Source organism: Mesorhizobium sp. M1312 (genome assembly GCF_040318115.1).
Classification (GTDB): Bacteria; Pseudomonadota; Alphaproteobacteria; order Rhizobiales; family Rhizobiaceae; genus Mesorhizobium.
In genome coordinates, this window is sequence record NZ_JAMYLQ010000003.1 from 170139 (window position 1) to 281989 (window position 111851).

General features: G+C 61.8%; 113 protein-coding genes, 2 tRNA genes and 4 pseudogenes (2 of these 119 cut by a window edge). 61 read left to right on the top strand and 58 right to left on the bottom strand.

All coding sequences use genetic code 11. The annotated features are described in order from the left end of the window. The 3 genes from NKH36_RS05985 to NKH36_RS05995 form a co-directional block, all read left to right on the top strand. Nucleotides 1-192 carry the 3' portion of a sensor histidine kinase gene (locus tag NKH36_RS05985; RefSeq protein WP_352960752.1) on the top strand. Its footprint begins 264 nt before the window's first position, so only the last 192 of its 456 coding nucleotides appear in the window; the start codon falls outside the window, past its left edge; the stop codon is at nt 190-192. A gap of 74 nt (nt 193-266) precedes the next feature. Continuing rightward, complete coding sequence (locus NKH36_RS05990) at nt 267-1343, top strand: histidine kinase dimerization/phosphoacceptor domain -containing protein (protein ID WP_352960754.1); 1077 nt, start codon at nt 267-269, stop codon at nt 1341-1343. Between the two features lie 164 nt (nt 1344-1507). After that, nucleotides 1508-1726: a hypothetical protein gene (locus NKH36_RS05995; RefSeq protein ID WP_352958763.1), complete on the top strand. Its 219-nt coding sequence runs from the start codon at nt 1508-1510 to the stop codon at nt 1724-1726. A gap of 65 nt (nt 1727-1791) precedes the next feature. Here the strand turns inward: NKH36_RS05995 and NKH36_RS06000 are convergent, their stop codons facing one another. Next, nucleotides 1792-1923 (bottom strand): hypothetical protein, encoded by a 132-nt coding sequence (locus NKH36_RS06000; protein ID WP_352958761.1) that lies wholly within the window; start codon nt 1921-1923, stop codon nt 1792-1794. A gap of 49 nt (nt 1924-1972) precedes the next feature. Then, on the bottom strand, nt 1973-2173 hold the full coding sequence (locus NKH36_RS06005; protein WP_352958759.1) for a DUF2934 domain-containing protein: 201 nt from the start codon (nt 2171-2173) through the stop codon (nt 1973-1975). Between the two features lie 434 nt (nt 2174-2607). On the opposite strand from NKH36_RS06005, the gene NKH36_RS06010 reads away from it, so the two are divergent. The 3 genes from NKH36_RS06010 (at nt 2608) to NKH36_RS06020 (ending at nt 5377) form a co-directional block, all read left to right on the top strand. After that, nucleotides 2608-3894 (top strand): SDR family oxidoreductase, encoded by a 1287-nt coding sequence (locus tag NKH36_RS06010; protein WP_352958758.1) that lies wholly within the window; start codon nt 2608-2610, stop codon nt 3892-3894. Continuing rightward, complete coding sequence (locus tag NKH36_RS06015; RefSeq protein ID WP_292180975.1) at nt 3894-4367, top strand: DUF2269 family protein; 474 nt, start codon at nt 3894-3896, stop codon at nt 4365-4367. Before NKH36_RS06010 ends, NKH36_RS06015 begins: the two co-directional genes overlap by 1 nt. Nucleotides 4368-4441: 74 nt before the next feature. Further along, nucleotides 4442-5377 carry an NAD(P)/FAD-dependent oxidoreductase gene (locus NKH36_RS06020; RefSeq protein WP_352958756.1) on the top strand — a complete coding sequence of 312 codons (936 nt, stop codon included), beginning with the start codon at nt 4442-4444 and terminating at the stop codon, nt 5375-5377. 58 nt (nt 5378-5435) lie between these two features. Here NKH36_RS06020 and NKH36_RS06025 read toward each other — a convergent pair whose 3' ends face one another. Continuing rightward, nucleotides 5436-6047, bottom strand: coding sequence for a TetR/AcrR family transcriptional regulator (locus NKH36_RS06025; protein ID WP_352958754.1), 612 nt, complete (start codon nt 6045-6047; stop codon nt 5436-5438). A 97-nt stretch (nt 6048-6144) separates the two neighbouring features. Here NKH36_RS06025 and NKH36_RS06030 point away from each other — a divergent pair. Both NKH36_RS06030 and NKH36_RS06035 read left to right on the top strand, forming a co-directional pair. Next, nucleotides 6145-7571: pseudogene (locus NKH36_RS06030) on the top strand (coniferyl aldehyde dehydrogenase). A 41-nt stretch (nt 7572-7612) separates the two neighbouring features. Beyond that, complete coding sequence (locus tag NKH36_RS06035; protein WP_352958752.1) at nt 7613-8074, top strand: GFA family protein; 462 nt, start codon at nt 7613-7615, stop codon at nt 8072-8074. 262 nt (nt 8075-8336) lie between these two features. On the opposite strand, the gene NKH36_RS06040 is transcribed toward NKH36_RS06035, so the two are convergent. Continuing rightward, on the bottom strand, nt 8337-8660 hold the full coding sequence (locus tag NKH36_RS06040; protein WP_352958750.1) for a hypothetical protein: 324 nt from the start codon (nt 8658-8660) through the stop codon (nt 8337-8339). A 186-nt stretch (nt 8661-8846) separates the two neighbouring features. Here NKH36_RS06040 and NKH36_RS06045 point away from each other — a divergent pair, with 186 nt between their 5' ends. The 3 genes from NKH36_RS06045 to NKH36_RS06055 all read left to right on the top strand — a co-directional run bounded on the left by NKH36_RS06045 (nt 8847) and on the right by NKH36_RS06055 (nt 10535). Beyond that, the gene (locus NKH36_RS06045) at nt 8847-9668 is read left to right on the top strand and encodes an SIR2 family NAD-dependent protein deacylase (RefSeq protein ID WP_352958774.1); all 822 of its coding nucleotides are present in this window, start codon (nt 8847-8849) and stop codon (nt 9666-9668) included. A 141-nt stretch (nt 9669-9809) separates the two neighbouring features. Further along, nucleotides 9810-10058, top strand: a complete 249-nt coding sequence (locus NKH36_RS06050) for a hypothetical protein (protein WP_352958748.1) — start codon at nt 9810-9812, stop codon at nt 10056-10058. Between the two features lie 168 nt (nt 10059-10226). Next, a complete protein-coding gene (locus tag NKH36_RS06055) occupies nt 10227-10535 on the top strand; it encodes a hypothetical protein (RefSeq protein ID WP_352958746.1) in 309 nt (102 codons plus the stop codon). Between the two features lie 20 nt (nt 10536-10555). Here the strand turns inward: NKH36_RS06055 and NKH36_RS06060 are convergent, their stop codons facing one another. Beyond that, entirely contained in the window at nt 10556-12301 is a 1746-nt protein-coding gene (locus NKH36_RS06060) for a thiamine pyrophosphate-dependent enzyme (protein ID WP_352958745.1), read from the bottom strand. A gap of 520 nt (nt 12302-12821) precedes the next feature. Here NKH36_RS06060 and NKH36_RS06065 point away from each other — a divergent pair. The 3 genes from NKH36_RS06065 to NKH36_RS06075 all read left to right on the top strand — a co-directional run bounded on the left by NKH36_RS06065 (nt 12822) and on the right by NKH36_RS06075 (nt 13700). Beyond that, on the top strand, nt 12822-12989 hold the full coding sequence (locus tag NKH36_RS06065) for a hypothetical protein (protein WP_352958744.1): 168 nt from the start codon (nt 12822-12824) through the stop codon (nt 12987-12989). Nucleotides 12990-13222: 233 nt separating this feature from the next. Beyond that, nucleotides 13223-13468 carry a hypothetical protein gene (locus NKH36_RS06070; RefSeq protein WP_352958742.1) on the top strand — a complete coding sequence of 82 codons (246 nt, stop codon included), beginning with the start codon at nt 13223-13225 and terminating at the stop codon, nt 13466-13468. A 16-nt stretch (nt 13469-13484) separates the two neighbouring features. Then, on the top strand, nt 13485-13700 hold the full coding sequence (locus tag NKH36_RS06075; RefSeq protein ID WP_127317242.1) for a hypothetical protein: 216 nt from the start codon (nt 13485-13487) through the stop codon (nt 13698-13700). Nucleotides 13701-13882: 182 nt separating this feature from the next. On the opposite strand, the gene NKH36_RS06080 is transcribed toward NKH36_RS06075, so the two are convergent. The 3 genes from NKH36_RS06080 to NKH36_RS06090 form a co-directional block, all read right to left on the bottom strand. Then, the gene (locus NKH36_RS06080) at nt 13883-14572 is read right to left on the bottom strand and encodes a phosphoribosyltransferase (RefSeq protein ID WP_352958740.1); all 690 of its coding nucleotides are present in this window, start codon (nt 14570-14572) and stop codon (nt 13883-13885) included. A 207-nt stretch (nt 14573-14779) separates the two neighbouring features. Continuing rightward, the gene (locus NKH36_RS06085; protein ID WP_352958738.1) at nt 14780-15487 is read right to left on the bottom strand and encodes an ABC transporter substrate-binding protein; all 708 of its coding nucleotides are present in this window, start codon (nt 15485-15487) and stop codon (nt 14780-14782) included. 93 nt (nt 15488-15580) lie between these two features. Continuing rightward, the gene (locus NKH36_RS06090; protein ID WP_352958737.1) at nt 15581-15877 is read right to left on the bottom strand and encodes an ABC transporter substrate-binding protein; all 297 of its coding nucleotides are present in this window, start codon (nt 15875-15877) and stop codon (nt 15581-15583) included. A 183-nt stretch (nt 15878-16060) separates the two neighbouring features. Between NKH36_RS06090 and ku (NKH36_RS06095) the strand changes: the two genes are divergently transcribed. Together ku (NKH36_RS06095) and NKH36_RS06100 are read left to right on the top strand one after the other, a co-directional pair. Next, complete coding sequence (gene ku, locus NKH36_RS06095; protein WP_352958773.1) at nt 16061-16864, top strand: non-homologous end joining protein Ku; 804 nt, start codon at nt 16061-16063, stop codon at nt 16862-16864. Between the two features lie 83 nt (nt 16865-16947). Next, nucleotides 16948-17946: an ATP-dependent DNA ligase gene (locus NKH36_RS06100; protein ID WP_352960761.1), complete on the top strand. Its 999-nt coding sequence runs from the start codon at nt 16948-16950 to the stop codon at nt 17944-17946. Between the two features lie 31 nt (nt 17947-17977). Here NKH36_RS06100 and ligD read toward each other — a convergent pair whose 3' ends face one another. Both ligD and ku (NKH36_RS06110) read right to left on the bottom strand, forming a co-directional pair. Then, entirely contained in the window at nt 17978-20527 is a 2550-nt protein-coding gene (gene ligD, locus NKH36_RS06105; protein WP_352958735.1) for a DNA ligase D, read from the bottom strand. Between the two features lie 3 nt (nt 20528-20530). After that, complete coding sequence (gene ku, locus NKH36_RS06110) at nt 20531-21400, bottom strand: non-homologous end joining protein Ku (RefSeq protein WP_352958733.1); 870 nt, start codon at nt 21398-21400, stop codon at nt 20531-20533. 169 nt (nt 21401-21569) lie between these two features. Between ku (NKH36_RS06110) and NKH36_RS06115 the strand changes: the two genes are divergently transcribed. Then, entirely contained in the window at nt 21570-21797 is a 228-nt protein-coding gene (locus NKH36_RS06115; RefSeq protein WP_352953576.1) for a hypothetical protein, read from the top strand. A gap of 61 nt (nt 21798-21858) precedes the next feature. Here the strand turns inward: NKH36_RS06115 and NKH36_RS06120 are convergent, their stop codons facing one another. Continuing rightward, the gene (locus NKH36_RS06120; protein ID WP_352958732.1) at nt 21859-22083 is read right to left on the bottom strand and encodes a KTSC domain-containing protein; all 225 of its coding nucleotides are present in this window, start codon (nt 22081-22083) and stop codon (nt 21859-21861) included. Nucleotides 22084-22228: 145 nt separating this feature from the next. Between NKH36_RS06120 and NKH36_RS06125 the strand changes: the two genes are divergently transcribed. The 3 genes from NKH36_RS06125 (at nt 22229) to NKH36_RS06135 (ending at nt 24808) form a co-directional block, all read left to right on the top strand. After that, nucleotides 22229-22861, top strand: coding sequence for an alpha-ketoglutarate-dependent dioxygenase AlkB (locus NKH36_RS06125; protein ID WP_352958731.1), 633 nt, complete (start codon nt 22229-22231; stop codon nt 22859-22861). Then, nucleotides 22858-23295, top strand: coding sequence for a GFA family protein (locus NKH36_RS06130; RefSeq protein WP_352958729.1), 438 nt, complete (start codon nt 22858-22860; stop codon nt 23293-23295). The genes NKH36_RS06125 and NKH36_RS06130 overlap by 4 nt, the downstream gene beginning before the upstream one ends. Nucleotides 23296-23533: 238 nt before the next feature. Then, entirely contained in the window at nt 23534-24808 is a 1275-nt protein-coding gene (locus tag NKH36_RS06135) for a DUF763 domain-containing protein (RefSeq protein WP_352958727.1), read from the top strand. A 48-nt stretch (nt 24809-24856) separates the two neighbouring features. On the opposite strand, the gene NKH36_RS06140 is transcribed toward NKH36_RS06135, so the two are convergent. Beyond that, entirely contained in the window at nt 24857-25300 is a 444-nt protein-coding gene (locus NKH36_RS06140) for a PPC domain-containing DNA-binding protein (protein WP_352958726.1), read from the bottom strand. 215 nt (nt 25301-25515) lie between these two features. On the opposite strand from NKH36_RS06140, the gene NKH36_RS06145 reads away from it, so the two are divergent. Both NKH36_RS06145 and NKH36_RS06150 read left to right on the top strand, forming a co-directional pair. Beyond that, complete coding sequence (locus NKH36_RS06145; RefSeq protein ID WP_502911981.1) at nt 25516-26343, top strand: TIGR02587 family membrane protein; 828 nt, start codon at nt 25516-25518, stop codon at nt 26341-26343. A gap of 56 nt (nt 26344-26399) precedes the next feature. Then, entirely contained in the window at nt 26400-26786 is a 387-nt protein-coding gene (locus NKH36_RS06150) for a TIGR02588 family protein (RefSeq protein ID WP_502911982.1), read from the top strand. Nucleotides 26787-26839: 53 nt separating this feature from the next. Here the strand turns inward: NKH36_RS06150 and NKH36_RS06155 are convergent, their stop codons facing one another. Then, nucleotides 26840-28552: an HAD family hydrolase gene (locus NKH36_RS06155; RefSeq protein ID WP_352958723.1), complete on the bottom strand. Its 1713-nt coding sequence runs from the start codon at nt 28550-28552 to the stop codon at nt 26840-26842. Nucleotides 28553-28634: 82 nt separating this feature from the next. Further along, nucleotides 28635-29606, bottom strand: a complete 972-nt coding sequence (locus NKH36_RS06160; protein WP_352958721.1) for an SDR family oxidoreductase — start codon at nt 29604-29606, stop codon at nt 28635-28637. Between the two features lie 251 nt (nt 29607-29857). On the opposite strand from NKH36_RS06160, the gene NKH36_RS06165 reads away from it, so the two are divergent. After that, nucleotides 29858-31390, top strand: coding sequence for an FAD-dependent oxidoreductase (locus NKH36_RS06165; protein ID WP_352958720.1), 1533 nt, complete (start codon nt 29858-29860; stop codon nt 31388-31390). A 95-nt stretch (nt 31391-31485) separates the two neighbouring features. Here the strand turns inward: NKH36_RS06165 and NKH36_RS06170 are convergent, their stop codons facing one another. The 5 genes from NKH36_RS06170 to NKH36_RS06190 all read right to left on the bottom strand — a co-directional run bounded on the left by NKH36_RS06170 (nt 31486) and on the right by NKH36_RS06190 (nt 36270). Next, on the bottom strand, nt 31486-32214 hold the full coding sequence (locus tag NKH36_RS06170; RefSeq protein ID WP_352958718.1) for an SDR family oxidoreductase: 729 nt from the start codon (nt 32212-32214) through the stop codon (nt 31486-31488). A gap of 282 nt (nt 32215-32496) precedes the next feature. Beyond that, nucleotides 32497-33267 carry a TIGR01458 family HAD-type hydrolase gene (locus tag NKH36_RS06175; protein ID WP_352958716.1) on the bottom strand — a complete coding sequence of 257 codons (771 nt, stop codon included), beginning with the start codon at nt 33265-33267 and terminating at the stop codon, nt 32497-32499. A gap of 96 nt (nt 33268-33363) precedes the next feature. Then, nucleotides 33364-34317 carry a dihydrodipicolinate synthase family protein gene (locus NKH36_RS06180; RefSeq protein ID WP_352958714.1) on the bottom strand — a complete coding sequence of 318 codons (954 nt, stop codon included), beginning with the start codon at nt 34315-34317 and terminating at the stop codon, nt 33364-33366. Next, nucleotides 34307-35302: a Gfo/Idh/MocA family protein gene (locus tag NKH36_RS06185; RefSeq protein WP_352958713.1), complete on the bottom strand. Its 996-nt coding sequence runs from the start codon at nt 35300-35302 to the stop codon at nt 34307-34309. The genes NKH36_RS06180 and NKH36_RS06185 overlap by 11 nt, the downstream gene beginning before the upstream one ends. Then, nucleotides 35299-36270, bottom strand: coding sequence for a Gfo/Idh/MocA family protein (locus tag NKH36_RS06190; RefSeq protein WP_352958712.1), 972 nt, complete (start codon nt 36268-36270; stop codon nt 35299-35301). The genes NKH36_RS06185 and NKH36_RS06190 overlap by 4 nt, the downstream gene beginning before the upstream one ends. Before the next feature lie 111 nt (nt 36271-36381). Here NKH36_RS06190 and NKH36_RS06195 point away from each other — a divergent pair, with 111 nt between their 5' ends. The 7 genes and pseudogenes from NKH36_RS06195 (at nt 36382) to NKH36_RS06225 (ending at nt 43602) form a co-directional block, all read left to right on the top strand. Beyond that, on the top strand, nt 36382-37131 hold the full coding sequence (locus tag NKH36_RS06195; RefSeq protein ID WP_352958710.1) for a FadR/GntR family transcriptional regulator: 750 nt from the start codon (nt 36382-36384) through the stop codon (nt 37129-37131). A 41-nt stretch (nt 37132-37172) separates the two neighbouring features. Then, complete coding sequence (locus NKH36_RS06200; RefSeq protein WP_352958708.1) at nt 37173-38744, top strand: ABC transporter substrate-binding protein; 1572 nt, start codon at nt 37173-37175, stop codon at nt 38742-38744. Nucleotides 38745-38827: 83 nt separating this feature from the next. Further along, nucleotides 38828-39786: pseudogene (locus tag NKH36_RS06205) on the top strand (ABC transporter permease). Continuing rightward, nucleotides 39786-40688 (top strand): ABC transporter permease, encoded by a 903-nt coding sequence (locus NKH36_RS06210; protein WP_352958707.1) that lies wholly within the window; start codon nt 39786-39788, stop codon nt 40686-40688. Before NKH36_RS06205 ends, NKH36_RS06210 begins: the two are co-directional and overlap by 1 nt. Before the next feature lie 18 nt (nt 40689-40706). Next, nucleotides 40707-41624 (top strand): dihydrodipicolinate synthase family protein, encoded by a 918-nt coding sequence (locus NKH36_RS06215; protein ID WP_352958705.1) that lies wholly within the window; start codon nt 40707-40709, stop codon nt 41622-41624. A gap of 2 nt (nt 41625-41626) precedes the next feature. Further along, on the top strand, nt 41627-42634 hold the full coding sequence (locus NKH36_RS06220; protein WP_352958704.1) for an ABC transporter ATP-binding protein: 1008 nt from the start codon (nt 41627-41629) through the stop codon (nt 42632-42634). A 2-nt stretch (nt 42635-42636) separates the two neighbouring features. Then, nucleotides 42637-43602, top strand: coding sequence for an ABC transporter ATP-binding protein (locus tag NKH36_RS06225; RefSeq protein ID WP_352958703.1), 966 nt, complete (start codon nt 42637-42639; stop codon nt 43600-43602). 32 nt (nt 43603-43634) lie between these two features. Here NKH36_RS06225 and NKH36_RS06230 read toward each other — a convergent pair whose 3' ends face one another. Beyond that, a complete protein-coding gene (locus NKH36_RS06230) occupies nt 43635-44123 on the bottom strand; it encodes a nucleoside deaminase (RefSeq protein WP_352958702.1) in 489 nt (162 codons plus the stop codon). 154 nt (nt 44124-44277) lie between these two features. Between NKH36_RS06230 and NKH36_RS06235 the strand changes: the two genes are divergently transcribed. Further along, nucleotides 44278-44418 (top strand): hypothetical protein, encoded by a 141-nt coding sequence (locus tag NKH36_RS06235; protein WP_352958701.1) that lies wholly within the window; start codon nt 44278-44280, stop codon nt 44416-44418. 98 nt (nt 44419-44516) lie between these two features. On the opposite strand, the gene NKH36_RS06240 is transcribed toward NKH36_RS06235, so the two are convergent. The 8 genes and pseudogenes from NKH36_RS06240 to NKH36_RS06275 form a co-directional block, all read right to left on the bottom strand. Continuing rightward, nucleotides 44517-46163, bottom strand: a complete 1647-nt coding sequence (locus tag NKH36_RS06240; protein WP_352958700.1) for an ABC transporter ATP-binding protein — start codon at nt 46161-46163, stop codon at nt 44517-44519. Beyond that, nucleotides 46160-47082: pseudogene (locus tag NKH36_RS06245) on the bottom strand (ABC transporter permease). The gene NKH36_RS06240 and the pseudogene NKH36_RS06245 overlap by 4 nt, the downstream one beginning before the upstream one ends. 3 nt (nt 47083-47085) lie before the next feature. After that, nucleotides 47086-48000, bottom strand: a complete 915-nt coding sequence (locus NKH36_RS06250) for an ABC transporter permease (RefSeq protein WP_352958699.1) — start codon at nt 47998-48000, stop codon at nt 47086-47088. A gap of 83 nt (nt 48001-48083) precedes the next feature. Beyond that, the gene (locus NKH36_RS06255) at nt 48084-49595 is read right to left on the bottom strand and encodes an ABC transporter substrate-binding protein (protein ID WP_352958698.1); all 1512 of its coding nucleotides are present in this window, start codon (nt 49593-49595) and stop codon (nt 48084-48086) included. 93 nt (nt 49596-49688) lie between these two features. Further along, nucleotides 49689-50594 (bottom strand): 5-dehydro-4-deoxyglucarate dehydratase, encoded by a 906-nt coding sequence (gene kdgD / locus NKH36_RS06260; RefSeq protein WP_352958697.1) that lies wholly within the window; start codon nt 50592-50594, stop codon nt 49689-49691. 62 nt (nt 50595-50656) lie between these two features. Further along, nucleotides 50657-51409 (bottom strand): FadR/GntR family transcriptional regulator, encoded by a 753-nt coding sequence (locus tag NKH36_RS06265; RefSeq protein ID WP_352958695.1) that lies wholly within the window; start codon nt 51407-51409, stop codon nt 50657-50659. A 215-nt stretch (nt 51410-51624) separates the two neighbouring features. Then, complete coding sequence (gene trxC, locus NKH36_RS06270; protein ID WP_352958694.1) at nt 51625-52074, bottom strand: thioredoxin TrxC; 450 nt, start codon at nt 52072-52074, stop codon at nt 51625-51627. 38 nt (nt 52075-52112) lie between these two features. After that, the gene (locus NKH36_RS06275) at nt 52113-53675 is read right to left on the bottom strand and encodes a bifunctional aminoglycoside phosphotransferase/ATP-binding protein (protein ID WP_502911975.1); all 1563 of its coding nucleotides are present in this window, start codon (nt 53673-53675) and stop codon (nt 52113-52115) included. Nucleotides 53676-53963: 288 nt separating this feature from the next. Here NKH36_RS06275 and NKH36_RS06280 point away from each other — a divergent pair, with 288 nt between their 5' ends. Further along, nucleotides 53964-54800: a universal stress protein gene (locus NKH36_RS06280; RefSeq protein WP_352958692.1), complete on the top strand. Its 837-nt coding sequence runs from the start codon at nt 53964-53966 to the stop codon at nt 54798-54800. A gap of 104 nt (nt 54801-54904) precedes the next feature. Here the strand turns inward: NKH36_RS06280 and NKH36_RS06285 are convergent. Beyond that, nucleotides 54905-54981: transfer RNA gene (locus NKH36_RS06285), tRNA-Pro, on the bottom strand. 152 nt (nt 54982-55133) lie between these two features. On the opposite strand from NKH36_RS06285, the gene NKH36_RS06290 reads away from it, so the two are divergent. Next, nucleotides 55134-56219, top strand: coding sequence for a glycosyltransferase family protein (locus tag NKH36_RS06290; protein WP_352958691.1), 1086 nt, complete (start codon nt 55134-55136; stop codon nt 56217-56219). Here the strand turns inward: NKH36_RS06290 and NKH36_RS06295 are convergent. Further along, nucleotides 56198-57064 carry a polysaccharide pyruvyl transferase family protein gene (locus NKH36_RS06295; RefSeq protein WP_352958690.1) on the bottom strand — a complete coding sequence of 289 codons (867 nt, stop codon included), beginning with the start codon at nt 57062-57064 and terminating at the stop codon, nt 56198-56200. The two genes, NKH36_RS06290 and NKH36_RS06295, sit on opposite strands and share 22 nt — an antisense overlap. A gap of 296 nt (nt 57065-57360) precedes the next feature. Here NKH36_RS06295 and NKH36_RS06300 point away from each other — a divergent pair, with 296 nt between their 5' ends. The 3 genes from NKH36_RS06300 to NKH36_RS06310 all read left to right on the top strand — a co-directional run bounded on the left by NKH36_RS06300 (nt 57361) and on the right by NKH36_RS06310 (nt 60765). Then, nucleotides 57361-58845, top strand: a complete 1485-nt coding sequence (locus tag NKH36_RS06300) for a lipopolysaccharide biosynthesis protein (protein ID WP_352958689.1) — start codon at nt 57361-57363, stop codon at nt 58843-58845. 61 nt (nt 58846-58906) lie between these two features. Then, entirely contained in the window at nt 58907-59905 is a 999-nt protein-coding gene (locus NKH36_RS06305; protein ID WP_352958687.1) for a polysaccharide pyruvyl transferase family protein, read from the top strand. Nucleotides 59906-59940: 35 nt separating this feature from the next. Beyond that, entirely contained in the window at nt 59941-60765 is an 825-nt protein-coding gene (locus tag NKH36_RS06310; protein ID WP_352958686.1) for a galactosyl transferase, read from the top strand. Nucleotides 60766-60809: 44 nt separating this feature from the next. Here NKH36_RS06310 and NKH36_RS06315 read toward each other — a convergent pair. After that, nucleotides 60810-60886, bottom strand: a tRNA-Pro gene (locus NKH36_RS06315). Between the two features lie 204 nt (nt 60887-61090). Here NKH36_RS06315 and NKH36_RS06320 point away from each other — a divergent pair. Next, nucleotides 61091-62611, top strand: a complete 1521-nt coding sequence (locus NKH36_RS06320; protein ID WP_352958685.1) for a phosphomannomutase/phosphoglucomutase — start codon at nt 61091-61093, stop codon at nt 62609-62611. A gap of 115 nt (nt 62612-62726) precedes the next feature. On the opposite strand, the gene NKH36_RS06325 is transcribed toward NKH36_RS06320, so the two are convergent. Beyond that, nucleotides 62727-63614, bottom strand: a complete 888-nt coding sequence (locus tag NKH36_RS06325; protein WP_352958684.1) for an NmrA/HSCARG family protein — start codon at nt 63612-63614, stop codon at nt 62727-62729. A 100-nt stretch (nt 63615-63714) separates the two neighbouring features. On the opposite strand from NKH36_RS06325, the gene NKH36_RS06330 reads away from it, so the two are divergent. Next, entirely contained in the window at nt 63715-64626 is a 912-nt protein-coding gene (locus NKH36_RS06330) for a LysR family transcriptional regulator (protein ID WP_352958683.1), read from the top strand. Nucleotides 64627-64635: 9 nt separating this feature from the next. Here the strand turns inward: NKH36_RS06330 and betB are convergent, their stop codons facing one another. From betB to betI, 4 genes are all read right to left on the bottom strand, one after another. Continuing rightward, nucleotides 64636-66099 carry a betaine-aldehyde dehydrogenase gene (gene betB, locus NKH36_RS06335; RefSeq protein WP_352960775.1) on the bottom strand — a complete coding sequence of 488 codons (1464 nt, stop codon included), beginning with the start codon at nt 66097-66099 and terminating at the stop codon, nt 64636-64638. A 62-nt stretch (nt 66100-66161) separates the two neighbouring features. After that, nucleotides 66162-67814, bottom strand: coding sequence for a choline dehydrogenase (gene betA, locus NKH36_RS06340; RefSeq protein WP_352958679.1), 1653 nt, complete (start codon nt 67812-67814; stop codon nt 66162-66164). A gap of 55 nt (nt 67815-67869) precedes the next feature. After that, nucleotides 67870-69399: a choline-sulfatase gene (gene betC, locus NKH36_RS06345; RefSeq protein WP_352958678.1), complete on the bottom strand. Its 1530-nt coding sequence runs from the start codon at nt 69397-69399 to the stop codon at nt 67870-67872. Beyond that, a complete protein-coding gene (betI, locus tag NKH36_RS06350) occupies nt 69396-69986 on the bottom strand; it encodes a choline-binding transcriptional repressor BetI (protein ID WP_352958676.1) in 591 nt (196 codons plus the stop codon). The genes betC and betI overlap by 4 nt, the downstream gene beginning before the upstream one ends. 221 nt (nt 69987-70207) lie before the next feature. On the opposite strand from betI, the gene NKH36_RS06355 reads away from it, so the two are divergent. Beyond that, the gene (locus tag NKH36_RS06355) at nt 70208-71374 is read left to right on the top strand and encodes an acetyl-CoA acetyltransferase (protein ID WP_352958675.1); all 1167 of its coding nucleotides are present in this window, start codon (nt 70208-70210) and stop codon (nt 71372-71374) included. A 130-nt stretch (nt 71375-71504) separates the two neighbouring features. Further along, nucleotides 71505-72509 carry an asparaginase gene (locus tag NKH36_RS06360; RefSeq protein ID WP_352958673.1) on the top strand — a complete coding sequence of 335 codons (1005 nt, stop codon included), beginning with the start codon at nt 71505-71507 and terminating at the stop codon, nt 72507-72509. A 10-nt stretch (nt 72510-72519) separates the two neighbouring features. Here the strand turns inward: NKH36_RS06360 and NKH36_RS06365 are convergent. Next, nucleotides 72520-73894 (bottom strand): annotated as a pseudogene (locus NKH36_RS06365) (TIGR03808 family TAT-translocated repetitive protein). Nucleotides 73895-74012: 118 nt separating this feature from the next. On the opposite strand from NKH36_RS06365, the gene greA reads away from it, so the two are divergent. After that, nucleotides 74013-74486, top strand: coding sequence for a transcription elongation factor GreA (gene greA, locus NKH36_RS06370; protein WP_352958672.1), 474 nt, complete (start codon nt 74013-74015; stop codon nt 74484-74486). Here greA and NKH36_RS06375 read toward each other — a convergent pair. The 4 genes from NKH36_RS06375 to NKH36_RS06390 all read right to left on the bottom strand — a co-directional run bounded on the left by NKH36_RS06375 (nt 74483) and on the right by NKH36_RS06390 (nt 78731). Next, nucleotides 74483-74869 carry a type II toxin-antitoxin system death-on-curing family toxin gene (locus NKH36_RS06375; protein ID WP_352958670.1) on the bottom strand — a complete coding sequence of 129 codons (387 nt, stop codon included), beginning with the start codon at nt 74867-74869 and terminating at the stop codon, nt 74483-74485. The two genes, greA and NKH36_RS06375, sit on opposite strands and share 4 nt — an antisense overlap. Next, nucleotides 74866-75096, bottom strand: coding sequence for an AbrB/MazE/SpoVT family DNA-binding domain-containing protein (locus tag NKH36_RS06380; protein ID WP_292518112.1), 231 nt, complete (start codon nt 75094-75096; stop codon nt 74866-74868). The genes NKH36_RS06375 and NKH36_RS06380 overlap by 4 nt, the downstream gene beginning before the upstream one ends. A gap of 72 nt (nt 75097-75168) precedes the next feature. Further along, the gene (scpA, locus tag NKH36_RS06385) at nt 75169-77292 is read right to left on the bottom strand and encodes a methylmalonyl-CoA mutase (protein ID WP_352958668.1); all 2124 of its coding nucleotides are present in this window, start codon (nt 77290-77292) and stop codon (nt 75169-75171) included. After that, complete coding sequence (locus NKH36_RS06390; RefSeq protein WP_352958666.1) at nt 77289-78731, bottom strand: methylmalonyl-CoA mutase subunit beta; 1443 nt, start codon at nt 78729-78731, stop codon at nt 77289-77291. Before NKH36_RS06390 ends, scpA begins: the two co-directional genes overlap by 4 nt. Nucleotides 78732-78989: 258 nt before the next feature. On the opposite strand from NKH36_RS06390, the gene NKH36_RS06395 reads away from it, so the two are divergent. Beyond that, the gene (locus NKH36_RS06395; protein ID WP_352958665.1) at nt 78990-80534 is read left to right on the top strand and encodes a helicase HerA-like C-terminal domain-containing protein; all 1545 of its coding nucleotides are present in this window, start codon (nt 78990-78992) and stop codon (nt 80532-80534) included. Between the two features lie 94 nt (nt 80535-80628). On the opposite strand, the gene NKH36_RS06400 is transcribed toward NKH36_RS06395, so the two are convergent. Together NKH36_RS06400 and NKH36_RS06405 are read right to left on the bottom strand one after the other, a co-directional pair. Beyond that, nucleotides 80629-81453: a L,D-transpeptidase gene (locus NKH36_RS06400; protein ID WP_352958663.1), complete on the bottom strand. Its 825-nt coding sequence runs from the start codon at nt 81451-81453 to the stop codon at nt 80629-80631. Nucleotides 81454-81711: 258 nt separating this feature from the next. Next, on the bottom strand, nt 81712-82374 hold the full coding sequence (locus NKH36_RS06405; RefSeq protein WP_352958767.1) for a haloacid dehalogenase type II: 663 nt from the start codon (nt 82372-82374) through the stop codon (nt 81712-81714). A gap of 154 nt (nt 82375-82528) precedes the next feature. Here NKH36_RS06405 and NKH36_RS06410 point away from each other — a divergent pair, with 154 nt between their 5' ends. The 4 genes from NKH36_RS06410 (at nt 82529) to NKH36_RS06425 (ending at nt 85714) form a co-directional block, all read left to right on the top strand. Then, nucleotides 82529-83407, top strand: a complete 879-nt coding sequence (locus NKH36_RS06410; RefSeq protein ID WP_352958661.1) for a branched-chain amino acid aminotransferase — start codon at nt 82529-82531, stop codon at nt 83405-83407. A gap of 106 nt (nt 83408-83513) precedes the next feature. Further along, entirely contained in the window at nt 83514-84110 is a 597-nt protein-coding gene (locus NKH36_RS06415) for a superoxide dismutase (protein ID WP_352958660.1), read from the top strand. Nucleotides 84111-84310: 200 nt separating this feature from the next. Then, nucleotides 84311-84754, top strand: coding sequence for a c-type cytochrome (locus NKH36_RS06420; RefSeq protein WP_352958658.1), 444 nt, complete (start codon nt 84311-84313; stop codon nt 84752-84754). Nucleotides 84755-84763: 9 nt separating this feature from the next. Further along, on the top strand, nt 84764-85714 hold the full coding sequence (locus tag NKH36_RS06425) for a cytochrome c (protein WP_352958657.1): 951 nt from the start codon (nt 84764-84766) through the stop codon (nt 85712-85714). 28 nt (nt 85715-85742) lie between these two features. Here the strand turns inward: NKH36_RS06425 and NKH36_RS06430 are convergent, their stop codons facing one another. Both NKH36_RS06430 and NKH36_RS06435 read right to left on the bottom strand, forming a co-directional pair. Next, nucleotides 85743-86126, bottom strand: coding sequence for an SET domain-containing protein (locus tag NKH36_RS06430; protein WP_095496809.1), 384 nt, complete (start codon nt 86124-86126; stop codon nt 85743-85745). 160 nt (nt 86127-86286) lie between these two features. Then, the gene (locus tag NKH36_RS06435; protein ID WP_352958655.1) at nt 86287-88437 is read right to left on the bottom strand and encodes a S9 family peptidase; all 2151 of its coding nucleotides are present in this window, start codon (nt 88435-88437) and stop codon (nt 86287-86289) included. A 118-nt stretch (nt 88438-88555) separates the two neighbouring features. On the opposite strand from NKH36_RS06435, the gene NKH36_RS06440 reads away from it, so the two are divergent. Together NKH36_RS06440 and NKH36_RS06445 are read left to right on the top strand one after the other, a co-directional pair. Then, entirely contained in the window at nt 88556-88924 is a 369-nt protein-coding gene (locus NKH36_RS06440; RefSeq protein ID WP_352958653.1) for an SH3 domain-containing protein, read from the top strand. Between the two features lie 428 nt (nt 88925-89352). Continuing rightward, nucleotides 89353-89778: a Ros/MucR family transcriptional regulator gene (locus NKH36_RS06445; protein ID WP_023800837.1), complete on the top strand. Its 426-nt coding sequence runs from the start codon at nt 89353-89355 to the stop codon at nt 89776-89778. Nucleotides 89779-89912: 134 nt separating this feature from the next. On the opposite strand, the gene NKH36_RS06450 is transcribed toward NKH36_RS06445, so the two are convergent. Together NKH36_RS06450 and NKH36_RS06455 are read right to left on the bottom strand one after the other, a co-directional pair. Then, nucleotides 89913-90341 carry a SufE family protein gene (locus NKH36_RS06450; RefSeq protein WP_292518181.1) on the bottom strand — a complete coding sequence of 143 codons (429 nt, stop codon included), beginning with the start codon at nt 90339-90341 and terminating at the stop codon, nt 89913-89915. A 113-nt stretch (nt 90342-90454) separates the two neighbouring features. Continuing rightward, entirely contained in the window at nt 90455-90805 is a 351-nt protein-coding gene (locus tag NKH36_RS06455) for a DUF5330 domain-containing protein (RefSeq protein ID WP_352958651.1), read from the bottom strand. 534 nt (nt 90806-91339) lie between these two features. Between NKH36_RS06455 and NKH36_RS06460 the strand changes: the two genes are divergently transcribed. The 3 genes from NKH36_RS06460 to NKH36_RS06470 all read left to right on the top strand — a co-directional run bounded on the left by NKH36_RS06460 (nt 91340) and on the right by NKH36_RS06470 (nt 94255). Then, the gene (locus NKH36_RS06460; RefSeq protein WP_352958765.1) at nt 91340-93076 is read left to right on the top strand and encodes an ATP-binding protein; all 1737 of its coding nucleotides are present in this window, start codon (nt 91340-91342) and stop codon (nt 93074-93076) included. Beyond that, nucleotides 93051-93818, top strand: a complete 768-nt coding sequence (locus tag NKH36_RS06465) for a peptidoglycan-binding domain-containing protein (protein ID WP_352958650.1) — start codon at nt 93051-93053, stop codon at nt 93816-93818. The genes NKH36_RS06460 and NKH36_RS06465 overlap by 26 nt, the downstream gene beginning before the upstream one ends. 89 nt (nt 93819-93907) lie before the next feature. Next, nucleotides 93908-94255, top strand: a complete 348-nt coding sequence (locus tag NKH36_RS06470) for a DUF1491 family protein (RefSeq protein WP_127313594.1) — start codon at nt 93908-93910, stop codon at nt 94253-94255. Between the two features lie 47 nt (nt 94256-94302). On the opposite strand, the gene NKH36_RS06475 is transcribed toward NKH36_RS06470, so the two are convergent. The 5 genes from NKH36_RS06475 to NKH36_RS06495 all read right to left on the bottom strand — a co-directional run bounded on the left by NKH36_RS06475 (nt 94303) and on the right by NKH36_RS06495 (nt 100041). After that, complete coding sequence (locus NKH36_RS06475) at nt 94303-95322, bottom strand: hypothetical protein (RefSeq protein ID WP_352958648.1); 1020 nt, start codon at nt 95320-95322, stop codon at nt 94303-94305. A 481-nt stretch (nt 95323-95803) separates the two neighbouring features. Further along, nucleotides 95804-96352 (bottom strand): DUF1254 domain-containing protein, encoded by a 549-nt coding sequence (locus tag NKH36_RS06480; protein WP_352958646.1) that lies wholly within the window; start codon nt 96350-96352, stop codon nt 95804-95806. After that, a complete protein-coding gene (locus NKH36_RS06485; protein ID WP_352958644.1) occupies nt 96345-96929 on the bottom strand; it encodes a DUF1214 domain-containing protein in 585 nt (194 codons plus the stop codon). Before NKH36_RS06485 ends, NKH36_RS06480 begins: the two co-directional genes overlap by 8 nt. Before the next feature lie 117 nt (nt 96930-97046). Further along, a complete protein-coding gene (locus NKH36_RS06490; protein ID WP_352958643.1) occupies nt 97047-99206 on the bottom strand; it encodes a transglycosylase domain-containing protein in 2160 nt (719 codons plus the stop codon). A gap of 196 nt (nt 99207-99402) precedes the next feature. Then, nucleotides 99403-100041, bottom strand: a complete 639-nt coding sequence (locus NKH36_RS06495) for a TetR/AcrR family transcriptional regulator (protein ID WP_352958641.1) — start codon at nt 100039-100041, stop codon at nt 99403-99405. Between the two features lie 184 nt (nt 100042-100225). Here NKH36_RS06495 and NKH36_RS06500 point away from each other — a divergent pair, with 184 nt between their 5' ends. Beyond that, the gene (locus NKH36_RS06500) at nt 100226-101779 is read left to right on the top strand and encodes a trimethylamine methyltransferase family protein (protein WP_352958640.1); all 1554 of its coding nucleotides are present in this window, start codon (nt 100226-100228) and stop codon (nt 101777-101779) included. Between the two features lie 138 nt (nt 101780-101917). Here NKH36_RS06500 and NKH36_RS06505 read toward each other — a convergent pair whose 3' ends face one another. Further along, nucleotides 101918-102499, bottom strand: a complete 582-nt coding sequence (locus tag NKH36_RS06505; protein WP_352958639.1) for a cupin domain-containing protein — start codon at nt 102497-102499, stop codon at nt 101918-101920. Nucleotides 102500-102518: 19 nt separating this feature from the next. Here NKH36_RS06505 and NKH36_RS06510 point away from each other — a divergent pair, with 19 nt between their 5' ends. Further along, nucleotides 102519-103223, top strand: a complete 705-nt coding sequence (locus NKH36_RS06510) for a TetR/AcrR family transcriptional regulator (protein ID WP_352958637.1) — start codon at nt 102519-102521, stop codon at nt 103221-103223. Between the two features lie 79 nt (nt 103224-103302). On the opposite strand, the gene NKH36_RS06515 is transcribed toward NKH36_RS06510, so the two are convergent. The 3 genes from NKH36_RS06515 to NKH36_RS06525 all read right to left on the bottom strand — a co-directional run bounded on the left by NKH36_RS06515 (nt 103303) and on the right by NKH36_RS06525 (nt 105607). Continuing rightward, the gene (locus NKH36_RS06515) at nt 103303-103464 is read right to left on the bottom strand and encodes a hypothetical protein (protein ID WP_258118312.1); all 162 of its coding nucleotides are present in this window, start codon (nt 103462-103464) and stop codon (nt 103303-103305) included. Nucleotides 103465-103547: 83 nt separating this feature from the next. After that, entirely contained in the window at nt 103548-105167 is a 1620-nt protein-coding gene (gene groL / locus NKH36_RS06520; RefSeq protein WP_352958636.1) for a chaperonin GroEL, read from the bottom strand. A 101-nt stretch (nt 105168-105268) separates the two neighbouring features. Next, nucleotides 105269-105607: a co-chaperone GroES gene (locus NKH36_RS06525; RefSeq protein ID WP_352958635.1), complete on the bottom strand. Its 339-nt coding sequence runs from the start codon at nt 105605-105607 to the stop codon at nt 105269-105271. 245 nt (nt 105608-105852) lie between these two features. Between NKH36_RS06525 and NKH36_RS06530 the strand changes: the two genes are divergently transcribed. Continuing rightward, nucleotides 105853-106125: a hypothetical protein gene (locus NKH36_RS06530; protein ID WP_352958634.1), complete on the top strand. Its 273-nt coding sequence runs from the start codon at nt 105853-105855 to the stop codon at nt 106123-106125. Next, nucleotides 106122-106388, top strand: coding sequence for a DUF1488 family protein (locus NKH36_RS06535; protein ID WP_027152775.1), 267 nt, complete (start codon nt 106122-106124; stop codon nt 106386-106388). Before NKH36_RS06530 ends, NKH36_RS06535 begins: the two co-directional genes overlap by 4 nt. 83 nt (nt 106389-106471) lie before the next feature. On the opposite strand, the gene NKH36_RS06540 is transcribed toward NKH36_RS06535, so the two are convergent. Next, nucleotides 106472-106663, bottom strand: a complete 192-nt coding sequence (locus NKH36_RS06540; protein ID WP_352958632.1) for a hypothetical protein — start codon at nt 106661-106663, stop codon at nt 106472-106474. A gap of 47 nt (nt 106664-106710) precedes the next feature. After that, nucleotides 106711-106926, bottom strand: coding sequence for a hypothetical protein (locus NKH36_RS06545; protein WP_352958631.1), 216 nt, complete (start codon nt 106924-106926; stop codon nt 106711-106713). Nucleotides 106927-107125: 199 nt separating this feature from the next. Between NKH36_RS06545 and NKH36_RS06550 the strand changes: the two genes are divergently transcribed. The 6 genes from NKH36_RS06550 to ccmI form a co-directional block, all read left to right on the top strand. After that, a complete protein-coding gene (locus NKH36_RS06550; RefSeq protein ID WP_352958629.1) occupies nt 107126-107536 on the top strand; it encodes a DUF3168 domain-containing protein in 411 nt (136 codons plus the stop codon). 177 nt (nt 107537-107713) lie between these two features. After that, nucleotides 107714-108013 carry a hypothetical protein gene (locus NKH36_RS06555; protein WP_352958628.1) on the top strand — a complete coding sequence of 100 codons (300 nt, stop codon included), beginning with the start codon at nt 107714-107716 and terminating at the stop codon, nt 108011-108013. Between the two features lie 70 nt (nt 108014-108083). Beyond that, on the top strand, nt 108084-108749 hold the full coding sequence (locus NKH36_RS06560) for a response regulator transcription factor (protein ID WP_023800820.1): 666 nt from the start codon (nt 108084-108086) through the stop codon (nt 108747-108749). Further along, nucleotides 108733-110184: an ATP-binding protein gene (locus NKH36_RS06565; RefSeq protein WP_352958627.1), complete on the top strand. Its 1452-nt coding sequence runs from the start codon at nt 108733-108735 to the stop codon at nt 110182-110184. Before NKH36_RS06560 ends, NKH36_RS06565 begins: the two co-directional genes overlap by 17 nt. Nucleotides 110185-110364: 180 nt before the next feature. Then, nucleotides 110365-110805, top strand: coding sequence for an RT0821/Lpp0805 family surface protein (locus NKH36_RS06570; RefSeq protein ID WP_352958626.1), 441 nt, complete (start codon nt 110365-110367; stop codon nt 110803-110805). A 116-nt stretch (nt 110806-110921) separates the two neighbouring features. Then, nucleotides 110922-111851: the 5' portion of a c-type cytochrome biogenesis protein CcmI gene (gene ccmI, locus NKH36_RS06575; RefSeq protein ID WP_352958624.1), read on the top strand. Its footprint extends 204 nt past the window's final position; the window shows 930 of its 1134 coding nt (coding positions 1-930); its start codon is at nt 110922-110924; the stop codon falls past the right edge of the window.

The following is a 111851-nucleotide window of genomic DNA, read 5'->3' on the forward strand; positions in this document are numbered from 1 at the left end:
AATTCGGCGAAATTCGGGGCGTTGTCTCAGCCTGAAGGTCAGCTTGCCGTCTGTTGGTCAGTCGGCAGTTCTGGTGCTGGGCAGATGCTCAGCCTCGCCTGGCAGGAGCGCAACGGACCCCCGGTTCAGACGCCGACGCGGCGGGGTTTTGGCACCGCGCTTCTAGAAAGGCTCGTGCCTTCCTACCCGTGAGGCTTCAAATTTGGCGATGGCCGGCTGAGCCCATGACTGGTACTGTGCTTTTCAGGGAAAGAACGGGCCCCGAGATGACATCGGATTCAGAGAAGGCCGTTGATCAGTTGCTCGATACACCTGATCTTGCCACCGCGCTGGAAAGCGATCAGTTCAAAAAATTCCTCGACCAGGTGCCAATCGCGATTGCTGTTTCGGACGTGAGCGCGAAAGAGCGCGTGGTCTATGCCAATCCGGAATTCGAAAAACTGTCCGGTCTAGCGGCGGCCGCGCTTACCCGGCAGAATTGGGCAGCACTCCCTGGTATCGGCCTCCATCAGCACCGGGACCGGCCACTTGGCGAGGCCGTGGTTGAGGGGACCGATTTCGTCGGCACCTTCCGGCTGGAGCGCAAAGCGGACAGGGCCGTAATAACTGACGTTTATTCAAACATCATCGTGGACGACAATGGCATGCAGTGCTTCCGGTTGGTGGCTCTGGTCGACGTGTCAGCCCATGGTGAAAATGACGACGGGCGCTCGGTGGAAGAGCTCGTTCGCGAGAGGGACACGCTGCTGCGCGAACTCCAGCATCGGGTGAAGAACAACCTCCAGATGATCACGGCGTTGATCCGTCTAGAAACCCGCAACGCCACGGAGCCCGATCAGAAGCGGTTTGAGAGGCTCGCCGGGCGTGTCGACGCTCTGGCCATCCTCTACCAGACGTTATCGGCCGACGAACAGAAGGATGAAGTCGACCTTGGCGTCTATCTCAGCCAGATCGCGTCCGCGGTGATGGCTTCGCATGCCGTAGAGGGTATTCGCCTCGACATGAAAGTGGACACATATCCGGTGTCGATCAACGTTGCCATGCCTGCGGGACTAGTCGTGAACGAACTGCTGACCAACGCTTTGAAGCATGCGTTCCGAGGGCGTGAGGGAGGTACGATAACGCTGCACAGCGTCGTAGATGGCGACGGCTGCCGGGTCATCGTTGCCGACGATGGTATCGGCCTGCCGGAGGGCGAGTCATGGCCCAAGCCCGGCAAGCTTGGCGCGCTGATCGCCCGCTCGTTAGCCGAGAATGCCAAGGCGCAGTTCGACGTCAAGTCGAGTGCTGGCGAAGGGACTGCGGTCACTATCATCTTTAAGCGATCCGAGGCCGAAAGCTGACAATCCGCTCTGAAGACCCATCTAGAGTGCTGCTGTTCGGCTCGACCTATAAGATGGACTAGCCCCAGCGTTTCGGCCGGAGAAGCGCCTGTTGTGATCGATCATCCGGGGAACATTTTCGTCAGCCTTCAATTTAAGCAGAGAAGCTGGCTTGGAGCAGATCAATGGGTATTTTTTCTGACCTCGATAAAAAACTGACGGAAAATCTCTACGCGCACGGTAACGACCTCGTCGATCCTGCTGCGGATCTTCCCGAGAGCGTAGAGGAGCGCGTCGAACTCTTGATGCCGTTCGTTCAGCCCGAGGCACGCGAGTTGGTCCGATCGCAAATCCTTGGTCTCATTCATGAGTACAGAAATGAGGATTCCGCCCCATCGGGTTAGGCGAGGAACGCGTCTACTGCGAAAACTTGCAAGTCCTGCCGGGGAATGGAGTTCAACTACCGTCGTCATCCATCCTGGTCTATTGCATGCGGCGCTGGCTGAGTCCCGTCACTCGTCCGGCCGGTCTGGTCGATCGAAAGCCAACCGATGAAGACTACCGACAGTACGATGACGATCAAGGCGATCAGACGAGGCATGGCATTTTCCTTTCCGTGCCGAACAGCCGGTCAAGACATAGGCTTGCCGTTATCTGGCGCCGCCCGTATCGGGCTCGGAGCCGGCGCCGACGGTCGGGTCAGGTACGACCGGGCCACGTTCTGCTTCGGAATCCTCTGCCTCGATCTCTTGCACGGCCTGATCCCAGTGTTCGCGCTCCCGCCCTTCGGGTCGGCCTTGACGCTCCCAGATTTCATGGGCTCGGCGCCTGATACGCTCTTCCCTGTCCATGATCGGCCTCCTGGTGCTTTCCTAAATTCCGCCATCGATGGTTTGTTCCGCGCTGCCGGACAGTTGCCGCGCTAGTCTCCTCGCGCATTCATACAGCTCATGCCCCACCTGGACTGCCCAAATGATCGCGCACGCCCGTCAGCGGTTCAGTTGACGCAACCATGGTATGCTCTATTTCAAGTTGCGCACCAGTCTCGTGGTCGTTTGGCGCCGGGAGGACAATGTGTGGAAGCAAGGCTACAATCGCGCACTGTAAATACCAGTAAACGTCGCGGCCTTCGACTTGACTGCCTGTGGTCACCATCACCCTTGAACAGCTGGCTGGGAGACGTGTGCTTCCGCAGCGCCGGAACAACATCGACGGCACCGAGGAGACATGCGCCGAATAGGACGGCGATGGTCTCGTGGTTACCGCTACCGGAGATCGGAGTCCGATGAGAATTCTCGTTGTTGGCGCCACCGGCCTGATAGGCGCTTCGGTCTGTTCCCGCCTCGTTTCCGAAGGACATGAGGTGGTCGGCATCGTCCATAGCCCTCGGGCAAATGCAGCCCGCGACTATCAGACATTGGTGCTGGATATGGCGACCGCGCTACGCCCTGAGGATTGGCTGCCGCATCTGGCCGGCATCGATGCCGTCGTGAACTGTGCCGGGGTTCTGCAGGACAGCCCTCGCGAAAAAACCGGGCAAGTCCATCGGGATGCGGCGTCGGCTCTTTTTCGCGCCTCCGCGCGCGCCGGCGTTGCCAAGGTGATCCACTTCTCGGCAATGGGTGTCGATCGGGCACAGCCTTCGTCGTTCTCGGCGACGAAATATGCTGGCGATCAGGCCCTCATGGCGCTTGATCTGGACTGGATAATCCTTCGCCCTTCCGTGGTGCTCGGCCGGCCTGTGTTTGGGGCCAGTGCATTGTTTCGCGGTCTGGCCTCGCTGCCGGTCCTGCCGTCAATGCCGGATACCGGCCGGCTCCAGGTCGTGCAGCTCGAAGATGTGGTCTCGACGGTGCTCTTCTTTCTCGATCCCGGCAGGCCGTCTCGTATGGTGCTGGAACTTGCCGGTCCCGAACAGCTGTCCATGGACGAGATCGTCGGCACTTTCCGGCGCTGGCTCGGCTGGGCTCCGGCAGCCAGGCTGGTCTTGCCGGGATGGGTTGCGCGGCTTCTCTACCGCCTCGGCGATCTTGCCGCGATGCTCGGCTGGCGGCCTCCAATGCGCACCAATGCCGCCAGGGAGATCACGCGAGGGGCGGTCGGAGATCCATCGCATTGGATGTCCCTGACCGGCATGCAGCCACAAAGCCTGGCACAGTTCCTCGCGCTCAATCCGGCAACGGTGCAGGAGAAATGGTTTGCCGGGCTTTATTTCGCCAAGCCTGCAATCTTCGTCGTCCTGCCCTTCTTCTGGATCATGACGGGGATTGTGTCGCTGACCACTGGCTACGGCAACGGCATCGGTCTCATGCAAAGCACGGGGGCTGGCATGTTGTCGGCGCCCGCCGTGATCGCCGGCGCTCTTGCCGACGTCGTCGTCGGCGCACTCATAGCCTGGCGGCCAACGGCGCGAAAAGGCCTCTACGCCGGCATCGCTCTCTCGCTGTTCTATCTGATCGTAGGCAGTTTCCTGCGCCCGGACCTGTGGAACGAACCACTTGGGCCATTCCTGAAGGTCTTGCCGATCATCGTCCTTCACTTCGTTGCCTTGGCGATCCTGGAGGAGCGCTGATGCTCTATTTCGTGCTGAAATACCTGCATGTCATCGGTGCCAGCGTGCTGCTTGGCACCGGCGCCGGCATTGCCTTCTTCATGCTTCTCGCCCACAGGACCGGCAATGCGGCAACAATTGCGGCAGTGGCGCGCATCGTGGTGGTCGCCGATTTTCTCTTCACAGCAACTGCCGTCGTGGCGCAGCCTATCACCGGCGTCGCGCTCGCCTGGCAGGCGGGTTACCCGCTCTCCGAAGGCTGGATCGTGCTTTCCATCGCGCTTTACATCGTCACCGGCGCATTCTGGCTGCCGGTGGTATGGATGCAGATGGAGATGCGCAATCTGGCATCCGAAGCCGCCAAAGCAGGGACCCCGCTGCCGGCCCGGTATAGCAGGCTTTTCTGGCTGTGGTTCGCCTTTGGCTTTCCCGCCTTTGCCGCCGTCCTCGGGATTTTCTGGCTGATGATCGCGCGACCGGCGATCGAGTGGTGACGCCTTGCCGCGGCGGATGTCGCGGCTTCGATTACAGCGCGGGAACATCTTTCCCACGAGTGCGTTCGGCCCGGATGGATCAACCCGTGCGCAAACGCCAACATTCAGCCTCATCCGCGACTGAAGCGGATGTTCTCATTGTTGGCGGCGGACCTGCGGGGCTGGCGGCCGCTCTCTATCTCGGCAGGTTCCGTCATCGGGTCGTCGTGGTCGACGCGGGTGAGTCGCGCGCGATGCTGATTGCGCAAAGCCGTAACTGCCCCGGATTTCCGGAAGGGGTCAGCGGCCCCGATCTTTTGAAACGCCTTCGTGCGCAGGCTGCCGAATACGGAGTGACACTGGTGCAAGACAAGGCATCATCGATCGAGTCGACCGTAGGCGGGTTTGGCGCCGAGACAAACGGGGGGCGGATCGTCGCCCGCAAGGTATTCCTGGCGACAGGTATCGTCGACGTCGTGCCTGCAATTCCGCGTCTGCGCGAGGCCATCGCCAGAGGCAGCGTACGCCTTTGCCCGGTTTGTGACGGCTACGAAGTCATAGATCGTCAGGTCGCGGTCATCGGCCACGAGGCGAAGGCACTGCGTGAGGCCTTGTTCCTCAAGCAATATACGCAGCACGTCACAATGCTCGCACGCTATCTTCCCGATTTTTCCACCACCACACGGCGCGTCGCCATGGAAGAGAACATTGCTGTTTGCGACACGTTCAAAAAGTTTGTTCCCACCGACAGCGGCTACCAGGCCATCCTCAAGGACGGCGAGGTGCGCCATTTTGACGTCATCTATCCGGCGATGGGATGCCAGGTGCGTTCCGAACTCGCGCTGGCAATGGGCATCGAATGCTGCGACGACGGCTATGTCGTCGTCGACAAGCATCAGCGGACCTCGGTCGATGGGGTGTATGCCATCGGCGACCTGGTCAAGGCCCTGAACCAGATCGCAGTCGCTTTCGGCCAGGCTGCGATCGCCGCGACCGATGCTCACAATGACCTTGCCCTCGGGTACGAATAAAGGGGCACAGATGTATGGTAGGCGGATTATAGGGCGAACGGGATGGCGCCAGCTAGTGTCATGTTGCTGGGTTCCCCAGCCCTTCCTCCAGCGTGCTCAATGCCGCATCCAAGGGGGCCGATCCCACCTTCTCGGGCACTAAGAGCCCATCGATCGCAAGCATGGTCATGCCGTGGATGAGCCCCCAGCCGGCTGCCGCCTGACCTTCTATAGGCCGCTTGCGAATGCTCCCCGCGGCCTGGCCGCGCCGGAGGATTTCGAGGAGTACATCGAATACTGCCAGCGCTCGCTCATTGAGATGCATTCCCACCGCTTTCCCCTCCTCCGCGCTAAACATCAGGCGGTAGAGAGCCGGGTTGTCCGTTCCGAACGCGACGTAGGCACGGGCTATCGGAGTAATTTCGTCGCGCAGAGTTTTGGCCGCCTTGGGCTTCGCAGCCGCTAGGGACGCGCGCAACCGGTCGAACCCAATCATAGCGATCTCCGCAAGCAGCGCGGCCTTATCGGGGAAGTGCTTGTAGGGTGCCGCGTGGCTTACGCCAGCCCGGCGGGCGACTTCCCGCAACGTGAACTGCCAGCCTTTCTCCTCCCGAAGCATATCCAACGTCGTCTCGATAACCGCACGACGGAGATCACCGTGGTGATAGGGGCGGTTGGGTGCATCCTGCATGGTACCTCAAAGTTTCTTGTGAATACATTGTTGACAGTGGCTACTTAGCGGGCTATGTCAAGGGCGTAAGTTTCTCCTGTCTACATCGGAGTGGACCATGAACGCAATCGCAAAAATCACCGACGCTGATCGGCTAGGCAGTCTCCTCGCGGCCCAGCGCGCTGCCTTCCTGCGTGACGGAGCGCCTTCGCTGGCGCAGCGACGCTCTGATCTGGCCAAGTTCAGGGCCTCGATAATCGGGCACCGCAAAGCGATCGAAGATGCCATCAATGCCGATTTCGGGCATCACTCGAGGCACGAAACGGCGATCATGGAGGTTGCAGCGGTCGCCGAGGGCACGAAGTATCTGATCCGCAATCTTCGCAAATTCATGGCGCCGACCCGCCGTCACGTTGCTCTGCACATGCGGATCGGCAACGCCCGCATCGAATATCAGCCGCTTGGCATCGTCGGCGTGATGTCGCCGTGGAACTATCCGGTGAACCTCGCGCTGATGCCGGTCGTAACGGCCATCGCCGCCGGAAACCGGGTGATGCTGAAACCTTCGGAGTTTACACCCGTCACCAATTCGCTGCTCGCGAAGATGCTGGGCGAGGTCTTCCCGAGGACCAGTTCGCGATCGTGACCGGCGATGCGGCCGCAGGGGCGGCATTCTCTGCCTTGCCGTTCGACCATCTCGTCTTCACGGGCAGCACCGCCGTGGGGCGGTCGGTGATGAAGGCCGCTAGCGACAACCTTGTACCGGTCACCCTTGAACTGGGCGGCAAATCACCGGTCATCGTCACCAAAGGCCACTCCCTCGACCAGGCGGCGGCGTCCATTGCTTTCGGTAAGCTGCTCAACGCCGGTCAAACGTGCATCGCCCCCGATTACGCACTCGTCCACGAAAACGACGTCGACTCGTTTGTCGGGACGTATGAGCGGAAAGTGGCGTCCTTCTATGCGGACGGGCCGAGGAGTGAACACTATACTTCCATCATGAACGAGCGGCATTATGCCCGGCTTCAGAGCCTGATCGACGATGCCCGTTCCAAAGGAGCGCGGATCATCGAGGTCGGCAACCGGCCTGGCGATGCATCCCGTCGCCCCAACACGCTGGCGCCAACCGTCGTCCTCGGCGTCACAGACGACATGCGCATCGCTCATGAGGAGATCTTCGGCCCGATCCTGCCGATTTTTCCCTACCGCGACATCGAAGAAGCGATCGCCTATGTGAACGTCCGGCTCCGGCCGCTCGCGCTCTACTATTTCGGTGCCGATGATGAAGACCGACGCATGGTGCTGAGCCGAACACCCTCAGGCAACGTCACTATCAACGGGACGATCATGCACATCGCCCAGGATGACTTGCCTTTCGGCGGCGTCGGGGCCAGCGGCATGGGCGCTTACCACGGCGTCGAGGGTTTCCGTACCCTCAGCCATGCAAAGGGGATCTATGAGCAGGGTCGCTGGAACCTCTCCAACCTGCTCCACGCCCCGTTCAAACAGCCGGTCGATACCATCCTCAACATGATGCTCCGGTGACCAGCATGCCGTCATCAAATCAAGCTCAGGAGCATCAGCACATGACCAGCGACGCGACGTTGCCGCTACGCGGCTCCTGCGAATGCGGCGCCTGCTCGTTCGATGTGCATACTGCGCCAAAGGGTAGATTCCGGTGCCACTGCCTGATCTGCCAGGCGTTCAACGGCAAACCGTTCGCGGATGTGGTCGCCGTTCGTGGCAAGGATGTCGTGCTGAAAAACGCCGGCAACATCTCATTCAAGAGATACCGTCCGCCGCCGAACTTCAATCGCGGGGTCTGTCGGACTTGCGGCAAGCCCGTTGTGGAGGTTGCCGGCTTTGGTCCGTTCAAAGTGATGTTCATCCCGGCCAGCACTTTCGAGCCCGATGCCCGGCTGCCACCGGTTCGGTTCGACATGTTCTATCACCGTCGAGTGCTGGACATGCCCGATAGCGTGCCCAGATACAGCGGCTATTTCGCGAGCGAGTTGGCGGTCGGGAAACTGATGATGAGTGGCTTGTGAATTGGTGAATCGATTTATTTGGGTGCCATCCAGACGGTCTCGGCGCTGTTCGGCATCTGCCTGCCGTCATGCGGCATCATCGGCTCGATCTTCGGCAAGATCGGCTAGGTTCATCGTGGCGCTCACCGAACTGACATGCTTTTGGGCGTGACATGGCAGCGCGGGGATCCGGCCAGATCGTTACGGAAGTTCACGGGGGATGGCTCACGTATATCTGCCCGTTTCATGTTCGAGGGCCGATAAGCTCTGGAAACGTACCTCGCTAGCCCAGAATGGCTGCTATTACGAAGACCGCGGCCGCTACGAGAACGACTGCGGCAATCACCAGCACCGGCCAGTTCTTGCCAGGCTGAAGACCAGGCTTGCTTTCCACCGGCCGCATCGCATTGGCGAAGCTTGCTTCATTGGTGAACTCTGGCTGTCGCCGTGGACGAGCCTCGGCGACAGTGCTCGGCACATCTGCCGCTTCGGCGTCGGTCGCTTCAGGTGCGGCGGCAGGGTCGAACCCCGGGATCTTGTCCTGCGTTGCCCCGGCCTGAATAGCGCCTCTCGCTTTGGCAGGCGTCTGATCTCGTTGTCCGGCCATCATAGTCTCTCCCTGGCAACCAAACTTCAATCTGCCTCAGCGGTTCCAGTCTGCGCCCGATTTGCTGAACACACCCCATTTCTGAGCACACCCCATTTGCTGGACACATTTGGCGGCGATCCGAGCCTCTCCGGAACAGAGGACGCCTTTCGCAGTTGTGTTGGATCATTGCCTGGTGAGTTGGATATGCCGTCTGCACTCGAGCAACTGGCTCAATCCGTGAAAGAGCGACGAGCGATCTTGTTCGTTGGGGCGGGGGTGTCGATGAGCGTCGGCCTGCCGTCCTGGGAAAAGCTCATCGAGCATATGGAGGATGAACTCGGCCTCGACCGCGACATGGCCGACAAGCCTGAACCCAGCTACCAGGCTCTTGCCGAATATTACCGGCTGAAGCATGGGAGCCTCGGCCCCTTGCGCAGCTGGATGGATCGCGAATGGAGCGTCTCGCGGGAAAAAGTCAAGGGATCGGCGATCCACAAGCTGATCGTGTCACTCGATTTCCCCATCATCTACACCACCAACTATGATCGGAACCTTGAGGTTGCGTTCGAAGTCCACGACCGCCCGTTCGTAAAAGTGGCCAATGCCAGGGATATCGCCAAGGTGAACGGCGAGGGTACCCAGATCATCAAATACCACGGCGATTTCGACGACGATGCATCTCTGGTCCTGGCGGAGTCCGACTATTTCGAGCGGCTCTCGTTCGAGTCGCCGCTGGATGTGAAGTTTCGTGCCGACGCACTGGGGCGCACCATCCTGTTCATCGGCTACAGCATGTCCGACATGAACATCCGCCTGTTGCTGTATCGGCTTTGGGAAACCTGGCGCCGGTCCGGCTACGAAAAGAACCGTCCGAAATCGTTCGTCTTCATGCCGCAACCGAGCGTCGTCCAGGAAGCGGTCCTCGGACGCTGGGGTATCGACATGCTGACCGAGAAGGCCGATCGGCCGGAGGATGCTCTGGTGGCATTCCTGAGCAAGCTCAAGGACGGGATAGACAACACCTGAAAGGCGATGTGATGCACCGCGCTTGAAGCCAAATGGTTGCGGCAAGTTCGGAAAGCTCACTTCGTTCGACCAGGCCCGGGAACATTGTCGATCGCTAGAACGTTCATAGCCGGAAAGGGACGCTGTTTGCGGAGGCCTAGGATGGGCCACTTCGAAATGATCGATCTCGTTTCAGTCATCAACGCTTGCACGACCGGCCGCGCCGCCGGGCGATTGGTGTCGATGGCCAAAGCCGTGGAAGAGTTGCGGGTGCTGGCCGGGGATTTCATCTCGCCGGACGAAATCGTGGCCAACGCCCTGTCGCCGGTGGCGTGGGAGCGCGGCTGCGCGGTACTGTTCGACGAGCAGCCGGGCGCCGATATCCTGCACACGCCATGGCAAGAGGCCTGACTGCCGCAGGACGCCTGAGCGTTGCCGAATATCGGCAGCCGCGCCAGCGGGCGCCGCGTCCGTTTGCAGATGTCGCATATGCCGCCAGTGGCGAGCACTGGCGGCAGTTGGAACCCGGCCGTCACAGGGCTGTTTAACCGCTATGCATGAGGCAATCGGAGACACGCCATGACTGAAAACGAGACCCGCTACGAACATGGTGCTACCAAGTACCCGGCCAAGAAAGATGCGGACGCGTCTGATCAATTCTCCCAAGAGGCGGCCGGCAACAAGAAACCTGCCGGTGGAATGGGCCTGACACGGGACGAGGTGGAGGACAAAACCCATCAGTCCGAAGGGCAGAACCCGCCCAGGCAGTCCACGCCCAGTGCCGCGACCGAAAAGACATCCGGCGCCGGTCCGTCGATCGCTGAGCGTTCCAAGGACGCCAAGACTCCGAAGAGCGGCCGCCAGCCAGGCGCCTACGTCAAGGAGTGAACCGGCCAGCGAAATTGCAGTCAGCCCATCATTGTCTTCAGCGGCTCCCGGGCGAGGTTTGCTTCGATCTCTTTACGGCCTGGCGTTTGCCGCAGCGCTGTGCGCATGTTCTTGCGATATTCGTCCGGCATGCGCGGCGGCAGCATAGGTTCATACGCGTCGACGACCGCCTCTATGATCACCGGACCTTCCGCGGCAAAAGCGGCATCAAGGACCCCATCGACGTCCTCAGGCCGGGTGACGCTGTAGCCGATGCCCCCCATAGCTTCAGCGGCCAAAGCGAAATCGATCGGCTGGAGTTCGCAGGCAAATTGCGGGTTGCCGAGGAACATCATCTGCTCCCAGGCGATCTGGTTGAGCATGTTGTTCTTGATCACCAGAACCTTGAGCGGAATCTTGTAACGCACGGCCGTCGAAAATTCGCCAAGCTGCATTGCCAGCCCGCCATCGCCCACAACCGCGAAAACCGGCCGGCCCGGAAAGGCAATCCCGCCGGCAATCGCATAGGGCAGCCCGCAGGCCATCGATGCCAGCGAGCCGGAGACGGCGAAATCCTGTCCTGCCTTGATATCGATATGACGGGCGGCAAGTTCGGTGTTCTGACCGGAATCGCTAGCCAGGATCGCATTGGCCGGCATTCGGTCGCCGAACGCCTTGACGACGCGTTGCGGCTTGAGCGGCACGTCGTCCCGGCTTTCCGCCTCGGCCATCATCCTGCGCCAGCGCTGTAGGCTCTGTTGCGCATCTTCGAGAAAGGATCTGTCCTGCTTAGGCTTCAGCCTTTCGTTTAGCAATTGCAGCGTGATGGCCGCATCGCCGACGAGACCGGCCTCGACAGGATGGCGAAGGCCGATGCGCTGCGCGTTGCGGTCGATCTGCACGCCGCGCGCCTTGCCCGGCTTGGGATAGTATTCGATGTAGGGGAAGGTCGAGCCGACGATCAGCAGCGCCTCGCATTCCTCCATGATCTCCTGCGAGGTCAGCGAGCCCAATATTCCGATTCCGCCCATGACGTGCGGGTGATCTTCCGGCAGGACGGCTTTGCCGAGCAAAGCCTTGGCGACGGGAGCGGCGAGGAGTTCCGCCGTCCTCTCGAGTTCGGCCTGCGCATGCAGCGCACCGCGCCCGGCGAGTATCGCCACCTTTGAGGCTGTGTTGAGAATATCAGCTGCAAGGGCAAGTTGGGCTTCGTCGGGTCGCTTGTCTCCTTCGAACCACCGGTCGGGCGTGTGTCTTGGGAGGTTGCGGGGCGAGCGCTTTGCCGAGGCCTGTTCCTGCACGTCGCTGGCTATCGAGAGATGGGAGACGCCGCGTCCCGCAAGCGCGGAACGACAGGCCAGGCCGGCAACGTTTTCCATATGCGCTGCGTCGGTCACTTGCGTGTTGAAGATGGCGACGTCGCTGAAAACACGGGTGAGATCGACATCCTGCTGCGTGAACGTCTCGATCAGGTCGTGAAATTGCATGCCAGTTATGGCAAGGACCGGCGCCTGGTCGAGTTTTGCGTCGTAGAGGCCGGTAAGCAGGTGAGTGCCTCCCGGCCCCGAGGTGGCGAGGCAGACACCGAGTTTGCCGGTCCATTTGGCGTAGGCCGTCGCCATGAAGGCCGCTGATTCCTCGTGCCGCACCTGTACGAAGCGGATCTTGTCCTGCCTTGTGCGCAGCGCCTCCATGATACCGTTTATGCCGTCCCCCGGCAGGCCGAAGATCACGCGCACGTCCCAGGCGATCAATGTGTCGACAAGGATCTCGGCAGTGTTGGGCATGGTTGCCTCCTGTGTTTGGTATGCTTTGTCCTGACCTGCAGCTCTCGCTGCGGCGTGGGGCGTCAGACGTGGACATCGGCGATCAGTCGCCGAACGACGGAGATGCCGGGATGTTCCATCGGAACGGCAGGCGGGCAGCGCCGCCTGAGAGGGCGGGGCCTCGGCCTTTGCCTGGCAAAACCGCAGGAGACCGCGTTTGGACTTCAGGCAGATCTCGGTTTCTCGGAAATGGCTCGGCGAGGTCAAGTCGCGCGTCAACGGCTACTCGAAGCCCTGCGCGGGATAGCGCCGAAACAAAAAACCCGCCTCGGCGGCGGGTCATTGGCGCAAATCAGCACCATGAACAAATTACTAGCATAACTGCCGTCACAAAGCAAGGGATCGCGAACTCGCAATCCCGGGCAATCGCGCCGGATTTGAGCCTGCTCCTCACCTTTTGCCCAGCGAACAGGGGTTCCATTTCGCAGAGCCCAGGAACGGTTACGGCGCCTTCTCGGTTGTTAGGGGAAGGAGATGGTCGATGTTTGAGAACAGCATGTGGTTGCTCGTCGTTGCAGGCGGTCCCCTGATACTGGCAATCCTGATCGCCTACGCACTCCTCACACAACGCCGTCGCGGTCCCGCAGAACGCAGGGAGAGCGAGCGGGCGACCGAGCGCTTGTACCGCAAGGAGGAGGAGAAAGATTGACGGATCATGGCAGATGCGGATGAGCAGCCCGGAGTCGATGAGCGATGGACGGTTTATTCGACCGCCATTTCGGAACGATCCCGCCGCCCTGCCATTATCGCCATAAGGACAGGCTCCGATCGTGGCGGCCACGATTGGTCCGCTTCGGCAAGGACCTGCAATCACTGGGAAGTCGACGATTGCCGCCAACGATCTGGGCCTCAAATCGAACTTAAGGCACTTTGGAGGAACCAATGGCTGGACGCAGGACCCATGAGCAGCAATTGCGCATCATTGAAAAGCGGGAGAACACGAAGGGCGCCGGCAAGGATTTCGACGCAGAGGCGGATCTGAAGCGATCAGCAGCAGAACGCGAAGCGCTGCGCAAGGGACCGGAAATCAGGTCCAAGACACCCGACCTCGTTGACCCTGACGACCGCAACGTCCTTCGCGGAGAAAATCAGGAGAGCGTTCATCACAAGAAACGTCCCGACGATTAAGAACTGGAGCAAGCCTATGGCAAAAGGTAGCAAGAAGCACATCGGAGCGGGTGCACGGGGAAAAGGTTCTGGTACAGGTGCCATGACAACGACCCCAAAGGATAAGCTCGAAGAAAACCAAATCCTGTCCAACCGCGACAAGGCTCAGCATACGAAGGAACGTGGTCTGGATTCCAAGCAGGTCGCAACAGAGCAGCGCCAGGATCACGCTGCCAATCGTTTGCGAGACTGACGGCTCACTCTGTATGGGCGCGGTGGTGTGCCCCTCGGCCTGCCTTTCAGGGTGCTGACGAGCTCAAGGGGAGGGGCGCGGTATGGTTCAGGCCCATTCGCCACTGAAAAGCGGCTCAATCGGATGGCGCGATTTGGCCATTGAGTTCGTTAGAGCGGAATGCTTCAGCTAAACATCCCGCTCTAACCGGCAGATCGCATCGACGATTTGCTCTCGAACTGCTCTGCCTCACGCAGCAGCCGGATCACCTCCGCGTCCGTGGTCTGCGCGAAATCCTCATAGTACCGGCCCACCGCAACAAACGGCTCGGGCGTGGCGAGACAGACCACTTCGTCCACATCGGCTTTTATCAGGTCCAGCGTATCCTGGGGTGCTACCGGAACGGCCAAGATGACATGCGCGGCCCGATCCTTCCTTAACGCCTTGAGTGCCACTCTGACCGTGCCTCCGGTCGCTATGCCGTCGTCGACGACGATGACGGTCCGGCCCAGGACCGAAGCCGCAGGCCTGCTGCCGAGATAGAGGTTTCTGCGGCGTTCTATTTCGAGGAGTTGCCGCCGTTTCTCTGCTTCGACGTAATCGTCTGACGGCTGGACCAAAGCCATCGCCTTCTCGTTGAGGACGAGCTGCGGATTTTCCCCATCGACGACCGCTCCGATGCCATATTCGGGATGGCCCGGTGCGCCGATCTTGCGCACAAGCAGCACGTCGAGCCGAGCACGGAGTGCCTTCGCCATTTCAAAGCCGACCGGCACTCCGCCGCGCGGCAGCGCCAGCACCAGAGGATCGGTTGCCGCGAACCCGGTCAAGGCGGCGGCAAGCTGGCGCCCCGCATCCGTTCGATCCCTGAATCTCGGCGCGTCAAAGATCATTGCCCTCACCGTTCCAAGGACGGGACCTGGCATCGGCGCGTAGCTGCTCGTGCCTAGATGCTTGCGGTCTGCAGCGTCTTGTCGAAAACATCCGGGCCGATTGCATTCATCGCCCTCGCCAATTCGCCTTGCTGGCGAAACGGCGATCGGAGGCAATTGTTTCATCTCACCTTGGTAAAAATTGCCGCGGCCGTCGTGAGGCCGCCTCTATCGGGTCCCTTGCGTCTGCGGGATTTCGGCAACCTGTCGAAATCGGCCATTTTCCACGACATTGAGCGCTGTGACGGCGGCCAGGTTGTCGCCTTTTTCGTCCCACTGCACGGGATCGCTATAGGCAATGCCTTTGAAGCGGAGCTTCCGCATCGCAGTCAGAACCTCGCGCCGGCTCGGAATTCCTTTGGATTCAGTGATCGCGTTCTTGATTGCAGCGATCAGCACGCGAGCTGAGTCGTAGGAATTCACGGCATAGTTGCCGATCGGTCCGAACAGCGCCGCATAGCGCGCGGCGAAATCGCTTGAACCAGCGACCCTACCCACTTCGGGCGTGGCGGACAGCACAAGAACGCCTTCGCCAAATGTTGCGGTTTCTCCTGCAGGCTCAAGGAAATTCACCGCGTCCCAACAGCCGTCACCGCTGGCAAAAAGTTGGTCGAGACCTGCACGGCGCATCGCTCGCAGGATGGAGGCACCCTCGAAACTGCCGCCGTAGAACAGCAGATCGAAATCGGCCCGCAGAGATGCGACCAGCGGGTCAAAATCGCGGCTCCCCCCGAACCGTTCGCGTTCCGCGATGCGTCCCCCCAAGCGACAGAAATGCCCGCGAGAACGCGATACCCATGCTGTGGCCGTACATCGTTTCGGTTTCGACCAGGACGGCGCGGCGCTTGCCCATGGTGTCGTGGAGATGACGGGCAATGGCTGCTCCGGTCTGGTCGTCGCGGTTGGTGAAGCGAAAGACATTCGGCAGAGACCGCTCGGTGAGCGCCGTGTCGGAAGCGATCGGCGTGATCATCGCAAGGTCGTGGGCGCATAGATCTCCGCCGCAGCGATGGTGACATTGCTGTTATAGTGGCCAACGACGCTAAGCAGATCCGGCCGGTTGCAAAACTCGTCCGCCACTTGCCGCCCGGTCTCGACCTTTCCCTGATCGTCCGCACCCTCAACCATGATCGGAAAGCCCGCAATGCCGCCGTCGGCGTTCTGCTCCTCGACCGCGAGCTCGATCGCCTGCTTCATCTCGGCGCCAAGCGCTGCCGCATTTCCCGACAATGGAGCGCCGATCGCAATCGGGATCGCTTCCGACATTAAAATGGTCCTTGCTGCCGCAGGGCTGTTTGTCTGTCCCGAACTGCGCTGCGCTCATCGGTTCCTTCTCGGACCGGAAAAATGATGGATTCTTGGCTGCGAGCCTTGGGCGCGAAAAAAACGCTGCTGGAACAATCGATCACCTTGATGCGTTCGACTGTTTTAAACCTGCCGGGGTCCTCGATGGCGCCACGTCCTTTCTGGAAGGGCTATCTCAAGCTTTCGCTCGTGACCTGTCCGGTCGCGATGACGCCCGCTACCACCGAGAGCGAAAAGGTCCGGTTCCATACGCTCAATCGCAAGAGCGGGCATCGGGTGGTCAGCCAATATGTCGATGCCGTCAGCGGCAAGCCCGTTGCTGAAGACGACGAGGTGAAGGGGTACCAGCGCGGCGAGGACGAATACGTGCTGCTCGAGGACGATGAGATCGACGCGGTCGCGCTGGAGAGCACGCGTACCATCGACATCGACATGTTCGTCGATGCCGACAGCATCGGCTGGATCTGGTACGACAAGCCCCACTATCTCACCCCCGACGATCCGGTCGGGGAGGAGGCATTCTCGGTCATTCGCGACGCAATGAAATCGACAGGGACAGTCGGAATATCGCGACTGGTCATGTACCGCCGCGAGCGCGCCGTCATGCTTGAACCACGAGGCAAGGGCATCGTGCTGTGGACACTGCGTTATGGCGACGAGGTTCGCGATCCCGAGGATTATTTCGGCAAGATCGAAGACGCCCAACCCGACCCGAAACTGATGGATATGGTCTCGACCTTGATCGATGAGCGAACCAAGCAGTGGGATCCCGCCATGACCGGAGATCCCGTCCAGGCGCGGCTGCTGGAGATCATTGCCTCGAAGAAGAAGGGCAAGAAGAGCCCGGCCAAGGCGAAGGCCAAGGCAGAGCAACCGCCAAGCAACGTGATCAACATCATGGATGCGCTGCGCAAGAGCATCGGCTCGGAGGCCGGAAAGCGGAAATAAGCGCCTGGGAGCAGCTGGGCTGGGGACAAAGGCAGCACAATGAAGGTCATACCCCGCGATCCTGCTTTGGACAGCACCCGCCGATGACCCACGATTTCCTCCTGCCGCTCGATACGCCGCCGATGGAGGCCAAGGCGGCCGATGCGATCCCCGAAGGAGACGGATGGCAATACGAGCGCAAATGGGATGGTTTTCGCTGCCTGGCATTTCGGCAGGATGATGCGGTGGAGTTGCGCGCAAAGTCAGGCAAGCCGCTCGGACGCTATTTTCCCGAACTCGTCGCGACATTGAAGGAACTACCGTCGCGGCGTTTTGTCGTCGACGGTGAAATCGTCATCTCGGTCGACGGCAAGTTTTCGTTCGACGCGCTCCAGATGCGGCTTCATCCCGCCGAGAGCAGGATCCGCAAGCTGTCCGCCGAAACCCCGGCGCACATCGTCCTGTTCGATATGCTCTGCGACGAGCACGGAACCGTCTGGTTGGCGCGGACCCTGAAAAAACGGCGAGCGATCCTTGAGGCTTTCGTCGCTTCGGCAAACCGCAGGAACATCGTGCTTTCGCACTGTACGCGCGATGTGAAGGAGGCCCGCTCCTGGCTAGGGGCTGCCGGACATGGGGCGACAGACGGCGTGGTCGCCAAGCGGCTGGACGGTCCGTACCAACCGGGGGTGCGCGCGATGGTGAAGGTAAAGCGGTTGCGGTCGGCCGATTGCGTGGTCGGCGGCTTCCGCTATCTCAGCAACAGTCCGCAGGTCGGGTCCTTGCTGCTGGGTCTGTACAACGAGGCCGGCAAGCTCGATCACGTCGGCTTCACCTCGACCACTGCCAAGGACGACAGGGCCGAGCTTACCCGCAAGCTCGAAGCGATGCGCCAGCCACCCGGCTTTACTGGCAAAGCGCCGGGCGGGCCGAGCCGCTGGAGCACCGAGCGCAGCGGCGAATGGGAGCCGGTCCGGCCCGAATTGGTGGTCGAAGTACGCTTCGATCACGTCACCGGCGACCGTTTCCGGCATGGCACCAAGTTCCTGCGCTGGCGGCCGGACAAGGCACCGGAACAATGCACGTTTGAGCAGATAGCCTGAGTGCCTGCGGTGCGTGCTCCGTATGCCGTTTTCAAGCCGCTTTCTTGCGCCGGTTTGCACGGTCGTCGATCGGCGCTGCAGCCGCTCGGAAATCCTGCCAGGGATCCGAGGACAGCGAGGCAAGCCGGGTCGGCGTGTTCTCGACGGTAAAATAGGCCGGTCCGATGCCGGGTCCGAGCTCGTCCCAGGCAAGCGGCATCGACACCGCCGCACCGGGTCGCGCTCTTGTCGAATAGGGTGCGACCGCCGTCGCACCGCGCTGGTTGCGCAGATAGTCGACGAGGATTTTTCCGCGCCGTTTGGATTTGGTGATGGTCGAGACGTAGCGGTTGGGACTGTCGGCGGCCATGGAGTCGGCTATCGCCTTGGTAAACGCCTTTACAACAGGCCATTCCGCTTTTGGCTTCAATGGCGCCACGACGTGCAGACCCTTGCCGCCGGAGGTCTTGATGAAGGGGACAAGCCCTGCCCGTCTCAGTCGATTGCGGGTCTCGACGGCGGCTTCGATCACCGCCTCCCAACTCACGCCTTCGCCAGGGTCGAGGTCCATGATGATCGTGTCCGGACGCTCCCAATCGCTTACCATCGAACCCCAGGGGTGGATCTCCAACGCCGCCGACTGGACGAGACCGATCAGCCCGTCGAGATCATTGATGCTGATCAGCCGCTCGTCAGGCGGATCCTTGGGATCGTGGACCAGCACGATGTTGGGGTTGAGCCCCTTCCAGGCATGCTTCTGGAAGAACTGCTCGCCCGAAATACCGCTGGGGCATCGCACCAGCGCTAACGCGCGGCCGACGATGTAGGGCGACGCATAGCGCCAGACTTCGGCATAATAATCGGCCAGACCTTCCTTGGTCACCCCCAGGTCCGGCCAGTAGAGGCGGTCGGGATGGGTGAGCTTGACGGTCCGGCGCTGAGGTAGGGGCGCTGCCTTGGTCGTCTTCGGCGCTTCGCGGACGATCTCCTTCGCCGGCTTGTCTTCACGCAGTCCGCGGAACGAGGCGTGGCGCAGATTGCCGTCGGCGGTCCACGCCCGGAACTCGACTTCGGCGACGAGTTCCGGCCTGACATAGCGGACCTGCCGAGCCTCCTCCGCGGTCAGCCGTTCGTCGAACGGGCTTGACGGAACGCGTATTCGCTCGAGCTTCTTGAAGAGGCTCTCGGCAACCGTAGCCGTGTAGCCGGTGCCGACGCGCCCGACATGATGAAGCTTGCTGTCGTCATAGACACCAAGGACAAGCGAACCAATCGCGTTGCGCGACGTTGTCGAGGGGACATAGCCGGCCACGACAAATTCCTGCCGCGCGGAGCATTTCGACTTCACCCAGTTCTTGCTGCGGCCAGAGCGGTAAGGCGCATCGCGAAGCTTGGAGACAACGCCTTCCAGGCTCAGCCGACAGGCGTGTTGCAGGACCAGGGCGCCATTCTCCTCAAAATGGCCGCTGTAGCTGATAATGCCGTTATCACTGCCGATGAGCTTTTCCAGCAATTCCTTGCGCTTGATCAACGCAACGTCGCGCAGATCGTATCCGTCGAGATGGAGCAGATCGAAGACGTACAAGCGAAAGCGGTCACTGCGACCCTCGCTGAGATCGGCCTGCAGCTCGGAGAAATCCGATGCGCCGGCGGATGTCTCGACCACGAGTTCACCGTCGATCAGCGCCGTCCCGACAGGGATATCGGCCAGCGCCGAAACGATCGCCTTTCCGAATTTCTTCGTCCAGTCGAGACCGCTCCGCGTCAACAGTTTGACCCGGCCGGCTTCGATCCTGGCCTGCAGCCGGTAGCCGTCGAATTTGATCTCGTGCAGCCAGCGTTCGCCGGACGGCGCGGACGACACCAGGGTCGCCAGCGTCGGCTCGACGAAATCGGGAAGCACTGCCTTCTTGGCACCCTTGATCTTTGACGGTTCGGGAACGCTTACGGTTGCAGGCCGCTCTTCTGGTTGAGTTGCCCCCGTGCGGCCGCCGCGGCGCTTCCGAATGCGCCCCGTCTTGGACGACCAGCCGGGCTCTTCGCCGGCGACGTCCTCGATCTTGCGGCCGGTCGCGACGGATTCCGGCCGCTCGTCCAGAATGTCGGGATCACCTTCCGTGCGCGCGGCGTCATCGTCGCCTTTGATCAGCAGCCAGTTCTCGCGCTTCTCCCGCGGCTTTCCGGCCATTCGCACAAGATGCCAGCGGCCGCCAAGCTTCTCGCCGTGAAGTTCGAAATCGAGATGGCCTTTCGCATAGCCGCGATGCGCGTCGCCGATCGGCGACCAAGTGCCTCTGTCCCACAAAATAACGGTGCCGCCGCCATATTCGCCTTTCGGGATGGTGCCTTCGAAACCGCCATATTCCAAAGGATGATCCTCGACATGGACGGCAAGGCGCTTCTCGCCGGGGATCAGGCTCGGCCCTTTTGTGACAGCCCAGCTCTTCAGGACGCCGTCCATTTCGAGACGAAAATCGTAATGGAGCCGGGTGGCATCATGCTTCTGTATCACGAAGCTGTTGCCGGTCCCGGGCGCCCTGCGCCCCTGCGGCTCCGGGGTAACGGAAAAATTGCGCTTCTTGCGGTAGGTATCGAGCGCCATCGGTCAGCCGGCCTTCCGACGCGGCGCCGTCTGCTTCGCCTTTGCGTGGCGCGCCGGCTTTGACTTTGCCGCAGGCTTTCTTGTCGAGGGCTGCTTGCCGCCAACGCCGGCACTCTGGCGCAGCGCATCCATAAGATCGACGACCTTCTCCCGCTTGGCCGGCTTCGGAACGGCGATCTTCTTGCCTTCGAGCTTTGCCTTCACAAGCTCAGCCAGCGCCGCCTCATAACGGTCGTCGAACTTGGTCTGATCGAATTTGCCCTTCTTGGTCTTGATGATGTGTTCGGCCAGTTCGAGCATCTCGCCCTCGATCTTCATATCGGGAATGTTGTCGAAGGCTTCCTCTGCCGAGCGCACCTCGTAGTCGAAGTTCAGCGTCGTTGCGACCAGGCCTTCGTCATAGGCGCGGATGAGCAGGGTCCGGACGCGCCGAAACAGGACGGTCTGGGCGATCGCAGCGACTTTCTTCCTGCGCATGCCTTCGCGGATCAGCCCGAATGCCTCTTCCGCGTGTTTGTCCGGCGGGGCGAGGTAATATGGCTTGTCGAAATACACGTCGTCGACATCGGAACAGCCGATGAAGGCCGAGACCGACAGCGTCTTGTCGCTCTCGGGGACGGCGGCTGCGACCTCATCGGGTTCGAGCACGACATACTCACCCGAGCTGATCTCATAGCCTTTGACCTGATCGTCCTTCTCGACGGGTTTGCCGCTATCGCTGTCGACGAACGCGCGATGCACCCTATGGCCCGTGGCGCGGTTAATCGTGTGGAAGGCGATCCGCTCTGAGGTGGAAGCTGCCGTGTAAAGCGCGACTGGGCAGCTAAGTTCTCCAATTTTCAGGAAGCCCTTCCAATTTGCTCTCGGCGCCAAGACAACAGCCTCACTGTCACAAACATTGCACTGGAAATGCAACGTGGCGGCGCGCGGATTTGTTCCTTGGCTTACACGCCGATGAGAAGGTCCTGATCAACCAGACAACCGTTCCGCTGCAACCAAATTCACGACCCGCCGTTGTCGAGCAGGAAGGGAGCGGTTGGCCATGACGAGACTATCATTGACGAGACTGTCGTTTTTGTCGGCTCTGGTTGCAGCTCTGGCTTTAGCGGGCTGCAGCAACGAGGCCGAACCGACCCAGGACAGCACCAGCAGCACGGAACCGACACAGAGCAACACCAACACCGTCGACCAAAATCCCGAGGTCGACAAGGATCCGACGCCGAAGACGACCACGGGCGGCGATCAACCCGGTACGCCGCCGGCGCAATGAGGGATCGGCCGACCGACCGGATTCTCCCGGATGCAATACGCGCGGCAAGGGCACGAGGTGGTCACCCCGACTGGCTCTGCTCGACCAGATGATAGCTATACCGGTCTCGAATGAACGCGTTGAAGAACCGGCCTTTTGACGAGGCTTTGCGGAATGCAGCATAGGTCTGCGGCGGCACGTCGTGATAATCGTAGCGATATCCGCTTGGGACGAACCATACGGAGAGAGTCCTCGTCGCCGGATCGTAATCATACGTTGGATAGCAGCTGAAGGCATTTCCCAACACTCGACCCCAACACTCGACGCGTCTGGGCAATAACCCGCCCCGGCAGGCCAGGTTCCGTCTCGTGCAAAGATATGGGGCGATGATCAAGCCGGCTCGACGCCTCCAAGGTCTTGCCGCCGCCGGCCGGCTTCACCAATTAGGGTTGATGCCATCGCTTAAAACCAAGCAGCCGGAATTCGCTGGCCAAGGCGACCTGTTTCGTGCGCCCAACGATCTGCCGGAAGGATTTCACTTTCAGCCGGAGCTGATCACGGCGGAGGAAGAGGCTGAACTGGTGCGGCAGCTCGAAAGTCTCGCCTTCCAGCCTTTCGACTTTCATGGCCATCTCGCAAACCGGCGCGTCGCCGGTTTTGGCCTGCGCTACGATTTTGACCAGCGCAAAGTCGTCGAGGCGCCGGCGATGCCTGCTTTTCTGATGCCGCTGAGGGAGAAGGTGGCAGCATTTGCGCGGCTGCCCGCCGATGCTTTCGTGCAGGTTTTGATCAACGAGTACCGACCCGGCGCGGGTATCGGCTGGCATCGCGACAAGCCGCATTTCGATGCCGTGGCCGGCGTATCCCTTCTTGCGCCATGCAGCTTTCGGCTCCGCCGGAAGAACGGCGCTGGATGGGATCGCCAGACCATCATCCTCGAGCCAAGGTCGGCTTACCTGATGACGGGACCGGCGCGCACCGAATGGCAGCACAGCATCCCGCCGCTTTCCGAGCACCGCTATTCGATCACCCTGCGGACTCTGCACCCGCAACGGTCGCCTCGATCAGAAGCGATAGTTCGATGAGCAGGATCGAGACTGGCTCCTGTTTTTGCGGTTCGATAAGGGCTGAGATGCATGGCGACCCGTTCTGGATTTGCTCCGATCACGACGACGATTGCCGCAAGGCCATAGGGAGCCCGCTGACGGTCTGGGTCGGCTATCGACCGGCCCAATTCAGATTGCTCACCGGCACGCCGAAGACGTTCTCAGGGACGCGAGGCGTGCTCCGCACCTTCTGCGCCGATTGCGGGACATCCATAGCCTATCTCGACCAAGGGCTTCCCGAAGAACTCTATGTGACGATCGGCTTCTTCGACCACCCCGAACGTTTTGCGCCGCAGGCTCATGCCTATTGGGACATGAAGCTGCCGTGGGTGGAATTTCGTGACGATCTGCCGCGTGTGGGAAGATATTCAAGGCGGCGCGATCCAGCAGTCGGGAATCCCGCCGATCGGTAACCGGCAAAACGCCGCCAACGGGTCAATCTGGTGATACCGCGCGAACGCCACGCTGTGTTGGCGCTCATCTGGAAGGCGGCGGACCGTGAAGATCTTGAGACGATCGTCGGTCCCAAGGCCGGCAAAGGAATTCGGATCGGGCATCGGCAGCTTGAAACAGGACATCATCGCTTCTTCACGCCGCTTTCGATACCTATCTGTTGAGCGCAAGGCATAGATCGGCAACAGGCAGGAAGATTTGGCACAACGATCGGGAAGCGCAGACCTTCCACTTCATGGCGGACGCGTGCCGAAATGGCTCGGCGACCGGATGACGCGCCTTGGCGCGGTCATGTGCGAGGCGATCATTCACCATTACGGCCGCGAGGAGCTGCTGCGCCGGTTGGCGCATCCTTTCTGGTTCCAGTCGTTTGGCACCGTCATGGGAATGGACTGGCATTCTTCCGGCATTACGACCAGCGTCATCGGCGCCCTGAAACGTGGGTTGGCTCCGCTCTCCGGCGAGCTCGGTGTTCACGTGTGCGGCGGCCGCGGCGCGCATTCGCGCAAGACCCCGCACGAGCTTGCCGTCATCGGCGAGCGCGTCGGCTTCGACGGAGCAGGCCTGGCGACGGCCAGCCGGCTCGTCGCCAAGGTTGACAGCGCCGCCGTTCAGGACGGCTTCGATCTTTATCTGCATGGCTTCATCGTGACCGATGACGGCGACTGGGTCGTGGTGCAGCAGGGCATGAACGGCGACAGCAAGGTGGCGCGCCGCTATCATTGGCTGTCCGAAGGCCTGAAGAGCTTCGTCGACCAGCCGCATGCCGCCATCGAGGGCGCCAACCAGGGCGAGATTGTCAATCTGACCGACCGCCGCGCCGACGCTTCGCGCAAGGGGCAGCTGGAGTTGCTGCAGGACCTCGGACCGGATCGCATCCTGAGGGAGTTTGCCGCGCTCGAGCGTGACGTGACTACAGAACCGGAGCCCGAGCAGCCGATGCTGCCGCACCTGGTCATGCCTGCGCACCACGACGTTCGCGAAAGCGATGTCGTCATGCGCCGTCTTCATGGCAACATGGCTGCGGCTGCCGAGCGTGGTCCCGCCGATTTTTCCGAACTTCTCCTGGTCCCCGGCGTCGGTGCGCGCACGGTGCGGGCGCTGGCGCTGGTCGCCGAGGTGCTGCACGGCGCGCCGTGCCGTTTTTCCGATCCCGGACGCTTCTCGCTGGCGCATGGCGGCAAGGACAGGCACCCATTCCCTGTGCCGCTGAAGGTCTATGACGAGACGATCGGCGTGCTGAAGTCGGCCGTCCACAAGGCCAAGCTCGGCCGCGACGAAGAAATCGGCGCCTTAAAGCGGCTCGACGACCAGTCACGGCAGGTCGAACGCTATGTCACAGGCCCCAGCCTGAAGGAAATCGTTGCCGGAGAGTTCGATCAGTCGCATCTGCTCGGCGGCCGCAGCGTGTTCGGCTGGGAGGCCGCACCCGAGGTCCCCGCGGACGTTGAACAAATCAAACAAAAAGGATAATCGGCCCGGATCGCAATTCAGCGGACCTGGCCTGATCCGTGTTCGGCCTCAGGCATCCAGATCGATCAAAGCGATGCCGAGTTCCGGACGTTTCCTGCGGCGCAGGTGGCCAGGCGCTTCCACCAATGTGACTTCGAGTGTCGGCCGAACAATGCCTTCGAGCAGATGTCCGCCCCGAGTCGTGCCGTCGCGCAATCCGAGCACCGCATGGATGTGAAGACTGGGCTTGCCGTCGTCGCCCACCGCAACATCGCCGATCGCGCTGAGCACCTCGCACTGTTCCAGCACCGGGATTTTCCGATACGCTTTTTGCTCGATGTCGAACCAGCCGACAGTCGCCTTTTCGAAGGCGCCGAGCGCGGTCAGCGAGGCGCCGCCAATATCCTGATCGACCGCGAAAGCTGTGAGCACCGCGAACGCTTCCTCGCCGGGAACAAGCACCACCACGAACGTCCTTTGTCCGGCGCTTTCAGCGACGAGCTGCGATTTCATGATTTCACTCCAGACGCTGTGACGGCTTTGCGTTGTATTTCGATCGAGAGTTCGAACGGAAAAGCTGGCTCGCGAGTTCCCAACAGGTTTGGTCTGGGTTTGAACATCGCTGCGCCGTTTGACGATCGAAGATGCAGTGGTCCGGAACAAGATCGCGCAGGAAACATTATTCCCCGCAGGTTATCTCTGAGGGAGCGGACGTGGCGCCAACTGAAATCATCGTCAGGCATGCGCCAACGCCGCGTGAGTTCTGGATTGGTCTTGGGCGCGCCTTTGCCGGAGCGTTGATTTTCGCCGTCCCGGTGCTGATGACCATGGAAGCTTGGGCGCTGGGCTTTCACCTTCACCCACTGCGGCTCGCCTTGTTCCTCGCTATCACTTTGCCAATGCTGGTGCTGCTGCACAAGTATGGAGGCTTTCGCCAGACGGTGGCGCTCCGCGACCGCGTCGCCGATGCTTTTGTGGCGATACTTGTGGCCGCTGTGGCGGCTACTGCGGTGTTTTTTATTTTCGGCATCGTGACCGTCGAAATGCCGCTACGGGAGGTGATTGGCAAAATAGCGGTGCAGGTTGTCCCAGGCAGTCTCGGAGCATCTTTGGCGCGCGCTCAGCTTGGCCCGAGTTTGTTGGAGGAGGAGGACATTCCCGAGCCCGGCTACACCGGAGAGCTGTTCCTAATGGTGGTCGGAGCTCTGTTTCTATCGGTGAACATCGCACCAACGGAGGAGGTCGTCCTCATCGCTTACAAGATGCACCCCTGGCAGGAAATCGCTCTGGTGGTGGTCACCCTCGCTCTCATGCACGCCTTCGTCTATGAGTTCGAATTCCGCGGCTCGCACAGTCCCGAGCCAGGCGCTGGATTCGCCAGCATTTTCTTTCGCTATGCGATCGTCGGCTATGTCCTGGTGATGCTTGTGAACCTTTATATCCTGTGGACCTTCGGCAGGACCGATGGCGCCGGCTTTTCGGAGACACTCAGTGCAGTCGTGGTTCTGTCGTTCCCCGGTGCGCTCGGCGCGGCGGTTGCGAGGCTCATTCTGTGACAAAGAATCCCGCAAAAGGCGACAAGCAACAGAAGCAGCAGTCCGACAACAAAGGAATGACACGCAAACCCGGGACTTCGATCACGGAGTGGGTCGTGGCGGGGATAAGCTCGGTAGCCCTGCTTGCCGTGCTCAGCTATCTTGTGGTCGATGGCTTGAGCACGCGCGATGGGACCGCCCGGATCGTTGTGCTGCCGCTCGCGGTCGCGGCCACCGAGGGCGGCTACGTGGTCGAGTTCGCCGCCGCAAACAGGGCGGGGAAATCAGTTGCTGCTGTCGAGATCAAAGGTGAACTCCGCAATGGCGATGAGGTCGTCGAGGAGAGCAGCGCTACGCTCGACTATGTCCCACAGAAATCCCAGCGGAAGGGCGCGTTGATCTTTCGTCGTGATCCCGAGGCCTATGACCTGCGCCTCTTTGCCAGTGGATACAGTGAACCCTGACCAGTCGGAAACACCATGGATGAAATGGAACTCGGCATGGATCCTTTTCGCTCCTATTCCTCCGGGGCGGTGGCAGGAGCCGTATAACGGCGACGCACCGCATCCAGCACGTGCTTGCGGCTTTCCTGCGCCGAGAGCATTTCGTCTTTTTCTGCCTCGGCGGTTTCGCGCGCCAGCTCCTTGTCCCTGATCTGATGGCGAAACCATTCGGAATAGTCGCCGGCGCGCAAGTGGTGCTCCCAGGTCTTGTCGTCGATACCTTCGGCAATCTGGGCGAAGATCATCAGGTTGTGGGCCCGCAGGTTCATCGCGTTGTCGGGACCTCTGAAATAGAAGCTGCCGGCCTCGTCGAGTTGACCTTCCGCATATTTGCGGCTGTGACGCTTGAGCGACTGGCGCGGCTCGATCGCTTTGACCAAGGCAATTTTCTTGCGGGCTTGCGGCCGCCAGAACAGCACGCGCTCGCCTTTTGGCGACGGAATATCCTTTGGCGGCTTGGTGTCCGTCTCCTGACAAAAGGCCTTCATGACATCTTTGGCCTTGGGACCGAGCGCAATGACGGCAGTGACCAGACGCAGGGCATCGGTCGAGATCGCCTCCGGATGAACGGTGATCAGGACAGTGCCCGGCAATTCCAACGATAGAATGGCGCGTGTGTCGTCGCGCCTCTTGGGCAGAAGATGATGCGCCTCGTCGATGACCAGCCAATGCGGCCTCGCCGTACGGTAGCGGAAACTGCCAAGACCGGGGAGCAGATCGGCAAAGAAGTCTGGTCGCTCATTGACCCGCAACGCCAGCCCATTGACGACCACATTCGTGTCGGGCTTTTCGATCAGGTCGAGCACTTGTGCCTTTGTCGGTTCGCTTGAGCCATCGCCTATCCGGACGGCGCCTTCGAGGCCATCATAATCGCCTTCCGGGTCGAAAATGCAGAACTGAAAGCCGCTCTCGACGAAGCGTTCCGTCAGTGCGGTGGCCAAGGTGGATTTGCCGATGCCGGAGCTTCCGGCGATCAGAACCGTGTCGGTCGGCGTCAGATAGACTTCGTCGCTGCCGACCGAGCCGAGAAGGATGCCGTCACGGGGTTTTCGGACAAATTCCCGATCACGCTTTATCAGTTTTTCGATCAGTTCCTCGACGCCTTTTCCACGCGCGCCGCGCGTTACGAGATCCGCTGTGTCCTTGACCGCCGCAAGTGCATTGTCGACAGCGACGCTGCAGCCGCAGGCCTGCAGGAAGGCATGATCGTTTTCAGCATCGCCAATACCGACCACATTGTGTGGCGACAGCTTGAGGTCCTCAAGTGCGGCGGCAAGCCCGGTTGCCTTGTTGATGCCGCTCGGCAGGATCATCACCGCGCCCTTGTTGAAGATGATTTCCAGCTCAAGCCCGAGTTCCTTGATGACCTCGAGAACCGTTGCCTGGTGCGGTTCCCAGGTCGCAACGATCGACCGTCCGACTGAAAGCGGCTTGACGCCGTGTTTCTTCAGCTTGGCGACGAACTTGGGCGCCGGTGCCGGTGAAATCGCGCGTTCTTCCTCGCTGGCAGGCGTGTAGATCAACGCCCCATTTTCAGCGACGACCTTGTCGAACACGCCGAGCTCGGGAAAAACCCGCTTGAGATCGGGCAGTTCGCGGCCAGTGACGAGGATAAGCTTGCGGCCACTTTCCTTGAACCGTTCGAGGGCTGCAAGCGTCTTTTCAGCTACGATCCCATCGTGCGCCAGCGTGCCGTCATAGTCTGTCGCCAAGGCAATGAAATACATCTGTCGACCATTTCATATCTGAGATTGCCGCTGCCGCCGTCGAGAGGTCCCACGACGATCGAGCTGGGCGGGCGACGAGCACTCAGTAGCCGCCGATGATCGGCAATATCTCGCCGGTGATGTAGCTCGAGCAGTGCGGCGAGGCGAGGAACACATAGGCCGGCGCGATCTCCTCCGGTTGTGCCGGCCGTTTCATCGGTGTGTCTGCGCCAAATTTCGAAACGTCACCGGCTTGCTTGTCCGACGGGTTGAGCGGCGTCCACACCGGGCCCGGCGCCACGCAGTTCACCCGAATTCCCTTTTGGATAAGGTTACCCGAGAGCGCGCGCGTGAAGGCATGAATGCCGCCCTTGGTCATCGAATAGTCGACCAGTTGCTTCGAGCCCTCGATGCCGGTTACGGAGCCGCTGTTGATGATCGCCGAACCGGGCTCCATATGCGGCACGGCCTCCTGCGCCATGTGGAAGAAGCCGTAGAGGTTGGTCTTCAGCGTCGTGTCGAAATGCTCCTCGGTCAGCTCGCTGAAGTCGCTGGAATGGATCTGGAAAGCGGCGTTGTTGACCAGCACGTCGATCCGGCCGAATTCCTTCACCACCTCGGCCACAGCCTTGTGGCAATGGTCGCGTTCGCTGACGTCGGCCTTGACCAGTATGCAGCGCCGGCCTTCGGCTTCGACGGCCTTCTTCGTCTCTTCGGCGTCCTTGTCCTCGGACAGATAGACGATCGCCACATCGGCGCCTTCGCGCGCATAGAGCACGGCCACGGCTCGGCCGATGCCGGAATCGCCGCCGGTGATGACGGCCACTTTGCCGTCTAGCTTTTTCGATCCGATATAGAATGGCGCGTCATAGAGCGGCGCCGGCTCAATCGCCCATTCGTGCCCGGGCTTCGGCTGGTGCTGTTCGGGAAAGGGCGGCTCGGGATATTTGCGTGCTCCGGCCTGCATGGCGCCTTGTTGCTTGCCGCGGCCCTTCGATTTGTCCTTGGCATCGATGCCGCGCTGGATATGGCGTTGCTTGGCGGCCTCGCCGGCGATTTCCGATTTCATCTGCATGGCTGTCTCCTTGGCTTGGAGAAGGGACAACGCATGTCCGGCGAAAAAGTTTACGCGACGGTGTCATTCCTTCGATAGCGAATCCAAACGCCAGGAAATCGAACTCCGGGTTGCCCAAGTGGCAACGAATGACGCGGCCGGACGTTTGGGCACAAGCGGTGTCCGAGAAGGCGCGCTAGCCAGGCAGAAGGTATACCGAGGCTGGTGACCTGAAGATTTCCCGCTACTGGATCGCGCCAAGGGAGAGGAAAATGGCTGAAGGTCATACCAAACCAAACGGGCCGGATCTGGTCGAGGGCATCGCGTTATCCGACCTTGCCGATGGCGCAAAGCTCCTCGGCCATTGCGGCGATGAGCAGGTGCTGCTGGTGCGCCACGGGGCCGAGGTCTTCGCCATCGGGGCGACATGCACACATTATGGCGGGCCGCTCGTCGACGGTCTTGTGGTGCAAGACACCGTCCGGTGTCCCTGGCATCACGCGTGCTTCGATTTGCGAACAGGCGAAGCCTTGCGCGCCCCTGCTTTCAGTCCACTCGCTTGCTGGTCGGTGGCACAACGCGATGATCGGATATTCGTGGGCGAGAAGCGCAAACGGACGGCACCGAAGCAGCGCAATGGGAGCTCCGGCCAGGTTCCAGAGAAGATCGTCATTGTCGGTGGCGGCGCAGCCGGTTTCGCGGCGGCTGAAACACTGCGGCGCGAACACTATCAAGGTAGCATTGTCATGCTCAGCAATGACGAAGCGCCGCCCGTTGATCGGCCCAATCTTTCCAAGGACTACCTCGCCGGCAAAGTACCCGAGGATTGGATTCCGCTGCGCAGGGAAAGCTTCTACTCGAAGAACGATATCGACCTGCGCATCAATGCGAACGTCGCCAGCATCGATGCACGTTCTGGCGAAGTTGTACTCGCGGACGGGGCCCGGACTCCTTACGACAGGCTACTCCTTGCGACCGGAGCCGAACCGGTTCGCCTGACCATACCTGGCGCCGACCAACCACACGTTCACACGTTGCGCTCGTTCGCAGATTGCAAGGCGATCATCGAGCGAGCCACGACTGCGCGCCGCGCCGTCGTGCTTGGCGCCAGTTTCATTGGTCTGGAGGTGGCCGCGGCCTTGCGCTCGCGCGAGATCGAAGTTCATGTCGTGGCGCCGGAAAAACGGCCCATGGAACGGATCCTGGGTCCGCAAATGGGCGATTTCATCCGCGCCCTCCATGAGGAGAATGGTGTCGTATTCCATCTCGAGGACACCGCGAGCAGCATCGACGGCCGCAAGGTGAAACTCAGCAGCGGCGATACGTTGGCGGCGGATTTCGTCGTTGTCGGCATCGGCGTCCGACCGCGGACAGGGCTTGCCGAAACGGCGGAGCTCATCCTTGACCGCGGGATCGTCGTGAACGCCTTTTTGGAGACGAGCGCACCAGGCATCTTCGCGGCCGGCGACATTGCGCGGTGGCCAGATCCTCACAGTGGCGAGAACATTCGGGTCGAGCATTGGGTGGTTGCCGAGAGGCAGGGACGATCCGCGGCCCTCAACATGCTCGGCCATCGCGAGAAATTCGTCGCCGTGCCGTTCTTCTGGAGCCAGCATTACGATGTTCCCATCAACTACGTCGGCCATGCCGCGCAATGGGACGAGATCGTGGTCGATGGAGACATCGCTGCCAAGGATTGCCTGCTCCGCTTCAAGCGCGAAGGGCGCACGCTGGCTGTCGCTTCGATCTTCCGCGACATCGAAAGTCTAGGGGCCGAAGTGGAAATGGAGCGCCAAATGACCTAGTGGTAACGCGTGGGGCAGATCAGGCTGAAAGGCCGCCGATCAGGCAACCACGGACAAGATGGAAGGTCAGCCCCGCAATCGCGCTCAGGGCGTCCTCAATAAGCCCGAGTGAATCCGCCATCGTGTAGAATGTTCAAGCCTGTCATGTGATCAGTGAGGGGCGACAACAAGCCCTCGACGACGGCAACTTCAGACGGCGTCCCATACTTTTTGAGTGGAATATTGTCGGTCTCGACCGCAATTCTTTCTTCAAACGTCACGCCGGCGTCCTGCGCTCGCCTGCCAATTGCATCCCGATACCAGGGCGACAGCGTGCCACCGAGTGAAAGGGTGTTCACATGAATACCTCTTTCGCCCAGCGCGAAGGCAAGCGTCTTCGCTTGTCCAAGCCAAGCGGTGCGGATGACGTTGGCGGTGGCGTAGTGGCTAAGAACCTGAGCCGAAGAAATGCCGGAAATGATTACGACCTTGTAGCGACGGCCTGCTTCAGGGGCCGGTTCCATCCGAGCGATTGCCGACTTCAACAGGGACAACGGCCCAACGAAGCTTGTCTGAAACAGCGTTCGCCAGACCTCCGGCTCGGGCATAGGGTCAGCGGACGAATGCGGTTGGGGCGGCATAAGAACGACCCCATCAAGCTTGCGGCCCGACGTGGCGAGGTGTCGATCAAACGCGCCCAACGCCGCATCGGATGCCATATCAACCGGTATAGCTTCATGCGAACCGTCGGCTGGTGCAGGCAGGTTCGAAGCCAGCGACTCAAGCCGCACCTGATTGCGGGCCGCTACAATCAGACGAGCGCCACCGGCCGCAAGCGTTCGCAAATTGCTTGCCCGATCCCACCGGTTGCCCCAGTCACAAGTATGGTCGACATCACACCACCCCGCCAGTTTCGAGCACTATACCGTTGTACTCTGGAAAAGCCATTGGCACCCCGGCTGTGGGGCGATTTCTTGCCGTCCACCGGTACCAAGTGTCAGACTTTCACCACTAGCGAAGCGCCCGCTGTTATCCGCCTTCCCCGGCGATCAGCATTCAATAGCGCTTCGCTCATTCCGCGCAGCACAAAGGTCCGGGCTGCGGCGCTGTACGGCCGGCCCGCGCATTCAGTCTCGGCGCGCAATGATCCAGCCGGTTGCCGCCGCGAGATCGGCGACGGTTGCGGTCGGGCGCGGATCAAACCGTTTCTCATCGCCCTGCCTGTATTTACCTGTCCGCACCAGTAATGCGGCCGAAAGTCCGGCGCGCAGGGCGCCAGCTATATCGGCCTCGGCGTCGTCGCCGACCATGATCGCCTGATCCGGCGGACAGTCCATGCTTGCCAGCGCCGACAGAAAGAATGCCGGCGATGGCTTGCCGAGAACGGTTGCGCGTTTCAGGGAGGCAAATTCCAATGCCGCGACGAATGGCCCTGCATCGAGGCTGAGCCCGCCGTCAGCGTCCCGAAACGTCCGGTTGGTGGCAAGGGCCAGCAATTCGGCCCCCGCGCTCAACTCGCGGAACGCGTCATTCAATGCCGCATAGGTGAAGGCGTCTCCGGCATCGCCGACGATGACGGCGCACTTGTCGCGATCCGGCAGTTCCCAAAAATCCGGCGCAAGGCCGGGGTGAACCAACAAGTATGGCGCACGGCCATTCCGAAGCAGCCATTCGCGTGCAGCGTGCGCCGGCGTGAAAACATCTGCCTTGGTAACGGTGAGTCCCATCGCCTCCAGACGTTCGAGAACCCTCTGTTTCGACGAGCGCGTGGTATTGCTTACGAAGCGTATGGCCAAACCGGCCTGGCGCAAACGCGCGACGGCGTCGATCCCGCCTGGTATGGCGGTCTCGCCATCATAGATGACGCCTGCGAGGTCCAGCAGTACACCCCTTGTCATCGGTCCAGCATGACCACGAGTCCGCCAAGCGTCAAATCCGGAACAAGGCCATGGTTGTTCCTTTTTGGAGGGCAGGCGCACTCGATTAAGCGACGGTCACAACCACCATTCGGGGAAGGCTGTGCGGGCGGCTTCGGCTAGCGTCGCGATCTCCTCGTCGGGAACCGAGCTGTAGGGCCAGAGCAGTCGCGGGCCAAGCGGCGCCCAGCCGCCGGTCGCCGCCATCGCTTTGTCGAGCGCCGCATCGCTGGCAGCGTAGCGAGCGCGAAAAGGCAGTACGTGTGTGGCGAGAAAGGCTTGGATGCGCGCCTCGATCTTAGCAGCGGCTGCCGCGTCGCTGCGGATCATGCGCCACCACATCACGGCGCCCTTGGGGTTAAGACAGGCAACATTGGAATAGCTGCCGTGGGCGCCTTGGGCAAATCCCGTCGCCAGCGTATGGCCGGGCACGAAGACCGAAAATCCCGGCAGTTCGCGGCGCATGTCGGCATACCAGCTGGCGTCGCCGCCCGGCAGTTTGGCGCCGACCAGCGACGGCACGCCTGCACGCAGCCTGGCGATGCCTTCGAGCGTCAGGCGGCGCTTGGCGTGCGGTGGATTGTAGAGCACCAGCGGCATGTCAGGCGCGGTCTCGCAAAGACCGCCGACGAAGCGCATGACCTCATCGTCGCTGGGCGGCCACCAGTCGGGCAAGGTGAATTGCACCGCCGCCGAGCGAAGCGCCGACACCCGCGTCAGCCGCTCGCGCGCGACGCGCGGATTGGACTGGCTGATGCCGATCTGGAAGGGCAGGCGTGCGCGGCCGGCTATCGCGGCAACCAGGTCGCAAAGTCGGTCGAATTCGGGTTCGGTCTGGCAGTGGAATTCGCCGGCCGTGCCGTTGGAATAGATGCCATCGACACCTGATGCGCAGAGCCGTGCGATCGTCTCTTTCGTCGCGGCCCAGTCGATCGCACCGCGATCATCGATAGCGAGCATCACCGCGCCCCAGACGCCGCGCGGCGCATGTGCAGGCAAGTGGCTCAGGTGATCGTCGAGCTCAGCGCGCACCGGCGAGCTCGTGCTCGCGCCGGGTTTCATTCGACGCAAAGGCGGCCTCGATGATGGCGATGATCTTGCGTCCATAGGCACCGTCGACCGGCACCGGCTTGTCGTCCGCAATGGCCTCGCGCATCGCGCTCCATTCGCGCACCAGCGCATTGTGCACCCAGTTGGGTTCGAACGAGCCAGGCAGGTCGGTCCAGACCGTATCGCGTCCCAGCATCGTGCCGCGGTCCATGTCGATGCGCAGGGTTCCCTGCTCGCAGACGAGGTCCATGGCGTAGGTGGTCGCGCCATTGCGATAGCCGACGCTCTGCACCTGGCCGAGTCCGCCGCCGGCGAAGCGCAGCCGGAGCAGGGCGGTATCGTCGGCTTCCTGGTCATGGAACTTGGCGCCGAGCATGGCGCTCACCGACACGACGTCGTCATCCATCAGCCAGACCAGGCGGTCGAGCGCATGAATGCCGGCCGTCAACAGCATGCCGCCGCCGGTTGCCTTGCGCAGATGCCAGTCGCGGCGATTGTGCTCCATCCACAGCTTGATGATCCAGCTCGATCCGATGAGCGGCCGGCCGAGCGCTCCTTCCTCCAGCATTTGCCTGGCTGCCATGCAGGGCAGGGCGAAATGCATGAGTTGAGCGATCATCAGCTTCACGCCACCGGCGGCCACGGCGGCATTGATCGCATCGCAGGCCGCCGCCGTCGGCGCCATTGGTTTTTCCAGCATGACGTGCTTGCCGGCCTTTGCTGCACCGATCGCCATTTCGGCATGGAGATGGTGAGGACTGGCGATGAGGACGGCGTCGACATCCTTGTCGTCCAGCAGCTTGCGCCAGTTGGTGTAGCCGCGACCACCGTGTTCGCTGGTGAAGCCGGCCAGGGCGTCGTTATTGCCGCGGCACGACGCGACGAGTTGCAGGCCGTGCACCTCCTTGATTGCCCTTGCATGGGCCGCGCCGAAATCGCCCGCTCCGATAATGCCTATTCCAATCATCGTCGTGCCTTTTCATAAGCGGCGTCGATCAGCGACATCGCCGCAACATAGTCTTCGATGGAAGTCGCCGGCGGCGCCTTCCGGGCCAGCCGGTCAAGCGTGTCGCTCATGCATAGCCTATACCGCGTCGCCGGCAATTCGATGGGCAAGTCGACGATAGCGCCATCGTCGAGCGTCGCACAGATGGCGCGATCGCCATAGTCGATGAGGGTCGCATTCGCACTGACGACGCGCCATTCGAAGTCGCCGCCGGGGCGCATTGAAGCGAAAGTGTATCCCGCCTCGACGACGAACAACGCTCCGGCAGCGTCTTCCAGCACAAGCAGCGCATGATCCTCGACCGGAGCGCGGTGAATGCGGTTCTCGATCGAAACGGCTTTCAGCCCAAGCCCGCCGGTTGCCAGGCTGAGCGCGGCGTCGACGCCGTGTATGCCGAGGTTCCTCAGCGCGCCGCCGCCACCGATCGCCGGATCCACGACCCAGGCGACACCGTCGGCCGCATAGCGCTGCGGCGGGCCGTTGACTAGGCGGAACTGGCAATGCGCAACCGCACCGGCGCTGCCTTGCTGGCGCAGCCGTTCAAAGGCAGTAACGGCCGGTCCAAAGCGGTTGGGCAGGGGAACACTGACAAAGGCCCGGTGCTGCCTCGCCAGGTCGCGCAGCACGGCCAACGCTCCGGTGCTGCTCGCCGCCGGCTTTTCCAGGATCAGCGGTATGCCGGCTTCGATGACGGCACGCGCCCGCGCTGGTACTGTCGAAGGATGTCCCATCAGCAGGACCACGTCCGGCGGGCTGGAGAGGATTTCCGCAAAATCCACAATGAACGGCAAATGATGACGCATCGCGAAGGCGCGCGCATGCTCCGCGTCCTCATCCCAGATGCCGGCAATTTCGGCGTCACAACTGTGTGCAGCGTGAAGATGCATTTCGGCGTGCCAATGGCTTGAGCCGGCCAGGACAATCTTCATTTCGTTAACGTATCCTCCTGCTTGCAGGATATCCTACAAGTCGCTATGCTACAAGCATCGACCGCTTTGCAGCGCGCCATCGGGCGCGATTGCAGCGGCGCTGGGAGCAAAATGCCGGAAGCCAAGTCGATCTCGGAACCCAAACCGATCTCGGAACCCGGGTCGATCGAGCCGCTGACTCGACCGCCGCTGCTTCACGTCAGCGTGCAAGAGAGCCTCAGGAACTATATCCAGAGCAACAAGCTCAAGGCGGGGGATCCCTTGCCTCCGGAGACGTTCCTGGCGGAACGGCTCGGCGTCGGCCGCAACTCGGTGCGGGAAGCGATCAAGGCGCTGGAGTCGATCGGCATTCTGGAGACGCGTCGCGGCATCGGCGTGTTCGTCAAGGAATTCTCGTTCAAGCCCTTGCTGGATAACCTGGCATATGGCCTGCAGGACTCATTGCGCGACGTCGAGGAGCTGCGTGAGATCCGCCGCGTCCTTGAAACCGGCCTCATCGCCAAGACCATCGAAATGATCAGCGCCGAAGACATCGCTGCGCTGCGCCAGCTGACCGAAAGCATGCGGCGGCGCGCCGAGCGCCAGGAGAGCTTTGCCGAAGAGGACCAGCAATTCCACCAGCTGCTGTTCCGCTGCCAGAACAATCACATGCTGAGCGCGCTGATAGACATCTTCTGGGTGGCGTTCAACAAAGCCTCGAACTTCACCAGCCTCGACAATCCGACACCGCTGGCGACGTGGCGCGACCATCACGAGATCGTTGAGGCCGTCGCCGCCAAGGACGTCGACCGGGCGCGTCAGCGCCTCGACGACCACTACAGGGGGATTCAGCAAGTCATCGCGAAAAACCGAACCACCTGACTCAAAGCCGAACTACCTGACAATGCCAAGGGAGGAAAACCATGCGCATCAAGACCATAGCTCGTCATCTGGCCGTCACCGGCCTACTGCTCGGCGGCATCAGCCTGGCCACCAGCGCCCAGGCACAGGACGCCAAGACTATAACCGGGGGCTTCGATGTCGGCCCGGGCGGCTTTCCCAAGAACTTCAATCCGCTGGCTGCGACCGGCGGCTTTACCTGGCTCAGCACCTATTTTGAACCGCTGGTCATCTACAACGCCGAACTGACCGAACTCGAAGGCGATCTGGCCAAGGACTACAAGGTCAGCGACGACCAGCTGACCTATACGTTCAACCTTGTCGAAGAGAGCTGGCACGACGGCAAGCCATTCACATCCAAGGACGTCAAGTTCACGCTTCAGCTCGCCAGGAACAAAGTTTCCGGCAGTTTGTTTGCCGCGCGTCTCGGCGACATCGCGTCGGTCGACGCGCCGGACGATCGCACCGTCGTCGTCAAATTGTCGAAGCCCAACGGCTCGTTCCAGTCCATTCTCTCGCAGGTGATGATCCTGCCGGAGCATGCCCTGGCCGCGATGCCGCCGGAAACGCTGGCCACAAGCACTTGGTGGTCCACCACTCCGGTCGGCACCGGCCCCTTCAAATTCAATCGCTATGTCAGCGATCAATATGTCGAATTGGCCGCGGATGACGACTATCGCGGCGGCAAGCCGAAGGCCGACGTGCTCATCAACCGGTATTTCGAGAGCCCGGCGGCCGCCGTTGCCGCGCTACGCGCCGGCGAAATCCAGTTCACCTATGTCGAGCCCGACGACGCGGTATCTTTCAAAAGCGACAGCAATTTCAAGGTGATCGAGGGTGCTTCTTATGTAGTCAACTACATCGGGCTCAACCAGAAGGTCGAGCTCTTCAGGGATGTTCGCGTCCGCCAGGCGATCATGTACGCGATCGATCGCAATGCCATCATCGAGAGCCTCTATGGCGGGGCGGCCAAACCGGCCAATTGCGGCTACGTCGCACCGCATCTGCTTCCCGAAGGTCTCGAGACCTATGGTTACGATCCGGCAAAGGCCGAGGCGGGCTGGGACAAGGTCAACGGCGACAAACCCATCACCTTGCTGACCTATTACGGCTCGCCGCAAGCGGCCAATGTGATGGCCGCAATCCAGTCGATGCTGGCCGAGGTCGGGATCAATGTGGTGCCGCGCGTCGTCGATACGCCGACTTATAACGGCATCGTCTACAAGGAAGGTACGCCGGACTGGAACGCGTTTCCGATGGTCTATGCCGGCCTGCAGAACGGTCCAAATCCGGCTGGCATCAGCCCTGGTCTCAACAAGTCCCAGATTCCGCCGGCAGGCTTCAACACCATGCGCATCGAGTTCGACGATCTGAGCGCTGCATTGGACGCTGCGCTCGCCCAGACCGATCCGGCCAAGATCGATCAATCCTGGCAGGAAGTCTGCAAGGTGATGAACAAGGATCTTCCGTGGGCGACGTTGTGGGTGGCCAACCGCTATGGCGTCGCGTCCAACAAGCTGCGTGATTTTGTCTGGACGCCGGCGCCTGCCGGCGGTCCTTTCGCGGCTCACCCGGAACGCTGGGATATCCAGTAAAACGCTTGGCGGGCCACTCCAGGCCCGCCTTTGCAAGGAGCCGGCACGATGCCGGCTCCGCTCACCATCACTACGGACAGCCAATGCTGAATTTCATCGCCCGCCGCAGCGCTACAGGACTGTTGATGCTGGTCGCCTTGAGCGTCCTCATCTTCATCCTTCTGCGGCTGGCGCCCGGCGATCCGATCGACGCCTATATCAACCCGTCCAGCCCGATGTCTGCTTCCGACCTCGAAGTCCTGCGCGACCGGCTTGGGCTCGATCAGCCGCTTCCCGTGCAATACCTCGCCTGGCTTCGCGCTGCGCTCAGCGGCGACTTCGGCTATTCGATCCAGCGCAGCGGCGTTGCCGTGCTGCCGCTGGTCATGGAACGCATCGGCCCAACCGCGCTCCTGATGGGCACCGGCCTGGCCATCGCCATCGTGCTCGGCATTTGCGCCGGCATCTTCAGCGCTGTCCGCCGTAACGCGCTGCCCGACATCGCGCTGTCGGTGGTCTCTTTCGTCGGCATCTCCAGCCCGGCCTTTCTGACGGCACTTCTCGGATTGTACTTTTTCTCGGTACTGCTGCGCTGGGCGCCATCAGGCGGCATGCAGACCGCCGGCGCACCTTTTTCCGTATCGGACGTGCTCGCGCACCTCGTCCTCCCCGCCTGCCTGCTGTCCATCGGACACGCCGCGCTGATCATGCGCTACATGCGCGCGTCGCTGCTGGAAGTGCTGAACCAGGATTATGTACGGACCGCGCGTGCCAAGGGAGTGCGCGAATTCTGGGTGATCATCAAGCACGCGACTCGCAATGCGCTTTTGCCTGTTATCACCCTGATCGGGTCAACGGTCGGCATCGCGATCGGCGGCGCCATCTTCCTCGAAAGCGTGTTCAACTGGCCGGGCATGGGCCTGCTGCTGGTTAACGCCGTAGGCACACGGGATTCCCGGTGATCATGGGCGCCACTCTGGTAATCGGCATCTGCGTCATTCTGGTCAATCTCCTGACCGATATCGTCTACGCCGTCGTCGACCCGCGCATTCAGGTGTCGTGATGACGATCACCGCGCCGAATCCAACAGTCGACCCGACAGCTGTGCCACAAACCAAAGGACCGCTCCGCCGCGCGCTCGACCGCTTCTTTGAGAATCGTGCGGCGCGCGCCGGTCTGCTTATCGTCATCCCCATTCTGCTGGCGGTTTCGACCTATCCCCTGTGGTGGCCGTTCAGCCCCAACGCCATCGATCTAAGGGCGATCAACAAGGGACCGTCCGCCATTCATTGGCTAGGCAGCGACGGCGTCGGCCGCGACGTCATGGCCCGGCTGCTGCAAGGCGGCCGGATATCGCTGCTGGTCGCGGTCTGCTCCGTCGCCATCTCGATTGTCATCGGCTTCCTGGTCGGCGCCGTCGCCAGCTTCGGCGGTCGTGTTGTCGACGGCACGGTGATGCGCTTCGTCGATCTCGCAATGACGCTGCCGCCGGTGATCTTTTTGCTCGTGCTCGCTTCGATTGCCGGCACCGGCATTGCGCCGACCATCCTGGTGATCTCGCTGCTCTCGTGGCCGGTGCTGTCGCGCATGGTGCGCGCCCGGCTGCTCGAGCTGCGCGAGCGCGACTTCGTCGTCGCCGCCCGTGGCATGGGGGCAGGGCTGCCGCATCTCCTGTTCCGTCACGGGCTGCCGAACTGCATCGACATACTTGTCGTCTACGCCACGCTGCAGATCGCCAACGCCATTCTGCTCGAAGCCGGCCTTTCCTTCCTCGGCCTCGGCATCGCGCCGCCCGAAGCCAGCTGGGGCAACATGCTCAATCTCGCCCGCTCCACCGTCGTGCTGGAGCAATATCCCTGGCAATGGATGTTCCCCGGCGCCGTGCTCGTGCTCACCGTTCTGGCCATCAACTTCATCGGCGACGGCCTGCGCGATGCATTCGACCCCCGTTCCGATCTCAACTGACCCTGAAGGTTTTTCAAAATGCCCCTGTTTACCGGTGTCGTGCCACCCGTCGTCACCCCGCTCCATTTCGATTTCAGTGTCGACTTCCCGTCGTTCACCCGGACGATCGAGAATCTGCTCGACGGCGGCGTTCACGGGCTCTTCGTGCTCGGCTCGACCAGCGAGGTGGTCTTTCATGACGAGGCCGGCCGCAGGGCCATCATCGAGCACGCCGTCAAGGTCAACAACGGCCGCGTTCCGATCTTCGCCGGGGTCATCGACCCGACAACCGATCGTGTCATCAATCACGCCAAGATAGCCAGATCGGCCGGCGCCGACGCCGTTGTGGTCACCGCGCCCTTCTATACCCGCACCAGCCAGCCCGAGATCGGCGATCACTTCCGCTATATCAAGGACGCGGTCGACATCCCGATCATCGCTTACGACATTCCGGTGTGTGTCCATGTCAAGCTGGAGCGTAAGACCACCGTCGGCCTTGCCAGCGAGGGTGTTATCGCGGGGATCAAGGACTCCAGCGGCGATGACGGCAATCTGCGTTATGTGCTCAAGGACATGGCCAACGATCCGAATTTCTTCGGCATGACCGGATCCGAGATCCTGGTCGACAGCGTGCTGGCCATGGGTGCGCATGGTGTTGTGCCCGGCCTCGCCAATGTCGACCCGCACGGCTACGTCAAGCTGTGGAACCTGATGCAGGCGGGTCAGCACGCCGAAGCCCGCCTCGAGCAGGAGCGGCTGTTGAAGCTGTTCGAGATCGTCTGGATTTCGCTCGGCAGGACAAGCGCCGGCTCGGCCGGGGTCGGCGCCTTCAAGACCGCAATGAAGAGCCTCGGCATCATCGCCTCCACCACCATGGCGCGGCCGCAACGACGTTTGAACGACGAGGAAACCGCAAAGGTCGACATCATCCTTCGCGAAGTCGGGTTGCTGCGCTGACCGTGGACGCTCCGATCCTCTCGATTTCCGGTCTGCGAGCCGTGTTCCGTATCGCCGGGCGCGACATCGCCGCCGTGCAGGACGTCGATCTGACGATCGGATCGGGTGAAACGGTCGCGCTCGTCGGCGAGTCCGGGTCGGGCAAATCCGTCACCAGCCTGTCGATCATCGGTCTGTTGCCGAAGAAGGTCGGACACATCGCCGAGGGGTCGATCGCGCTGCGCCGCAGGGATGGCACAGTCACCGAGTTGACCGGCCTCGATCCTGAGTCGCTGCGCAAGGTGCGCGGCAACGACATCGGCATGGTGTTCCAGGAGCCGATGACCAGCCTCAATCCGGTCTACACCATCGGCGAACAGATCGCCGAGCCGATCCGCATCCATCTCGGCAAGTCGCACCGTGATGCGGCCGCCGACGCCGTGCGGCTGCTGGCTCAGGTCGGCATTCCCGATCCCGATCGGCGGGCGCGGCAATACCCGCATGAGCTGTCGGGAGGGATGCGCCAGCGCGCCACTATCGCCATGGCCCTGTCCTGCAATCCGACCTTGCTGATCGCCGACGAGCCGACCACCGCGCTGGACGTCACTATCCAGGCCCAGATTCTCGACCTGCTGGCCCAGCTGCAAGCGCAACGCGGCATGGGCATTCTGTTCGTCACGCACAATCTCGGCGTCGTTGCCGAGATCGCCGACCGGGTCGCCGTGATGTATGCCGGGCGCATCGTGGAATCGGGTCCGGTGAGCGAGGTGTTCACCCGTCCGCGTCATCCCTACACCGCCGGGCTGATGCGTTCGGTGCCGCGGCTTGGCCAGGCCACCACGCTGAAGGCAGCAGGAACGCCACTTCCGACCATCGCCGGCAATGTTCCGTCGTTGGCTCTGCTGCCCAAGGGCTGCTCCTTCGCGCCGCGTTGCGCCCTGGCTGTCGATGCCTGCCGCACTGCTGTACCGCCATTGTTCGCGGCGACGTCGACCCAGAAAAGCCGTTGTTTGCGCTGGGAGGATCTCTGACAGTGGATACCCCATTCCTTTCGGTCAGGAACCTGACCAAGCATTTTGCGCCGACGGCGTTCTCGCGCGGTCCCATCGTCAGGGCGCTGGATGATATTTCCTTCGATATTGCGCGCGGCCAGGTGGTCGGCCTCGTCGGCGAATCCGGGTCGGGCAAGACCACGATCGGCCGCTCGGTGCTGCGTCTCATCGAGCCGACGTCCGGCGAAATCAGATTTGACGGCGTCGATATCACCAAGCTGAACGCCGGGCCGCTGGCTCGCCAGCGCCGCAAGATGCAGTATATTTTCCAGGATCCGTTCGCCAGCCTGTCGCCGCGCATGACCATCGGGCAGATCCTGACCGAAGGCTTGGATATTCAGGGTATCGGCAACAGGCGCGAGCGGCGGGCGAGGGCGGAGAAGGCACTTGCTGCGGTCGAGTTGCCCGTCGATGCCTATGATCGCTACGCCCACGAATTTTCGGGCGGTCAGCGTCAGCGCATCGGCATCGCCCGCGCGCTTACGCTCGAACCCGAATTCATCGTCGCCGACGAACCGGTCTCTGCCCTCGATGTCTCCATTCAGGCGCAAATCATCAATCTTTTGCGCGACCTGCAGGTCCGGCTCGGCCTGACCATGCTGTTCATTTCGCATGACCTGGCCGTCGTCGAATATATCTGCGACACGGTGATCGTTCTTTATCTCGGGCGCATCATGGAAGTTGCACCGGCGGCCGCGCTCTACGCCCGGCCGCAGCACCCCTATACGCGCGCGCTGCTCTCGGCCATTCCGTCGCTCGACCCACTGGCAAGGCAAGGCCGGCAGGTGCTGAAAGGCGATATTCCAAGCCCGGCAAATCCGCCAACCGGGTGTGTTTTCCGAACCCGTTGCCCGGTCGCCCTCGACGCTTGTGCCGGCATTGTCCCACCGCTGCGGGCAACGTCCGATGGCCATCTGAAGGCCTGCATTCGCGACGACATCGCCTAGCACTCACGCGATACCCGCGCGCGGAAATTGAGCTACTTGTCTTTCCAGAAATCGGCATGGAGTTGCGCCGCTTCATCGGCAAGCAGCGGGCCGACGACTTCAGTCGGACGCTGCCCAGCTTCGAAGACGGTCCTGCAGGGCAGGTCGAGTGTGGGATTCTCGACGTGTGCACCCGTCAGTGCCTTCATGTCATGCTCAGCCAGCCCGAACACGACACGTCCGACACCCGCCCAATAGATTGTCCCGGAGCACATCGCGCAAGGTTCGGCCGAAGAGTAGAGTGTGCAGGAGGCCAGCTTTTCGAGACTGAAATTCATTCCCGCCCACGAGGCCAGCAGCCTTTCGGCATGAGCGGTGCGGTCGCCCGCTCCGGATTTGTAACCGTTGAGTTGCTCGCGCAACACATTGCCGTCTTTGTCAGCGAGGAGCGAACCAAAGGGATGTTCGCCGGCGTCGCGGGCCTTGCGCGCGACTTCGAACGCCTGACGGAGCAGGCGCTCATCATAGGGGCGTTGTGGCATCGGCAGATCCTCCGGCAGTGCCGTTTGATCATAGTGCCGAACAATCCGCCGACTCAAGTCGGCAGATTCAGCTCGGCGATGAATGGCTGAACAGCGCCAGCGCTGCTCTTTGTTCCGTCAGCCATTGTCCCGATCTCGGACGGAACAGATCACAATGTTCTCATCAATCCTCATCATCCTGCCGCGGCTCGAAAATTCGCACGTGTCGATCCGTTCGAGCTTGACGTTCGGCTATTCAAAGGGTGACTGCGGGGTTGGCATCGGCAAGGCGTTGCTCGCGCTAGAGCAATTCTAGGAAAAGTGTGAAAGGGTTTTCCGTCGGGAATTGCGCAAAAACAAAGAGATAGAGCGGTTCGGCGTTTCCGTGAAACGATGAAGCGCTCTAGGCTCGGACTATTGAGCTTGCGTAAGCCATTTGGGTCTGGGAACAGCCTGTAACAGGCTTTGCGTATATTCGTGGCGAGGCGCCCCGAACAGCGCCGAGGTTTGGCCTTCCTCGACAATCTTTCCATCTTTCATGACCATGATCCGGTCGGCGAAATGGCGCACGATCGGCAAGTCATGTGTGATGAAAATATATGAGAGGCTGAGCCTGGTCCTAAGGTCGGCCAGAAGGTCGATCACCTGCGCCTGGATGGAGACGTCGAGCGCCGAAACCGCCTCGTCGCAGACGATCAGTTCCGGCTCGCTCGCAAGCGCGCGCGCAATGGCGATGCGCTGTCGCTGGCCGCCGGAAAACTGGTGCGGGTAGCGGTCGGCGTGTTCCGGCAACAGCCCCACCAGTTCCAGGAGCTCTGCCACTCGAGCCTTCCACCTGTTCTTCGGCAGAATATCGCGGTGGATCACCCAGGGTTCGGAAATGATGGAGTAAACGCGCATGCGCGGGTTCATAGATCCGTACGGATCCTGGAATACCATCTGGACCTTGCGCCGAAACGCCATAAGACGCTTCTCGTTCATTTCGAAGATGTTTTCACCGGCAAAGACCGCTTTGCCCGAGCTTGGCGCATTCAGCCCCAACAGCATGCGCGCGACGCTCGATTTGCCGGAACCGGACTCGCCGACGATGCCGAGCGTTTCTCCTCTCCTGACCTCGAAGCTTACGTCATCCACCGCCTTGAACGTCCGCTTGCTGCTGAACGCTCCGGAAGCCAGCACATAGTGCTTGGTGAGATGTTCCACCTTGAGCAGAGTTTTGTCGGCGATCGTCGTCGAACGCTTGTTCGGCGCCTCCGCTGCGTTGCCGTGGGGCAGGGCGGAGATGAGGCGGCGCGTATAGGCGTGCTGCGGATTGCTGAAGACCTCCTTGGCGATGCCTGTCTCCACGACCTTGCCGCCGTTCATGACGATAATCCGGTCCGCCATGGACGAGGCGACTTCGAGGTCGTGGGTGATCATGATCAACGCCATGCCGGTCTCACGCTGGAGATCGCGCAGCAGATCGAGGATCTGCGCTTGCACGCTGACGTCCAGAGCGGTCGTCGGCTCGTCGGCGATCAGGATGTCCGGTTTCAACGCGATCGCCATGGCAATCATCACGCGCTGGCGCTGTCCGCCCGAGAACTGATGCGGATAGAAGTCGACGCGGTTTTCCGGCTCTGGAATGCCCACGCGCCGAAGCAGTTCTATCGTCTTGGCGCGTGCGTCCTTGCCGCTTCCTGCGCCGTGGCTCTCATAGACCTCCTCGATCTGGCGCCCCACCGTGTAGACGGGGTTCAGGTAGACGAGCGGATCTTGAAAGATCATCGCAATCCTGCGGCCGTTGATGCTTCTGCGCGCCTCCGCGCCGAGGCCCGAGAGTTCGACCCCATCGAAGAGGCAGGAGCCGGCGACGATATCGCCTGGCGGGCAATCGATAAGGTCCATCACCGTGCTGGTGCTGACGCTCTTTCCCGAGCCGCTTTCGCCGAGGATCACGAGAGTCTCGCCACGGCAGACGTGAAAAGAGACGCCGTCAACGGCGCGTACCGGCACATCGTCCGAAAGGAAATCGACGGTCAGGCTGTCGACTTTGAGAATGGGATTGGTCGCGTTGCTCATCGGGCAGCTTTTCGCAATGTCTGAAGACGCCAGCGTTGCTGCGGATCAGCGACGGTGCGCGCCCAGTTCGAGAGGATGTTGAGCGACAGCGTCGTCAACATGATTGCAAGACCCGGCCAGAATGCGATCCACCAGGCGGTGGCGAGATAGCCGCGGCCGTTCGCCACCATTGCGCCCCAGGTAAAGTCGGGTGGCTGAATGCCGAGGCCAAGGAAACTCAGCGCCGATTCCGATAAAATGACGGTCGCGAAATCAATGGCTGAAATCGTCACCAGTGTCGGCAGGACGAGGGGTGCGATATGACGGATGATGATCCGGGCCGGCTTCGCACCCATGGCTCGCGCCGCGCTGACAAACATGCGCTCGCGCAATTCCAGCACTTCCGCGCGCGCCGTTCTGAGGTAGATCGGCATGCGCGTGACGGCGAGAACGATCACCAGGTTGGTGATGCTCGGGCCGAGCGTGTAGAGCACGATGAGCGCCAGCAGCAGCGAGGGAAAGCTCATGACGACATCGGCCAGGCGCAGAATGAGATGGCTGTACCAGCGCTCCGAATAGCCGCTATCAGGCCGAGTGTTCCACCAACCAGCATGGATGCGAATACCGCCGCCGCGGCAATGCCGAACGTATTCTGCGCGCCGCCAATCAGCCTGGCCAGGATGGGACGGCCGAGGGTATCGGCGCCGAGGACATAGATCCAGCCGCTAGCCAGCGAGAATGGGGCGAGGTTGCGCTGGCGCAGCCCTAGCCGCGAAGCAGCGTCGCCCACCAGCCACGGGCCGAGGACCGCAGCGAGCACGATGATCGTCAGGAAGATAGCGGCGGCGAGCGCAAGCCTGTCGCGCTTCAAATAGGCGAGAAGCACGCTGTCGCTGCCCGGAACGGCCGCTGGCTTGATGTCGGGGGTGATGATCGTCATGGCTCAGTACCGGATACGCGGATCGAGAACCGCGTAGAGCAGATCGATCGCTATGTTCAGGATGAAGATGGCGGTAGCCGTCACCAGAATCGTCGACTGGACGACGGCAAAATCGCGCTGGATGATCGAGTCGATCATCAGCTTGCCGATGCCGGGCCAGCCGAATATCGACTCCACGACGACGGCACCGTTGACGAGACTGGTCGCCAGGTCGCCGGCGACAGTGACAACGGGCAGCAGCGAATTGCGAAGCGCATGCCCGAAGATGATCTTCTGTCGGGGCAGGCCCTTGGCCCTTGCGGTCTTGATGTATGGAGAGGCAAGCGCGGACAGCATGGTTCCGCGCACGACCTGCACCAGGAGACCGAAAGGGCGAAGCATCAGCACGAAGGTAGGCATGATCCAATGGGCCCAGGTTCCGGTCCCGGAAGTCGGCAAAAGCCCGAGCCCCACGGCGAAGACAAGAATACCGACGATGGCGACCCAAAAATCCGGCGCGCTCGCGCCGGCCAGCGAGACGAGGCTGGCGATACGGTCGAACATGCTGCCCGGCCGCGCGGCCGCAAGAGAGCCGACAAGGATAGCCAAAGCGGTCGACAGCGTGATGGCGACGGCGGCAAGTTTCAGCGTTTCCGGGAACGCCTCAAGCGCGACCTGCATCGCCGAGCGGTTCTGGCGTAGCGATTCGCCGAAATCCAGCTGCAGAAGATCGCGCAAATATTCCAGAAACTGCCAATAGATCGGCTGATCGAGGCCGTTCAACCGCGCGAACGCGGCCCGAGCTTCCGCAGTCGAGTCCAGAGGCAGGTACAAGGCGGAAGGGTCGCCGGTGAGCCGTGTCAGGAAAAAGACCAGCGTCAAAAGACCTATGACCGACAGAATGCTGTGGAACGCCCGGCGTCCAAGATAGGTAATCATTTGGGATGCCCTTGGACGGATGTCGACGGAGGCAACGGGTCAGGGGCGCAGGATCACGATCGGATCCGGCGCCCCCGTATCACTCAGTCTTTTTTGATAGCGATATTGGCCAGCGGTATTTCGCTGTTGGTGGTGATATCGGGCTTCCATTCCAGCCTGGTGCCAACGCGGGTATAGCCGATCATGTGGAACATCGGGATGTCCGCCACCACTTCGTTGCGGGCCTTGTCGAAGATTGCCTTGAAGCTGTTCGTGCGGGCTTCGCCGGTCGCCGCCAGTGCTTCGTCTATCTCCTTGTCGAATGCCGGATCGGCCACGGTCGAGTAGCTGCCGCTCGATCGGTAGAAGATCGGAACCGTGAAGGCCGCATCGCCCTTGTTGTTGTCGTGCATCATCTGCAGGAGATTGGGGCCGCGCTCCGACGGGAAAGGCTTTTGCAGATAACGCAGCCAGTCGGCGACATCGAGCATGGTAAGCTTGACGTTGAGGCCGGCGTCATGCCACATCGTCATCATGGCTTCCATCGCCTCCGCGCCGTTCGGATAGATGCCGTTTCGCCCGATGAGCTGGATCTCGGTGTCGACCGCGACACCCGCGGCGCGTGCCTCTTCGATGAGCTTTTTCGCCTCTTCCGGATCGTACGGCCAAGGCTCGAGCGCATCGTCATGCCCGTTGATCCCAGAGACGACCATCTGCGACGCCCGCTTGACGTGGTCGCCGAACAGCTGGGCAAGACCTTCCCAGTCGATCGCGAGGTTGAGCGCCTTGCGGACGCGCAGGTCATCTAGCGGCGGCTCGGCGGCATCGATACGGATCGCGGTGGTTTCGGAGTTCAGGTAGGCGAAATCCGTCTCCGGATTGCCGGCGTCCTGGATGGCAATCGACGGCGTCAGATCGGCTTCTCCGGTTTCCACCATGGCCGCTCGAATCGAGGATTCGGGCCGCCAGACATAGGTTGCCTTCGTGATCTCCGGCTTTTTGCCCCAATAGCCGTCGAACGCGTCCAGTACGACGGTTTGCGGGGAAAAGGTCGACAGCGTGAAGGGGCCGGTCCCGACCGGGTCGTTCACCGCCTGGTCGACCGGTGTCTTCGGCGAGACGATCATGACAACGCTCAACAGCGTCGGCATGATGGGTTCGGGCCTGTCCGACTTTATTTCGACGGTCAGATCGTCGACCGGCGTCAGCGTTAGTTTGGCATCGCCGAATTTCGCTATGTTGCTGCAGGTGAGCTTGCCGCTGATCATCCTGTTGATGGAGAATGCGACTGCATCCGCGTTGAGTTCGGTTCCGTCCTGGAATTTCACGCCCTCGCGCAGCTTGATCCGCCAGGTCGTCGGGTCCACGCTGGTCCACTCGGTCGCCAATTTCGGCTGAGGTTGTCCGGTGACCGGATCGATGACGGTCAACGATTCAACGACGTTTTGGCTGAGTATCTGGCCGACATTTGTGATGATGGTGCCGCAGGGCTCCAGATTGGCCGGCTGCTCCGGCAGGACAATGCGGATTTCCTGCTCCGCCTCTTGTGCGACAGCCGATGGCGCGACAGCGGTCATCAATACGACAGCTGCAATCGTATGAACGCTTCTATTCATGTCTCTCCTCCCTTTGATCTTCCGTTTTGGCTGTCGGGCGACGGACGAACCTCCTCGTCCCGTTCGTCCGACAATTTGCCGATCTCCCGGCGACTAGGCGGCGATCCTCTCGATCAGCCCGCGCAGCACGTCTTTTTCCTGCGGTTTCAGATCCGTCAGCGGCGGGCGAAGCGGACCGGGTGTCCGTCCAATGAGTTCGACTCCTGCCTTGATGATCGACACTGGATAACCTTGTTCGCGATCGCGCAAAGCCGCGAAGGGGAAGAAGAAGCTGTGCAGGATTTCTTCCATTGTAGCGCGATCGCCTGTCCGCATGGCCTTGTAGAAGCGCTGTGCCAATTCCGGCACGAAGTTGAAGACCGCGGAGGAATAAGTCGTCACGCCGGCGCCGTTGAAGCCTTCGGCAAAGAGCTCATGCGTGGGCATGCCACCGATGTAGCAGAGCCGATCGCCAAGTTTGGCGGTGACGTGGCGGACAAGATCGACCTTGCCTGTGCCGTCCTTGAAGCCGATCAGGTTGGGGCAGGCGTCAGCAAGGCGAGCAACCGTGTCGGCATTGGCGACCGAGTTCGCACGGTTGTAGATGATGACGCCGAGGCCGGTGGATTCGCACACGGCTTTGACGTGCCGGAATATCCCTTCTTGGGAGGCTTCCATCAGATAATGAGGCAGAAGCAAAAGACCGTCGGCTCCCGCGGCTTCGGCGCGGCGCGCAATTTCCGTGGCGAGCGCCGTGCCGTAGCCACAGCCGGCGATGATAGGCACGTCTCCCGAGGCTTCCTTGGCCGCACGGGTAACGTCGGCGACCTCTTCCGGCGACAGGGAGAAGAACTCGCCCGTGCCGCCGGCCGCGAACAGGGCAGCGGCACCGAACCCCGAGAGCCATGCCACATGCGCGCGATAGCTTTCGAGATTGAGGCTGAAATTCTCGTTGAAATGTGTGACCGGAAACGACAGCAGCCCTGAAGCGACACGCGACTTGATTTCATCTGGCGACAAACGAACTCATCCCACAATTAATATGATGTCATTTAGATTCATATGATGAGTATCCGGACGAGTCAACCGCCGGTTTTGTCCTGGTTCGTCGAGCGCCGGACGGTCAGCGCGCGATAGCGCTTTATCCCCGTCACCAGATGGCGGCGCATCGCCTCACGCGCCTTTTCCGGGTCGCGGGCGAGAATTGCATCCGCGATTTCCCTGTGCTCCTCAAGAATCGGATGGTCGCGATTGGGCAAGGGGTCGATGCCGCCCATCATCGTCTTGAACTTCACCCGCGGGATCATCCGCCGGCCGACATGTTCGAGGAATGCCTTGAACCTGGCGTTGTTCGTTGCGGTGGCAATCGCCATGTGGAACTGGAAGTCCGCCTCGTCGGTGGGTTGCCCTTGCGCCATGAGATCGGCGAACCTTTCGACCTGGGCCTCGATTTCGGCCTCCTGAGCCGGCGAACTGCGGGCCGCGGCAAGGCCCGCTGCCTCGACTTCGATGCCGATGCGCAGCTCCAGCTCTTCGATGATATCCGAGATCTTGTTCGTTTCGTCGGTGAAGAGCTTCAATCCCTCGTCGACAGGTTTCGGGCCGAGAACGAAGACGCCGGCGCCTTGCCGCGATTCCACCAGCCCGTCGGCGCGAAGGGCGGCGATGGCCTCCCGGACCACAGTGCGGCTGAACCCGAACCGGTCAATCAGCGCAGGTTCTGTCGGCAATTTGTCGCCAGGTGCATAAAAGCCGGCTTCGATCTGGCCGCGCAGCGCATCTGCAACCTGAGAAACGAACGACCTGCGGGACGTTCGATGTTCGGCCTGCTGCATGGGTCCTCCAACTTTGCCGGTCCATGAGGATCCATACTCCCAGTGCGGGCCAAAAGCGAGGTCATCATATGAAAATTGTCATCCAGGTCGAGTGCGCTTAGGTCGTCATATGGCTTCTGCGCTCCGCGTGTCGGCCTCGGATCACCTAGCTTGCGCTCGTTGAAATCTTTGCTGATGCGGCCATCGCGATCAGCGAATCCACGGCGTGGCGGCTTTCAGGCTGTGGCCGTCGGCAGGTGATCGCGGACCCACCTGACGATCTGCCCCGCCGTCATGGCGCCGGATGTGCGCGCAATCTCCTGTCCGCCATGGAAGAGGATCATGGTCGGGATGCTGCGAATGCCGAGCCTACCTGCAACGGCCTGCTCCTTGTCGGAATTGAGCTTGATCAGGCGAACATGCGGCTCCAGTTCGTTTGCTGCCGCCTCATAGGCCGGCGCCATCATCTTGCAGGGGCCGCACCATGGTGCCCAGATGTCGACGACAACGGGGAGGCTGCTTCGCGTGACCTGGCGATCGAAAGTCTGTGCATCGACTTCTGCCGGGTGACCCGAGAACAGCTTGGAGCCGCACTTTCCGCATTTCGCGTCCCCGGCATTGCGTGCCGACGGCAGGCGATTGACCCCGCCGCATTTGCCGCAGACCACCAGTTTTTCCTGCGTCATGCCCATTCACCCATCTTTATGCGCGTCGATCGTTGCCGTCACGATGCTGTCTTGAGTGGAGCACCCTGCGCAGAAGCGGCCGCGTCCGAAACGCTCGCCAACTCTGCGGCTATGTCGGCGAGCTTTCGATCGGCGTCGACCTTGCGCCAGGTGGACTGGGTGGCATTTCGCTGCAATTGCCGCGACAAGATGTCGACAGTAGCGTCCGAAGGACCACCTCGGCGCTCGCTCACCCGCTGCCAAAGAACGAGCGGATCCGCCTCCAGCCAGAATCCGGCGAAAGCAACGTCTCTGCCGTTTGCCGCCTTCTCGATGCGGTCGCGATCGGCCGGCCTGTCGAAGACGGCATCGGCGACCACCGAACCGCCTTCGGCAAGGATCAAGTCGGCACGCCATGCCATTTCGCGGTAGACGCGGTCGGACACATCAGGTCGATAAGCCCTGTCCGGCAGCTTCGTCTCGGCCGGCACTCCATGCATCGCTTTGCGGATGCGGTCGCTCTCGACAATGCGGGCACCTGGCGGCGCGCCGACATGTGCGGCGAGTGCCTCGGCAACGGCCGTCTTGCCGGAACCACTCAAGCCGCCGATGGCGATCAGCCGCGGAGGCCTTGCCTGGAGAAGTGTTCGGGCGAGCTCGAAATAGGATCTGGCTTCGGCAATCAGCCCGCCGGAACCGGCGCTGCCTTCCTCGATCTGGGTTGCGGTGACATGCGCGCGCACTGCGGCCCGCACTGCCATGAAAAACGGCAGGAGAATGAAGCCGTCCTCGTCGTCTGCCTCGTCGAGGTAGCGGTTCATCACCAGGTTGGCGAGTTCCGGAAAGCCGCGATGCCAGAGGTCCATCAGCAGGAAGGCCAGATCGTAAAGCACGTCGATGCTGGCGATCTGGTCATTGAATTCGATGCAATCGAAGAGGCGGGGCTCTCCGTCGAAGAGACAGATGTTGCGCAGATGCAGATCGCCGTGGCATCGCCGGATCTTGCCTGCTGCCTCCCGCCGGTCGAGCAGTTCGCGATGACGGGCGAGGGCGGTGCGGAAGATCCCGATGAATGCCTTGATCTCGGCTGCTTCGAAAACATGGCTGGTGGCAAAACCAGCTTCGTTGATGGCGAGCACGTCTGCCAGGTTCGAGGATCCACTGCCCTTGTGGATCTCCGGCGCGCCGCGATGATAGCGCACGATCATGCGCGCGACCGCCGTCATCAGCGCAGGCGTCAGTTCGCCACCGACTGCCATTCGATCGAGCAGCTTCGACTGGTCGAAACGGACCATCTCGACCGCCGCATCGACCAGTTTGCCGCTTCCGTCGAAGGCGAGCTGGCCGCCGGCCTCTCGCGTGATGCGCCGCACGCCAAGATAAAAACCGGGCGCGGTCTTGGAGTTGAGCTCCACCTCCTCTTCGCAGGCGGCGAGCCGCAGCGCCGGGGTAGAGAAGTCGACATAGGGCAGCTTGACAGCTCGCTTGATCTTGTAGGCGCGCCGGCCAACCAGGAAGAGACGCGAGATATGAGTTTCCATCGCGTTGACCGGCCCGGTCTCGCCATATGCGGAGGGGGTCATCAACATCGCGGCCACGGATTCCTGATCTTCGACGATCATCGGATGCCTCTTTACCTGTATCGAACCTTTGGAATCCGACGCGCGTGGTCGCTGAAATCCCGCGCCATCGGGCCCTTACTGCTGCAGCGTCTGGATATAACCAGCCAACTCATGGATGCGTTCCGTGGCCACGTTTCGGCACAGCGTAGCGGCCTGAAGCCTGTGACGTCGGCACGTTGACACGGATCAAATGATGCGCGGCGACGTTCTTCGTTCAGCGCAACGCCGAGCCGTCTCGCTATTGTTGCAACAAAGATTGGGCTTGACGCAAGATCGGGAGCAGCCACCATGGCGTTTAGGACGATACTTACCGTCACGGGACCGAACAAGGGTGACGACGATCTCAAGCTCGCCGCCGGCCTGTGCAGCGAAATCGGCGCTCACCTTGCTGTTCTGGTCGTTGCCATTGCTGCGCCGCCGCCTGTCGGAGAGTATGCCGCGGTCGTTTCAGAATCCTGGCTCGGCGAGCGTCAGGTCGACGAGAATCTGTTGAAGAAGCGAGCCGCCGCGGTGTCGGCTTTTCTCGCCGGCAGGGTGGTTTCGGCCGATGTCTCCAGCGAATATCCGGAAGCTGGCTGGGCCGACGATACCATCGGCCGCCGTGCCCGCTACGCCGACATCACGGTTGTTGGACCGGAGCTGCTTGCCAATGAAACGCTGAAAAGCAAAGCGATCGAAGGCGCGTTGTTTTCTTCGGGAAAGCCTTTGCTGCTCATCCCCGAGGGGTCGCGGCCGACACTGAAGCCGAAACGCGTGCTGATTGCATGGGACGCCCGTCTGGAGTCATCGCGTGCCGTCCGCGAATCCCTCGACCTGCTGCCAGGCGCCGATGAGGTGCACCTAGTCATGGTCGATCCGATGGCGGACGAATACCGCCACGGGGCGGAACCCGGAGCCGACGCCGCCGCCTATCTCGCGCGGCATGGCATGAAAGTCACGGTCGACCGGCTGCCCAGCCTGGATCATTCAGTTGCCGACGTGCTTCGCCGGCACGCGGTGGACATCGCCGCCGACCTGATGGTGATGGGCGCCTATGGTCATTCCCGGTTGCGCGAGCGCATCTTCGGCGGCGTCACCATCTCGATGATTGAAGATCCGCCGGTGCCGATCCTTATGGCGCGGTAGCCGCCGCCCAATACGGCATGGCGGTCAAGCCCAAAAACGCGCAGAAGGGTTGGGAAGTTTCAGGTAGGAGGCGGCTTCGGGAAAAAGCAAAGTGCTTGTTTTTCTGGTCGGAGTGGCAGGATTTGAACCTGCGACCCCATCGTCCCGAACGATGTGCGCTACCAGGCTGCGCTACACTCCGTGACCAGACCGCGGGCTTATAGCCGCCGCACTTCGTTCCTGAACGCGTCGGGTCAGAAGCCGCGACCAATTGACCCGACACCCGCGCTTGCGCTGGCACGGGACAGGCCTAGGCTCACCTTCGGGATCAAGCGTTGCCACGGAACATTGCCGATGACCGACAAGATACATTTCGCGCAGAAACCTGTTCTGGCGCTGAAACCCCTCAATGCTCCGGGCAACAGCTTTACGGGTCTCTTCTCCGGCCACATCGACGGCACAAGCTTCGAGCGGGTTCAGTTCGACTGGGAGCACCTGGGCCGCGGCCGCTACGACATCGTCCTCTTCCACTGGCCGACCGAATTCTTTCGGCCGAGCAGCCGCAAGGCGACGCTCAAGCTTCTCGGCCGCATGCTCTGGGACAGGGTCTTTCACGGAACCAGGTTTCTGTGGGTGGTACACAACCTGGAGCCCCATGACGGCGGCAGCTTGAAATCGGGGCTGACCACCTACCTGTTTCTGAAGCTGCTCGACGGCGTGATCCTCCTTTCCGAACATTCCCGCCGCGAGTTGCATCGCCTGCATCCCGCGGCGCGTTCGCTCGCCACGCTGGTCACGGTCCATGGTCGTTATGAATCGGTCGCCGAACCGCCGCGGGACGCCAGACCATCCGAGCGACGCAACAGGCTTCTCTTCTTCGGACTGATCAGGGAGTACAAGAACGTCGAAAAGCTGGTTACCGAGGCCCGCAAGGCGGCGACGGCCGCGTTTTCTCTCACGGTGATCGGCGTTTGCCCGGAAGAGGATCTCGAACGCAGGATCCGCACAGCCGCGGGCGACGACAAGCGGATCAAGCTGGACATCCGAAGGGAGTTCGTGCCGGACGACGAGTTAGAGCGCGTCATCGATTCACACGACGCCGTCGTGCTGCCATACCGCAACATCCTGAACAGCGGCGTCGCCTTGCATTCGCTCGGGCGCAACAAGCCGCTCCTGGCCCCGCGGATCGGCAGCCTGCCGGAGCTTCAGGAGGTGGTCGGAGCCGAGTGGGTGCATCTGTTCGACGGCGAAATATCGGCCGCCACTCTCGAGAGCTTCCTCGCCGCGCTCCGCAAGTCCACGTCGCCGCGCCCGGATCTGTCGCCATTTGAGTGGACGAGGGTCGGATCGGATGTCACGCGCTTCCTGAAATCGCTGACCGGGCGGCGCGCTGCTGTCGAGCCGACCCCGACGGCCTCTCAGCAATCCCAGAGATCGTAGGGGAAGCTCGCCTTCAGCCTCGCGAGATCTGGCCGGGCCGTGCCCATCGGGCTCGCGCGGACGGCTTCCTCGCGCGATCGCGTGATGTCCAGTCGCGCGCGGCCGACGCCGAGGACATAGTCCTCATATTTCAGTGTGTTTTCTTCTTCCGACAGGCGCAGATACGTACAGGGAATGCCGAACGCGTCGGCGATAACCAGCCCGTGGAGCGAGCTCGAGATGACATGGCTCGCTTCCGAAATGCGGCGTACCACGCTCGCCCAATAGTCGAGTGGAGAGACGACGTTTTCCCATCCCTCCATCTTCGGCAGGTCGTGCAAGTTGGGGACAAATGCGACCGGCGTCTTGGGCTCGGCAGGTTTCGGAAAACGGGAACCCAGAAGATCGGCAACGAGAATCCCGGGGTCGCCGAACACCTCGGGCACGTCGATGCCACGCCGCATGAGAAAATCGCGGGTGAGGGGACCACGGACGGCGCGCACATCGAGCGAGCTGAACACGTGCCGTTCGTCTCGGATCTTGCCGTTGATGCCGGAACCCCAGACGACGTCGCCGTTGCGCGCAAAATGCAGGATCGAGCCTATGCTCAGGAGCCTCACCGGCCTCGGACGTTCCTCGTCCAGGAAGCAGCCGGCGTCGGCCGCCATCTTGTTGACAATCACCGAGGAGAGATAGTCGCCGAAGTTCACGCCGAGGGGCGACTTCCAGTAGAACAGCTCGATCGTGTTCGGCTGGAACGGGGGAGGGGGCACGTAGCCTCTGTCCCGTCGAGCAAGACCGCGCACCTTGCGGACGATTTTCCTCACACCTTGAGCCACGGCGTCCTCTTCCAGCAAAACGAACACCTCTTCCCTCGGGCTTGCTCTCTGCCAGACCCGCTACCGGAAGCGGTGTAGCACATTCGACCGCGGGTGTTGCCTCATTCTCGACCAACGCGAGCCGTTGTGCAGTGCGGCAAATCGGCGCCACCGCAAACGTGGAAATCTGCTCCGCGCCGGCTCTCCACGGTAATTGTGCGGTGCGGCAAATGGGCGCTGATCTTTGTTCTCGTTACCCGTCTTCGTTCGCGGTATAAGCGCTGCGGCTCGGGGTGCAACAAGAGCGCCAAATGGCGCTGAGAGTATCGGGAATCGCCTGCAGTATGAGCAGTATCACCGGGCGGCTCATCAAGGGAAGCATGTGGCTCAGCCTGTCGCGAGCGATCGTGAACGGGCTGGCGACGCTCAGCACCTTCGTGCTGGCGTGGTACCTCTCGCCTGCCGATTTCGGCCTCGTTGCATTGGCGACGACGATGCTCCTGATCGTCACCACAATCACCGAACTCTCGCTCACCCAGGCGCTCATCCGACATGAGGCGCCCACCGAATCGCATTTCAGCGCTGCCTGGACCCTCAATGCCACGCGCGGACTGATACTGTGCCTTTTCTTCGCGGCCTGTGCCTGGCCGGCATCGGTGGTCTATGAAGACCCGCGCCTGTTCGGCGTCATGGTTGCGCTGGGCTTCAGCGTGCTGCTCGGCAGCATGACGAATCCGCGGCTGATCATGCTGCAGCGCAAGCTGATCTTCTGGCAGGAATTCGTGCTGAGCGTTTCGCAGAAGTTCGTCGGGGTCGTCGTGGCGGTGGCCATCGCGATGATCTTCCACAGCTACTGGGCCCTCGTGGTGGGTACCCTCGTGAGCCAGGCGACCTATCTCGTCACCTCCTATCTGGTGGTGCCGTTCCGCCCGAGGATCGTCTTCAAGCACATGCGGGAGTTCTTCTCTTTCTCGGCCTGGTTGACGGCCGGCCAGATCGTCAACACGCTCAACTGGCGCTTCGACCACCTGCTGATCGGCAAGGTGCTCGGCAATGCGCAGCTTGGCTACTACACCTTTGGCAGCAATCTCGCCCGCCTGCCGACACGCGAGGCGACGGCGCCGCTCACCCAGACGATCTACCCGAGCTTCGCCACAATTCGCGACGACCCAGGCCGCCTCGCCGCCGCCTATCAGCGCGTCCAGGCACTTGTCGCCGCGATCGCGCTTCCTGCCGGCATCGGCGTCGCGCTGATCGCCGATCCCCTGGTTAGGCTGACGCTGGGTGAAAAATGGGCGCCGGCAATCTTCATCATCCAGTCGCTCGCCTCGGTGTACGCCCTGCAGACGCTGGGCTCGCTGGCGCAGCCGCTCGGCATGGCGAAGGGCAAGACGAGGCTTCTGTTCGTCCGGGACACGCAGATGCTGTTCGTCCGCGTACCGATCATCTTCGGTGCCCTCATGCTCTACGGGCTCGAAGGTGTCATCTACAGCCGAGTGTTCACCGGACTGCTCGGAGCGCTGGTCAACATGGTGCTGGTCAAGCACTTCATCGGCGTCACGGTGCTGGAGCAGCTGGCGGCCAACGGGCGTGCGCTCGCAAGCATCGCGATCATGGCCGCGGGCGTCTTGTTCGCCTCGACCTGGCTGCCCGCGGCGAACGACAGCGTGGGGCTCGCCTGGCAGCTGGCGATCCTCGTTCCGTTGGGCGCGGTCCTCTATTGCGGGTCGAGCTTCGGGTTATGGCTATTGATGAAGCGGCCCGACGGCCCCGAGCGGGAAATCCTGAGCATCTTGGGCAAGATACTGTCGAAGGTTCGCCATGGCTGAAGCTAGCACGTCGGATTTGCTGCAACACGAGCCGGACAGCCGGCCAGATGGAGGAAGAGGAATGACATTAGAAACGCCTCCGGTCCTGATCGCCAGGTTGCAGGAGATGATCCATGACTGCCTGAAGGACTATGTCCGGGCGGACGAGCCGCTGGCGATCCTCGACTTTCCGGATATCCGCAATTGCGGCGACTCAGCCATCTGGCTCGGCGAGATGGCCTACCTGAAAGACCGCTGCGGCAAGCGGCCGGCCTATGTCTCGCGCATGCGCGATTTCTCGGCGGAGGATCTCGAACGGGCCGTCCCGACTGGACCGATCTTCATCCATGGCGGCGGCAATTTCGGCGACCTCTGGATCACGCATCAGGATTTCCGCGAGCGCGTGCTCGAGCAATTCCCTAACCGCCGGATCATCCAGTTTCCGCAATCGATTCACTACAAGTCGCAGGAGCGCCGCGACAGGAGCGCGCGCATCATCGGCGGGCACAAGAACTTTGTTCTCCTGGTGCGCGACGAGGAATCGAAGGCGTTCGCAGAGAAGCACTTCCATTGCGAAGTGCGGCTTTGCCCCGATATGGCATTCTGCATCGGCGCGCTCGAACCGGAAGCATCCGAGTTTCCGGTGCTGGCGATGTTAAGGGCGGACCTCGAGAAGGCAGGTGACGCGGATCGCTCGGCCTACCCCGACATTCCGATGGAGGACTGGATCACCGAATCTGCGCGGCAGGTGCGCGTCGCCAAGGCGATTGGTGCTGCCTCCGCGCTACTGGCGCTCAAGCCGGCAGAGGTGCGGCTGCGCAAGCTGGACGCGGCCGCGCACAATCGCTTCCGGCGAGGCATCAGGCAGATTTCGCGCGGGCGTGCGATCGTCACCGATCGCCTGCACGTCCATATCTGCTCGCTGCTGATCGGTCGGCCGCATGCGGTCCTCGACAACAGCTACGGCAAGATACGGCGGTTCATGGCGGCATTCTCGGGCGGAACCGACCTTTCCTACAAGGCGACCTCGCTCGACGACGGGATCGGCTGGGCGCGGCAGGCAGCCGCTGTCGCCGCCTGATCTTTGGCACGCAGAAGACATTTGCTGAGGTTAAGATGACACTCGTCACCTTCATCATTCCCGTGCGCCACCAGCACAATGCGCGCGACTGGAGCAGGCTCAAGGCGAATCTCGCCCAGACGGTTCGCTCGATATCGAGCCAGACCAACGACGACTGGCGGGGCATCATCGTCGCAAACGAGGGCGCCGATCTGCCAAATCTCCCCGAGCGCTTCAGTGTCGAACGCGTGACCTTTCCGCCAAACGATGCGCATGAGCGCGGCGGGGCGAGCAAGGAGGACTTCTACGACGCCTTCCGGGTCGACAAGGGCCGCCGCGTGCTGAAGGGCATGCTGCGGGCACGCGACAGCCGCTTCTTCATGATCGTCGACGACGACGATTTCGTGAGCGCCCGCCTTGTCCAGCACGTGTCGGAGAACCGAAACGCAAACGGATGGACCATCGACCGCGGCTATGTCTGGGACGACGGCGGCAAGCTCCTCCTCGGCTATGACGACTTTAACCATCTTTGCGGGACGTCATTGATAATCCGGTCGGACCTCTATGGTCTGCCCGACCGTTACGGGGATGCCTCTCCCGACTGGATGAAGTCGATGCTCGGCAGTCATATCCGGATTGCAGACATTCTGGCCGAGCGCGGTACGCCTCTGGCGACGCTGCCGTTTCGCGGCGCCGTCTATCGCGTCGCCCATGCCGGCTCGCACAGCAGGACGCCCGGTATCATGGCCAAGTATTTCCTGAACTGGGGCGCGCTCAAACGACCCAGGCGACTGCTTCGCAATGCCTTACGGCTGCGGCTGGTCGGTGAGGCCGCGAAACGCGAGTTCTTCGGCAAAACCGCTGTTCGCCGGGATACATGATCACCCCGGGCGGGCCAAACTTGATGGGAGAGGAGAGGAGCTTCTGGTCGGAGTGGCAGGATTTGAACCTGCGACCCCATCGTCCCGAACGATGTGCGCTACCAGGCTGCGCTACACTCCGTGACCAGACCGCGGGCTTATAGCCGCCGCACTTCGTTCCTGCAAGCGCCAATGGCAGCGCTTCTGTCGCATTTCTTCCGCTTTCGCTTTAACGTCATACAGGTTTCAGTTTCCTGGGGGATAAACACGGCTTAAAGGGTCGTGTTATAGGCATCGACCACCTGCGTTGAAACCACTCTGATTCCAGCCGCTTGGAGTTGCTGTCTTGCCCCTGAAGATCGTTAGCGAAGCCCGTCCCAACACCTTCGAGTTTGAAACCTCGGCGCTGATCAAGGCGTCCGGCTTTCGTGAGTATGATGCGCGTTGGTGGTTCGGCCATCCCGGCTCTGCGGAGCCGCCAGAGCTCAACCTGATCGGTGTCCAGGCGCTGGGCATGGGGCTCGGCACGCTGATCCGGCGCCTGGGCGCCGGGCCGGATATCGTGACCGGGCATGATTTCCGTTCCTATTCGCTTGCGATAAAGCTGGCGCTGATTTCCGGGCTGATGGCCGCCGGCGCGCGGGTCAGGGATATCGGGCTGGCGCTGTCGCCGATGGCTTATTTTGCCCAGTTCGCGCTCGACACGCCGTCCGTCGCCATGGTCACCGCCTCGCACAACGAAAACGGCTGGAGCGGCGTCAAGATGGGGGCGGCGCGTCCCCTGACCTTCGGTCCGGAGGAAATGAGCGCATTGAAGACGATCGTGCTTGCCGGCGACTTCGACCTTGTCGGCGGCGGCTCCTATGACTTCGTTGCGGATTTCCGCAAAACCTATCTGGACGACCTGACCACTGGGAAACGCATATCGCGAAAGCTCAAGGTGGTCGCCGCCTGCGGTAACGGCACCGCCGGCGCCTTTGCGCCTGAAGCGCTGGAGCGGATCGGCTGCGAGGTGATACCGCTCGATGTCGAGCTCGACCATACGTTTCCGAACTACAATCCCAATCCCGAAGACATGAAGATGCTGCACGCCATCCGCGACAAGGTGCTGGAAACGGGAGCCGATGTCGGGCTTGGCTTTGACGGCGATGGCGACCGCTGCGGCGTCGTCGACAATGAAGGCAACGAGATCTTCGCCGATAAGGTCGGCGTCATGCTCGCCCGCGATATCGCGCGACTGCATCCCGGCTCGACCTTCGTCGTCGACGTCAAGTCGACCGGATTGTTCAACACCGACGCCGTCTTGCGCGCCGATGGCGCCGTCACCGATTATTGGAAGACCGGTCACTCCTACATCAAGCGGCGCGTGGCCGAGCTCGGCGCCATCGCCGGTTTCGAGAAATCCGGTCATTTCTTCTTCAATCCGCCGATCGGGCGCGGCTATGACGATGGTCTTATCACGGCCATCGCCATCTGCCAGATGCTGGATCGCAGCCCGGCCAGCAGCATGGCCGATCTCTATCGCGCCCTGCCGCTGACCTTCGGCACGCCGACCATGTCGCCGCACTGCGCCGACGAGCTGAAATACGGCGTGGTCGAGCGGGTCGTTTCCGACTTTCAGGCAATGAAGCAGGACGGCACTGTCTTCGCCGGCCAGAAGATCGCCGAGCTGATCACCGTCAACGGCGTTCGCGTCGTTGCCGAGGACGGTACCTGGGGCCTGGTGCGGGCGTCGTCGAACAAGCCGGAGCTTGTCGTCGTGGTAGAGAGCCCGGTCTCGTCGGAGCGGCGCCGGGAGATGTTCGAAGCTGTCGATGCGGTGCTGCGCCGCAGCCCTGAGGTCGGCGCCTACAACCAGACTTTTTAGGTTCTCTCATTTCATCGCGACGCGAGAAGGCCACGATGGGGAAGCGGACCAAGTGTTTCCCGTTGCAGCTGGTCCGCTCCCCAGGTTGTCATCGGCCGATGATGCCTACAGGACCTCAGGCAGCAGAATAAGCCCGCTCAAGGGCACGCCAGTCGAACTCCCGCGCCCAGTCAGCAAAACTGTGCCAGCGGACCTCCGGGAAATCTCGGTGCAGAGCCACGATATCGACGTCGTAGCCGACGCGGTCGAACCACTCGAACATCAGCGCTACGTCCTCGCTTTGCTGGCGGGCCACCGCGATCGGAATTTCCTGATAGTTGATCGGTCGGCCGATGGCCTGCGAAAGGATCTTGGCCTGGTCTTCGCCGGACAACTCGTCTCCGGCGAAATCGAAACGCTTGCCGAACACGCGCTCGCGCCGCTCGACCAGGGTGGCAACAAAGGCGCCGATGTCCGCCAGGGCGACCAGCTGGAGGGGGCGCTTGGCGGGCACCGCGAAAGCATGCGTGCCCTGACTGAGCGCGCCGATCGACCACGGCGCGACGAAATTCTCCATGAAGGCGACCGGGGCGCTGATCGTATAGGGAATGCCGAGCCGTTCGACATGCTGCTCGACGAGATATTTGCTTTCGAAATGCGGGATGCCGGTTTTCTTGCTGGCGTCGGCAACGGACGAATAGATCAGATGCCCGACGCCGGCAGCCTTGGCTGCATCGGCAGCCAGAATCCCCTGGCGGGTCTCCTCTTCCATCCCGGCCTCGTAGCTGTTGCCCATCAAGAACATGGTGTCGACGTCTTTTGCTGCCTTCACAACGGAGGCGGTATCGCCGAGATCGCCGGCCACGAGCTCGGCGCCTGCCGCCGCCAATTGCCGCGCGGCATCGCTGTCCGGCTTGCGCGTTAGTGCCTTGACGCGAAGTCCTCTCGACAGCAAGGCACGCGCAACCGCGCCGCCCTGCTGGCCTGTGGCGCCGGTAACCAGAACGCTTCGTTTGGTGGTCATGTGTTTGCTCCTTCTTTTTTCGGATGGAGCAAAATTAGGGTTTGTCGCATTGATGCATAACTGGCTAAAATTGGGAAACTTTGTCTCAACATTGGATACAATGCTCGACCTCAACGACATCGTCGTATTCGCTCGCGTCGTCGAAGCCGGCAGTTTCACCGCTGCCGCGCGTCTGCTCGCCATGCCCAAGACGACGGTCAGTCGACGCGTTGCCGCGCTCGAGCGTGAGGTCGGGGTCCGCCTGCTGCAGCGCACGACGCGCAGCCTCAACGTGACGGATGCCGGCCGTCTCTATTACGAGCAGAGCAGCCAGGCGCTGCGGACGATCGAGGAAGCAAATTTGCGCCTCGCCGAAGCAAGAGCGGAGCCATCGGGCACGATCCGCGTTTCGGCTCCTGTCGGCTTCGGCGGCCATTTCCTCACCCAGGCGGTGGTCGACTTTCTTGCGATGTATCCAAAAACCAAGGTCGAGCTCCGCCTGACCGACGACAAGCTCAACCTGGTCGAGGACGGCATAGACCTCGCTTTCCGCACCGGCGTTCTTCAGGATTCCACGCTGATCGCCCGCAAGCTCGGCTACACGCACAGGTTGCTCTGCGCCAGCCCGGACTATCTCGCGCGCCACGGGGTGCCGGAGCGTCTGGCGGACCTTGCGCACCACCAGTGCGTCATCTCAGCCCCTTCGACCTCGGGCACGCATTGGGTGCTGGACGGGCCACACGGTCAGGAAACGGTCACGGTGGCCGGGCGCTTCGCCGCTAATGAAATGCAGGCGGTCGTTGCGGCCACGCTCGCAGGCTTCGGCATCGCCCAATTGCCGCACAGCATCGCCGAGCCCCTCATCAATGGGCAGCGGCTGAGCCGCGTTCTCCGAGACTACACGACGCCGGTCGGCGGGCTGCATGTCCTATATCCGAGCAGCCGGCATCTTTCGCCCCTCGTCAAGGCATTCATCGAGCTTGCATCCGACCGGATTTCCAGTCGGGCAAATACAGCGGCTGACCAGCAGTAGCCGCGAGCCTTAGTACGGGCTCGCCACATCGCCGGTCTCGACATAGACCGACTTCAACTGCGAATAGAGCGCCAGCGCGGCAAGCGAATTCTCGCGGCCGATACCGGACTGCTTGAAGCCGCCGAAGGGAATTTCGACCGGCGTCAGATTATAGGCGTTGATCCAGCAGGTGCCGGCCTGCAGCTCGGCGATGACGCGATGGGCGCGCGGCAGGTCGCGCGTGAAGACGCCCGCGGCAAGGCCGAATTCGGTATCGTTGGCGCGGTCGATCACCTCGTCCTCGTCGTCGAATTTCAGCACGCCCATCACCGGCCCGAAAATCTCCTCGCGCGCGATGCGCATCGTGTCGGTGACGCCGGTGAAGACCGTCGGCTCGACGAAGAAGCCGCCTTGGAAACGCTGAAGCGAAGGCACGTTGCCGCCGCAGGCGAGCACAGCACCATCCTGCTTGCCGGCCTCGATATAGCCGATGACCTTTTCATGCTGGGCCTTCGAGATCAGCGGTCCCATCTGCGTCTCCTGGTCAAGCGGGTCGCCGATACGGATCTTCTTGGTCCGCTCGACCAGGCGCTCGACGAAACGGTCGTGGATGCCCTTCTGCACGAAGACCCGCGTGCCGTTGGAGCAGATCTGGCCGGTCGAATAGAAATTGCCGAGCATGGCGCCACCGATGGCGTTTTCGAGATCGGCATCGTCGAAGACGATCAGCGGCGACTTGCCGCCAAGCTCCATGGTTGCATGCTTCATCTTCGAGCCGGCGAGCGACAGCACCTTGCGGCCGGTCGGCACCGAGCCGGTCACCGAGACCTTGGCGACGACATCGTGGCCGACGAGGCCGGCGCCGACATCGCCATAGCCTTGCACCACGTTGAACAGCCCGTCAGGCAGGCCGGCCTCGGTATAGATTTCGGCCAGCGCCAGCGCCGACAGCGGCGTGTTCTCCGACGGCTTGAAGACCATGGCGTTGCCCATGGCGAGTGCCGGTGCCGATTTCCAGCCGGCGATCTGGATCGGATAGTTCCACGCGCCGATGCCGACGCAGACGCCGAGCGCCTCGCGCCGTGTGTAGGCAAAGGGTCCGCCGAGATCGAAGGCCTCGCCATTATAGGCAGCGACCACGCCACCGAAATATTCGAGGCAGTCGGCTGCCGAGGGGGCATCCGCCACCAGCGTCTCCTGGATCGCCTTGCCGGTATCCAGGGTCTCGATGCGCGCGAGGTCGGCGTTGCGCGCGCGCAAGATGTCGGCGGCGCGGCGCAGGATGCGGCCGCGCTCGACCGGCTTCAGCCGCGCCCAGGCCGGTTGTGCTGCACGCGCTGCTTCGATCGCGAGTTCCAACACGTTCGGCGTCGCCGAACGCAGCATCGCGATGGTCTCGCCGGTTGCCGGATAGATGACCGGCAGCGGCGCACCCTGCTCGTCGTCGATGTAGCGTCCGTTGACATAGTGCGATGCCTTTGGCTGGGCGCGCATGGGAGCTTCTCCAAATTGCTTTCGCCGGGGGCGGGCAGACGGACAGTCCGTCAGATCATGGCTTATCTGTCCGATGCCTGCCAGCGCGGATTGATCCATGGTTCCTGGTTGGACGGCGCCAGCGGCGTGCGGCCGAGAATGTGGTCGGCGGCCTTCTCGCCGGTCATGATCGACGGTGCGTTGAGATTGCCGTTGGTGACGCGCGGGAAGATCGAGGAATCGGCGACCCGCAACCCTTCGACGCCGATGACACGGCATTCCGGATCGACGACGCTCATCGGATCATCGGTGCGGCCCATTCTGCAAGTGCCGCAAGGATGGTAGGCGCTTTCGGCGTGATCGCGGATGAAGGCGTCGAGATCTTCGTCCGACTGCACATGCGAACCCGGCGAGATCTCCTTGCCGCGATAACGGTCGAACGCCGACTGGCCGAAGATCTCGCGCGTCAGCCGGATGCAGTGGCGGAACTCGGTCCAGTCGTCCGGATGCGACATGTAGTTGAAGCGGATCACCGGTTTCGATCTGGGGTCGGGCGAGCGCAGCGTTACCGAGCCCCGCGACTTCGATCGCATCGGGCCGACATGCGCCTGGAAACCGTGCGCTTTCGCCGCCGCCTTGCCGTCATAGCGGACCGCCGCCGGGATGAAATGATACTGGATGTCGGGATAGTCGACACCGGCGCGCGAGCGCACGAAGGCGGCCGCCTCGAAATGATTAGTCGCGCCGAGACCCGACTTGAAGAACAGCCATTGCGCGCCGATCATCGCCTTGGAGAAGGGGTTCAGCACCGAATTTAGCGTGATCGGCTGCGTCGATTCCTGCTGGATGTAGAGCTCCATATGATCCTGCAGGTTGCGGCCGACGCCGGGCCGGTCGGCGATCACCTGAATGCCGTATTCCCTGAGATGTTGGGCCGGGCCGATGCCGGACAGCATCAGGATCTTGGGCGAATTGATCGAGGAGGCGGCAACGATCACTTCACGTCGCGCCTTGACCACCTGAATTCGCTTGCGCGCTTCGATCTCGACACCGGTGGCGCGTTGATTCTCGATGATCACCCGCCGGGCGAAACCCTTGACCAGGCTAACATTTTTCCGCCTGAGCGCCGGCCTGAGATAGGCGCTCGCCGCCGACCAGCGGCGGCCGCCACGAATGGTCTGTTCCATCGGCCCAAAGCCTTCCTGCTTCGCGCCGTTGTAGTCGTCGGTCAGCTCGAAGCCGGCCTGACGGCCTGCCTCGACGAAGGCGCCGTAGAGCGGGTTCGTCCTTGAGCCGCGCTGCACGGTCAGCGGGCCGCCGTGGCCGCGCCAGCCATTCTCGCCGCCGTTGCTGTCCTCCATGCGCTTGAAGTAGGGGAGCACGTCGGCAAACCCCCAGCCAGCCGCGCCCTGCTCGGCCCAGTGGTCGAAATCGCGGGCGTGGCCGCGCACATAGACCATGCCGTTGATCGAGGACGAGCCGCCGATGACTTTGCCACGCGGCGTCGCCAGCACGCGGCCGCCGAGATGCGGCTCCGGTTCGCTGGCAAAACCCCAGTCGTAGAGGCTCATGTTGAGCGGGATCGACAGCGCCGACGGCATCTGGATCAGCGGCCCGATATCGCTGCCGCCAAATTCGATAACGATCACCGAATATTTGCCGTCTTCCGACAGCCGGTAGGCCATGGCCGACCCGGCCGAGCCGGCGCCGATGATGACGAAATCCGCCTCAAACATGGTTCACAAGCACTATGAAATCGGCGAGCGAGGGAACAAGACTGTCTGCCATCATTCATTCGCCTCGCGGAAAGCGCTTCTGCTCTTCGAGCAGGTCAAGGTTCATGTGGTTGCGCATGTAGCGTTCCGAGGCCTTCTGCAGCGGCTGGAATTCCCAGGGATAATGGGTGCCGTTGCGCAGCGCTGGATAGACCACCCAGCGGCGTGCCTGGCTGGCGCGGACGGCAGCGTCGAAAGCGGCCATGTCCCAGCGCGCCCGGACCTTTCCGGTGAAAGAAGCCACCAGAACGGCATGCGCCCGGTCTGCGGCGAGATTGGTCAGTTCCCGCGGATCCGATTCAAGATCAAACAGTTGCGGCGGATCGATCTCGCAATGGATGAATTTGTAACGGCCGTCGCGGATCGCCACCATCGGCGCGTTGGAGCCTTCGGCCGCATATTCCATCAGCACCGGCTCGGTGCGGGTCTTGCCGTCGAGCAGCGGCAGCAGCGACTGGCCGTCGGTCCATGGCGCAATCGCGCTCATGTCGATGCCGGCGAGGTCGCAAAGCGTCGGCGTCACGTCGAGATTGGAGACCGGGGTCTCGATCAGCCCGGCGCGTATGCCCTTGCCGGCGATCATCAGCGGCACCCGCGCCGAGCCCTCGAAAAAACACATCTTGAACCACAGGCCGCGCTCGCCGAGCATGTCGCCGTGATCCGAGCAGAACAGGATGATCGTGTCGTCGAGCATCCGCGTGCGCTCAAGCACCGAGAGCAACTCGCCGACCTTGTCATCGAGATAGGAGATGTTGGCGAAATAGCCGCGCCTTGCGCGGCGGATCTGCTCCGAGGTGATCTCGAAACTGTCGTAGTCGCTGGCCCGGTAGAGCCGCTGCGAATGCGGGTCCTGTTCGTCATAGGGAACGAAGCCCACTTCGGGTTCGAGCGCCGGGCAGTTCTCGTAGAGATCCCAATAGCGCCGCCGGGCGACATAGGGATCGTGCGGATGGGTGAAGGAAACGGTCAGGCACCAGGGCCGGCGCGCGGCATCGTCCGAGACGCGGGCGAAATCATAGAGCTTCTGCACCGCGTGAAAAGCGACCTCGTCGTCATATTCCATCTGGTTGGTGATCTCAGCGACGCCGGCGCCGGCCACAGAACCGAGATTATGATACCACCAGTCGATCCGCTCGCCGGGTTTGCGGTAATCCGGCGTCCACCCGAAATCGGCCGGATAGATGTCGGTGGTCAGCCGTTCTTCGAAACCATGCAACTGGTCCGGCCCGACGAAATGCATCTTGCCGGAGAGGCAGGTATGGTAACCGGCGGCACGCAGATGATGCGCGTAGGTCGGGATCGACGAGACGAATTCGGCGGCATTGTCATAGACCTCGGTGCGTGACGGCAACTGGCCGCTCATAAACGCGGCCCGGCCCGGTGCGCAGAGCGGCGAGGCGGTGTAGTTGTTCTTGAAGCGCGCCGAACGACCAGCCAGCGCCTTCAAATGCGGCGCATGCAGGAAGTCCGCCGGCCCATCCGGGAATAATGTGCCATTGAGCTGATCGACCATGACGATCAGGAAATTGGGTCGCTTGGACGTCATTGCGCGCTCCGCCGGCTGAGTTTCGTTTCGAGATAATTCTCGATCAGTGCGATCGCGGTCGCGGCATTGGGCACGCCGTCCTTCAGCGCGCGCCTGATATAGAGCCCGTCGATCAGCGCAGCTGTCGCCTCGGCAACGCGGTCGGCTTCGCTTCTCGGCAGGATTCCAGCAAGCCCGCTCAACAGGTTTGAATGCAGGCGTCGCGCATAGACCTTGAGCAGCCGGCGAAGTGCTGCCGATTTCTGCGCCTCGACATAGAAGGCGAGCCAAGCGGCGATCGTTTGCGGCTGGAATTGGGCGTCGGAGAAATTGACGGCGACCACAGCCGAAACGCGCTGGCGTGCCGTGCTGGCCGATCGAAGCGCGCGCCGCATGTCGGCGGTCAACTCGGCCAGGATGTGCCGCATCGTAGCCAGCAAAAGTTCGTCCTTGGCGCCGAAATAGTGATGGGCAAGCGCCGAGGACACGCCGGCACGCCCGGCGATTTCCGACATCGTCACATCAAGTGAACCGCGCTCGCCGATCGCCGAGATCGTCGCGTCGATCAGCGCCCTGCGGCGCAACGGCTCCATTCCGACTTTCGGCATCTTTGCTCCGGTCTTTGTGGAAGGTTATTTTTTATTGACGGATCAATCAACAAAAATCCAGCTCGATTTTGCGGCAAAAGTCAGGTGTCGTGACCAGATATCAAGATCAAGCGATTGTGTGGTTCTGGCCCCTTCACGAAGTCGTTGGAACGGTTCATGCTTGAACAATGCTGAGGCGCGCCGCGACATCGCGCAGCCCGGCCCGAAGGATGGAGATTGCCATGACAGCATGCATCGTCGGCTGGGCGCATTCGCGCTTCGGCAAGCTCGAAGGCGAGACGCTGGAGGGCCTGATCATCAAGGTGGCTAGCGAGGCGCTCGATCATGCCGGCATCGGTCCGGACGAGGTCGACGAGATTGTGCTCGGCCACTTCAACGCCGGCTTTTCCGCACAGGATTTCACCGCAAGCCTGGTCCTGCAGGCCGACGATCGGCTGCGTTTCAAGCCGGCGACGCGCGTCGAGAACGCCTGCGCCACCGGCTCGGCGGCGGTCAGGCAAGGCATCCGCGCCATCGACGCCAATGCGGCTCGTATCGTGCTGGTGGTCGGCGCCGAGCAGATGACGACGACACCAGGTCCAGAAATCGGCAAGAATCTTCTCAAGGCCTCGTATCTGCCCGAGGAGGGCGACACGCCGGCGGGCTTCGCCGGCGTTTTCGGCAAGATCGCCCAAGTCTATTTCCAACGGTATGGCGACCAGTCGGACGCGCTGGCGATGATCGCCGCCAAGAACCACAAGAACGGCGTCGACAATCCCTATGCGCAGATGCGCAAGGATTTCGGCTATGAGTTCTGCCGGCACGAGAGCGAGAAGAACCCCTTCGTCGCTGGCCCTCTGAAACGCACCGACTGCTCGCTGGTTTCGGATGGCGCCGCCGCCCTGGTTCTTGCCGACACGGCGACGGCGTTGAAGATGCGCCGCGCGGTCGCCTTCCGAGCCAACGAGCATGTGCAGGATTTCCTGCCGATGTCGAAGCGCGACATCCTGGCGTTCGAAGGCTGCGAGCATGCGTGGAACCAAGCGCTGAAGAAGGCCGGTGTAACGCTCGACGATCTGTCCTTCGTCGAGACGCATGACTGCTTCACGATCGCCGAGTTGATCGAATATGAGGCGATGGGCCTGGCGAAACCGGGCGAGGGCGCCCGACTGGCGCTGGATGGCGAGACGGCGAAGGATGGCCGGCTGCCGGTCAATCCATCCGGCGGGCTGAAGGCCAAGGGGCACCCGATCGGCGCCACCGGCGTGTCGATGCATGTGTTGAGCGCCATGCAGCTCGTCGGCGAAGCCGGCGGCATCCAGGTGCCGGGAGCAAAGCTAGGCGGCATCTTCAACATGGGCGGTGCCGCGGTCGCCAACTACGTTTCCATTCTCGATCGGATCAGATAAAAGTGGCCCGCATTACAGCGCCGCGCACCCGTTAGGGCGCACAAAGGACGCTGTAACACTTTGATTTTGCGCATGATCCTTTTCGAAAATCGATTCCGATTTTCGAAAATCATGCGTTGGCGGGGAAATCATGACGAATCCGGTTCTGGTCGAAGTTTTGCGCGGCACCGTACTCGAGAGCGCGCATCGTGGCGCCATTGCCGTTTTCGATGCCGTCGGCAAGCCGGTCTGGGAAATCGGCGATACGGCCCGCCCTGTGTTCCCACGCTCGGCGGTTAAGGCGATCCAGGCGCTGCCGCTGGTCGAAAGCGGCGCGGCCGATGCGTACGGTTTCGGCAACCGCGAACTGGCGCTTGCCTGCGCTTCGCATTCCGGCGAGCCGGCGCATGTCGAACTGGCGCGGGCGATGCTGGCCAAGGCCGGGCTGGACGAGGCGGCGCTGGAATGCGGCGCGCACTGGCCGTCCAACCACGACGCGATGGTTGCGCTGGCCAGCGCCGGCAACTTGCCGAACGCACTGCACAACAACTGTTCTGGTAAGCATGCGGGCTTCCTCTGCACCTGCGTCCACGCCGGTATCGCCCATCGTGGCTATGTCAAATCAGGCCATGCCTCGCAGGAGATGGTGCGCGACGCAATGCAAGCGGTGACCGGTGTTGCCCATGATTTCGATCATTGCGGCACTGACGGCTGCTCGATCCCGACCTATGCCGTGCCGCTGCGCAGCTTCGCGCTCGGCTTTGCCCGCATGGCGACAGGTATCGGCTTTGAACCCACCCGCGCCAAGGCCGCAAAGCGGCTGCTTTCCGCCTGCATGGCCGAGCCCTTTCTGGTCGCCGGCACAGGCAGGGCTGATGTTGCGCTGATGGAGGCCGCACCCGGCCGGATTTTTGTGAAGGGAGGGGCTGAAGGCGTCTATTGCGCAGCACTTCCCGAGCTTGGCCTTGGCGTCGCGCTGAAATGCGATGATGGCGCTGGTCGCGCCGCTGAAGTCATGGTCGCGGCATGCATGGCCAGGCTTTTGCACGCCGACAAGGCGCTGGCGGCGAGACTGATCGAACAGGCACATCCACCCATCGAAAGCAGGATCGGCGCTAAGGTCGGCACACTCAGGCCCACCGCCGCACTGAGCTGAGAACGGGCATTCAGCTCACATGATTGCGCTCGATGGTCAGATGCGCATAGCCAGCATTGTCTGATGAGGCGAGGTCGCCAGTCACCGGCTCGGCCCAGCGGTGGCCGACGATCGCGCCGTTTTGGGCGCCCTCGATGACATTGTCGGAGATGACCGCCGTCCCGGCCCCCTCGACCACGGTGACGGCGATGCCGGTTCCGGCTTTGCGGATGATGTTTCCCGTCGCGACCACATTGCGCATGAATGGCCCCCAGCCGATATGCATGCCGTAGAGCGGCGCATTCTCGACGGCGTTGCCGGAGACGGTGGTATCCGCCTCGACGTTGATACCGATGCCGAAACCGGGCGCATCGGCAGGGTAGGGGCCGCTGGTCGAGAGATTGCGGACGATGTTTCCTGAACACACGCCCATACGGCCGCCTTCGTTGAAATTGACGATCGAGATGCCGTTGGCGGCGCCGTCGACGATGTTGTTGCCGATAATCGCCCCTTCGAACGAGAATTCGGAATACACGGCGGTTTCGCCCGAGCGCGAGCAGATGTTGCCGGTGATGTGCAGATTGCTGGCGCTGTTGGCGCGGATCGCCGAAAACGTGCAATCCGAGACGATGTTGCCCGAGATGATGATATTGCCGGCGCGGAACGTTTTGATGCCGTTACCGTTCTGGCCGGTTCCGCCGCTACGCGCCTGAATGCGCTCGACGCGTTGCCGCTGACGATGGTGCCGTCCTCGGCCGCTTGCCAGCGGTGCACGAGGATGCCGCCATTGGCGCAGTCGGACACGGTGTTGCCTGATATCGTCAAGCCGGTGGCTTCGACCGAATAGATGCCGGCGTCGGCCGCGCCTGATATTTTCGAGCGCTCGATGCGGCCCGAAGCGTGCTCGAGCGCCAGGCCGTTCTTGCCGCTGCCTGATATCTGGCAATTGTCGATGACGAGGTGAGCGACGCGGCGGAGGTTGAGCAGGCCTTGCGCGTAGTCGCCCATCCAGCGGTTGGTGCCGTCGAACACCAGTCCGGTGAATTCGATATGCTCGGCCTGTTCGGCCATGAGCAGATGGCCGTTGCCGCCATATCGATCCGCGATGCGCCCGGCACGCCGGAAAGCCTGACGCGGCTGGGCAGCGACAGGTTGGATAGTACATAGGTTCCCGGCGGCAGGAACACCGGCATGTCGCGGTCGTTTGCCTCGCGCAGCAGCGTGGCGAAGGCCTTGCTCTGGTCGTCAAGCGCTCCGGGCTGCACGCCGAGGTCGGCAGCGTTGATCGAGCCGCGCATCGAGGCATCGTCGATGCCGGGCAGGCTGCCCGCCGCTGCCTTGCCGAGCGAGAGGCCCAGGACGGCAAAGCCGGCGGTTTGTGCGAGAAGTTTTCGTCTGTTCAACATCGGCACAGATTCCCAGCGTTCGGCCGCCGCGCCGCAGGAATCGTGCCAGACCGGATCGGCCGATCCGGTTTGCCGGCTATAGCTTGTGAAGTCGCCGCGCGAGGCATAAGCTCGACTAATGAGCAGAGCCTTCACGCGCGAAGAGGACAGCGAAAACGCCATCGCCGGCATCGGCGAGCGGCCGATCAGTCCGCACCGCAATCTGGTGACGCAACGCGGCCTGGCGCTGATTGACGCCGAATTGGCTGCCCTGCGCGATGATCTGGCTCGAGCGGAAAAGAGGGCCGACCGCGAGCGCATCGCGCTCATCTCGCGCGACCTGCGCTACTGGACCGCGCGGCGTGAAAGCGCCGAGCTTTCCCTTCCGGAACCGGGCAGCAATCTGGTTCGCTTCGGCATGGGCGTCACGCTGGAAGGCGATGACGGCAGGAAGGTGCACTGGAAGATCGTCGGCGAGGATGAGGCCGATCCGGCCAAAGGCACGATTTCCCATGTTTCACCGATGGCCCTCGCCTTGTTCGGCAAGAAGGTCGGCGAAATTGCCGTGGTGAACGGCAAGGAATGGGAGATTGTGAAGCTCTCGGATAATTAGTCCTCGATCTTGACAACATGGTCGCGGAAGAACGCCGCCGCGCCAGCCTCGTCGATCTCGCCGGCGGCAACCATCATGACCAGTTGAATGATGTCCGCCTGCTCGGCTTCGATGCTTAGCCCATTGAAATAAAGAAAAAGATCGGCTGCGGCAAAAGCGGTGCGCTTGTTGCCGTCGACGAACGGATGGTTCTTGGCGATGCCGAAAAGATAGGCGGATGCCAGCTCGCAGAGGTCGGGTTCGCCATAAATCTCCCTCTGTTGCGGTCGATAAAGCGCCGACTCCAGCATTCTTTCGTCGCGGATACCCGCTGCTCCTCCGTGGAGGCGCAATTGCTCAGCGTGAAGCGCCTCCACGAACTCCCTCGAATGATGCTCGGTCATTTCGCGAGCGCGCGGTAGGCAACCTCGTACTTCTTCATCCGCTCGCGCGCGATTTTCATCTTGCGCTCAAATTCCTCGGCAGTGTCTTCGGTGCGGCGCAGGCGAAGCTCATCCCCCTCCTGGACGATGACGATGCTGTCGCCGGCCTTCAGGTTCAGGCGGTCGAGAATTTCCTTGGGCAAGATCACGCCTTCGGAATTGCCGATCTTGCGAATGATCGTGTTCATGGCGAAACATCCTGTTGCAACGCTAATTATAACTCATCGTGGATGCCGTTGCAACGTACATTATAACCTGCCTCATCCAGCCTGCAACAGCCGGTCCATCAGCCGGTCGGCCGCCTCAGGGATGACCGTGCCCGGCGGGAAGATTTCTGCGGCTCCCGCCTGCAGCATAGCATCGTAATCCTGCGGCGGGATGACACCGCCGGCGACGATCAGCATATCGTCGCGCCCGAGCTTCTTCAGCGCGTCCCTGAGTTCGGGAATGAGCGTCAAATGGCCCGCCGCCAGCGACGAGGCGCCGACTATGTGCACGTCATGCTCGACCGCGAGCTTGGCGATCTCTTCCGGCGTCTGGAACATCGGCCCAACGGTCACGTCGAAGCCGAGATCGGCAAAGGCCGTGGCGATGACTTTCTGGCCGCGATCGTGGCCGTCCTGCCCCATCTTGGCGACGAGAATGCGCGGCTTGCCGCCGGACTTCTCCTCGAACGCCACGATCTTGTCCTGCAGCCGGTCGACCACCGGATTGTCGCCGAGCGCCTTGCGATAGACGCCGGAGATCGTCTGGACCGAGGCGACATGACGGCCGAAAACCTTTTCCAGAGCCAGAGAAATCTCGCCGACCGTGGCGTTGGCGCGCGCGGCGCGAATGGCGAACTCCAGCAGATTTTCGCCGCTCTCCGCAGCCCGGCTCAGGGCATCCAGTGCGCTCTCGACAGCGCCGACATCGCGCGTGCCTTTCAGCCGCTGCAGTTTCGACAATTGCCGGGCTCTGACTTCGGCATTGTCGATCTTCAGCACGTCGACTTTGATATCCGTCTCGGGACGATGGGCGTTGACGCCGACCAGTACCTGCTCACCGGAATCGATCCGCGCCTGCGTGCGCGCGGCGGCCTCTTCGATGCGCAGCTTCGGTATGTTTTTTTCGGTTGCGGCGGCCATGCCGCCCAGCCTCTCGACCTCTTCGATATGGGCAAGCGCGCGCGCCGCCAGGTCATGCGTCAGCCGTTCGAGATAGGCAGAGCCTCCCCACGGGTCGATGATGCGGGTGGTACCGGATTCCTTTTGCAGGATGAGCTGCGTGTTGCGGGCGATGCGCGCCGAATGGTCGGTCGGCAGCGCCATCGCCTCGTCGAAGGAGTTTGTGTGCAGCGACTGCGTGTGACCCTGCGTCGCCGCCATCGCCTCGATCATGGTGCGGATGATGTTGTTGTAAGGGTCCTGCGCCGTCAGCGACCAGCCCGAAGTCTGGCAATGGGTGCGCAGAGACAGCGAGCGCTCGTCCTTCGGCAAGAAGTTCTTCAGCATCAGGTTCGACCACAAAAGGCGGGCTGCCCTCAGCTTGGCGACCTCCATGAAGAAGTTCATGCCGATCGCCCAAAAGAAGGAAAGGCGCGGCGCGAAACGGTCGATATCGAGACCCGCCGCGACACCGGCGCGGGCGTACTCGATGCCGTCGGCGATCGTGTAGGCGAGCTCGAGGTCGGCGGTCGCCCCGGCCTCATGCATGTGATAGCCGGAGATCGAAATTGAATTGAACTTCGGCATATGCTGCGACGTGTAGGAGAAGATGTCCGACACGATCCGCATCGAAGGCTTTGGGGGATAGATGTAGGTGTTACGCACCATGAACTCTTTCAAGATGTCATTCTGAATGGTCCCGGCGAGATTCTTCTGCGCAACCCCCTGTTCTTCCGCCGCCACGATGTAGAGCGCCATGATCGGCAGCACCGCGCCGTTCATGGTCATCGACACCGTCATTTCGCCAAGCGGGATGTCGTCGAAGAGCTGGCGCATGTCGAGGATCGAATCGATGGCGACGCCGGCCATGCCGACATCACCGGCAACACGCGGATGATCGCTGTCGTAGCCGCGATGCGTGGCGAGGTCGAAAGCGACTGACAGTCCCTTCTGGCCGGCTGCAAGGTTGCGCCGGTAAAAGGCGTTCGACTCTTCCGCCGTCGAGAAGCCGGCATATTGCCGGATCGTCCAGGGTTGCTGGACATACATCGTTGGGTAGGGGCCGCGCACGAATGGCGGCAGGCCCGGATAAGTGTCGAGATGCGGTAACCCATGGAGATCGCCCTGGTTGTACAGATGCTTGATGGCCAGCCCTTCCGGGGTCATCCGCTGGCCCTTGACCTCGATCGGTGCCCGGCGCGGCGCCGACCAGCCGATCTGGCTGAAATCCGGGATCATGGCGCTGCTCCGATCGATTGATCGAGGCGGATCGGAAACAGCGGGTCGCACACCGCCACGCCCTCGGTAACGGCAGGCCGCCGCTCCGCCGTCAGCGTTTCGACCGGACGTTCTGTCTTCGACGGGTGAAGCGTCGTGCCGATGATGGCCCGCTCGCCCGTCTGATAGGCAGCATTGCGGCGGGCGGAGGCCGCCTGAACCCGTTTCTGGATGTGTCCTTGCTGCAGGCTGGACAGCACGCCACCTTCCGCCTCGATCAGCTGGAATTCTTCCCACGCCGCTTCGCAGAGTTCGGCGGTCAGCGTTTCAACGGCGCCCGAACCGCAAGCAGGATCGGCGACATGATCGATATGGCTTTCGTTGGCCATGATCAGTTGCATATTGCGGGCGACACGGCGGGCAAAGCCCGCCGGCAGGCCATGCGCGATCGTATGCGGCAGGATGGAGATCGAATCCGCCCCGCCGGCTGCCGCGGCAAAACCAGCAATCGCGGTACGCAGGATGTTTGTCTCCGGGTCCGCCGAAGTCATCATGCGGACGGACGTCTCGGCATGGATGTTGGCGGTGGAGGCGGCGATCGAGCATGCCTCCTGAACCCGCGCCCACAGCCTGCGCAGGGCTCTGACTTTGGCCATCGACACGAACTGGTCCTGGTCGACGCTCAGCGCAAAGCCGATATGGGGTGCCGCATAGACAAGCGGCTGGCGCGCCTCCTCGAACATCCGGAGATAGGAGACTGCGGAAGCCATCATGGTGCCCAGTTCCTGCGCTTCGGTGGCGCCGGCATTGTGGAAGACGCGTCCGTCTGCCTCCAGCAGAACTCCCGGCACGCCCATCGAGAAAAAATGTGCCAGGGACTGCGGCATCGACGCCTGCAGGGCCTCGATCGACATCCGCAACCGGCCGGTTCCGGCAAAGATCGCCGCCGGATCGATACCGAAGGAAAGGTTGAGCTTTGCCGGGTCCGACCGGCGCTTGCTCAAGAACGCAACCAGCCAGTCGGCCACGGCGCGGCTCCAGGGATGCGCGTCGATGCGGACCTGAATGCGGTTGAGCGGCACGCCGTCCAGCACCGACTCCAGCGCCTCGGCAGTCCTCGGCAGGCCGTAGCCGAACGCATTCGGCGCGCCTTCGAAGACAAGCGACAATCCGGTGGCGCCCTGTGCGACGTCTTCCAGGGCCTGGGCTTTGGCGCGGCCGATATCCGGATCGTCGATACGCTGGCTGACGATCCACGGCGATCTGGGATTTGCCCGCGCGAGCGGCTCTGCAGTGACCGAACGGTCATACAGCGGTTCGATGCGGATGCCATCGTCCGTATGGGATACGAGCTTTTCCTCGAAGGATCCGCCGGCCAAGGCTTTTTCCGCAAGGGCCAGCCACCGCTGACGGTCAGGGTTCGGAAGTTCGGCATCGTGGTTCAAGGCACCGGCGCCCATCCGCTCTCCTCGTCTTCTCGGCCGATAGGCCTGGAACGTCAGTCTACGGTTCCCCGTCCTATATCACAATGCAACACGCATCCTGCGACGATGAACCGTCAACCGATTGCCAAACATGCGCAAAATCCGCAAGCTCCAAAAACCCAATTTCGACCATGGCCATTGTCGCTGCGCAATGGCGTCATTATACCTGCGGCGAGCCCCGTTACTTTCAATAGATCAGGGCATTCAACACTTCAGGTTGCGGAGACCCGACACATGGCTGACGACACCAGTATTTTCATAGGGGCCAGCCGAAAGCCTGACGACAGCTACCAGCGCGCCGAAAATCTGCTGCTTCAGTATGGCAATCGTCACGGCCTGGTCACCGGTGCGACCGGCACCGGCAAGACCGTGAGCTTGCAGATTTTGGCGGAAGGTTTCTCCAATGCCGGCGTGCCGGTCTTCTGCGCCGACATCAAGGGCGACCTGTCCGGTATCGCCATGATGGGCACGGCACAGGATTTTCTGGTCAAGCGCGCCGAGCAGGTCAAGCTCGATCCTTATGATTTCCAGGAATTTCCGGTCATCTTCTGGGACTTGTTCGGCGAGCAGGGCCATCCGATCCGCGCCACCGTCTCGGAAATGGGGCCGCTGCTTCTGTCGCGCCTGATGAACCTGTCCGAGGCGCAGGAAGGCATCATGAACATCGCCTTCCGCATCGCCGACGAGGAAGGCTTGTTGCTGCTGGACCTGAAGGACCTGCAAGCGCTTCTTGCCAACATCGCCGAACGCGCCGAAGAAATCGGCGCTCGCTACGGCAATGTGACGAAGCCCTCGATCGGCGCAATCCAGCGCACGCTGCTGGTTCTGGAGCAGCAGGGAGCGACGAATTTCTTCGGCGAGCCGGCGCTGCGGATCGCCGACATCATGCGCACGACCCGCGACGGCCGCGGCGCCATCAGCGTGCTGGCCGCCGACAAGCTGATGATGAATCCGCGGCTCTATGCGACATTCCTGTTGTGGCTGATGTCGGAACTGTTCGAGGAGCTGCCCGAAGTCGGCGATCCCGACAAGCCAAAGCTGGTCTTCTTCTTCGACGAGGCGCACCTTCTGTTCGATGACGCGCCGAAGGTGCTGATCGACCGGGTCGAACAGGTGGTCCGCCTGATCCGTTCGAAGGGCGTCGGCGTTTACTTCGTCACCCAGAATCCGCTGGATATCCCCGAAACGGTTCTGGCCCAGCTTGGTAACCGGGTGCAGCACGCGTTGCGCGCCTACACGCCACGGGAGCAGAAGGCCGTGAGGACGGCCGCCGAGACCTTCAGGCCCAATCCCGACTTCGACTGTGCAACCGTGATCACGCAGCTCGGCACCGGAGAGGCTCTGGTCTCGACGCTGGAAGCCAAAGGTGTTCCGTCCATGGTCCAACGGACTCTGGTTCGCCCGCCGTCGTCGCGCCTTGGCCCGATCACGCCTGACGAGCGCCGCACGCTGATCGCTGAGAGCCCGGTTACGGGACAGTACGACCAGACCGTCGATCGCGAATCGGCTTTCGAGATGCTGCAGAAAAAGGCCAAGGACGCTCTGGACGCAGAGGCGCAGCAGCAGGAGAGCGGCCGCTCACGCTGGACCATTCCAGGCTTCGGCAATGACGATCCCACCCCCCAGCCCACCGGCGGCAGACGGGCACCGGCGCCGCGAGCGTCCAATCGCCAGACGGTGGCGGAGGCGGCGATCAAGGCGGTGGTTCGCTCGGTCGGCTCGTCCGTCGGACGGGCGATCGTGCGCGGCATTCTCGGCAGCCTGTCCAGAGGGCGCTGACAGTATTGGACCTTGGTTTGAGAATATCTGATGCTCAAGCACAAAGAGCATCGGATTCAGAGGTATGCCGGCCGCTCCAGCGCTTTCGACCAGCTCAGAAGATCGTGTCCGAGATCGCCCTTGCCGGGCCGAGCAGGATCGATCCTTCCGGAACGCCCGCATCGATTGGAATGGCTTTGCGGTCTGCCGTGGCAACCAGTTCCTGACCGACACCGGCGGTAACGATCACCGGTGTCTTGTTGGGCACACGGTCATAAAGGTCGATAATGTCCTGGTTTATCAAGCGAACGCAGCCAGATGACACCGATTTGCCTATGGAAAACCACTCCGGCGAGCCGTGCAGGCGGTAAAGCGTGTCCTCGTTGCCCTCGAAGAGATACAGCGCCCGCGCTCCGAGCGGGTTGGTGAGGCCGCCGGGCATGCCGCCATTCTCGGCGCTGTATTCTGCGAGCTCGGGCTGGCGGGCGATCATTTCGGCCGGTGGCGTCCATTTCGGCCACTTCTGCTTCCACTGGACGACGGCATCGCCAGACCATTCGAAACCGGCGCGACCCAGCCCGACACCATAACGAATGGCTTGTCCGCCCGGACGCACGAGATAGAGGTGGTGGCCGGCCGTATCGACGACGATGGTGCCGGGCGCCTGGCCGGTCGGATCGGGAACGATCTGACGCAGAAATTGCTCGTCGATTTTCTCGTAGGGTATGCCCGGCAGCTCGAATCCACGGTCGCTGACCGGACCGTACATTGTTGCATAGTCCAGGAGCTGCGGCTCGACATTGGCTGGCGGCGGCGGCTCGACAGGCCGGCCTGCCGTCGTGGTGCAGGCGGAAACCGCAATCGAGGCGGCGCCGAGCGCAGCAGCGTTGAGAAAGCCGCGACGGCTCAGGCGATAGGAATCGATTTCGGTTGTGAACATCGTTGCCTTTTTAGGTCTCGTATGGAAACAAAACATGAATACGCCAATCAGTCCGGCGCGCCAGCCCTACAATGCCTGGCGCGATAGGCGGTTCCGATTCTGGCCTGAGGGTGAACAAACAAAGGCAAAGCTGTGACGGTCCCGCCACTGTTGCACCGAGGCATCAGGCCACAGCGCCGCGTCCGCAAAGGACGCTGTAGCAGTTCTATTTTGCCTATGATCCTTTCCAAAAATCGATTTCGATTTTGGGATCATGCGTCAGCCTCCGGCCAGCAAGCCTTCGAGCGAGGGCAGGATCAGGGCTGGTGGAAACTCCCGGTATTCCTCGGGCTGGTTGGAGCGGTTGATCCAGACTGTCCGGAAACCGAATTTGGTGGCGCCGGCGACGTCCCAGCGGTTGGATGACTGAAACGACACCGCATCCGGATAGAGGCGCCAGCCTGTCGTGACCATGTCGTAGACCGACGGATCGGCCTTGAAGCGCTTGACGGCATCGACGGAATAGATGTCGTCCAGAAACTGGTCGAGCGCGGCCGATTTGACCGCCGCTTCCAGCATTTCAGGCGAGCCGTTGGAGAGGATCGCCAGCTTGGCGCCGGACGCCTTGAGCGCCTTGAGCACGGCCGGCACCTCCGGATAGCAGTCCAGCCGCCAATAGGCGTCGAGCAGCTTGGCCCTGAGCCCCTGGTCCGCGGAGGGAACCTTGCGCAGGGCGAAATCGAGCGCCTGCTCGGTGAGTTGCCAGAAATCGGCGTAGGCGCCCATCAGCGTCCTGACCCAGGAGTATTCCAGCTGCTTGGCGCGCCAGATCTCCGAGAGGAGCTGGCCGTCCGGCCCGATCTGGTCGGCATGACGGCGCACGGCGGCATGGACATCGAACAGCGTGCCGTAGGCGTCGAAAACGTAAGCCGCATGGCGCATGGTGACAGTTTTGCGGCGAGGCAAGGCAAGGCGCAAGTACAGATTGCAATTCGTATAGCGCTGGCCTCAACAAAGTTCGATCATGCCCGTTGACGGCAGACGCTAAAGCATCTTCCAATGGCGAGACAGGACAAGTCTGGAACGGAACCAAGCGATGACACTGGCGACTGCGGCGCAATCCGCGACATGGACCTTCGTGGATGGCGACTGGTATGAAGGCAACGTCGCCATCCTGGGGCCGCGCAGCCATGCCATGTGGCTCGGCACCAGCGTGTTCGACGGCGCCCGCTGGTTCGAGGGCGTCGCCCCGGATCTCGACCGCCACGCCGCGAGGGTGAACGCTTCGGCGATCGCGCTTGGTCTCAAACCATCCATGAGCGCCGAAAAGATCGTCGGGCTGACCTGGGACGGGCTGAAGAAGTTCGACGGCAAGACGGCGGTCTACATAAGGCCGATGTACTGGGCCGAGCATGGTGGCTATATGGGCGTACCGGCAGATCCGGCCTCGACCCGTTTCTGCCTTTGCCTGTACGAATCGCCGATGATCTCGCCGGCGGGCTTTTCGGTCTCCGTCTCGCCGTTCCGGCGCCCGACCATCGAAACCATGCCGACCAACGCCAAGGCCGGCTGCCTTTATCCCAACAACGGTCGTGCCATCCTCGAAGCCAAGATGCGCGGCTTCGACAACGCCCTGGTGCTGGACATGCTGGGCAATGTCGCCGAGACCGGAACCTCGAACATTTTCCTGGTCAAGGACGGTCATGTCCTGACGCCGGCGCCGAACGGCACGTTCCTGTCCGGCATCACCCGCTCGCGGACGATGACGCTGCTTGGCGAGTATGGGTTCAAGACCACCGAGAAGACGCTGTCGGTGCGCGACTTCCTCGAAGCAGACGAAATATTCTCGACGGGAAACCATTCGAAAGTCGTGCCGGTTACCCGCATCGAGGATCGCAATCTCCAGCCCGGGCCCGTAGCCAAGAAGGCGCGCGAACTCTACTGGGATTGGGCGCATTCGGATTCGACCGGCTGACTGGCGAAAAAGCGAACCGGCGCTTAATTCCGGAGTTGCTCCACATCAATCCAGACCTATGTTAGTCCGGTATCGACACCGGATTTTTCCACGAGGAGTACGACCGATGGCTTTTGAACTGCCCGCCTTGCCCTATGACTACGAGGCCTTGCAGCCTTACATGTCGAAGGAGACGCTGGAGTACCACCACGACAAGCACCACAAGGCATATGTCGATAACGGCAACAAGCTGGCTGCCGAAGCCGGGCTCGGCGACTTGTCGGTCGAAGAGGTTGTGAAGCAGTCCTTCGGCAAGAACCCCGGGCTCTTCAACAATGCCGGCCAGCATTACAACCACATCCATTTCTGGAAGTGGATGAAGAAGGGTGGCGGCGGCAACAAATTGCCGGGCGCGCTGCAGAAGGCGTTCGACAGCGACCTCGGCGGCTACGACAAGTTCAAGGCCGACTTCATCGCGGCCGGAACCACCCAGTTCGGTTCGGGCTGGGCCTGGGTTTCGGTCAAGGACGGCAAGCTGGCGATCTCGAAGACGCCGAACGGTGAGAATCCGCTGGTCCATGGCGCGACGCCGATCCTGGGCGTCGATGTCTGGGAGCACTCCTATTACATCGACTATCGCAACGCCCGGCCGAAATATCTCGAAGCCTTCGTCGACAGTCTCATCAACTGGGACCATGTCCTTGAGCTCTACCAAAAGGCGTAGGCCTAACTGAGTTGCAGAAAAGCCCCGGCAAAACCGGGGCTTTTCTTTTGTCAAGATCGGCCGCCCTTTTCCAGCACAGAACGGCTGTCGCAAAAATTCACACAAGCGTGAGGCGAATTTCCGGAATTTTTAAGCCACCTTTGCCGTTATCGTTCAGTGCCGATCTTTTTCCGAAACGTCTTCACCATGGAGCCAATTGAATGAGAAAGCTTATCCTCGCCATCTCGATGCTCGCCTTCGCCGGTTCGGCGGCATTCGCCGATCCGATCCAGGACCGGCAGGCCCTGATGAAGGAACGTGGAAAGATCGCCGGCCAATTGTCGAAAGTGGTCAAGGGCGAGACCCCTTACGACGCCGCGGCCGTGCTGGCGGCGTTGAAGGCGCTGCAGGCCAACGCCGAGAAATTCCATGCAAACGTCGAAACTCTTTTCCCAGCTGGCAGCGAAACCGGCGACACCACCGCTGCCCCCAAGATCTGGGCGGATATGGCCGGCTTCAAGGCGGTTGAGGAAAAATATCTCGCCGACGTCAAGGCCGCGGCGGCCGCCGCCCCTGCCGACGTCAATGCTTTGAAGGCGGGGTTCAACACCATAGGCGAGGATTGTGGCACCTGCCATCAGACATACAGGATAAAGAAGGGCTGATAGCGGGCGATGCGCCTGCTGAAAAGGTTCGTCGGCGCCGCCCTCGCTCTGGGCACCGCCGGCGCTCTCGCCGGCTGGTTCCTGTCGGCGCCGGTCAGGCTCGACGCTGAGACGCTGGCGCGGCTCGGCCCCGGCGATGTCGCCAGGGGCAAGCGCATTTTTTATGCCGGAGGCTGCACATCGTGTCATGCGAAGCCTGGTTCGCAAGGCGATGCCCGCCTTCAACTGGCAGGCGGTCTCGAACTCAAGACGCCGTTCGGTACCTTCGTGCCACCGAACATCTCGCAGGATGCCAAGGATGGTATCGGCGCCTGGTCGGCCGAAGACCTCGCCAACGCCATGATGAAGGGGGTGTCGCCGAGCGGCGAGCATTTCTATCCGGCGTTTCCTTATGCATCCTACGCGCGCATGAAGCCGGCCGACATTGCCGATCTCCATGCCTTCCTGAAAACGCTTCCGGCGGTCTCCGGCAAGGCGCCGCCCAATTCGCTGGGATTCCCGTTCAACATCCGTCGCGGCATCGGGCTGTGGAAACGTCTCTATTTGAGTGACCAGCCGGTGGTTTCCTTCCCCGATGGTACGCCGGATCCGGTAATGGCCGGCCGCTACCTGGTCGAAGGGCCGGGTCATTGCGGCGAATGCCACACGCCGCGTGATTTTACTGGCGGCACCAAGAAGAGCGAGTGGCTGGCCGGAGCCACTGCTGCCGAAGGCAGCGGCATCGTGCCGAACATCACTTCGGGTGAAGGCGGGCTCAGTGACTGGTCGGAGGCCGACATCGCCAACTTTCTCGAAACCGGCTTCACGCCGGATTTCGATACCGTCGGTGGCGCCATGGTCGACGTGCAGAGAAACATGGCCGAACTGACGCCCGAGGACCGGGCGGCGATATCAGCCTATCTGAAGGCCATACCGCCGCATCCCAATGGCCATCCGGCGCGTAAGCAGCCTTCGAGCTGACGCGAAAACCGGACGGGATGGCGGCGCGTCAGCGGTCGCCGAGGAAATCGAAGCCGGCTTCGAAGAAATGATTGTAGTTGCAGGTCATTTCCTCGCCGGGCGCGATGTCGCGCGACGCATACGTCTCCTCGGGCGAGGAGACGTCGCAATTCGGGTCATCGGCATGGTTCATGTAGCGCGCGTCGTCGGCTTCGAAGACGATGTAGTTCGGGTCGCGCCGGTCGGGATAGGAATAGCGATCGAGATAGGCTTTGATCGGCCCGGTTTCGCGCTCATAGGTCTCGACGGGGATGCGCCGGTCGTAATTGGGATCGAGCTTCCAAACCAGAGTGCCACGGGGAATGTGGTTCTTGGCAAAGACTCCGATGCCCTGGATAGGCGATTTGTCGAGATAGACGTCGACGAGCAACATGGCACACCCTTGGGGTGACTGGATGATTTTGGTGGCGCGGCTGCGAAAAGCCGCGCATTGGGTAGCGCGCGGCCATCGCAATTGCGAGCGGAAAATCAGCCACGCCGTGACCTGAAATTGGAATCGATTTTCCGCAGGGATCGTGAGCAGGATCAAGCTCCTACAGCGCCCTTTGCGCGTCCAAAAGAGTGGGCGGCGCTGTCGTGGCCAGGTCGGCCTTGCCCGCCACCTTCAGCGCAAACGCATAGGTGAAGGCGATTTCCTCGAGCCTGGAAAACCGGCCGGATGCGCCGGCATGGCCGGAGTCCATGTTGATCTTGAACAGCACCGGATTGTCGCCGGTCTTGCGGTCGCGCAGCCGCGCTACCCACTTGGCCGGTTCCCAGTAGGTGACACGTGGGTCGGTGAGGCCGGCAAGCGCCAGGATCGGGGGATAGTCGAGCGCGGCGACGTTGTCATAGGGCGAGTAGGCGGCGATCGTCCGATAGTCTTCCTCCGAAGCGATCGGGTTGCCCCATTCAGGCCATTCCGGCGGCGTCAGCGGCAAGGTCGCGTCGAGCATGGTGGTGAGCACATCGACGAACGGAACCTCGGCGACAATACCGCCGAAGCATTCCGGCGCCATATTCGCGACGGCGCCCATCAGCAGGCCGCCGGCCGAGCCGCCCTGTGCGACGATGCGGTCATGTTGCGTATAGCGGTCGGCGACGAGGTGGTGGGCGACTGCGATGAAATCGGTGAACGTGTTCTTCTTATACGCCCGCTTGCCATCGTCGTACCAGCCATAGCCCTTGTCCTTGCCGCCGCGGACATGGGCAATCGCGTAGACGAAGCCGCGGTCGACCAGCGAAAACAAATTGGTGTTGAACGCGGCCGGGACTGTGATGCCGTAGGAGCCGTAGCCGTAAAGCAGGCAAGGTGCTGACCCGTCGAGCGGTGTGTCGCGATGGTGGATGAGCGAGATCGGCACCAGTTCGCCGTCGGCGGCGGGCGCCATCAGCCGCCGCGTCACGTAATGGTCCGGGTCGTGACCGGACGGAACTTCCTGGGTCTTCAGCAGCACTCGCTCGCGGGTCCGCATGTTGTAGTCGAAGACCTGCGCCGGCGTTGTCATGGACGAGTAGGAAAAGCGCATGATCTCGGTGTCGTATTCATAGGATCCCGACAGGCCGAGCGAGAAGGCTTCCTCGTCGAAGGAGATGAGGTGTTCCTCGCCGCTCTTGCGGTCATGTACGACGATGCGCGGCAGGCCTTCCTTGCGTTCAAGCCTGACCATATGGGCCTTGAAGCCGATCACCGAAAGGATCAGCCGCCCCGCTTCGTGCGGCACCAGCTCCTGCCAGTTGGCGCGCACCGGGTCGCTCGCCGGCGCCGTCATGATCTTGAAATCCTTGGCGCCGTCGGCGTTGGTGAGAATGAAGAAGATATCGCCGCCTTCTTCGAGATCGTATTGCAGGCCGGTCTCGCGCGCCGAAACCAGCTTCGGTTCGGCGAACGGCTCGCTGGCGCTCATGATGCGATATTCCGAGGTCTCGTGGTCGTTGATGCCGACCATGATCCACTCGTTGGAGCGTGTGCCGCCGACATTCATGAAGAAGCCCGGATCGGTTTCCTCGTAGATCAGCCGGTCGTTCTCAGGACTGTCGCCAAGGGCATGGAACAGCACCTTGGAAGGACGGTGGTTGGGATCGAGGCGGGTGTAGAAAAATCCGTCATTTCCGGCATCCCACACGCCGCCGCCACCTGTGTCCGGGACCCTGTCCGGTAACTCCTTGCCGCTGGTAAGATCGCGCACACGAAGCGTGAAAAATTCGGAGCCCTTGTCGTCGAACGCCCAGAGAAGCTTGCGGTGGTCGGTCGAATGGTCGACACCGCCGAGGCGGAAATAGGCCTTGCCTTCGGCCTCGAGGTCGCCGTCGAGCAGGATCTGCTGGTCTCCGCCATCGCGCGGCGTGCGGAAATAACGCGGCTGCTCGCCGCCAAGCCTGAAAGATGAGCCATAGGCGTACCGCCCATCCTTCATCGGCACGGAAGAATCGTCTTCCTTGATGCGGCCCTTCATCTCCTTGAAAAGCTGCTTCCGCAACTGGGCGGTGTCGGCCATCAAAGCCGCCTGATAGGCGTTCTCGGATTCGAGATGGGCGCGGATCTGGCCGTCAAGCAGGGACGGATCCCTGAACATCTCTTGCCAATTGTCGGCTCTCAGCCAGGCATAGTCGTCCGTCCGGGTTACTCCATGATGTAGATCGAAGACCGGTCGCTTCTCGGGTTGTGGCGGGCTGGCAGTCGGAAATGCTGGGGTTCGGGTCATTGCGTCTCGCTGTCGAAGTTGCTTGAATGGAGAATGAACACGCCGATCAGCGCAGGTTCAAGAGCCGGAGTATATGTTTGCGCCGGGCTCCAGAAGATGAGCCGGAGGAGTGAGGAAAATGAAATTCCGTTTTCACGCTGCCGCGGCTTTCGCCGTCGCTTCGACAGTTTTGGCCTTTACCGGCCAATCTCATGCAACCGTGTTCGCAGCTTGGCAAGTGACCAACGTTCCGTTTGGTGACACGCTCAACGTGCGCAAGTATCCGGCGGGGTCATCCCAGAAGCAGGCCGCCTATCCCAACGGAGCCGTTTTGCAGATGACCGGGAAATGCACCGGCGGCATAAACTTGCTCGACATCGCCAAGCAGCCGGTTTGGAAGCAGGAACAGAAGATCCGCTATCGCTGGTGCGAAGTCTGGCATGATCCAGCACATAACGGCAATTTCGTCACCGGCTGGGTCTACGGAAAATACATCACTCCACATTGATGGATCGGTGCCGGTCCGCAGCGCTGATTTCTGGCTTGCTTGCAAACAGCAAATCGCAACCTATGGTTTTGTAGATTCTGAAAACAACCAGATAGCCTGCGCCACAACCAAGCATAGCCAAGCATTGAGAACTTTTTACTGGCCATTGAGGATGTAACGGCAGCTCGACGGGGCGTCAGCCGTTGCTGGTCGGACCAGAAAATATCGCAAAATTACAGAGTGCACCAAAGGTTGAAGCTGATCGCGGAATATTTTATTAACATCGATGAATACAGCGCAAGAAGCGAATTGACTTACTTGACTCACTGGCTCATTAAGATTCTGCGACGCGAATCGCAGAGGCTCTTTCCTGCAAAAATTTCGCGCGATGCCCGACCTGTCAAAAATAGGGCGCAGATAGAAACAACTCTCGTTGGGGCCATGAAGCCATGGATATTATCGAAACACCTTCCAGAAATAGTGATGCGCTGATCGAATTGACGGCCGACGTTGTAGCCGCCTATGTCAGCAACAATCCGGTGCCGGTCGGCGAGCTGCCGAGCCTCATCGCCGATGTCCATGCCGCCCTCGGGCGCGTGGGCGGGGCCAGTGAACAGCCTCCTGCCGACAAGCAGAAGCCGGCAGTAAACCCGAAACGCTCCGTCCATGACGACTACATCGTCTGTCTTGAAGACGGCAAGAAATTCAAGTCGCTGAAGCGCCATTTGATGACCCACTACGGTCTGACGCCCGACGAGTATCGTGAAAAATGGGGCCTGGACGCAAGCTATCCGATGGTTGCTCCCAACTATGCTGCCGCCCGCTCGCAGCTCGCCAAGAAGATGGGGCTCGGCCGCAAGCGCAAGGGGCGCTGATATCGGCTCTTCCCAACGTGGGTTGAACGATCAACGGCGCCTCCGGGCGCCGTTTTGGTTTTGGGGCATTGCTGGGGCGATAGCGTTGCGCCATGTGCGGGCTGTCTGCCATTCGGGGCAATCGCGTGGCCTAATCAGGCGGTCTGCCTCAAGGCCGCCTCGGCGTCGCGCTTGATGCGCTTGACCATAGAACGAAGACCATTGGCGCGTTGCGGCGACAGGTGTTCGTCGAGGCCGAGTGCCTTCAGCGTGGCTTCCGCGTCGGTTTTCTGGATCTCGCTTGCAGGTCGTCTGGAAAACAGCGCCAGCATGATAGCAACGAGGCCGCGCACGATATGGGCGTCCGAATCGCCTGCGAAGGTCACGATTGGGTCGGGACCCGGTCCATATTGGGTCGTCAGCCAGACCTGGCTGACGCAGCCGGGTACCTTGTTGGCGGGGTTGCGTTCCTCATCGGGAAAGGGCGGCAGGGCCTCGCCCAATTCGATCACATAGCGATAGCGGTCTTCCCACTCGTCAAGCAGGGAGAAGTCGTCGCGGATCGTTTGGATCGTCGTAGTCATCACCTCGGATATAGTCATCCGGCGACGCCGCGTCACGGAAAAAGAGGAAAAACACCATAGGCGTCGAGGGGCGGACGGCCCGCGGTACAGTGACAGACGCGCTGAAAAATACCTCAGTTTTTCGCGGGCAAGTCGACTTTCGCCGGCAAGACGATGTCTTCGGGCACGCTGCCGGTCGTTGTCGCCGTGTCGGGTTCGGCAGTCTTTTCGTCCAACATGGCGGCCGCGATCTTGGCGGTTTCCTTGGCCCGGGCGGTGATCGTGTGCATTGCAGACTTGCCGGTCTCGCAGACGTCGGGCTTGCGCTCGCATATGCCGGCAATGTCGCCGACCGCTTCGCGTGCCGCGAACAAGGCCTGGATCGGCCCGACGCTTTGGTGGCCTGTCTCGTCGGAGCCGACATTCAGCGGCAGCGCCAGAAGCACCAGCGAAAACCAGAAAGCCATTCTGATCAGAAAGCCCATCTGTATGCCCTCATCTGTGACCGGATCATGCATTCGTGCGGCATGACCTCTTTGTGGGTACGATAGTGGCATAGACGCGCAAAGGACGGCTTGCCCGGTTAGCGAAAATTCTCCTCAAATTTTAGGCAAATTCGAAACGAAGCGTTTTGCAAAGGATTTGTCTCAAATTCAGCCGATTTTCTTCACTTTAGGTTAACCATCCATCTAACTGTTTTCCATAGTTATTTCCCCGAAGTGCGGCGTGCCGGTGGCGACTGTCAGCGGCGGAAGGGCGGTTCGCCCGGATAACGTTCCATTTACTATGGCTGCAATTGCCAAGGTTTTGCCGCGCCGGCCTCCCAATATTTGTCTCAAGCCGGGCATTGATCGGTTCCTGCCTTATCCATTCCTTAAACGCTGGATGCGAGTTTCAGATCAACAAAAGCAATCTGCGAAGCAGGGCTGTTCACGACCAGGTGCGAGTGCGTTGAGTTGAGTTCGATAAGGGCCAGATACGTTGAGTTGCCCGGCGCCATGGCAGCCGGTTGCGAACGCATGGTTCATCCCTCGATCCTCGGACAGAACGACCGCCGGTGCCAGCGCCGGTTTATCGGTGTCATGCTGGCCGCTCCGTTCTTTGCCGCAGGTGCAGCAGTCACGCTGGTCACCTCGGGCATGGGCGCGGCCGTGACCATGGCTGCGATCTTTGCGACTTTCGGCCTCTGCTGGTTTGCCGCCTTGCTGGTGGCGGCATCGGGCAAGATGGCGTTCGCCGGCCAGGTCGCCCTGGTGATGGGCAGTCTTGCTCTTGCCGGTGTCATTGCCGCGGCGGGCGGTCTGGCCTCGCCGGTCGCCATGCTTGTCGTGGCGCTGCCGTTCGAAGCCTGGTGGATCGGCGCGTCTCGTCGCGCTGCACTCTGGGGTGTCGTGTCCGCATTTGTCGCTATCCTGCTGCAGGCCTTTGCCGGTTCTGTCATCCCGTTCGGCCCGGCGGAAATCGCCGCTTGGCATTGGCTGCTGCCGCTGGCTTGGGCGCTCACCCTCGTTCCGCGCGTCACGAGACTTGGCAGCCCGGTCGGCGCGCAACTTGATCCGGCGATCGACGATCGGCTCGAGCAGATCATCGACGCCGTTGTCCTGCGGGCCGGCAGGCATGGCGAGGTTTTGGATGCGTCGGCAAAGGCGCGCACGATCCTGAAGCTGCAGCCGGAACTGCTGTTCGGTACCGGCCTGTTCGACCGTATCCATCTGTCCGATCGCGTCGCATACCTCAGCGCGCTGGCCGACATGCGCGACGGCGCGTCGGGGCGCCGGCTCGATCTTCGCGTCCGGCTGCCGCAAAACGGCCATGGCCCGACGGCGGACAACTATCGGCCGTTTTCCCTTGAGCTGATGCGGGCGGAGCAGGATGATGTCTTCACGTTCGTCTTGCGCGAGAACGACGAACTCGCCGGCTTGCGCGAAGAGCTTGCTGCTGCGAAAGAGGCGGCCGCATCTGCCGAAGTGGCGAAGGGACGGTTTCTGGCGGTCGTCAGCCACGAACTTCGCACGCCGTTGAACGCCATCATCGGTTTTTCCGACATGCTGCTGCATGAGATGTTCGGCACCTTCAAGGATCCGCGCCAGAAGGAATATGTCGGGCTGGTCAAGGAGTCCGGCCAGCATTTGCTTGCCGTCGTCACCTCGATACTTGACGTGTCGAGGATCGAAGCCGGCGCTTACGCGACCGAGCCGGAACCGTTCCGTTTCGTGGAAGCGGTTGAAATGTGCCAGTCGATGATGCGCTTGCAGGCCGAGGCAAAGAACATCGATCTGCAGGCTCAGATCGCACCGGATGCAGGCGAGATAAACGCCGATCGTCGTGCGGTGCAGCAGATACTCATCAACCTCGTCTCCAACGCGATCAAGTTCACGCCCGATGGCGGCGATGTCGTCGTCGGCGCCAAGCGGATCGGCTCGCGACTGCATTTCTGGGTCAGGGACACTGGCATCGGCATCGCCGAGGAAGACTTTGCCAATCTCGGCAAGCCGTTCATGCAGATCCAGAACGACTATACGCGCCGCTTCGAGGGAACCGGGCTCGGCCTATCGCTGGTGAAGGGCCTGGTGGCGCTGCACGAGGGGACGATGTCGATCGAAAGCATGCCGGGCGAGGGCACCACGGTCACGATCAGCTTACCGGTGAACGGACCGAAGGGCCGTTCGACCGACAAGCCCGGCGTGCTGCCGATGCCTGCGGCCAAGGCGGAGACGAAGGGGGACAGGCATGGCTCGCTCCGCAAAACAGCCTAAGACGGTCAAGCGCCGCGGCAATGCCTTCCAGGGTGGCGCGGTCGCGGTCGGCAGCCTGATCTCGCGCAATCCGGTTCTGGTCGGCGGTTCGACCGCCTTTCTGGTGACGCTGTTCTACGTCTCGGCGAACGCCCTGTGGTATCAGCCTTTTCCTCATGCCGGCGCGTTTTTCGCGACCAGGAGCATAGAGAGCTTTCCTCGAGCAGGCGCCGACGAACCCGAAACCACCATCAACATCGTGCGGCCAGGCTTGGCCCCGATCAAGAGCGATCCGGTCGTCGAGCAGATCCAGGGCATATTGAAGGACCTGGATTTCTATTCCGGCACGGTCGATGGCATTTCTGGCCCCAACACGCGTAAGGCCATCCAAGCCTATCAGCAGAAGGTCGGGCTCAACGCTTCCGGCGAGATCGACAGCGTTCTGCTCGATCAACTGGGCGCCACACCAACCGCCTCGACGGTCGTGCCGCATCCGGCACCCCGCCCGGACGACATGGCCGCGATTCCCGTTTCCGCTTCGGCGCCGGCAGATGCGCCGCCGCAGGCACCCGACGCCCGCATCATCAAGATCCAGGCCGGGCTGAAGGCATTCGGCAATGACGATATGCAGCTCGATGGCGTGGTCGGGGCCCGCACCAAGGCAGCGATTAAGGAGTTCCAGTCGCTGTTCGGGCTGCCGGAGACCGGCGAGCCCGACGAGGTCGTCTACGTCAAGATGCGCGAGATCGGCCTGACCAACTGAGGCTTTGGCCTACTAGTGGTCGAAGCGATCGCTCGCGGATTAGCGAAAACCTCGCTAAACAGCATCCGGGTCTCGTCCGGAGTTTTGTAATGCGCGTAACCACCGATCTGTGGGTATCGGCCCTGTTGCGCCGGGTTTTTGGCGCTGGCGGCTTCGCCGCCGTGGTCAAGCGCGGCGCGACCGAGGCCGGCGCCGTGTTCGTGCTGGCGCGTGGCCGCCTGGGCGAGGTTGCCTTGTTTGGGCCGGCGCCGCAAACGAGCTACGATTCAGCCAAACCCGACGATCGCTTCTTCAGTCTGCTGGGCGCCGGCGACGATGCCGCAGTCTTTGATGCACGCTTGGAGAGGGAAAAGAAATTCGATCCCGACATCTGGGTGGTCGAGATCGAGGCCGGCGCTGTTCCCGTCGAGGAGCTTATTTCCGTCAAGTCGCTCTAACGATTATGGATGAAAACAAAGGCTTAAGGCGTTCGCTTGAATCTTTTTCAGACGCGACGCGCCTTAGGGCTAGCGGCAGCATTATCGCTGTCAGCTTTGCGGATGTCGGCGTTTGCCGCGATGGGGCCGGCATTGCGAACGGCCTTCGACAGTGTCTCGGCCTTCCAGCCGCGTAGCCTGTCCAGCGCGGCGTCGCGATGCAGCAATCGGTAGCGGTCGAGAAAGATGCGGATGGCCTGCGGATGCGAAAATTCTGTGGGATAGAGGGCGACAGTGATCAGGAACGCCCTCTCTTCGCCGAGATCAAGCACGCGCAGGGCGGCTACAAGCGACGTGTAGTTGTGGTTTGCGGTAAGCGACCGCGCCGTTGAAAAATCGACTTCGAGCGCGTCGGCCAGTGCGGTCTGGAAGAATGCGGCGTTGCCGGTCAGCGCTGTCTCGCGCAGTTTGACATAGGTTTCAGTGCCGGCGAACGGATTGACGGTCGCGCCGCCGCTCTCAGCATCGGCACGCATCAACGACCGCAGCCGGCGCCGTGCATTCTCGGCGGCGGCGCCGGGCACCTGCTGGCTGTCGGGGCTGGGCGCGACGACTTCGGCGCTTTCGGGCGCCGTCTTGGCGATCGCCTCCGGCTGCCGCACGCTCACCAGCGTCGGCTTTTCAAGCGCCCTGATCAGGTGGGCGATGGTCGGGTTCAGATCCTTGCGGCGCGCGATAGCGCGTGCATGTGGCAAGCCGTGCCGTCCGATCAGCGCGATGAGGTCGATATCGCTCAGCGCGCGCGAACGGATGAGCAACGGCGCGGCAACGTCGACCGGCTCCTCGCAAAGCCGCCGGACCAGCGCGGTGGGCGCATATTCGCATTCGGAAAGGGCGGCGGCGACGTAGCGGCGCGATTCGACCGACACACTGGCGAAAAGCGGAAGCGTCAGATCCCCAAGTTGCGCGATCTCCCGGCGTGAAGGGCGGGTGAGCGAACAGAACGCCGACACCGCGGCGCGGAACAGCCTTTCGGCCTTTCCCGATTCAGCCCGTATAGCGATTTGCCTGAAATCCGAAGATGACACGAAGGATACGCCTGACACTCGACACGATCTGGACCATGCTCGACCGGGGCTGTGTCGGTTTCGCATTGGCCTCGGGTCAGGACTTCCTGACCTCAGAACAAACATCAAATTAGCGGCGATCCGTTAGCGTTCCGTTAACCTACTGCCGTCCTTAATCAGATTGGAGGCGTTGCGTTGTGCTCCGGGGCAACCGAGAGGAATGCACGAACCATGGGCATGGTACTGTCTTTCGTGCCGCGAACGGCGGCAACCAATCGAGCAGAACGAAACACCGGAACGCCGGCGGCGGTGATCATTTTCCCCGGCGTTCGCTACGAGCAACGGGCGCTGACGGGCGAGACTCGGCCAGGCGCCGGTTCGGACAAGCCGGGCTCGTCAGGGACGATGCCGGTTCCGCATCATTAGAGCGCCGCGCACCATGGACGCGCGAAGGACGCTCTAACGCTGAATCGGTGCAGGCCGTCGCATATTTCGGCTGACGTCAGTAGTCCTGCAGCTCGCAGGAGCTCTGCTCGAGAAACCGCGACACGATCGGCCTCCAGCTGTCGTCGGGCACGAAGGAGCGGATGACGAACATGCCTTCGTCGATGGGCGCCTCGACGAAGATTGCCCCTTGCAATTCCTCGGGAAGATTCTTGCGGATCTCGATCATCTGCGCCGGCGTCAGTACGATGCTATCCAGCACCCTTCCGGTCGCACTGTGATCATTGAAGGAGTAGATGTTGTGGCCGCTGCGGTCATAGACCGATACCGACCAGAACGGGACGTTGCCCGGTGCCTTCACCCGCACCATCCCTTCGGACAGATCGAACCGGCAAGCCGCCGCATAAAACAGCGGATCGACGGATTTCACCACCGGCGTACCGCCGGACTCCGCGTCCAGCCTGGTCATCCGATAAAGGTCCGAGGCCATGGCCAGCCGCGACCAGGCATTGCGTTCGGAAAATTCCGGGACGAGCAGCAGCACGATGATATGTATGATGCCGGCGCCAAGCAGGCCGAGCAAGACCGAGTGCAGCAGCCTACGCATTGCAGCCGACCTTCACGATCTGTGGCAGCGTGACATCCGAAAGGCCCGTACTGCTGGCGATCGGCGTGTCGTAGAATGTCAGCACGAGATACATCCGGCCGAAGCCGTCGGAAAGCAGCCAGTTGCCGGGTGCGGGGCGGTTGCTGACGGAAATCACCACGGAATTGTCGGGCTGGCGCAGCACCTGGTAGGATTGAAGTGCCGCAAGCCGTGGCTTGCCGGTCTCGACCACGCCGAGCGATTGATCGGCGGCATAGAGGGTCCAGAACCGGGCCGTGGGAAAGCCGCCTTCGATTTCATAGGCGCATTGGCGTTTCAATTGTTCGCCATCGGAATCGCGTTCGGCAATAAAGGACAGGCCTTCCGCCTGCCCGAGCGCAAGGATACCCCCGCGCGCCACGCGGGCTTTCGAATAAGGATCCGCCGCCTGCGTGCCGATATCGGGGAACGCCGTCCATGGGCCGATCCTGATCGCGCCGATGCCATCCTGCGTCTTGAGAGCGTACCAGACGCTGCCGCCGCCGCCGCCGATGGCTATGGCAAGCGCGAGAAGCGTCAGGAATGCGTTCTTGAGCATGAAGAGCCGCGGGAAAGAGGGAGTGCCGCTCGGGGATATCGCGGGGCAGGGGGCCATGGCAAGCGGACCTCTGTGGAATTGCCGGCGCGAGTTATGGCCTGGCCCGTCGTGCCGGCATCAAAGCGCCGACAGGGTCTCCGGCGTCGCAGGCGGCTGTAGGACGGGCGCCGACTGAAACAGCTTCGTGATGTCCCTGAGCGCCCGCGTGGTTTGGCTGGACAGCACCGGCGGGCGCTCGGCGGCGGCGTCGGCCGCTGCCTGCTCAGCATTCTTCTTTTCCGCTTCTTCGGCCTTGGCGGCGATCTCTTTGTCGAAGAAGGGATGATCGAGACCTGGGATCGGCTTGAGATCGATATTCTGGTGCGCATAGACCATCAGCCGCTGCCAAACCATCGCCGGCAGCGAGCCGCCGGTCATGTTGTTGGTCGGGGTGAAGTCGTCATTACCAAGCCACACGGCAGCCGTGTAGTTGCCGGTAAAGCCGACATACCAGGCGTCGCGGTAAGACTGCGTGGTGCCGGTCTTGCCGGCCGAAACGATGTTGGGAAGGGCAGCGCGCCGCGCCGTACCCATCACCGGCACCGCCGCCAGCATGGTGTTCATAGATTTCAGCGCCTGTTCCGAGAGCACACGGTGCGGCGGCGGCGCATCCTTGGCGAAATCGTAAACCACCTCGCCGGTACGGGTAATCAACTGGGTGACGCCATGGCGGGAACCGACAAAGCCGTTCTGTGCGAACACGCTATAGCCTGTCGCCTGGTCCATCACGGTCATGCCCGATGTGCCGAGCACCATTGTTTTGTGTGATTCGAGCGGCGATTCGACGCCCATGGCTTCCGCCATCGCCTTGATCGGCTTGATACCGAGATGATTCTTGGCCAGCCGCACCGGCACGGTGTTGACCGATTTGGCCATCGCCGTGATCAGCGTGACCTTGCCGGCCCGTCCGTCGTTGTAATTGTGCGGCGACCAGGCGCCCCAGGAGATCGGCGCGCCGGAAACGACGGAGTCCGGCGTGAAGCCGTGCTCCATCGCCGTTGCGTATACGTAGGGTTTAAACGATGAGCCGCTCTGGCGCAGCGCCTTGGTGGCGCGGTTGAACTGGCTGGCACCGTAGTCGCGGCCGCCGACGATCGCCCTGACTGCGCCATTGGTTTCGATGACAACCATAGCGCCTTCGGTGACGTTGTATTCTTTGCCGAACTGGCGGAGATGGAACTCCATCGATTCTTCCGCCGCCTTCTGGATGTTGGCGTCGAAAGTGGTGTGGGCGACCAGCGAATGCTGGCCGGATTTCGCCGCGATCTTCTTGACCTCTTCGAATGCCCAGTCGAGGTAGTAATCCGGGCTCTTCTGCTCGCCGCGGTCGACGATTTCGGCCGGATGCAGCCGCGCCTGCAGCACCTGACCCTCGCTCATGAAGCCGGCCTCGACGAGATTCGACAGCACCACATTGGCCCGCGCCCTGGCAGCAGGAAGGTTGATGTGCGGCGCGTATTTGGTCGGTGCCTTGAACAGCCCGGCCAGCATCGCCGCTTCGGCGAGGTTCAGATCCTTGACGCTTTTGCCGAAATAGAAATCGGCGGCCGCTTCGATGCCGAAGGTCCCCCCGCCCATATAGACGCGGTCGAGATAGAGCTGCAGGATCTCCTTCTTCGACAGATTGGCCTCGAGCCACAGCGAGAGGAAGGCTTCCTTGACCTTCCGCTCCAACGTCCGTTCATTGGTCAGGAACAGGTTCTTGGCCAGTTGCTGGGTGATGCTCGATCCGCCCTGCACCACAGAATTCGCTCGCACATTCGCGAAGATCGCGCGCGAAAGGCCGAGCGCATCGATGCCGTAGTGATCAAAGAAACGCCGATCCTCGGTGGCCAGCACCGCCTTGATGACCTGGTCGGGCATCTCGTCGACCGGCACTGAATCACGCTGGATGATGCCGCGCTGGCCGATCTCGTTGCCATAGCGGTCGAGGAAGGTGACGGCGAAATCGCCCTGGGCACGCCAGTCGCCAGCGGTTTCCTGGAAGGCCGGCAAGGCAAGCGCCAGCATGACGACGATGCCGCCGGCGCCGAGCGTGAAGCCCTCGCTCAACAGTTCGATGATGCCGCGGCGCCAGCCGGAGACGCGGAAGCGCCGGAAAAAAATGGTGGCCGCTTCCCAGAACCGACGCGCCTTGAAGCCGATCTCGTAAAGCGTGGAATCGAACCACGCATCCGCCGCCAGCAGTCTTGCGGCAATCGGGCCTCTTCTCTTGCGCGGTTTCAAAGGACTGGCCATTCCAGGATCCGGCTGCGGCTGCGCCCCGCTGAGAAACTGCCCGCGGGCAATTTCAGGGCGGCGCGCAGCCAAGACTATTCGTCCATTTTGGCCCCGCCCACAAGGGCGGGACTTGCGCGGTACAGTTTTTAGATAGGAGGGTAGGGCTCGAGGGCCACCCCTCAACCACCTTGCAAGCGCGCGCCCGCTTTCAACATTATCGCGCCGCGATAAAGCGCATGAAATGCGCCACGTCGGCGTCGCTTGGCTCCTGGCCGGTGAAACTGCGCAGATAGGCGGCAAGATGACTGACTCTCGCCTCGACCGGTTCCTTGGGGTCGAGCACATAATAACCGATCTGCATGTAATAGAGCACGCGGGCGCGGATGAAGGCATCCTCTTCGTCGTAGCCATGCCGGCGATACATGTCGCGGATCGCGCCCAGCCGGTCATTATCGGCCTGATCGATGGCGCGGCGTACGTCCTCGGAGCGACGCGCCCATTCCCGGATGGCGAAGTCGAGCCTCGGATCGAACAGACGCTCGTCCGCCCAGCACTCGAACACATTCATGACGCCCATGATAATGCTTTCGGCTGGCCGCTGCGCGCGTTCGACGATCGCCCTGGTGTTGGTGTCCCGCCAATGGGCAAGCAACTGGTCGAGCAGATCCTGACGGCTCTCGAAATACCAGTAGAAGCTTGAGCGCGAAACGCCGAGCTTCTGGCCGAGCGGCAGCACGCGCACGCTTTCGATGCCGTCTGAAATCAATGTCTGGAGCGCAAGATTGATCCAGTCCCAGCGCGTCACCTTGATGTTGCCGGGTGCCGGCTCGTCCTGCCGAGCAATCTTGATCATGGCCGCACAATAGGCATGAGGGGGAGCTGCATACAACCGTACTAGACACATATGTACAGTGCAAGTATCCTGCCCGCCTCAACGAACTGGGCCGAGCCGCCGGCGCGCGTCATCGCGGCTTCTCCCTACGATCCCCAGGGCAGGGCAATACGGCAGGGCAATACGGCAATGAGGAGTATCCGCCATGATCGATGACGCCGCACGTGATCTCAGGCGCGAACGCAGGCGCGGACGAACCGCCGAGGCCGGCAGCGAAAGCAGCCGCCGGCCGGACTATCGTTCGCTGAAGAACCCGTTCCTGCCGCAGCCGATTTTTTCGGCCGACCAGGTCGCCGCGATCCACGACACGGCGCTGCGCGTGCTCGAGGAGCTCGGCGTCAAAGTGCTGCTGCCGGAGGCGCGCACCATTCTTGCTCGTGCCGGTGCTATGGTCGACGAGGACAGCCAGTTGGTGCGCATCGGCCGCGACATCGTCGCGGCGGCGCTGGCCTCGGCGCCGAAGTCGATCCGGGCGTGCGCCGGCGACCGTGCCCGAGACCTGACGCTCGAGCTCGGCTCGATGACGTTCCTGGCCGGATCCGGGGCGCCGAACGTCACCGATCTAGAGCGCGGCCGGCGGCCGGGGACGCTTGCCGCTTTTGAGGATCTCCTCCGGCTGGTGCAGCATTTCGACGTGCTGCACATGCTGGGGCCTTGCATCGAGCCGCAGGACATCGACAACCGTTTCCGCCATTATGCCGTCAACCGGGCTCAACTGACGCTCTCAGACAAGTTGCCGTTCGTCTTCGCGCGCGGCACGCCGCAGGTGGAAGACGGCTTCGAGATGCTGCGGCTGGCGCGCGGCCTGTCCGAGGACGAATTCCGTTCGGGCGCTCATTGCTACACCGTCATCAACACCAATTCGCCGCGTCAGCTCGACATTCCGATGGCGCAAGGCATCATCGACTTTGCCAAGGCGGGGCAGGTGTTGATCGTCACGCCCTTCTGCCTAGCCGGCGCCATGGCGCCGATCACCGTCGCCGGAGCGCTGACGCTGCAGCACGCCGAAGCGCTGGCCGGGCTGACGCTGGCCCAGATCGTGCGGCCGGGCGCGCCGGTCGTCTATGGTTCGTTCTCCTCCAATGTCGACATGAAGTCGGGAGCGCCGGCGTTCGGCACGCCGGAGCACGTCAAGGCGACGCTCGGCGCCGGTCAGCTTGCACGCCTCACCGGCCTCCCCTGGCGATCCGGCGGTGGCAGCGCCGCCAACATATCGGACGCGCAGGCGGCCCACGAAACGCAGTTCGCGCTGTGGGGCTCGGTGCTTGCGGGTGCAACGGTCTGCATCCATGCCGCGGGCTGGCTCGAAGGCGGCTTGAGCGTCTCGTTCGAGAAGCTGATCACCGATATCGAGGCGCTGCAGACGGTCGCCGAACTCTGCTCGGCGACGCCCGGAGACGAGGACGCGATCGGCTTCGAGGCCATCGCCGAAGTGCAGCCGGGCGGGCATTTCTTCTCGGCCGGGCACACAATGGCGCGCTACCGCACCGCTTTCTACGAGCCGCTGGTCGCCGATTGGTCGAATTTCGGCAACTGGACGCAGGCCGGGTCAAGAACCGCCACGGAGCGCGCCACCGGCATCTGGAAACGGCTGCTAGCCGATTTTCGCCCGCCGGCTTCCGCCGCTGCCACATCAGGTGTTCTCGACGAATTCATAGCGCGGCGCACGGAAAAGGGTGGCGCAGCGCCGGTCTCTTGAGCTTCAGCGTAGGGTCCCTGCGCGAACAGATGGCGGCGGTTGTGAGCCTTTGCAGTATCCGAGCCGCGGATGCTGCGCCTCGCCGTTCGGCAGTCATGCCGACAATCGCTGCGAAATCGGGGCGGAGGCGCTGCGCCGTTATCCACCATCCTTGGCGCGGATCGTTGCGGCGGCGGGGCGGGCGGACGTCAGTCCAAAACGAGCGCAGAGGCCTGGAACACTATCGAAGTCCATATCCAGTTCGTATTTTCGTAAGAGTTCGCCGGACTTTGTCCTGTCGGGCCAGATCGCTGCCAACTCGCGGAAATAGTCCTCGAACCCCGCCGGCGAAATCACTTGTATAATTTCGCACGGCGTGTCGCCAGCGTTCCAGAACGTATGCCACTGGCCTCGCGGCTTGAACACCCATGTGCCTGGCCCGGCAGTAACCACGTCATCTCCAAGCAACGCGCCCAGACTGCCGCTCAGCACATATGAATATTCGTCTTCACGGTGATGCCGGTGCAACGGCGCCGCCAGCGCACGGGGCGCCAGCGGATGGTGCACGATGGAGAAGCGCTCGCCGGTATGGAATCCGTCTATCTTCCAGTGGATGCCGAAACCACCCAGGTCGAAACGGTCGCCGGCTCCAGGCAGAACTGTGAGGGGGCCCGATGCCTGGTTGGCAGTCGGATGAGCTGTCGTATGTTGGAGGCTCGAGTCAGGCATTGCGCGTTCCATATCATCCTCCTGAAAATGGGTGTACGCTGCCGATCACCCATTTCTATGCATCATTCAAACCCATGTCAATATCGGTGATCACGTGAGTTCACTGAAAGAACGCCAGCGGCGCTCATATCGATTGCAGCGGCGCGCAGTCAAACAGGCAGAGACCCATCTTGCGCTCGCCCGCGCGGCATTCGAGCTGCACAGTTCGGTCGGTCCGTCGCGAACGACTGTGAGCGCCATCGCCGAGAAAGCTGGGGTGCAGCGACTGACCGTCTACCGCCATTTTCCCGATGAGGAAGCGGTCTTCAATGCTTGCTCGGCGTATTCGTTCGGCCAGGATCCGCCTCCCGACGCTGAAACCTGGCGATCGATCGTCGAACCGGAAGTCCGGCTGCGGACGGCACTTTTTCAACTCTACGGCTACTACAGGCGCAAGCGGCAGCTCCTAGCCAATCTGTATCGCGATGCGGAAATGCCGGTTGTCGCTGCCGCACTGGCCCGCCGGCGAGAGGTTCTCGCAAAAGGCGTCACGGTTCTTTCACAAGGCTGCTTCGATCCGGATGGCGGAACTGCAAGGTTGCTCGTTGCCGCGATAGGGCATGCGCTGGACTTCACGACGTGGCGATCGCTCGTTGAGAACCAAGGTCTGTCGGACGAGGAGGTGGTGGAAACCATGCTCGTCCTCGTCCGCAGCGTCAGGGCGAGTTTGCGAGCTGCCGAGGCAACAAGCCGTTGACTTGAATGCCGTCGGCGCTGGAAACGGATGCTGGTCGACTTCAGCTGCCGGTCTCGTGATCTAACGCCGATCCCGCGGCTTACATGGGCCGCTTGTCCGCGATCTTTTGCGGGTCGCGGCGTATCGTGCCGACGTCGGCTTTCCTGTGCTTGTCGGCAAGCCTGCGAATGCGATCGAAGCGGCTTTCCTCGGCCACTTTGGTCTTCGCCGCTGCATTTGGCTTCGGGACAAATGCGATCATGGATCGATCTCCTTGCTGACGGGCTAGCGCCGGGGAGGATGCCCCGGCGGCCGTCTTTCAGGTCTGTTACCAGCAGCGGATTATCAGTAGCCGCCCATGCCGGCCGCAGGCGCGGCATCCTTGGCTGGAATGTCGGTGATCATGGCTTCCGCAGTGATCAGCAATGCCGCGATCGAACCGGCATCCTGCAGTGCTGTCCGCACCACCTTTGCCGGATCGACGATGCCGACCTTGATCATGTCGACATATATCTCGTTTTGGGCATCGAAGCCCTGGTTGTGATCCTTGCTGTCCATAAGCCTGCCGACAACGATCGAACCTTCGACGCCGGAGTTCTCGGCGATCTGGCGAATCGGCGCTTCGAGCGCTCTCGACACGATCGAAATACCCGCCGTCACATCGGCATTGGCTCCGGTCAGCCCATTCAGCACGGCCTTGGCGCGCAGCAGCGCGACACCGCCGCCGGGAACGATCCCTTCTTCCACCGCCGCGCGCGTGGCGTTCAGCGCGTCGTCGATACGATCCTTCTTCTCCTTGACCTCGGACTCGGTCGCACCACCAACGCGAATGACCGCGACGCCACCAGCGAGCTTGGCCAGCCGCTCCTGCAGCTTCTCCTTGTCGTAGTCGGAGGTGGTTTCCTCGATCTGCCCCTTGATCTGCTGGACACGCGCCTGGATCGTGGCCTTCTCACCTGCACCGTCGATGATCGTCGTCTTGTCCTTTTCGATCAGCACGCGCTTGGCGCGGCCGAGCATGTCGACGGTGATGTTCTCGAGCTTGATGCCGAGATCTTCGGAAATCATCTGGCCGGCGGTGAGCACGGCGATGTCTTCCAGCATCGCTTTGCGGCGGTCACCGAAGCCCGGCGCCTTGACGGCCGCGACCTTGAGCCCGCCGCGCAATTTGTTGACGACCAGCGTCGCCAGCGCTTCACCTTCGACGTCCTCGGAGATGATCACCAGCGGCTTGCCGCTTTGCACCACGGCTTCGAGGATCGGCAGCATCGCCTGCAGATTACCGAGTTTCTTTTCGTGGATAAGGACATAAGCGTCCTCCAGCTCGACGCGCATCTTCTCGGCATTGGTGACGAAATAGGGGCTGAGATAGCCACGGTCGAACTGCATACCCTTGACGACGTCGAGTTCTGTGTCGGCGGTCTTGGCTTCCTCGACGGTGATGACGCCATCATTGCCGACCTTGTCCATTGCCTTGGCGATCATGGCGCCTACAGTTACGTCGCCATTGGCGGCAATGGTGCCGACCTGCGCGATTTCACCGGAAGACTTGACCTTCTTGGCGCGTGCCTGGATTTCTCTGACGACGGCGGTGACGGCAAGATCGATGCCACGCTTCAGGTCCATCGGGTTCATGCCGGCGGCAACGAATTTGGCGCCCTCGCGCAGGATGGAAGCGGCAAGCACCGTGGCGGTGGTGGTGCCGTCGCCGGCGAGATCGTTAGTCTTCGAGGCCACTTCGCGCACCATCTGGGCACCCATGTTCTCGAACTTGTCGGAGAGCTCGATTTCCTTGGCCACCGTCACCCCGTCCTTGGTGATGCGCGGCGCGCCGTAGGCCTTGTCGATGATGACGTTGCGGCCCTTGGGGCCGAGCGTCACCTTGACGGCGTTGTTGAGGATTTCGACACCGCGCAGCATCCGGTCACGCGCGTCGGTAGAGAATTTGATTTCCTTGGCAGACATGATTTTTCCAATTCGATTGGTTGTGGCAAGGCGCTGACAGCGCCGCCTGAATCAAAAACTTGGAGCGTTCCTTTGCGCGTCCAAGACGCGCAGCACTCCGATCAGGCGGCTTTCTTGGCAGCCACGGTCTTCTCGATGATGCCCATCTCGCTCTTGTCGATGATGCCCATGATGTCGGCCTCCTTCATGATCAGAAGGTCCTCGCCGTCAATTTTGACCTCGGTGCCGGACCATTTGCCGAACAGGATGAGGTCGCCGGCCTTGACATCGAGCGCGATCAGCGCGCCGCTTTCGTCACGCGCGCCTGGCCCGACGGCGATCACTTCGCCTTCCTGTGGCTTTTCCTTGGCATTATCGGGGATAATGATGCCGCCCTTGGACTTGGTGTCGCTTTCGGCGCGCCGAATGACGACGCGATCGTGGAGTGGCCGGAATTTCATGGAAACTTCTTTCTGGGGCCAGCTTAGGCGGCCGCTCCCTTCTATAGGCGCGTTGGCACTCGATAGATAGGAGTGCCAAAAAATATTCATTGGCAGTCGTAAAATATTGAGCAGTATTATTTTACGTTCTCAGTTTCAGAAATTTGCTCGATCAAAAGTAGATCAGAAATTGATTTTTCCACCATGAGTCCCTATTTTAAATGGGAAAATCATTTTCATCATCCAAGCAAAAGGAGGTTTAATCGGTGGCGGAATTCAGTCAGAATATCATGGAGAAAGCTGAAGCGCGCTTCATGGAAAAGCAGAAAAAGACTGCGGAGCGAAACCAGGCAACGGCCGAATATATTTCCGAGGCCAAGGCCAGGGTCATTAAGACGGCAAGATTGCGGGCGTTGCGGCTGGCCAAGGAAGAGGCCGACCGCGCCGCGGAGGCACTCAATCCCGTCGCCCCCAAGAAAAAGCGGGCGTCACGGGCGGTCAAGAAAGCAGACGTTGCATCAACGGAGGTCAAGTCATGAGCCTGACATTTCCCAATCGAAGCCGCAGCTACGACGAGGCGGGCAAACGCATCCGCTTCGTCGGCCATGACGGCATGTTCCAGATTTCCTTCTCTGTCGCCACGGATGCCATCTCGAAGGCAGAGTCAGGGACACCAACTGCAGAAGCCACCTATCTCGCCGCCTTCGATACAGCTTCCAGCTCCATCCACGACGTTGCCAGGAATGCCTATGACCGGACCCGCAAAAGCATATATGTGCTGACGGCGGCCGATTTTCGTTGAATCCCGAACGTCGTCGCGTTCAGGGCCAACGCGCCAGATCCGATCCAGGCGCACGAATGTGCCGAGTGAACCTAGCGGCAGGATCAGGGCTTGCTGTCGGCCTTTGCCCGTCGCTTGACGTCTCGGCTGTTCAGCCGATCGACCATCGCGTCTGCATCGCGCGTGTTCATGCCAACCAAGACCTGGTGCTTAAGCTCGACGGGCTGGCCGGTGAATACATCGAAGACGGTCCAGCTGTGCGGATGCTCGATGCGCAGTGCGTAGCGGTTTGCCATTCCGGCATCCTTTTTCGTTTCCGCCCCCGATCGATGAATGCGATTGATCAGGCCTGCGTGATGTAGAACACTGCCGCCAGGACAAGGACCGTCCACACGACGACGAACAGCTTCAAGGCCAGGCCTCCGTGTGAAGACAGAACCTCCCGCATGCGGGGCACGCTGTTCTTAATGCTCTTCGACATTGTCGGTGCCACCGCAATGACGACTGGCGACTTGATCCCCAGCTTTCCGAAAACAGGCAGCAGCGATGGCTCGCGCACGAAAACAACCTCAAATGTCTGGAGAAACAAACACTCCATAACACCGTTTTTCAAATGTCTTGCATGCCAAATGAAAGGTGTGGGTTAGCCATTCGAGATCCCTTGATCTGGCGCAGAAACTTCAACGCGGCTACGCTGCAAGCACGAATCGCTGACGGCACAAAGGCCCGTTCAGCCGTGACGGGCGAGGGAGAAGACGATGACCGCGCCGGCCGCCGCGCTGCAGAAGGCCTTGTTCGAAGCGCTGAACGGTGATGGTTCCCTGTCAGCGGCATTGGGCGGCGCAAAACTGTTCGACCATGCCCCGGAAAATGTCCTATTTCCCTATGTCACCTACGGCCGGACCAGCGTCTACGACTGGACGACCGGCATGGAGAACGATGCCGAGCAGCTTTTCACGCTGCATTTCTGGTCGAAGTCCGAGGCCAGGAAAGAAATGCTCGATGCGATGGACCTTGTCAGCACCCGCCTCCAGGGTGCGGCGCTCGCGCTCGACGAGCATCGCCGCGTCAATCTCAGGCTCGAATTCACCGAGGCCCGTTACGACGAGGATCTTTCAGCCTATCACGGGCTGCTGCGCTTTCGCGCCGTGACGGAAGAAAACGCCTGACGCGCTTTCAATCTGGCTGCAACAGAGTCTAGACTGGTGCTTGGATGAATTTCCCGGGTTGGGGCGGCGAAAATCCTAAGCTCGGTTGTCTCGCGTTTCAGGGGGGTAAGATAGGCATGTGTTGCAGGCGTTCACTGTTCATTTCACGTTCAGCACCGATGCGTTAGGACGCTGATCATGAAAACGCTTCGCTCCCACTTCCGAACCGCGGCACTGGCGCTCTGCGCTGCCGGTCTGTTTGCGTCGCAGGCGACGGCGCTGCCGGTCGTCGTGCCCGAGCAGAACCGGCCGATCGTCCTGGCTGCCTCCGACTGCTACGCGATCGGTCAGCAGGTTGCCGAGCAGAATGGCGGCACGCTGGCCAAGGCGTCGCAGTCGACGCGCGGTGGCCAGCCGGTCTGCGTCATCGTCGTGCTGGTCCCGGGCAAGGACGGGCAGCGCCCGCGCCGCACCGAGATCGTCGTTCCGCTGAACTGATCCCTGCCGTTTCCCAGGCGCTGGAATCGGCCTATATCTGACCAATTCTTCAACAGGTGTTGATCCCAGCATGCGCGTACTGGTCGTCGAAGATGACAAGGATCTCAACCGCCAGATCTCGGACGCGCTGGTCGATGCCGGCTATGTCGTCGACCGGGCTTTCGACGGTGAGGAAGGGCATTTCCTCGGCGATACCGAACCCTATGACGCCGTGGTGCTCGACATTGGCTTGCCGCAGATGGACGGCATCAGCGTGGTCGAGCGCTGGCGGCGCGGCGGCCGCAAGATGCCGGTCCTGATTCTGACGGCGCGCGATCGCTGGAGCGACAAGGTGTCCGGCATCGACGCCGGCGCCGACGATTATGTCACCAAGCCGTTCCACATCGAAGAGGTGCTGGCCAGGGTCCGGGCGCTCATCCGGCGCGCGGCCGGTCATGCGTCGTCCGAGCTGACCTGCGGGCCGCTGCGGCTCGACACCAAGGCCTCCAAGGCCGATGTCGACGGCGTGCCGCTGAAGCTGACGTCGCACGAATTTCGCCTGCTTGCCTATCTGATGCACCATATGGGCGAGGTCGTGTCCCGGACCGAGCTGGTCGAGCATCTCTATGATCAGGATTTCGACCGCGATTCCAACACAATCGAGGTCTTTGTCGGGCGGCTTCGCAAGAAGATGGGCATCGACATGATAGAAACCGTTCGCGGCATGGGCTATCGAATGCGTGAGCCGGAGGCGTAAGGCGGAACCGCTCAAACAGACTTCAAGGACGCCGCTTTCACTGCGGTTCTGGCCGCGTTCGCTAGCGTTCCGGGTGATCGCCTTTTCCACGGTCTGGGCGATACTGACCCTGATTGTCATCTTCACACTGATCACGACCCTCTATCGCCAGGCGAGCGAGCGCGGTTTCGACAGCTTGTTGTCGGCGCATCTGTTCAATCTGATCGGCTCGGTCGGCGTGTCCGAAGGCGGTTCGCTCACCGGCGCTCCCGACCTTGGCGATCTCCGATTCTCGGAGCCGAATTCCGGCTGGTACTGGTCGGTGGAGCCTGCGTCGGAAGGCGTGCGCGGTGATCTGCACTCTTCCTCGATGACCAAGACGATCCCGTCGCCAAGCGTCGCCGAGGTTCCCTTCAATGCCAGCTTCCAGCGCAGCTATGCCACCGAAGGCATCGATGGCGAGGAACTGGAAGTATTCGAGAGCGAATTCGTTCTCGACGCGAAAAATCGCGCTGCGCGCTTCCGTGTCATGGGCAACAAGACCGAGCTCAAGCAGGAGATAGGTGCCTTTCAGCGCCGCCTGCTGACCTATCTTTCCCTGTTCGGCGTCGGCATGATCGCCATCAACGCCATTGCCATCCTGCTGGGCCTGCAGCCATTGCGCCGGGTCAGGGACGCTCTCGCCATGGTGCGCGAAGGAACCGCGCAAAGGCTCGACGGCCGCTTCCCGGCCGAGATCGAGCCGCTCGCCAACGAGACCAATGCGCTGATCGAAAACAACAAGCGTATCGTCGAGCGCTCGCGGACGCAGGTCGGCAACCTCGCCCATTCACTGAAGACGCCGCTGGCGGTGCTGATCAACGAGGGGCGGGCGCTCGGCGGCGCCAAGGGCCAGCTCATAGCCGAGCAGGCCGCCTCGATGCAGAAGCAGGTCGATCATTATCTGCAGCGCGCCCGCGTCGCGGCGCAGCGCGACAGCGTCGTCTACCGCACGCCGGTGGCACCGCTGGTCCAACGCATGGTGCGCGTGCTGCAAAAACTCAACCCGCAGACCGCTCTCTCGCTTTCGCTGCCGGCAGCCGAAATCGTCTTTGCCGGCGAACGCGAGGATCTGGAAGAATTGCTTGGCAACCTGCTCGACAACGCCATGAAATGGGCAAAGAGCGCGATCGCCGTGTCGGTGGCACCAATCTCCGGCAAGAAGAGTGGCGCCGGCAAGGAGGGTGCTGTCAATCTGTTCGAGATCAGCATCGAGGATGACGGCCCGGGCATTCCCGAAGACAAGGCACGCGAGGCGCTGAAGCGCGGACGGCGCCTCGACGAGACAAAGCCGGGGACCGGGCTTGGACTTGCCATTGTCGCCGACCTCGTCAATGAGTATGGAGGCGTTCTGGCTCTGGAACGGTCCGGCATGGGCGGTTTGAAGGCGGTGGTTCGATTGCGGAGCCTTCACTAGACTTAATGCTTTTGCGGGACCAATCGACATTGATCGACGGTGCATGATATGGCGGCAATGTGGACTGATCACGGAGCCGTCGGCCGCGGCCAAATTTCCGACAAACATCGACACTATGGCCACGCCGACTTCCCCGATGGCGCGGCTCCCAGCTCTAACTCGAGAAAACCGGTTGTTGGCATGAAGATTCGCGTCGCGCTCGTTTCCGCACTGCTGGCCGTTTCCGGCTGCACGACGCTGGGCAACAGCCCGGGGGCCACGGTGGCGCCGCAGCCGGCCGCCACGCCGCCAAGTGACGGCAAGATCGCGACGACGATCATTTCCTCCATGGGGGGCGGCCTCGTCAGCGGACCGATCGGTGCAGGCTTGAAAGATGCCGAGAAGCGCAAGGCGCTGGAGGCGGAATACAGGGCGCTGGAGTACACAGCCAGTGGCCAGAAGGTGACGTGGAAGAGCGATCGGTCGGCGCATTACGGTGAAGTCGTGGCCGCCCAGCCTTATCGTGTCGGCTCGCAGGACTGCCGGCAATATACCCATACGGTCTTTACCGGCGCCGCCGGCGCCACCGCGCGCGGAACCGCTTGCCGCAACGCCGATGGCAGCTGGACGCCGCTGACATAACGACCGGCCGGATAGCTCCGGTTGGCATCAATCAAGGACATGCGACGCACCTGCCGTCAAAGCGTCGCAGGACGCCTGTGTTGGCAGGGCAGGGCTCTGCCGCTATTGGAAGAAGCATGCTGTTCTGGGTCATAGCTGCCATTCTCACGCTGGGTGCAAGCCTGGCGGTTCTGCTGCCGCTGGCCGGCGGCCCGAAGGGTGGTTCGGCGAGCAGCGACCATGACCTTGAAGTCTATCGCGACCAGTTGTCCGAGCTTGACCGGGACGTGGCGCGTGGCCTGATCCAGCCGGCGGAGGTCGAAGAGGCGCGTGCCGAGATCGCCCGCCGCATCCTTCGCCTGGACAATGCCGCCGACAAGGCAGCGGCGCGGCAGCCGTCGACGGCGACCAGACTGGTTGCGACGGCCGCGGTCCTGGCGGTTCCACTGGTCAGTTGGGGCTTATACAGCCAGCTCGGCTCGCCCGATCTGCCGTCGCAGCCGCTCAGCGAGCGGCTGGCCAAGAATCCCGCCGACAGTTCGGTGGACGAGCTGGTGGCACGCGCCGAGGCCCACCTTGCCGCCAATCCGTCCGATGGCAGGGGTTGGGATGTTCTGGCGCCGGTCTATCTGCGCATGCAGCGGTTTTCCGACGCGGTGACGGCCTATCGCAACGCTATTCGCCTCGACGGCGACAGCGCCGCCCGCCAGGCCGGCTTCGGCGAGGCGATCGCCAATGCAGCCGGCGGCATTGTTTCGGCCGAGGCTCAGGCCGCTTTCGAGGCGGCGCTGAAGCTCGATCCGGCAAATCCGAAGGCCAGCTTTTATCTCGCGTTGGGCATGGCGCAGGAAGGCCGCACTGAGGAGGCGACAGCTGGCTGGCAGAAAATGCTAGCGGCCTTGCCGCAGGACTCAGCCTGGCGCAGCGCCGTCGAGCAGGCACTGGCCGAATCCGCCAAACGGAGCGTCGCTTCGGGAGAGCCTGCAAAAGGCCCGGACGCCGGGGATGTCGATGCTGCTTCGTCGATGTCGCTGCAGGACCGGGAAGCGATGATCAACACCATGGTT

Coding starts and splice junctions, on each gene's coding strand:
- NKH36_RS05990 (WP_352960754.1), top strand. CDS start 267: ATGACATCGGATTCAGAGAAGGCCGTTGATCAGTTGCTCGATACACCT.
- NKH36_RS06555 (WP_352958628.1), top strand. CDS start 107,714: ATGAAAACGCTTCGCTCCCACTTCCGAACCGCGGCACTGGCGCTCTGC.
- NKH36_RS06570 (WP_352958626.1), top strand. CDS start 110,365: ATGAAGATTCGCGTCGCGCTCGTTTCCGCACTGCTGGCCGTTTCCGGC.
- NKH36_RS06055 (WP_352958746.1), top strand. CDS start 10,227: ATGACTGAAAACGAGACCCGCTACGAACATGGTGCTACCAAGTACCCG.
- NKH36_RS06235 (WP_352958701.1), top strand. CDS start 44,278: ATGTTCTCATCAATCCTCATCATCCTGCCGCGGCTCGAAAATTCGCAC.
- NKH36_RS06400 (WP_352958663.1), bottom strand. CDS start 81,453: ATGTTCACAACCGAAATCGATTCCTATCGCCTGAGCCGTCGCGGCTTT.
- NKH36_RS06265 (WP_352958695.1), bottom strand. CDS start 51,409: ATGCAGCAGGCCGAACATCGAACGTCCCGCAGGTCGTTCGTTTCTCAG.
- NKH36_RS06070 (WP_352958742.1), top strand. CDS start 13,223: ATGGCTGGACGCAGGACCCATGAGCAGCAATTGCGCATCATTGAAAAG.
- NKH36_RS06405 (WP_352958767.1), bottom strand. CDS start 82,374: ATGCGCCATGCGGCTTACGTTTTCGACGCCTACGGCACGCTGTTCGAT.
- NKH36_RS06185 (WP_352958713.1), bottom strand. CDS start 35,302: ATGATTGGAATAGGCATTATCGGAGCGGGCGATTTCGGCGCGGCCCAT.
- NKH36_RS06190 (WP_352958712.1), bottom strand. CDS start 36,270: ATGAAGATTGTCCTGGCCGGCTCAAGCCATTGGCACGCCGAAATGCAT.
- scpA (WP_352958668.1), bottom strand. CDS start 77,292: ATGATCCCGGATTTCAGCCAGATCGGCTGGTCGGCGCCGCGCCGGGCA.
- NKH36_RS06010 (WP_352958758.1), top strand. CDS start 2,608: ATGAGAATTCTCGTTGTTGGCGCCACCGGCCTGATAGGCGCTTCGGTC.
- NKH36_RS06460 (WP_352958765.1), top strand. CDS start 91,340: ATGGTTCATCCCTCGATCCTCGGACAGAACGACCGCCGGTGCCAGCGC.
- NKH36_RS06455 (WP_352958651.1), bottom strand. CDS start 90,805: ATGGGCTTTCTGATCAGAATGGCTTTCTGGTTTTCGCTGGTGCTTCTG.
- NKH36_RS06065 (WP_352958744.1), top strand. CDS start 12,822: ATGTTTGAGAACAGCATGTGGTTGCTCGTCGTTGCAGGCGGTCCCCTG.
- NKH36_RS06500 (WP_352958640.1), top strand. CDS start 100,226: ATGATCGATGACGCCGCACGTGATCTCAGGCGCGAACGCAGGCGCGGA.
- greA (WP_352958672.1), top strand. CDS start 74,013: ATGAGCAGAGCCTTCACGCGCGAAGAGGACAGCGAAAACGCCATCGCC.
- NKH36_RS06280 (WP_352958692.1), top strand. CDS start 53,964: ATGGCGTTTAGGACGATACTTACCGTCACGGGACCGAACAAGGGTGAC.
- NKH36_RS06305 (WP_352958687.1), top strand. CDS start 58,907: ATGACATTAGAAACGCCTCCGGTCCTGATCGCCAGGTTGCAGGAGATG.
- NKH36_RS06355 (WP_352958675.1), top strand. CDS start 70,208: ATGACAGCATGCATCGTCGGCTGGGCGCATTCGCGCTTCGGCAAGCTC.
- NKH36_RS06390 (WP_352958666.1), bottom strand. CDS start 78,731: ATGGGCGCCGGTGCCTTGAACCACGATGCCGAACTTCCGAACCCTGAC.
- NKH36_RS06395 (WP_352958665.1), top strand. CDS start 78,990: ATGGCTGACGACACCAGTATTTTCATAGGGGCCAGCCGAAAGCCTGAC.
- NKH36_RS06330 (WP_352958683.1), top strand. CDS start 63,715: ATGCTCGACCTCAACGACATCGTCGTATTCGCTCGCGTCGTCGAAGCC.
- NKH36_RS06015 (WP_292180975.1), top strand. CDS start 3,894: ATGCTCTATTTCGTGCTGAAATACCTGCATGTCATCGGTGCCAGCGTG.
- NKH36_RS06115 (WP_352953576.1), top strand. CDS start 21,570: ATGACGAGACTATCATTGACGAGACTGTCGTTTTTGTCGGCTCTGGTT.
- NKH36_RS06290 (WP_352958691.1), top strand. CDS start 55,134: ATGACCGACAAGATACATTTCGCGCAGAAACCTGTTCTGGCGCTGAAA.
- NKH36_RS06445 (WP_023800837.1), top strand. CDS start 89,353: ATGGATATTATCGAAACACCTTCCAGAAATAGTGATGCGCTGATCGAA.
- NKH36_RS06040 (WP_352958750.1), bottom strand. CDS start 8,660: ATGGCCGGACAACGAGATCAGACGCCTGCCAAAGCGAGAGGCGCTATT.
- NKH36_RS06075 (WP_127317242.1), top strand. CDS start 13,485: ATGGCAAAAGGTAGCAAGAAGCACATCGGAGCGGGTGCACGGGGAAAA.
- NKH36_RS06360 (WP_352958673.1), top strand. CDS start 71,505: ATGACGAATCCGGTTCTGGTCGAAGTTTTGCGCGGCACCGTACTCGAG.
- NKH36_RS06525 (WP_352958635.1), bottom strand. CDS start 105,607: ATGAAATTCCGGCCACTCCACGATCGCGTCGTCATTCGGCGCGCCGAA.
- NKH36_RS06130 (WP_352958729.1), top strand. CDS start 22,858: ATGAGCAGGATCGAGACTGGCTCCTGTTTTTGCGGTTCGATAAGGGCT.
- NKH36_RS06200 (WP_352958708.1), top strand. CDS start 37,173: ATGCGCATCAAGACCATAGCTCGTCATCTGGCCGTCACCGGCCTACTG.
- NKH36_RS06495 (WP_352958641.1), bottom strand. CDS start 100,041: ATGATCAAGATTGCTCGGCAGGACGAGCCGGCACCCGGCAACATCAAG.
- NKH36_RS06440 (WP_352958653.1), top strand. CDS start 88,556: ATGAAATTCCGTTTTCACGCTGCCGCGGCTTTCGCCGTCGCTTCGACA.
- NKH36_RS06125 (WP_352958731.1), top strand. CDS start 22,229: ATGCCATCGCTTAAAACCAAGCAGCCGGAATTCGCTGGCCAAGGCGAC.
- NKH36_RS06275 (WP_502911975.1), bottom strand. CDS start 53,675: ATGATCGTCGAAGATCAGGAATCCGTGGCCGCGATGTTGATGACCCCC.
- NKH36_RS05995 (WP_352958763.1), top strand. CDS start 1,508: ATGGGTATTTTTTCTGACCTCGATAAAAAACTGACGGAAAATCTCTAC.
- NKH36_RS06160 (WP_352958721.1), bottom strand. CDS start 29,606: ATGCAGATGAAATCGGAAATCGCCGGCGAGGCCGCCAAGCAACGCCAT.
- groL (WP_352958636.1), bottom strand. CDS start 105,167: ATGTCTGCCAAGGAAATCAAATTCTCTACCGACGCGCGTGACCGGATG.
- NKH36_RS06430 (WP_095496809.1), bottom strand. CDS start 86,126: ATGTTGCTCGTCGACGTCTATCTCGACAAATCGCCTATCCAGGGCATC.
- NKH36_RS06560 (WP_023800820.1), top strand. CDS start 108,084: ATGCGCGTACTGGTCGTCGAAGATGACAAGGATCTCAACCGCCAGATC.
- NKH36_RS06035 (WP_352958752.1), top strand. CDS start 7,613: ATGACCAGCGACGCGACGTTGCCGCTACGCGGCTCCTGCGAATGCGGC.
- NKH36_RS06470 (WP_127313594.1), top strand. CDS start 93,908: ATGCGCGTAACCACCGATCTGTGGGTATCGGCCCTGTTGCGCCGGGTT.
- ligD (WP_352958735.1), bottom strand. CDS start 20,527: ATGGCGCTCGATACCTACCGCAAGAAGCGCAATTTTTCCGTTACCCCG.
- NKH36_RS06485 (WP_352958644.1), bottom strand. CDS start 96,929: ATGCTCAAGAACGCATTCCTGACGCTTCTCGCGCTTGCCATAGCCATC.
- NKH36_RS06240 (WP_352958700.1), bottom strand. CDS start 46,163: ATGAGCAACGCGACCAATCCCATTCTCAAAGTCGACAGCCTGACCGTC.
- NKH36_RS06060 (WP_352958745.1), bottom strand. CDS start 12,301: ATGCCCAACACTGCCGAGATCCTTGTCGACACATTGATCGCCTGGGAC.
- betC (WP_352958678.1), bottom strand. CDS start 69,399: ATGACGTCCAAGCGACCCAATTTCCTGATCGTCATGGTCGATCAGCTC.
- NKH36_RS06535 (WP_027152775.1), top strand. CDS start 106,122: ATGAGCCTGACATTTCCCAATCGAAGCCGCAGCTACGACGAGGCGGGC.
- NKH36_RS06480 (WP_352958646.1), bottom strand. CDS start 96,352: ATGCGTAGGCTGCTGCACTCGGTCTTGCTCGGCCTGCTTGGCGCCGGC.
- ku (WP_352958773.1), top strand. CDS start 16,061: ATGGCGCCACGTCCTTTCTGGAAGGGCTATCTCAAGCTTTCGCTCGTG.
- NKH36_RS06020 (WP_352958756.1), top strand. CDS start 4,442: ATGGATCAACCCGTGCGCAAACGCCAACATTCAGCCTCATCCGCGACT.
- NKH36_RS06325 (WP_352958684.1), bottom strand. CDS start 63,614: ATGACCACCAAACGAAGCGTTCTGGTTACCGGCGCCACAGGCCAGCAG.
- betA (WP_352958679.1), bottom strand. CDS start 67,814: ATGTTTGAGGCGGATTTCGTCATCATCGGCGCCGGCTCGGCCGGGTCG.
- NKH36_RS06420 (WP_352958658.1), top strand. CDS start 84,311: ATGAGAAAGCTTATCCTCGCCATCTCGATGCTCGCCTTCGCCGGTTCG.
- NKH36_RS06490 (WP_352958643.1), bottom strand. CDS start 99,206: ATGGCCAGTCCTTTGAAACCGCGCAAGAGAAGAGGCCCGATTGCCGCA.
- NKH36_RS06435 (WP_352958655.1), bottom strand. CDS start 88,437: ATGACCCGAACCCCAGCATTTCCGACTGCCAGCCCGCCACAACCCGAG.
- NKH36_RS06195 (WP_352958710.1), top strand. CDS start 36,382: ATGCCGGAAGCCAAGTCGATCTCGGAACCCAAACCGATCTCGGAACCC.
- NKH36_RS06465 (WP_352958650.1), top strand. CDS start 93,051: ATGGCTCGCTCCGCAAAACAGCCTAAGACGGTCAAGCGCCGCGGCAAT.
- NKH36_RS06000 (WP_352958761.1), bottom strand. CDS start 1,923: ATGCCTCGTCTGATCGCCTTGATCGTCATCGTACTGTCGGTAGTCTTC.
- NKH36_RS06025 (WP_352958754.1), bottom strand. CDS start 6,047: ATGCAGGATGCACCCAACCGCCCCTATCACCACGGTGATCTCCGTCGT.
- NKH36_RS06425 (WP_352958657.1), top strand. CDS start 84,764: ATGCGCCTGCTGAAAAGGTTCGTCGGCGCCGCCCTCGCTCTGGGCACC.
- NKH36_RS06410 (WP_352958661.1), top strand. CDS start 82,529: ATGACACTGGCGACTGCGGCGCAATCCGCGACATGGACCTTCGTGGAT.
- NKH36_RS06250 (WP_352958699.1), bottom strand. CDS start 48,000: ATGATTACCTATCTTGGACGCCGGGCGTTCCACAGCATTCTGTCGGTC.
- NKH36_RS06045 (WP_352958774.1), top strand. CDS start 8,847: ATGCCGTCTGCACTCGAGCAACTGGCTCAATCCGTGAAAGAGCGACGA.
- NKH36_RS06515 (WP_258118312.1), bottom strand. CDS start 103,464: ATGATCGCATTTGTCCCGAAGCCAAATGCAGCGGCGAAGACCAAAGTG.
- NKH36_RS06080 (WP_352958740.1), bottom strand. CDS start 14,572: ATGATCTTTGACGCGCCGAGATTCAGGGATCGAACGGATGCGGGGCGC.
- NKH36_RS06005 (WP_352958759.1), bottom strand. CDS start 2,173: ATGGACAGGGAAGAGCGTATCAGGCGCCGAGCCCATGAAATCTGGGAG.
- NKH36_RS06450 (WP_292518181.1), bottom strand. CDS start 90,341: ATGACTACGACGATCCAAACGATCCGCGACGACTTCTCCCTGCTTGAC.
- NKH36_RS06255 (WP_352958698.1), bottom strand. CDS start 49,595: ATGAATAGAAGCGTTCATACGATTGCAGCTGTCGTATTGATGACCGCT.
- NKH36_RS06150 (WP_502911982.1), top strand. CDS start 26,400: ATGACACGCAAACCCGGGACTTCGATCACGGAGTGGGTCGTGGCGGGG.
- NKH36_RS06215 (WP_352958705.1), top strand. CDS start 40,707: ATGCCCCTGTTTACCGGTGTCGTGCCACCCGTCGTCACCCCGCTCCAT.
- NKH36_RS06155 (WP_352958723.1), bottom strand. CDS start 28,552: ATGTATTTCATTGCCTTGGCGACAGACTATGACGGCACGCTGGCGCAC.
- betB (WP_352960775.1), bottom strand. CDS start 66,099: ATGCGCGCCCAGCCAAAGGCATCGCACTATGTCAACGGACGCTACATC.
- NKH36_RS06375 (WP_352958670.1), bottom strand. CDS start 74,869: ATGACCGAGCATCATTCGAGGGAGTTCGTGGAGGCGCTTCACGCTGAG.
- NKH36_RS06100 (WP_352960761.1), top strand. CDS start 16,948: ATGACCCACGATTTCCTCCTGCCGCTCGATACGCCGCCGATGGAGGCC.
- NKH36_RS06090 (WP_352958737.1), bottom strand. CDS start 15,877: ATGTCGGAAGCGATCCCGATTGCGATCGGCGCTCCATTGTCGGGAAAT.
- NKH36_RS06165 (WP_352958720.1), top strand. CDS start 29,858: ATGGCTGAAGGTCATACCAAACCAAACGGGCCGGATCTGGTCGAGGGC.
- NKH36_RS06210 (WP_352958707.1), top strand. CDS start 39,786: ATGACGATCACCGCGCCGAATCCAACAGTCGACCCGACAGCTGTGCCA.
- NKH36_RS06300 (WP_352958689.1), top strand. CDS start 57,361: ATGAGCAGTATCACCGGGCGGCTCATCAAGGGAAGCATGTGGCTCAGC.
- trxC (WP_352958694.1), bottom strand. CDS start 52,074: ATGACGCAGGAAAAACTGGTGGTCTGCGGCAAATGCGGCGGGGTCAAT.
- betI (WP_352958676.1), bottom strand. CDS start 69,986: ATGCCGAAAGTCGGAATGGAGCCGTTGCGCCGCAGGGCGCTGATCGAC.
- NKH36_RS06415 (WP_352958660.1), top strand. CDS start 83,514: ATGGCTTTTGAACTGCCCGCCTTGCCCTATGACTACGAGGCCTTGCAG.
- NKH36_RS06310 (WP_352958686.1), top strand. CDS start 59,941: ATGACACTCGTCACCTTCATCATTCCCGTGCGCCACCAGCACAATGCG.
- NKH36_RS06140 (WP_352958726.1), bottom strand. CDS start 25,300: ATGAAATCGCAGCTCGTCGCTGAAAGCGCCGGACAAAGGACGTTCGTG.
- NKH36_RS06380 (WP_292518112.1), bottom strand. CDS start 75,096: ATGAACACGATCATTCGCAAGATCGGCAATTCCGAAGGCGTGATCTTG.
- NKH36_RS06540 (WP_352958632.1), bottom strand. CDS start 106,663: ATGGCAAACCGCTACGCACTGCGCATCGAGCATCCGCACAGCTGGACC.
- NKH36_RS06175 (WP_352958716.1), bottom strand. CDS start 33,267: ATGACAAGGGGTGTACTGCTGGACCTCGCAGGCGTCATCTATGATGGC.
- NKH36_RS06230 (WP_352958702.1), bottom strand. CDS start 44,123: ATGCCACAACGCCCCTATGATGAGCGCCTGCTCCGTCAGGCGTTCGAA.
- NKH36_RS06505 (WP_352958639.1), bottom strand. CDS start 102,499: ATGGAACGCGCAATGCCTGACTCGAGCCTCCAACATACGACAGCTCAT.
- NKH36_RS06550 (WP_352958629.1), top strand. CDS start 107,126: ATGACCGCGCCGGCCGCCGCGCTGCAGAAGGCCTTGTTCGAAGCGCTG.
- NKH36_RS06050 (WP_352958748.1), top strand. CDS start 9,810: ATGGGCCACTTCGAAATGATCGATCTCGTTTCAGTCATCAACGCTTGC.